Below are 109169 nucleotides of genomic sequence, written 5' to 3' on the forward strand. Positions count from 1 at the left end.
CGAGTACGTGTATATGAATCAATATCATCGGGACCTGTTTGACATTGCTGACGATACCGACATCGCCGGAAAACGGGCAGCAGATTTACACTCGGCGGAAGTGGCTGAGAAATTTCAGCAGAACGACCAAAGAGTGTATGAGACGAGAGAACAGGTCGAGATCGAAGAGGTCATTCAGACCGACGACGGTCGTCAATACTTTCTCACCCGGATTGTCCCACTGTTTGACAATGGCTCTGTATATGCCACCTGTGGCATCGCCACCAACATTACTGAGCAGAAAGAGTACGAAGAAAAATTACAACGACAGAACGAGCGTTTGAAAGAGTTCGCCAGCATCGTCAGCCACGATTTACGGAACCCACTCCACGTGGCCGAAGGACGGTTGGAACTGATTCGGGATGAGTGTGCGAGTGACCATATCGACGGCGTAGCACAGGCACTTGACCGGATGGACGCGCTTATTGAGGACTTGTTGACACTGGCACGAGAAGGTAGCCGAGTTGATGAGATCGAACAGATTGGACTTGCGAACGTAGCTAAGAACAGTTGGCAAACTGTGAAGACGCGACAAGCAACACTCGACATCGACGCAACACAGGTCATCGAAGCCGACCAGAGTCGGATCCAGCAATTGTTCGAAAATCTCTACCAAAACGCCATAGCACATGGCGGAAACGACGTGACAGTGTCCGTTGGTGTGATAGAAGACGGCTTCTACGTGGCAGATACCGGCCCCGGAATCCCCGAGCCTGACCGTGAGAACGTATTCGAGGCGGGATACTCGACAAATGAGGACGGGACCGGGTTCGGCCTGCGGATTGTCAAACAAATCACCGACGCGCACGGGTGGGAGATCATCGTGACTGAGAGCAAAGGGGGCGGGGCCCGCTTCGAAATTACCGGTGTCGAAAAGGGTGCGTGACCGATACGCGCGCTGTATTCAGCAGGACTACTAGAACCTGTCAGCGGTTGAGGAATTTAGCTTAGTCTGTTCTCAGATTGACTCTAGCCGGCTCATAGAAATTCTGAGGCTACTCAAATCCAGCCTGCTCGAATGCTTTGTTTACTACCTCAGCGGTCGGCGCGTTCAGGTATGGCTCAATTGCCTGGAACGAGTCCCACCCGCCGACGGTCATGACGACGCGCGGGTTCATCTGTCGGTCCACCAGAAGCCGCTGCGCAAACCGGCGCCGGAGATCGTGGCTCGACACGTGGCGGAAGTCCTCGTCACCGGTCGCCTCGGCCGCACCCTCGGCCGTGCGTTTGACCACCGCTCGGACGCCGCTCTCGGAGAGGTCGACGATCGGCTCGTGGCGACCGACGTCCTCCGACCGGACGTATCGGTGGATGTCGCCCTCGACGTCCCGCGGGAGGTAGGCGTCGCGAGGCTTCCCGCCGCTCCCGGTCGTGTCCTTCCCCTCGGGCACGCGGAGCCGGAAGTGGTCGCCGTCGGGAGTCCGCTTCACGTGCTTCGGCGTGACTTGCGGAATCTCGAATGCGCGGAGCCCGACGAACCCGCCGAGCTGTATCACGAGGTCGTCGCGGTGGCCCCCGGCGGCGCGGCGGAGCTCCTCGAGGTCGTCGTCCGTGAGCCAGCACTTGTACTGGTCCTCCTTGTTGGTCGCCTCTAATCGCATACGAACTTCCAAAAGAAGATAGCACTTAGTACGGCAGAACCGACGAGGTCCTCGGCGTGATCGGGGCGAAAACAGGGGGTTCGTTGACGACTTCTTTCACAAGTCGGCAGGTCACCGATGCTCGTCGATCCACTCGCACCACGCCTCGAAGTCGTCGGCACCGCACTGGTCGGCGATCGACCGGTACGCATCTTGAGAGATCTGGTCGCTGTCGGTGAGCGGAACACTCACGACGCGGACCTCGTCGGTCTTGGTGTGGTCGTACCGGAGCTCCACGTGACTCCTCTCGCGTCCAACTGGTCGGTACCCCATCGTAGTGCCTTCACAATCTCTCGGCCGTCAAAACTCGCATAGACCATTCCGGAGCTACTCCCACGGCGGCTCGCCAGCGTCGTCGACCTCATCCGGGTCGACGCCGATCTCCTCGAGGAACGCCTCCTCGTCGTCGATCGGCTCGCCGCCGCCCTCGTGGAGTTCGATCGCCTCCGCGAGCATCCGGAGGGCTTCCGCCTTCGTATCGCCGAAGGAGGCGACACCGGTCTCGATGTCCTTCGCGGTAATCGAGCCGTCGTCCTCGTGGATGAATTTGACGCCTTCTCCGTCGCGGGCGTCGCGTGTCTCACTCGCCATACTCGCCTTTCGCGGACACCTCGAATAAGCGCTCTGTCGATACGGACCCATCCGGAACCATCCGGAACACCCTGCCGTCGGCTTATATACCCACGCCGTGACCGGGTAAGACGTGATACGCGACGGAACGGTGTTCGACGACGATCACCTCCCCTCCACCATCGTTGGCCGGAATCGGCACATGAACGAGGTAACGGACGCGCTCGCACCGATTCAAGAGGACGTCCGTGCCGAGAACTGCTTCCTGTTCGGCCCCTCCGGCGTCGGGAAGACGACGGTCGCGAAGGCCGCCGTTCGCGAGCTCCGGCAGGAAGTCCTCGAAGTCCCCTACGCCTACGTGAACTGCTGGCAGGACTACACGCGGAACGCGGTCCTCGAACAGATCTCCCGCGACCTCGTCGGCGCCGCGCTCCCGCGGTCCGCTTCGACGGGGCAACTCATCGACCGCATCACAGCCGACCTCGACGGGCCCGGGGTGGTCATTCTCGACGAGGTCGACCAGCTGCGCGAGAACAAGGTCCTCTACGACCTCCACGAGATTCGCGGGATTTCGTGGATCGGCATCGCGAACCGCGAGGTCGACCTCCTCGCGGACCTCGACGAGCGAGTCACCTCCCGTATCAGCGTCGCCTACCGCGTGAACTTCGATACCTACGGCGAGGACGCGATAACAGAGATCCTCTCTCGGCGGGCTCGCGAGGGGCTCGGCCCGAACGCCGTCGACGAGGACGTACTCCGGCGTATCGCGCGTCTCTCCGAAGGAGACGCGCGGCAGGCGATCGCGGGCCTGCGGGTCGCGGCGCGGATGGCCTCCCGCGAGGGACTGTCCGCGATCCCGGGGCGGCTCATCGAGGATGCGGTCGCCGACGCAGAGCGGGAGGTTCGACAGAAGACTATCTCGAAACTGAACACGCACCAGCGGGCGCTGTACGAGGTTCTCACCGAGGAGGACGGCCTCATCCAGAAGGAGCTGTACGCACAGTACGAGGAAGCGCACGAAGACCCTGTGACGCTGCGGTCCCTCCGGGATAACCACCTACCGAAGCTGGAGCACTACAACCTCGTCGACGTCGAGTGGGATCGCGGGTCGAAGCGGTACAGTCTCGTCGGCGCCGAGCATTCGGAACAAATCTCCAAACAGATCTGACGCAAAGACAGATCTCGATTCACAGCCGGATCGACTCCCTTGAGCCGCCCAATACCGGATCGGATGGACCTTCTGTGGACATCAAATGAATTCAGCAGAATACAAACCACCTCTCGTTGACAGCCTCTATGAGGCTCCCTAATGGCATGAAAACAATCAAGTTCGTGCCTTTTGATATCGGTTCATGGGTCAGAAAAATGACTCGGATCTGACACCGGAAGACCTTGCTCATAAGCACCTCCCCGAGCAGACGATGTACAAGGTTCAGACTCCGGAGGCTCACGAGGGAGACTCCGAGGGCGTTCGCCACTCTCCACTGATAATCAGGACTAACGAGTTTCGATTACTCTACTTCGAGCTCGGACCGTCCGGAGAGATTGACTGGCATACGCACGTTCCTGGACTTGATGAGGTGAACCTGTGTCTTGAGGGACGAGCTAGATACACTCTTGAACGCGAGGACGGAAGTCACCAAACCTTAGAGATCGGCCCGATGGAGTTCGTCTACGTCCCTGGTGGGGCCCGGCACAAAATCGAAGCGATTGGCGGGCAGGCTCACAGGTCACTGTCGGCCGCCAGATTCGATACGGCCGCGAGACTAGAAAATCTCGAAGACGTTTCAGAGGAGTCGGACACTGACGGTTCTGAGTGGGAAGACGCGCTCTTCGTGGACCGGAAACGCGACGAGGTAGTGGCCAAAGACGATACCCTCGTCTCGGAATAGCCGACGACATCGCTCGCTGTTCGCCGGTCGCCGCCACCGGACTCGTCGCTGAACCAACGACCTCTTTGGCTGAACACGCACACCGTATTCGGGGTCTACAGAATCGAGTATCGTAGGAGGATCAGAGGCCATCCAGAACCCCATTCAGAACACGTGGAACCGGGGGACTGCTCCGGTTTCAGGGTCCTCCGGAAGCCTCCGGAACCCCACGGGTCAGCCTAAACCACGGCCGACGACCAGCGCTTGGTATGGCCTCGAAGCAACCGGTCCACGGCGGTAGCGCGCAGACGAAAGAGTTCGACATCAGTCTCGTCGACGAGAGGATTCGCGGTCGGAGCCCGGATTACGCCCGGGCTGTCGCCAGCGTCGACGCGAACCACACGCTCCGCGTCGAGATCGAAGCGGCGAACGAACTGAACTGGGAGTTCGACGCGCGGATCGCTAACGGCTCGCTGGAGATCCTCCGCGCGTTCAACGACGGCAACGACGTTCCCGACGACGTGATTCCAAACTGGGTCAAACGCGTCGCCGACGTCGTCGGCGAGCGCCTGGAAGGGGATCGGTGATGGCGGACGCCGTCTTCCCCTACCCCGGCGGGAAGAGCCGCTTCGCGTCGTGGATCCTCGATCAGGTTCCCGAGCACACCTGCTTCGTGGAAGTGTTCGGGGGCGCCGCCGGCGTGCTCGCGAACAAGGACCCGGAGACGAGCGACGTCGAGGTGTACAACGATCGCGACGGCGACCTCGTCCAGTTCTTCGAGGTCCTTCGCGACCGCTCGGAGGAGCTGGTCGCGTGGCTTGACCGAACGCCGTACTCGCGCGAGCTCTACGACGAGTGGGCGCACAAGTTCCTCAACGGCTACCGGCCGAGCGACCCGATCGAGCGCGCCGGGCAGTTCTTCTACCTCCGGTGCACGCAGTGGGGCGGGAAGTACGACGGGCCGGCCGGGTTCGGGACCTCGAAGGTGTCGAGTCGGGCGCTGTCGTACGCGAACAAGGTCGACCGCCTCGACGAGTTCGCCGAGCGGTTCGGGGACGTGGTCGTCGAGAACCTCGACTGGGCCGACGTCTTCGAGAAATACGACAGCGAGGACACGGTGTTCTACTGCGATCCGCCGTACGTCGGCTACGAGGACTACTACCTCGTGAACACGATCGACCACGAGGCGCTCGTCGACGGGCTCGCGGGACTGGAAGGCGACTGGATCTGCTCGTACGAGGACCTGCCGGGGACGTTCGAGGACGTGTACGTGCTCGACCGCGACGAGAAGCGGTTCATCAGCAACGGGAAGCGTGGGGAAGCGAAGGATGCGAAAGAGCGGTTGGTGATGAACTTTGAGCCGGAGGCTAGATCACAGTAAGCGGATGAACACCGGCTAGACTCAGAGCACTGGCATTCGTAGAGCAGGACTAAACAAGATTCTCCGGATTCTCGTGTTTGTTTTTCACTCTAGTAGGACGTATATAGCCGTCATGGCGGATATCGGATACAGGGGCTCTATTGAAATCCTCAGCAAGTGATATGTTCTGACCTGGTTGCTGTCAAGACAGTAGCCTCACTCCACAAGGCTAATACCGAATACACGTATGCTCCACATATGGCTGGCGAGCAGACGGTGCTCCTTGCACATCTCCGTTCAATCCGCACAGCACTCGTCGCTGTAGCGGTATCGGTTCTTGCAACAGGGCTAATCATTCGAGAAGAACCATTGGCATTCCCTCTCTTCATTGCCAGTCTACTTGTCTGTGCTTACGCCTTCGTGCCGCCACTCGTTCGCGGGAGATAGATACGCAGCTCACGTCAACCGGCTGTTTCAGGTGAGAATATATCACTTCTTGAGGACTTTAACAAAGCCGATAGGTATATAATACAGCGAAGCACGTCGGCCCCATTAAAATTCTCAATCTCTGATATGTCACTAGAGCCGTGCTGAATCTAGAATTCTACCGTCACTTACTCTTTTCAACGTCGGTGATTTCGAATCGGGCCCCGCCCAGTTCGCTTTCAGTCGTGGTTATTTCCCACCCATGCGCGACACAAACCTGTTTGACGATTCGCAGGCCAAATCCAGTCCCCTCGCCGGCAGCCGAGTATCCTGCCTCGAACACTTTTTCACGATCAGATTTAGCGATGCCTGATCCCGTGTCTGCCACATAGAACCCGCCGTCCATCTCGCCAACAGAGACTGTCACCTCGTCGCCGCCGTGTTGGATAGCGTTCCGGTAGAGGTTTTCGAACAGCTGTCGGAGGCGGCTCCGGTCGGCCTCAAAGACACATGATGTATCAGTTTCGAGGGTTGCCTGTTCCGTATTTGTGGTTTGCCAACTGTTCGTGGCTGCGTTTGTAAGTTCGACCTCTTCGATCTCGTTGACTTGCTCACCCTCTCGTGCCAGTGTCAGCAGGTCTTCGATCAGCGCGTCCATCCGGTCAAGTGCCCGTGAAAGATCATCGATGTGGTCACTCTCACACTCGTGTTCGAGTAGTTCCAACCGTCCGTCGGCCACTTGGAGTGGACTCCGCAAATCGTGGCTGACGATGCTGGTGAACTCCTCTAACTGCTCGTTTTGTCTCTCAAGCTCTCGCCTACGCTCAATTTGCTCCGTCACGTTCTGTGTTAGTGCCAGTCCGTAGTTAGTTGGTTCATCGCTGATTTCAACAGGCACTACTCGGTTCCGATAGATGTCCTCTCCGAGCGTCTGCGTGAACGTGTTGCTGTTTCCATTCAGCGCCTCGGTGAAGTAGCGAGTGAGTTCTTCAGCGAGTTCGGTCGGAAAGACATCGTGTGGGGTTGCTGATTCAATCTCGTCAGGGGAGAGACCGACTTTACTGAGTTCCTTTCCACGAGCACGTTCATATTGTATATTCTCGTTGAACAGGAAGACCGCACCGTTCGGTATGTTCTCGGACAGCGTTTGGTACTGCTGTTTCAGCTCTAATATCTCTTGGACACGCTCTTTTTTCTCGGTAATGTCCTGAATTGCCCCGCGGACCCTGACTACCTCTCCATCCACTACCTGTGGCTGCCCACGTATGGACACCCACCGTGTCTCTCCGTCTGTAGGCTGAAGACGCAGCTCTAAATCGTATGATTCGACAGTTTTGCTTGGGCTTGTAAACGTTTCTTGAATTTTTTCTCGATCATCCGGGTGATACAATTCTAAAACAGCTTCGTCGTCTATGGGCACATCTTCCGGCTGATTATGTATTTCGTAGACCTGCCTGGTCCAACTGGTTTGATCTTCTTGGATATCGTACTCCCACGCGCCCACGCTGGCAAGATCCTGAGCTTTGCTGAACAGATCATTTTGTCGTTCTAACGTCTCCCGTTGTTGCTGCGCTTCGGAATCATCATAGAACGAGACGACCAGTTGGGTGATCTCACCGTCCAATTCGATTGGTGTGACTCTGCCCGGTCTAACAGCCTGGCCGTCTGGAAAATCAAGAGTGAGGGTATACTTAACAGGTTCACGACACTCAATGCACTTTCGATATGCTCCACAGACCTTCTTTCCATTTTTTGTACCGAGAACCTCACTTGGAGTGCTTCCGACGATATCTTCCCGGTCTCGGCCGATGAGTTCAATCGCTCGCGGGTTACATCGTTGATACCGGAACCCATCGGGTTCGACATCGACTAACAGGAGACCGGTTAGTGCGCCCTCAAATACGGTGACATACTCTTCTTTCGTTTCACGGAGTTGGATTTTAGACCGGTACTGTGAGACAGCGTTCTGGATGCGGTTGGCGAGTAGTTCGTACTGTTCGGACCCGGACTGTTTTTGAATGTAATCAGTCGCATCTGCCCTGAGCGCCTCACTCGCGACATCCTCGCTACCCTTACCGGTGAACAGAATAAACGGAAGGTCGGGGTACTCTTCACGGAGTGCGCAAAGGAACTCAATCCCATCCGTGTCAGGCATGTTGTAATCCGAGACCACACAGTCGGGCGGCCGGTCACTGATTCGTTCCAGTCCTTCGTCGGGGTTGATTGCTGTTTCGACGGTGAATCGATCGTTCTCGCGTTCGAGAAACGTTTTGGTCAGGTCAGCGAAGTCCCGATTGTCATCAACATGGAGAATACGAACCACCTGTTGTGGGGCGGATGACATAGTATACTACATGTTAACTATAAATAAAAAAGACGCGCCGAGGCAAAGACTTGAACTTGCTCTCATGGGTGGCCGGACGAGTGGTCCAGAGTAGATTGATTAAAATAAGGACCCCTGTTGCTGATTACACACTCTCGATCTGTCAGGTTGAGGCTGTCAATAGTGAAGAGTTTCGGCAGAGCCAGTAGTTCTACTGGTCGAGAACGAGCGTAGAAACCGCTTAGCTGGTCTCTCGAGTAAATACCTCCAGTTCAGCCCTGTCGTACCCGTACTTCTCTAACACCTGCTCGATCCTCCGAACGCAGTCGTTCGCGGAGGAGTTGGTCTCCACGTACAGATTGGTATCCGGAATCCACCGGGGCTTGAACAGGTCCGACTGCCGACCTTCCTCTACGAAATAGCTCCGCGTCCGGCCGTCGATCTCGGTGATGCGCTCCTGATCATCCACGTCGTGAAGGATTGTCGCGACACCCACAGTCAGCGCGTCCGCCCAGCTGTCCACGTCGTGCGTCTCGCCGAGGATCTTGATCACCGAGGGCGTCGTACCGGTGTAGTCGTTGACGTCGTCGGACTCGCTCGACGCCGACTCCGCGGTGAGGTCCTCGCGACTGATGTTCTGGAGGAGCATGTTGACCGTCTCGGCGAACTCTTGGTACGCGCCCTGGAGGAAGACGAACTTCTCGCTCTGTTTGTCGTAGGCGTACTTCTCGGCGACCGCATGGACGCCGCGCTCGGCGGTGGAAAGGGTCTTGTCGGGGTTCGGCGTCCACATGTCGAGCAGTTCGGTGTCGCGGTTGCCCCGGCTGTACTGGCGGAGGGTGTTCTCGATGTCGGTGGACTTGCCGAGCTTGATGTCCATGATTTTGAGCCCGGAGTATTCGAGGTGAGAAATCCGAATCGCGTAGACCACGTCGCTCATAGACAGGTCTTGTGAGAGTGGTCTCTTGAGGGTTTCCCGGTCATTTGAGCAAACACAGGCGAATCGCCCTGAATTCCGCCTGATTGATACGTCGCAGATAGGTTCGAGACTCTGTGTTTAACCGGCGCAATAGTACTAGTGTAGATATCCGTTTTATGAGGGAATTTCACCCCCCATAAGGTCACTCAAGCTTGGTCGACTGACAAACAGATAGCCTCTTTAGCTACGTGATTGCGACTTCTGTCAGTATGTTATCGCTCCTAGGCTCTATAACTTGGAACGGTTCCGCATGTCTCGCTTCGTGAGAGATGTCTTCTAGATACACACCAATTGAGATGTCATCTTTTCCTTTTCCTTTGATAGTTAATATGTCATCTTGAGAATCGTAGTTCTTTATTTTATCGTGTCTGTAGTCGATAAACATCCTAGTTCCCTCAGGATTGCTGAACTTGATACGATAGTTTTCTAAATGCTTCCCTGCCTGTATTTCCAACGGTAGAACACATTCATCGTCCTCAAATTCGGCAATATTTTTCTTTTTGCGAAAAGAATCGATTAATCCTGTGTGACCGTCTATTGGTTGATACTTACATTGTAATCCGAAGGGGCCTCTAAATTGGAAGTACCAACCTGCGGGTAAGATGAATATAAGAATAACAAGAAAAGGAGAGTTCAGAATCGGGGTCTCTATCGAGCCATAAATCGCTCCAACGAACGCAGAGCCCCAATATAAATTCGACTCACGATAGTCCTGTATAAACGCAGGTACTTTGTCGTAGTAGTGTGCCCAATCCAATGTAGCTGAAAAGACAAGGATCCCAACTATTATTGGAATTAAGACGGTTGACACAGTTAATTTTCGCTATGTGCTATGATCTCCCGCTCTAGTAATTGGATGATATATTCCGCGCCATCAGAGGGAGTTGACGGGATCTCAAACCTGCCCTTGTGATATTTAACAACAAGTGGCTCATCAGACTCTGGCGATGTGAATTTAGCCTTAGCTGAAAGGAGAAGATAATCCTCTAAATTATTACTGAATTCATACGTACCAATCTCACCAGTTTCACCTGTTTTTTTCCCCGCTGTTTTTATCTCATTGCGCAGGCTTTTTTCGCCATCTGGACCCCGGACTTTAGTGCTAATGACTTGGTCAGCCTGTTCAAAGAAACTCCAGAGGTACCGACGATCAATGGCTTTGATAGGCCTTACCTGAGCAGACTCGGAAACTACTGAGTTGATCTCGCTAAATACCTTGTCAGCCTCCATGTTACTCTGCTCTATCTCAATGAGAAAGAGCCCAGACGCTGCTCGGTATTCGTATGTACCGTTTGCTGTTGGAGAGAAGCCACGTCTTCCCTTCTGGTGGTAAACAAATTTACCACTAAGAGTAATCTGCTGAGCATATGGGTATTCCTCTACTATGGGGGATGTATGTCCTCTGTTGGCCGATTTTATTTCTAACCTGTCGGCCTTTTCAGACAAGGCTGGCGACCAGTATTTCTCTAGATCGTCTGCCTTGCCGATCCCACTAATGCTCATATGGATCCTTCGTGAGTGAGCCTTTGAACTACACCAACTACATACTTGCCCTTCTACCGGAAGTAGAATAACCGCATTATTCGAACTTAGAGAGACTATAGTCCGCTTTAGGGCCTCGAATAACACCATTGCGTTTCTGCTCGTATTCATCATAAAGCTCGTCTGGTTCCCGCATTGGCACGTACCCCTCGTCCTCGCATAGTTCAACGAGTTCTTCGAGGAATTCCTGAGGCGGGTACTGATCTTCAGGATCAAGTTTCACCCACTTCTCATAGAGCCTCAGTAACTCGGTGACAAATTGGACTGCCATTCCCATCTGGCGCAAGTCACTCAACTTTTCCATGTCTTCCCGAGATGCCTTGACGTGCGTCCATCCTTCAGAGTCAATCTCGGCAACAATGTACGTAGAGTCGAGGAAAAAGTCACCTTCTAAATTATCAATCTTGTTTCCATCAAGAATCGCTGTGATGAACGGTACCGATCGAACAACCTCTGACTCACCACCGACAGCAACTGTAGAGTCTGTAGCGGCACCCACAGTCTTACAGTCGGAGATACTATTGAGACGAAGATTGGAGCTGAGATCGTTCCCTAGGTGACTCTGATAAAGGAGCCACAGTAGGAAATCGAAGTGAAAGTCCACTTCTTCTATTCGAAGGTCACCAGCAAGCCCCCCACGAATGTCTTTTTGCTTGTCTATGATCGTGGATTTTCGGCCTTTGAACACCATGATGTCGTCATAATCCCAGAAAATATCAATAGTTCTATGCTTAGGCTGGAATGACTCATCGTGTTCTTCTCCACCCTCATCTACAGCAGGAACAGAGACCCACTTCTCAGAAACGTACTCATATGTTACCAAGTCTTCTGCCAGATTCGATAGACCTCCAGTTAGGTCTCCTGTCTCTTCGAAATGATCCGCTAGGTCGGTGCGACGGTAGCCTTCATCAGGTGAATTTGGCGCACCACCCCTGTAGAGCGTGAAGTCGTTATCTTCAAAGATAGATTCTGGATTGACATCTCCTTGGACTTCAGTAAAATACAGTCCATTGAATCGTAACCACCCGTCAAACTGGTATACAGCCTCGGGATTAACCATTTGATACTAATATATCATATTATTTGATATAAATTTATTGATCATCAAATGAGGTTCCAAACAATCTTGAAGGCGTATCTCCATGCTCAGATTTAAACCAGAAAACGCGACCAACGCATCTCGATGTGCGAATGGCATCCTCAAGATTGGCTGCTCGTAGCGGAAGCACTCACAGCGCACGCGGGAGATCCGCGAGAACTGGACGAGCGTGAAGCGCGGGCATGGGAACTTGTCGACGATATCGCGGACGAACAGGACCTACCAGTAACCGAGTTGATCGAGCAGATCGATGATGATTGGCCGCAATCAGAATCTGGTGAGCGGTAGAGCTACCAAGTGGCGGGACTGAAGCCGACGATCGGCACGTGAATATCAGGTTCAGTTTTCAGACGTCTTCCAGTTCGTCAGCGTCGATCTCGCCTGCGAGGTAGGCACGGCCACAGTCAGTGACTTTGTAATACCCCTTCCCCCTCTCAACGTGCTCTAGAAGCCCTTCGTCAACGAGTTCCTTACAGAGCCGTTTAGTAGTCCTGTAAGAGAATGTGACCTCCTCGTATACTTCCAGATTATCGTGAAGTGGCTTCGGAGGAAGCATTACCTGCCGGTCATTCAGGAACTTCAGAATTGTTCGTCTACGCTCCTCCTTCGGCATTGAGTCTCCATTCTGGCTCATGTGCGTTATTTCCTCCGAACGCCCCCAATTGGAACGATAAGTTTCCAATTATGTTATAACGTTCGTATTTGGCATATTGTAGGGACAATATTTATAATGGCAGAACCCACATCCTACGCTCACGGACCCACTCAGCCGTCGTCAACGACGGCCGTGCCTGAAAAGGACGCGGGCCGCGCTGCGCCAACAGCCGGCCCGTGTGGGGTTCCGTGCTACAGCACGCAACCCATGTACGCCGACACCACGCGGGGGCTTGAAACTCCCGTCCGAGACGCGGCATCGACACTGACTGACGAGTACCCGGCAGCGCTCGCGACGCTCGTCCGCGCCGACCGCGCGAGCCACGACGTCGCCCAGACCACGCTCCGCGAGTTCCGCGGCGAGGTGGACCTGTACCCCGACCGATGAGCGACGCGAGCGCCCCGTCCGGAACACCATCCCGAACCACGAAAACCCGGACACACCGCCGAGGTCGCGACCATCCGGAACCATTCGGAACCGGCCGGGACACACTAAACCGCGCATCGGGCCGACCCCGACGCATGGCGACCCACGACGCCGCGACCAGCACCGCACGCGACGACCGACCGATGCCGTCTGAAGCCACTTCCATGAGCGACGCCCACACCCAGTCGACCGACGAGCCGAACCGTGACGAGACGACCGACGACGAGCCCACCCGCGACGACACCGCTTGGTACGACCTGCTCGGGTTCCAGCGCGACCTCCTCCTCGTCGCCGCCGAGGTCGAAGGCGAGGAACTGCCGAAGGGCCTGACGCTGAAGGAGCGCCTCGAAGCGCGCTACTCCGGCCCGATCAACCACGGCCGCCTGTACAGCAACCTCGGCGACCTCGAAGACGAGAGCCTGATCGAGAGCGAACGGTTCGACGGCCGGACGAACGCCTACCGCGTCACCGACCGCGCTCGCGAGCTGCTCGCCGGGCGCCGCGACGCGATCGACGCCGCCCTCGACGCAGGGGGTGAGGAATCGTGAGTCCGAGCATCGAGGTCGAAGTGCGGCGCAATCGCCACGGGTCCGTGCTGGCGTACGCGGAGCGCGACCGGGCGGCCCGACTCCTCGCCGACCACCGGAGCGTGCTCCAGTCGCTCTACGCGCTTGTGGACCGCCGTCACGGCGCCGACGGCGAGACCGTCGCGCACCTCACCGTTCGCGAGGACAGTCGGGTCGTCGAGGAACTCGACCTTCGCGATCGGTTCCGGCGCGACCTCGACGCCGACCGCGCGATCTCGCTCGTCGAGGACCTCCGCTACCACGCCGGGGAGCGCGAACTCGTAACCGACGGCGGTATCGATCAGCCGGGGAGTACCGACGACGAACCCGAACGCGGTTTCGGCGGCAGAAAGGGAGGAACACGCAGGTGCGTGCCTCTGACACGGTGCGCCGATCACACCGAGAGATCCCAAGGGATAGATGCGGAAAAGTTTGCTGGAAACCGTCGGCTGGTTGCCGACGGCGGTCGCGACCGCGATGACGACCTCACCCGCATCGCGGACGCCCTCGAACTCCGGAACGCGCTCCTCCTCCAACTGGTTCAGGACCGGCGCCGGGACGCCGCGCGAAACGATCCGAACCCGGACCGCAGCGCGCCGTCGGACCGCGCGACCGCGACCGACGTGGTCGACGCGTACGGCGACCTCTACGGGGGATCGGTCGCCGGGTGGGAGTTCGACCCGGTGAGCGACCGTATCGAGGAAATGGGTGACGACCGATGAGCCGGAAGCCGTCTTCGCCGCCCGCGAACCCGTCGGACCTCTCGCCGCAGGAAGCGCGCGACCGGTTCCTCGAGAAGCGCTCGATGGAGAACTCCGACAAGACGATCCGGAGCTACGACAACCGCCTCACGCGCTGGGTTCACTGGTGCGAGGAGCGCGGCGTCGAGCGCGTCGGCGACCTCTCCGGCTGGCTGTTCGACGAGTACGAGCGCCACCTCCGCGCCGAGGACAACGCCCCGGCGACCGTGAAGGGAAAGATGACCGCCGTCTCGCAGGTCGTCCAGTACCTCGCGACGATCGAGGCCGTCGACGAGGACCTCCCGGAGAAGGTCCACGTCCCGAAGCTCACGCGGTCACAGGAGACGAGCGACACGATGCTCGACACCGAGGACGCGAAGCAGCTCCTCGAGTTCTACCGGAACGACCCGGCCCGCTTCGGCACCCCGCCGCACGCGGTCCTCGAAGTGTTCTGGAACACGGGCTGCCGGCTCGGCGCCGTCGTCGGCCTCGACCTCGGTGACTACGACCCGGAGAACGGGTACCTCGACTTCAACCACCGGCCGGAGTCCGGGACGCCCCTGAAGAACAACGAGGAGGGCGAGCGCGTCGTGCGCATCTCGGAGCCGGTCGTCGACGCCCTCGACACGTACATCGCCCGGGAGCGGTCGGACAAGCGCGACGAGCACGGCCGCGAGCCGCTGTTCGCGGGCCGACAGGGCCGCGTCACGGACACGACGATCCGCTCGTGGACCTATCAGGGGACACAGCCCTGCCTCTACATGAAGTGCCCACACGGGCGCCGTCGCCGGAGCTGTAAGTTCACGGAGCGCTCGCACGCCTCGAAGTGTCCCTCGTCGCGAGCGCCCCACCACATCCGGACGGGCTCGCTCACGTGGCACTGCGACCGCGGCCTCCCGATCGAAGTGATCAGCGAGCGCGTCGACGCTGACCCGGACACGATCAAGCGCTACTACGACAAGGCGGACCGGCATCGGAAAATGGCAGAACGCCGAGAGGAGTACACTGCGGACCTCGATATCGCCGGGATCGGCGATGAGGAGGACGATTCATGACAACGACACCGAACGCGGCCGTCTCAACGTACCGACATAGGGGTAATCGCGAGTTTGGTTCGTCCCTCCGGCCCCATACTCTTGCTTCAGAGGTCCCAATCGGCGGACTACAGTAGCTCGGTGAGTGCGTGCTTGGGAGCCGGCGTATACACGTTACATATAGGAGCAGGTGTTGGCAATATAGCTCATGGACGATGTCACCGTTGTCGTTCCGGCCTACGACGAGGCGGGTCGGATAGGGCCGGTCGTTCGTGATCTCGTCGACGAGTATGCCGTGCTGGTCGTGGACGACGGCTCGACGGACGCCACGGCGGCGGAGGCCGAGGACGCGGGAGCGGACGTCGTTCGACAGCCGGAGAACGCGGGCTATATCCGCGCGCTGAAACGCGGGTTCCGAGAGGCGACGTCCGAGATCGTCGTCACGTTCGACGCCGACGGCGAACACCGTCCCGAAGACGTCGACCGTCTCGTTCGACCGGTCAGAGACGGCAAGTTGGATCTGGTTCTCGGTGCCAGATCGACCATTCCGCGCCCCTCGGAACGGCTACTCAACGAACTGGCGCGGTTGAAGATCGACGTGCGGGACTCGGGTACGGGGTTCCGCGCGCTCCGTCGCGAACTGGCCGTGTCGCTCGATCTCGACACGGCCTGTACCTGTGGGACGTTCGTGTTAGAGGCGGCCGCCAACGGGGCGAGGATCGGAGAGGTTCCCGCAGAGACGCGCTCGATTCAGAAACCGCGCGGGATCGCTTGGAAACACGGCAGACAGCTCTTCCACGTGCTGCGGTACCTGATGCTTGCCCCACGTCGGTCGTAGGCGCTGGACGCAGTCGCGATACGTATCGGGGACGTTGTGTCTGGATCCCTACGCGTCGACGAACGGGTTCGAGAGCTTCTCGCCCCCCCCCCTTGTGGGCGCCGTGGTGCCTGTCCCCGACGGCGGATCGCGCTCACCGAGGCCGACGGGAGTGATCGGTCGAGACGGCTTCGACGGGTATCGACCGCGTCTCGCGAAGCGTCGGCAAAGTTCCGGTCAGCGGCGAGCCACGATCCGCCCGGCGAGCAAGCCGACGAGCGCGATCATGCCCGCCATCGCGAGGTAGATCGCCAGTCCGATCGCCTCGCCGTTCGCCCCGTTCAGGCCCGCCAGTCCTAGGAACACGACGGCGATGACGGCGTGAAGCGTGAACACGCCAGACGGGACGTTCGCGCCGAGATCGAATCCGAGGTCCATACCCTCGCTTCGGCCACCGTCGGAAAAAGTCGTCCGGTCGGACGCGCGCCATCGACGCGCTCGCCGCCGACGGGGCCGCCACACTAAAGCGACACCGACCCGAGGGCTAGCCCGATGACCGACGCCCGCTCCCGACGCGAGTGGCTCGCCGCGGTCGGCGCAGCGACGACCACCGCCGCGGCCGGCTGTGCCTCGCTCGACAACCCGCCCGTGGACGGGCCCCGCGAGGCCCCGGACGTAGACCCCGGCGCGGGGGACGCGACGCGACAGACGATACCTCCGGGCGTGGCGCAGTTCCGCGGCTCGCTGGAGCGGTGGGGGTACTACCCGGACGAGACGGTGGCCGACGCGGTCGAAGAGGCGTGGCGGATCCCGGCGGTCAATACCGGCGACCACAGCGCGGCGAAGGCGAGCGCGGTGCCGACCCCGGACGGCGGCGTCGTCCTCCCGGGCGACACGGGGGACCTCCTCGCGATAACGACCGACGGGGACGTTCGCTGGCGCGGCGAGACCGATGCGGGAGGGCGCGGGATCCACGGGACGCCCGCGGTCGCGGACGGTCGCGCCTACGTAGGCGCGTACGACGGCGTCCTCTACGCGTTCGCGCTCGACTCCGGCGACCTGGAGTGGTCGACCGACCTCGGCGGCTCGATCGGGTCGAGCCCGCTGTACCTCGACGGGGAGCTGTACGTCTCGGTCGAGTTTCCAAACCCCGAAGGGCGGCTGTTCGCGGTCGACGCGGCGACGGGGGACGTGACGTGGGAGGAGCCCGACCACCGTCCCACCGACCACCCCCACTCCTCGCCCGCGATCTCGCTCGCCGCCGGCCGGATGGTGTGCGGGTCGAACGACGGCTACTGCTACTGTTGGAGCTTCCCGGAGCTGGAGTTCCAGTGGCGCTTCGCGACCGACCCGCCCGCGTCCAACGACGGCGAGATCAAGGGCCCGATCGCGACGTACGACGGCGCCGCCTTCTTCGGCTCGTGGGACTTCAACGTGTACCGCGTGGACCTGGAGACGGGCGAGGAGGACTGGCGCTTCGAGACGGGCGACCTCTCGATGACGGGGCCCGCGATCGACCCCGAGCGCGACGTGGTGTACATGGGCAGTCACGACGACCACCTGTACGCGCTCGACGCGGCGACGGGGGACGTGGAGTGGCGCTTCCGGACCGGCCGCCCGCTCACCGGCTGCGCGACGGTCGCCGGCGACCGCGTGCTGACGGGGTCGAAGGACGGCACGCTCTACGCGCTGGAGGCCGACTCCGGTGACGAGGTGTGGCGCGTCGACCACGAGGGCTGGATCACCAGCGCGCCACGCGTCGTCGACGGGGAGATTTACTACGCCGAGCGCGCGCCCGACCCGGAGGGGGGAGACACCGACGGCGGCGGGTACAAGCTCGTCGCCGCGGAGTGAGCGGCGTGGCTGCGGTGGAGGACCGCCGAGACCGCTCACGGCCGCGGTCGATCGGGTAGCTCGAACACCTCCTCGATTCGGGCGTCGAACTCTCGCGCGATCCGCCACGCGAGCTCCAGGGAGGGGTTGTACTCACCCTTCTCGACGTAGAGGACCGTCTGCCGGGTCACGTCGACGCGGTCGGCGAGTTCGGCCTGCGTCAACCCCGCTTCTTCGCGGAGCTCCCGGATACGCGTCTCGAACTCCACGGTCACGCCTCCACGCCCCGCCGTCGGACCCAAGCCCGCGTGCCGTGGGCGACGGAGGAGACGCAGATCGCGACGGCGGCCCACACCACCACGACGCGGGCCTGCGCGTAGGCGGTCGCCGCGACGCCGGCGAGTCCGCCCGTCGCCTCCAGAGCGGACCCGAGGAGGAAGACGGCGAGCGCGGCCCCGAACAGCAGCATCACGGCGCGGCTCGCGGCGGTCCGCGTGATCTCGCGGGTGCGCTCGTCGATCGGCGTGTGACCGACGCGGTCGGCGAGCGTCCGGCTGACCGGGAAGAACGCGACGAACAGCACCGCGCCGCCCGCGATGAGCGGGGCCGATTCGCGGGTCAGTCCGAGGTTGAGGGTCAGTACCGTCACGAGCATGTGAACGGCTCGTCCGATGCGGTATCGCGTCTGAGGTCGCATGGAGTGGTCACCTCTAGATGTAAATTCGATCTAACGTTATATATTTCTTACTCTACTAACCGGCGCGAGACCCGTTCCTCGCGAGGATTGCGTCAAATATCGGGCAGCGGGCCGTCGGTAAGGAGATCACGAGCCCGCTATCGACGGCGGGGGCTGTCGTGGCCCAGCCCGCAAGGCAGGTCATACTCGAAGGAACCAGCGGTGAGATGGAACCTGCGAACTCCCGAAGACGTGGACCTACCCCTCAGTGAGGAAAGCCCACGAGTGTAGTCGTGGGAGAAGTCACAACACATCGCCGATCCGGACCGGTTCGCCGTCGAGTTCCGGGTCCTCGGCGACGATCGTCAGGACCTCGTGGTCGGTGACGTCCCGGTACGACTTCCCGGTGGCCTCCTCGATCAGCGTCTTCTCCAGTTCGAACTCGGTCCCCTCGTAGACGACGTCGACCCCGCGGTCGGTGAACGTCAGTTCGGTACGCATGCGCTCAGATACTCGACGAGAGGGGATAAGCGGCACGAACACAGGGAGTCGGCGGTTTCGAGGTGTATCACGAGACCTGCCCGCGGCGGGTCGGCCGTGGGTCCGGGTCAGATCGCGTTACAGGCGGTGTCGTGGCCGGACTCGCAGAGTCGTTCGAGCGTCTCGCAGGCCTGTTCGTTCCCGTTCGCGCAGAGGCGGCGAGCGAGCGCGACCGTCGCGGCCGAAGTGGAATCGGCGCTCGCGTCCTCGCCGTCGCTATCTTCCGAGTCGGCGGCGGCGAGCCGATCGGGACCGCGCGTCCGTTTCCGGCGGTTGCTCCGCGTCGAACGGCTAGATCGGTTCGATAGTTTGTGCCTCCGTGGCATAGAGTAACACACGCCGCGGAAACAGATAAATCCGAATCAGGTGTGCGAACTGTACGCACATCGGCCACGGCCGGTCGGCGGCGAGTCGCGTCGAAGCGTGACAGGAGAGGGGCAGTTCAGTCGTCGTCCTCGTCGCGCATCTCGGAGAGGCGGCCGACGAGGTCGTCGGTGTCGGCGTCGCCCTCGATGGAGACCTCACCGTCGTGGTCGTTCTCGTGGACGTTCACCGCGTCGTCCTCGTCGGTATCGACGTCCTGGTCCTTCTGTTCGCTCTCGTCGTACGATCCGAATCCCATACCTGTCCGTTTGGCGGCGCACTGAAAAGCACCGCGACCGCGATCCCGTGCGAGAGCGATTCACTCGCGTCCGACGTTCGTCCGACGCCCCGTACCGTTTATACGCGCGGGGCGACTGCTCCCGGTGTGTCGCTGCGAGGAGGCGGCCCGATAGAGGAGCTCGCGATCCCCTCGGGGACGACCGTCGAGGAGCACGACGTCGTCGTCGACGGCGACGTGCTCGTGGGCGGCCAGTCGACCGTCGAGCTCGGCGTCCGCGGCCGCAACGTCGCGATCGGCGAGCGCGTCAGCGTCGGCGACGACATCGAGGCCGAGGGAGACTGCCGGCTCGACACCTGGTGTTCCGTCGACGGCAACGTGTTGGTCGGCGAGGACGCGTACCTCGGCGAGCGGGTCACCGTCACCGGGCGCCTGATGGTGTCGGGCGACCTCGACATCGGTGACGACGTGACGATCGAGGAGGGGTTCGAGGCCAACGGCTGGATCGTCATCCGCAACCCGGTGCCGACGATCGTCTTCTACTTCATCGTCCTCTCGCAGCTGCTGCGCGTCGGCGAGACCGACGCGGCCGACGAACTTGCCGAGGCGCTCGCCGACGGCGACGACGTCCGCGACCCACTCTTGATCCCGCGGAGCACCGAGATCGCCGACGACGCGTGGCGCGTGTCGACGCCGGCGACCGTGGGCGACGACTGCCGGCTCCACGGCAACCTCCGCGCGGCGTCGATCCGCGTCGGGGAGCGCAACGAGGTGTTCGGCTCGCTGCGCGCCCGCGAGGACATCACCGTGGGCGCGGAGACGGTCATTCACGGCGACGTGACGACCCGGGGCGGAACCGTGACCGTCGAGGCCGGCGCGCGCGTCCTCGGCGACGTCTCCGCCGGCGACCTCGTGGTGTACGACGGCGCGGAGATACAGGGCACGCTCAGGGCGCGCGGCGAGATGAAGTTGGTACAGCGGACGGGCCCCGAGACCGAGGCGGACGAAGTCGAGGAAGGGGGAGGAGCCGAAGCCGGAGGGTCAGACGGAGTCGACAGCGAGGAGCCGGACGGAGTCGACAGTGAGGAGTCGGACGGAGTCGGAGATGACGACGCCGATCCGGGCGACGGGACCGAGAACGAGACGACGGAGTCCGCGCGCGAGGACGACGCCCCCGAGACAGACGGCGAGTCCGACGCCGAGGGGACCGCAGCGGTGACCGCCGACGCCGGGGCGGCGACGGAGGCGGTCGAGTCAGAGAACGACTCCTGACCGGGAGAGAACGTCTTCGGCCAGTACCCGCCGATCCCAGAACAGCTGTATCGAAGCCTGAAGAGACACATTAACGCAGATGAGCCGCCAGTTCGGCGGACGTTTAACCCGATTTTAGCCGTTTTAATTTCACAAATTATCTGAACGGACACAAGGCACTTACAACGGCCGCCGAAACGGCCGAGTGCGACATGAGCCGATCACTGACGGCGACCCGCCGCGCGACGCTGGCGGGGCTGGGCGCGATCGTCGCATCGGGAAGCGTGACAAGCGTAGCCGCGGCCGCGGAGAGGGACTGGACCGTCGAGGCGACAGAGACGGACAGCACGCTTCACGACGTGGTGTCGGCGAACGCCGGTCGCTTCGCGGTCGGGGGCGGCGGCGTGCTCACCGCGCCCGCCGAGGAGGGTTGGCTGACGCTCCGCGACGGCGGCCCGACCGGAAACGGGAACAACCTCTACGGCGCGTCGGTCACCGACGACGGCGAGCGCGTCTGGTTCGTCGGCGCGAGCGGCGCCATCGGCGAGTACATCCCCGCGACGGACACGCTCGTTGACCGCTCCGCGCCGATGGACAACACGAACAACTACAACGACGTCGCGGTCACCGGCGCCGCCGGCGAGGCGAACGTGTACGTCGCCGGCGACTCGGGGAAGATCTACTACAGCTTCGAGAACGGCGCGACGGGGACGTGGGACTACGTCACGCCCGGGAGCGGCTCGGCGCTCCCCGCGATCGACTTCCACGCCCCCCGAGGCGGACACGCGATCGATACGAACGGGCGCGTGTTCGCCACCGACGACGGCGTCACGTGGAACGCGATCGGCATCGAAGACGCGAACGTGACGTTCTACGGCCTCGACAGCGACGCCCCCGACGACGTCGCCGTCTCCGGCGGCAACGGGACGCTCCTGACGTACGACGGCGCGAACTGGACGCCCGACGCCCTCGGCGACGCCGACCTCGTCGACGTCGAGACCGACGGCGAGGCCGGCTACGTCGTCGGCAGCGGCGGGGTGGTTCAGGAGTCGACCGCCGACGACCGGATCGTCCTCGACACGCCGACCGGCGAGAACCTGAACGCGGTCGACGTCGACGGCGACGCGGTCGTCGTCGGATCCAGCGGCACCGTCCTGCGTCGGTAACGGCCTCGGCGACGGCCACTCGATCGGTCCATACCCGCCGAGCTATCGGATCCCCCTCAGTCGCCGTCTCCGTCCGGGGCGGCGACGAACACTTCATCGTCGAGGGCCTCGCAGACCGCGTCTGCGAGCGCCCGGAGGTTCACGGTGTCCTCGCGGTTGTACGAGACGAGCGTCTCCAGCGCTTCCTCGTCGCCGCGCTCGTACTCACGCCAGAGGCGCACCGCGTCGCGGCCGGAGATGTCCGGGCGGTCGCGGTCGATCCCGAGTTCCTTCTCGATCGGTTTCAACCCGCCCGAGAGGCCGATCCGCTTGGCCGGGTACATCAGGTCGAGGTGGGGCGTGTCGATTTCGACGTCGAAGGATGTTTCGAGGAAGGGGACGTCGAAGCGCGCGCCGTTGAACGTCGCGAGCAGGCTCGCGTCCGCGAACTGCTCCCGGAGCCGGCGCGCGGTGAGGTCCTCGCCCGCGACGAGCGTCGTCGTCTCGCCGCCCTGATGGAAGCTGACCGTCGTCACGCGGTCGCGGCGCTCGTCGAGGCCGGTGGTCTCGATGTCAAAGAAGCAGGTCTCCTCGCGGAAGTTCTCGTAGAGCCGCCAGCGCTCGCCGGAGGGGAACTCGCGGTCGAAGTAGGTCGCGTCGCCGTCGTCGAGCCGCGTCAGCGCCTCCGCGATGAACGACTCGATCCGGTCCGCGGTCGTCGTCCCGACGCCCGCGACGTCGACCCCGGGGTCGAACGCCTCCCACGTGGTGACGCCCCGCCCCCAGAGGCGTCGTTCGGTCGTCTCGCCCACCCCCTCGACGGGGATGAAGCTGTTCTCGATGCGCATGTCCGTTCCGGCGCGACGCGTAGCTAAAAAGCCGACGGGAGCGGGCGGGCGGCCCCGACCGACGAAGAGCTAACACGGTCCGGGCCCGAGGGCCGTGCGTGATCGAGCGAGCGAACCGACGGGAGGGCGAGGCGCGAGCGCCGCGATGACACGGACAGACCCAGACGATGTCACGCTGATCGGGCATCGCGCCTGCGCCGACCAGTACCCGGAGAACACGGTCGGAGCGATCGAGCGCGCGTCACCGCGCGTCGACGCCGTCGAGCTCGACGTGCGACGGTGTGCGAGCGGCGAACTCGTCGTCGTCCACGACGCGGATCTCGGCCGACTGACCGACGCGTCCGGACCCGTCGCGGATGCCGACTGGAGCGAACTCCGCGAACTGACGGTCCTCGGCTCCGAGGAGTCGATCCCGCGGCTCGACGGCGCGCTCGACGCCGGGCCCGACGACCTCACCGTCAACGTCGAGGTCAAGGAGCCGGCCGTCGCGGGCGACGCGCTCGACGCGGCCCGGCGGGCGGCGAACGAAGTACTGTTCTCGTCGTTTCACCCTCGGGCGCTCGCGGCGCTGCGGGACCGCGACCCCGAGACTGCGCGCGCGCTGCTCGTCGCGGGCGGGGACGCCGAGCGCGCGGTCGAGGCGGCGACCGACCTCGGCTGCGTCGCGGTCCACCCCCCGATCGACGTCGCGACCGAGCCGGGGTTCGTCGATGCGGTACACGAGGCCGGGCTGCGGGTGAACGCGTGGACCGCGACAGACCGCGACGAGGTCGAGCGGCTCCTCGGAGCCGGCGTCGACGGGATCATCGCCGACCGGTGGGACCTGCTCCCGGAGCCGGGGCGGTCGTCGCGGGACTAAGTAGCTCCCGCTCCAACGCGACGATATGTGCGGCCGCTACACCCTCTTCACCCCCACCGCCGACCTCGAAGCGCGGTTCGACGCCGACTTCGGCGACCGTGAGCCGAGCTACAACTGCGCGCCTGGGCAGTCGCTACCGGTGATCGCGGACCGGGATCCCGGCAAGACGACCCGGATGGAGTGGGGGCTGACCCCGTCGTGGGCGGACGAGTCGTTCGACCTCATCAACGCCCGCGCGGAGACCGTGCGGGAGAAGCGGAGCTTCGCCGACGCCTTCGAGCGCCGGCGCTGTCTCGTCCCCGCCGACGGCTTCTACGAGTGGGTCGGCGGCGACCGCGGCGGCGGGAAGACCCCCTACCGCGTCGCGTTCGACGACGACCGCCCGTTCGCGATGGCGGGGATCTACGAGCGGTGGGAGCCGCCGACGCCGGAGACGACCCAAACGGGGCTCGGCGCATTCGGCGGCGGGGCTGAGGGCGGCGAGACGGGCGACGAACCGGACGCGGTCGAGACGTTCTCGATCGTCACCACCGAGCCGAACGACCTCGTGGCTGACCTCCACCACCGGATGGCGGTGATACTCGACCCCGACGCGGGCGAGGAGGAGACGTGGCTCCACGGGGGCCCCGACGAGGCCGCAGCGCTGCTCGACCCGTACCCGAGCGACGACCTCACCGCGCACCCGGTGTCGACGCGGGTGAACTCGCCGAGCGTCGACGCGCCCGACCTGATCGAACCGGTGGCCAGCGACTGAACCGTACGCCAACGGCTGAGCCGGAGCGGTCCGGCTCGTCGGACCCGGCGCCCGCGACCGCTCAGGGCGCGACGAGGTCGACCACCGTCTCGTCGTCGACGACGACGTTGTACGCGCCCTCGTCCTCGTTCCAGAGGACGAGCCCGTTCTCGACGAAGACCACCGACCCGTAGTCGGCCTCGCGGAGGTCGCGGTTCAGCGCGGTCTCGCGGGTACAGACGAGGTAGTGGTCGGTCGCCTGCGAGCCGTCGCCGACACGGTAGAGCGCGTTGTCCCCCTCGCTCAGGTCGTGGCTCAGCTTCACCGCAAGCAGGTTCACCCGGTCGGTGACGTGGCGCTCGGACTCGGCCATGCGCGCGCACCGCTCCGCGCTCGCCTCGATGTCGACCCGTCGCCGCCCGTCGGGGCGGAGTATCGAGTAAGCGAACTGGACATCGACGTTGACGAACTCGCCCGGCTCGTCGGTCTCGCCGCGCGCCGTCGCCTCGTCGAGCCGGCGCTGGAAGGGCGGGACCGCGAGGTCCGGGGCCACGTCGAACGACCACCCCGGATCGCTCGGGACCGCGTCGGGCCACAGTCGGAGCGCCGGCGAGTACATTTCGGCGTCGCGTCCCGGGCCGGCGCCGTCCCCGTCGCACGCGACGAGCGCCCGTTCGACCCGCCGGAGCCCGACCGCGGTGTTCCGGTCGGCGGGCGCGAACGCCACGAGGCTCCCGTCGGGCGCGAGCGCGTCGAGGGCGGCGTCGGCGACCGTGACCGGGTCGGCGAGCTCCGAGAGCACGTTACCGAATATCACGATGTCGAAGGGGTCGTCGGTCGCTGCGGCGGGCGATTCGCCCTCGTCGAGACCGAGGAACGCCTCGGCCGTCGCCTCGTGGAGCGTCGTCCGGAAGTTGCGGCCGGTCTCCTCCAAGAGCCGGTCGAGCACGTCGGTCGCGGCGCTCGGCTCGACGGCGTGGTACTCGACGATCGCGTCGTCGGGGAGGTAGTCGTGGAGGCCGAGCGCGGGGCCGCCCACGCCGGCTCCCACGTCGAGGACGCGGAGCGTCCGGTCGAGCAGGCCGTTCTCGGTCAGGTCGTCGAGGACGTGGCCGACCGTGGCGTAGTACGCGGGGAGGTGGTAGATCGCGTAGCCGAGCGCCGCGACGCGGTCGTACTCGACCTCGTTCTCGTAGAGGTAGTCCGTCTTCAGCTGGCGGACCCGCTCGCGGAGCTCGTCGCCGGACTCGCCGCGGTGCCAGTTGGCGCCGTACTCGCGGACGAGCAGGTCCTCAACCGCGAACGCGTACGCCTCCGGAAGCGCCTCCGGGGCCCAGCCCGGTGGGTCGACGGGCGACTCCTCGACGGGGACGAACGCCCCGTCTTCGCGCTCGCGGAGCCGGAGGTCGAACGCCTCCTCGCGGAGCGTCTCGCGGACGACCGCCGGGTGCGGCGTCCCCTCGATGTACTCGGCGATCTCCTCGGGGTCGATCGGTCTGACGTTGCGCAGGTAGTTCGCGTTGTTCCGGACCGCGGTTCTGTCGATCATGGTTTCTCGTCTGCTTCGCGTCGGCTCACTCCAGCCGGTCTCGCCCCTCGCGGTCGCCGCGGGCGCGCTCGTAGAGGGCGGCGAACGCCTCGTCGTCGGCCGCCGCGATCTCTGCCGCGGCGTCGGCCACCCCGTCCGCGCCGTCGAAGGCGCGCTGAATCTCCGCGTACACCGCGGGCGAGCCCTCGGTGACCGTGTCGGCGACCTCCTCCAGCGCGGCCGACACCGGCGTGTGGAACTCCTCGCGGACCGGGTCCGCGGCGAGCCGCCACGCGAGCACCGCGGCGTGCGCGCCCGCTTGGACCGTCTCCATCGCCGCATCGTGTTCGTCCGCGGTCGTCTCGAACACGTCGTTGCCCCCCGCCTGGACCGAGTCGGTGAGCCCGTCGACCGTCGGGCCGCCCTCGTCGACGACGACCGCGACGTTCCCCGGAACGCGCGGCGGGGCAAACAGCGGGTGGTAGCTCGCGCGTTCGAGGCCGGGGGCGTGCTCGCGCATCGCCGCGAGCGCGTCGGTCATCTCGCCGGAGACGTCGACGATCGCCCGCTCCGCGCGGGGCGCGTACGCCTCGACCGCCGCGGGGACCGCCGACATCGGCACCGCGAGGCAGACGGCGTCGTGGGCGGTGTCCCCGTCGGCGGCGACCGCTCTCGCGTCGCGGTCCGCGGCGGCGTCGGCCGCGACGGCCGGGTCGCGGTCGGCGAACGCGACGGTCGCGTCGACCGGCGCGGCGTCGGCCGAGACGGTGTCGGCGACCCAGCGACCGATCTCGCCGGCGCCGACCACGAGGAGGTCCATCGGTTACGCGAACGGAGGTGACGCGCCGGTTAAAAGGACTCGCCTCGAAGCGGGCGAGGGATCGGACGCGCCGGAGGCTTAGACGCGACGGAGGCTCGGACGCGACGGAGATTGGGGCGCGGTGGGATCCGACTCGGCAGGACTCCCGACGCGACGCTCCGGGCCGGGGGGGTCGGTCGGTCTCACCCCTCCGCGCCGAGTCGACCGATCACGCCCGCGCCGGGCGAGAGAGACCGGACCGCCGGGAGCAGCGCGAGCGCGATGGCCAGTTCCAGTCCGCCGACCGCGAGGAACGCGGGCGTGTACCCGAACGCGCCCGTGGCGCTCCCGCCGACGAGGAAACCGGCGAGGAAGCCGAGCGAGCCGAACACGTTGAACAGCCCCATCGCCGCGCCCCGCACTTCCGGCTCGACGAGGTCGGTGACGAGCGCCATCGTCGCCGGGGCCATCAGCGCGCCGCAGACGCCGACGAGGACCATCAGCGCCGCGGCGATTGGGTACGCGGGCGCCACGCCGACGCCGACCGTTGCGACGCCGTACGCGAGCGACCCGGCCACCACAGGGAGGAAGCGGCCGATCCGGTCCGAGAGCGCGCCGAACGGCGACTGGAGGAGCGCGAACGGGACGAAGAAGAGCGCGAGGGTCGCGCCCGCGCCGGCCGCTGACAGCCCGAACGTCGCCGGGTCCTGGAAGTAGTAGACGCCGACCAAAGCGAAGAAGCCCGCCGTCAGTCGGTCGACGAAGCCGAACGCGAGCGGGACGAGGAGGCCGGGCGTCGTCCGGGCGCGGGCGAGCACGTCCCGGAAGCCGCCCCCGTCGGTCTCACTCGCCGAGTCGCTCGCCCCCGAGTCGCTCGCCTCCGAGTTGTTCGCGGCCGCGGTCCTCCTTCGGTCGTCGACCGTCGCCGCCAACAGCCCCGCCGCCGCCAGCACGACCGCCCCGGCGTACACCGGGTACAGCGCGCCGAGGCCAGCGAGCGAACCGCCGACGACGGAGCCGACCGCGGCACCGAGGCCGATGGCGAACCCGGCGGTCCCCATGTTCCGGCCGTTGCCGCCGCGAAGGTCCATCAACAGCGTGATCGACAGCGAGAACGCGCCGATAGTGAGGGCGCCCCCGACGACCCTGACGAGGAGCGCGGCCCCGAAGCCGAGCCCGAGTCCCGGCAGCGACGCGAGCGCGACGTAGGAGGCCGCGCCGCCGAGCGCGCCGGTGACGATCAGCGGAACTCGCGTCCCGAGCGCGTCCGAGAGCGCGCCCCAGACGACCGCGAACGTCACGAACGCGCCGAACTCCGCGACGAGGAACCACATCCCGGCGTCGATGCCGGCCGGGGCGCCGAGCGCGACGACGAGGTCCGGCACGCCCGGGTAGAGGAGGACCTGCGAGATCAGCACCGCGAGGACGACCGCGCCGAGCCGGCGGCGGTCGGTCGCGTCGGCCGCGGCTCCGGCGGTGTCGATCTCGGCCGCGCGGTCGCCGCCGGCCGCGGTCGCGGCGGAGGAATCGCCGTCGCTCATCTGCGGGTACGACGGGACGAACGGGCAAAAGACCGACGCTCCGCAGAGTATCGGCCGGAGAGTCCCCTCACGACTCGGGTCCGGTCGGGGCCGTCACGCGCCTCAGAGTTCGGCGTCGATCGCCGCGGCGACCGTCTCGGCGGCGTACCCGCCCTCTACCGGCTCGCCGTTCACGAAGATCGTCGGCGTCCCCTCGACGCCCATCGACGAGCCCTCCGACCTGTCGTCCTGCGTAGCCGCCTCGTACGTGGAGAACTCCGCGTCGGACAACACCGCACAAGGGTCCGCGCCGGCGGTCTCGGCGGCGGCCCCGAGCGCCTCGCCGCTGTAGTTTCCCTGCGACTCGTAGGCCGCCTTCGCGAACTCGAAGAACGCCTCGTCGTCGTGACGGATCCCGACCCCGCGGGCCGCGCTGGCGACCGGGACAGCCCACCGCTCGTTGACCGGGATCGGGAAATCCCAGTGCTCGTAGCGGACCCGTCCGGGGTCGACGTACTCCTCTCGGATCGTCGGGAAGTGGTCGAGGTTGTACGTCGCGCAGTGCCCGCAGGTGAAGTCCTCGAACGCCCGGACGACCACGTCCGCGTCCGGGTCCCCGAGCGTCGGCCGGTAGTCGAGGTTGGGGTCCGTCGGCTCAGAGAGCGAGCAGTCGTACGACCCCGTGTCGAGGCTGAGTTCGCCGCCGTTTCCGTCGCCGCCTCCGCCGCCGAGACAGCCGGCGACACCGACGACGCCGGCCGTGGCCCCGGCCGCGAGCAGGGACCGCCGCGTACGTTCCATGCCTATCGCTGGGGTCGGTGCGTACTTAACCACTCCGCGACCGGACGGCGGCTCGGAGCGGAGACGCGGCGCGCGTCCGAACGTTTTTGCCGCCGCCTGTCGACGACCACGTATGAGCGACTGGGACCTCGACCTGCGGGACGCCGAGGAGAAGATGGACGAGGCGTTCGCGGCGGCCGGCGACGTCGTCCTCGGCGTGCTGGACGGCACGACCGACCCGGAGGAGTGGGTCCGCAGCGTCGACTACGGGAACACGCTGGTGCTGTCGATCGAGGGCGACCTCAACGAGCTCGCCGCCCCCTTCGCGCGCGACGTGAAGGAGATGGACGGCGAGCTGATGCACTTCCGCGGCTTCCTCGTGGTGACTCCTCCGGGCGTCAGCATCGACACGGACCGACTGGGCGACTCCGGCGGCGCCGAGGCGGAGACCGGCGAAGCGGACGACGCCGACGAAGCAGAGCCGAAAGGCGTCGAAGAGGTCTGAACGGTTTCTTTTCTCGTACGACCGCGGGAGAGGCGCCGGTTATCCCTCGCCGACCATCCGGTCCTCCTCGTCCCACTCGCGCTCGCGCAGTTCGTACTTCTGGATCTTGCCGGTCGCGGTGGTCGGGAGTTCGGCGACGAACTCCACCTCGCCCGGCGTCTTGTAGTCCGCGACGCGCTCGCGGACGAACGTCTTCAGCTCCTCGGGCGTCGCGCCCGCGTCGTCGGGGTCACCGCCCTCGGGGACGACGAAGGCCTTCGGGGTCTCGCCCCACCGCTCGTCGGGCGCGGGGATCACGGCCACGTCGGAGACGACGTCGTGCTCGAAGAGTGTGTCCTCCAGTTCGATCGAGGAGATGTTCTCCCCGCCGGAGATGATGATGTCCTTCTTGCGGTCCTGTATCGAGACGAACCCGTCCTCGTCGACGACGGCCAGATCGCCCATGTGGTAGTACCCCTCCAACCGCTCGGAGAACGCCTCATCGGTGGCCTCGGGCTTGTTCCAGTAGCGGTCCATCACTTGATTACCGCGGACGACGATCTCGCCGATCGTCTCGCCGTCCGCGGCCACGTCCTCACCGTTCTCGTCGACGACGCGTACGTCGGTGCCGAGGTAGCCGATCCCCTGCGTCTTCTTCACGGCGAAGCGGTCGTCCGAGTCCGCCTCGAAGTGGCGCTTCGCGTCGGAGGTGGTGATCAGCGGCCCCGTCTCGGTCGCGCCGTACACGTGTTTGAGATCCCAGCCGAACTCCTCCTCGACGGTGCGGATCGTCGCCTCCGGCGGCGCCGCGCCCGCGGTGGCGACCCGCACGTCGTTGTCGCCGGCCGTCGCGCCGCCGTGTTCGGCGTGGTGGTCGCCGAGCATGTTGAGGACGGTCGGCGCCGCACAGAAGTACGACACGTCCTCGCTCCGGATCCGGTCGAACGTCTCGGCGACGTCGACCCCGCGGGTACAGACGTGGCGAGCGCCGGCCCCGGTGATCGCGTAGATGTGGCCCCAGCCGTTGACGTGGAACATCGGTAGCGTCCAGAGGTACACGTCGTCGTCCGTTATTTCCTGATGGATGGAGATGAGGTACGCGTGGAGCGTCTCGGCCCGGTGGGTCCGACACACGCCCTTCGGGTCGCCGGTGGTGCCGGAGGTGTAGTTGATCGTGATCACGTCGTCCTCGTCCATTGCCGGCCGTTCGTAGGCGTCCGGGTCCGCGTCGTCGAGCGCCGCGTCGAACGACTCCCAGTCGCCTTCGACCGCGTCGGCGTCGTTCGTGAGGAACGTCTCCGTGGGCACCTCGTCGCGGATCGCCTCGACGTTCGGGGCGTACTCGGCGTCGGCGTAGATGGCGTCGACTCCGGCGTCGGAGAGCATGTACGAGAAGTCGTCCGGCGTAAGCCGGTAGTTCAGCGGGGCGTGGATCGCCCCGACCTGCATCGCGCCGTAGGCGGCCTCCAAGTGGTAGTGCGTGTTCGGGTCCAACACCGCGACCCGGTCGCCCTTCTCGATCCCGCGCGCCTGAAGCGCGGCGGAGAAGCGGTCGGCGCGGTCGCCGAGTTCGGCGTACGTGTACCGCGTCCCGTCGACCGCGAGGACGGCCTCCTCGTCGGCGTAGTGGCGTCGCGCCCGGTCCAGAAAGTCCGTCGTCAACAGCGGCTTGTACATCGTCTATCACTATCTATGATGTGTGAAATTGTTTGCGGCCGACGCAATGGAGGGGCGGTCCCGGGATCATTTTTACGCTCGGCCGCGGACCGTCGGGAAGTGATCGACGGGTCCGTCGGATCGGTGTTCAGCGATGGATATGCGGTTCTCGCGCTGCGAGTACGGATCAGGGCCATCGCGGCGCGAGCGGAGGACGGCGAAGCCGCGAGCGAGGAGTGATCGAACGTCCCCGCGGCACCGATTCGGGGGAACGCGAACGGCGCAGACGCGTGGACGAATCGCACACCGGCGGCGGGATCAGAACCCTTAACAGTCACACGCGATTGTGCTACGATAGCGGGATGGGATAGCCAGGAGATTCCGCCGGGCTCATAACCCGGAGATCGGTAGTTCAAATCTACCTCCCGCTACTTCTGGCCGACTGCCACTCTCCTAGTACCGGGTCCATTCCGGGCCGCCGCTCCGAACCCGGAAGCGATTTCCGTCGCGCTGTCGTTCCACCGCGTATGGATTACGAATCGAGCCTCGACCGCGCGATGGAGGAGGTGCCGGACCTCGGCGGCTCCGACGAGCGGCTGTCGGTACCCGACCCCGAAACGCAGAAGGACGGGGCGTTCACGCGACTGACGAACCTCTCCGCGATCGCCGACGCGCTGAGCCGCGACCCCGAACACGTCCACTCGAAGATACAGCAGGAGCTCGGGACGGCCGGGCAGTACGAGGACGGCCGCGCGCGCTACAGCGGGAACTTCCGCGAGCGCGACTTCCAAGCCGCGATCGACTCGTACATCGAGTCGTTCGTCACCTGCTCGGAGTGCGGCCTCCCCGACACGCGACTGGAGACCGAGAACCGGACGCCGATGCTCCGCTGTGAGGCCTGCGGGGCCTTCCGACCGGTGGCGAAGCAGAACACCTCCGACACCCAGCGGCAGGAGGACGCCGTCGAGTCGGGCAACACCTACGAGCTCGAGATCGTCGGCACCGGCCGCAAGGGCGACGGGGTCGCCGAGCGCGGCGAGTACACCATCTTCGTCCCCGGCGCGCAGGAGGGCGAGACCGTGACCGCCTACATCAAGAACGTCTCCGGCAACCTCGCCTTCGCTCGCCGCGAGAGCTGAGCCGGCGCCGAAGACGCCCGTACTTCGCGTTCCGCTACCCGACTTTTTATGCGCGCGTTCGCACATCCCTGAGCCATGGCCACGCGACTTCCCGAGTCGGCCTTCGACGACCGGCTCGCCGCCGTCCGAGACCGGCTCGCCGACACCGACGCCGACGCCGCGACGTGGGTCGGCGCGACGGCGATAGAGTACCTCACCGGCTTCCACCACATCCAGACGGAGCGGCCGGTCGTCCTCGCGGTCACCGACGACCGCGTCGAGATAACCGTTCCGAGGCTGGAGGTCGAGCGCGTCGAGCCCAACCCGCGGATCGACGCCGTCCACCACTACTTCGACTATCCCGGTGGCGAGCCCGTCTCGGTCGCCGTCGAGATGCTGCGCGACCTCGGCGCCGAGACGATAGCCGCCGACGCCGACGGCCCGCCGGGCGTGATGGGGTACGAGGGGCCCGCGTTTTCCGACTCGGTCGACGTCAGGGCCCAAGCGTGGGTCGACCGGATGCGCTGGGCGAAGTCCGACGCAGAGGTCGACCTGATTCGCGAGTCCGCGAAGTGGGCGAACCTCGGCCACCGCTACCTCGCCGACTTCTCCGAACCGGGCGCGCACCCGGCGACCGTCTCGCAGCGCGCGTCCACGGAGGCGTCGCGCGCTATGCTCGACGCGCTCGGCGACGCCTACAGCGTCCGCGTCCGCGGCGACGGGCCGGTCCACGCGGGCTACATCTCCGGCGAGGAGACCGCGCTCCCGCACGGGCACACCCCGAACGAGCGGCTCTCCGAGGGCGACGTGCTCGTTACGGGCGCGACAGCGAACGTCGACGGCTACCGCTCGGAGTTAGAACGGACGATGTTCGTCGGCGATTACACCGACGAACAGGAGCACTACTTCGAGCTCATGCTGGAAGCGCAGACGCTCGCGATTGACGCCTTGGGTCCCGGCGTCCCGGTGGCCGAGGTCGATCGGGTCGTCTGGGACTACCTCGAGGAACAGGGCGTGACCGACCTGGCGCAACACCACGTCGGCCACAACATCGGGCTCGGCGCCCACGAGCCGCCGTACATCGACCGCGGCTGGGACGAGCGCTACGACGGCGACGACGCCGTGATGGCGCCCGGCCACGTGTACACGATCGAGCCCGGGCTGTACACCAACGAGTACGGCTACCGACACTCGGACACGGTGGCGATCACCGAGTCGGGAACGGAGCGACTCACGAACTTCCCGCGCGACATCGACTCGAACGTCGTCTGAGGGTCGTTTAAACGCTTTGGCCGGGGTGACCGGGCCCGCTCGAGACCGTCGGGCCGGGCGAGCCGAGACTCACTCGACCCGGTCGATCACCACTCGATGACCGGTGTCTGCGGCGTGGTTGCGGCCGTAGTCGTCCGCGTCTCCCGCGATTCCGATCAGCCGTTCGAAGGGGCACTCGCGACAGACGACGTGGTACAGTTCGCCGGGAGAGGGTGGTTCCATACGTTGACACACGTTCCCCGGAAACGTAGTTACGCGCTGCCTACTCGCATTGAACGCGCTGCCTACTCGCATTGAACGCGCTGTTAGTCACCGGCTACCGGCGCGACTCGAACCGGTCGAGCGCGACATCCAGCATGTCCGGACTCACCGGCTGGTACTCCTCCCGCTCGTGATCGGGCAGGTACTCCCTGACCGCGTTCCACGAGTCGCGGGCGTACCGGGCGTCGAGGAGGACGCGGACGCCTCGCTCGTCCGGTCCGCGGATGACGCGGCCGACCGCCTGCCGCGCCTTTCTGACGGCGGGCACCGTCAGGGCCGTCTCGAAGCCGGACTCGAACCGGCGGTCGTAGGCGGTGATTACCGCCCGCGTCTGCGGTCGCGCCGTGTTGATGATCGGGACGCCGCAGACGACGGCCGCCGAGAGCCGGTCCCCGCGGTAGTCGACGCCCTCCGTGAGGGTGCCGCGGAGGCTCGTCACCAGCACCTTGCCGTCGCCGGCGAAGAAGTCGTCCTTCAGCGACTCCGTCTCTCGGTCGCCGGAGGACTCGTCTAAGAGGACAGGCTTGTCGAGCCGCGCCGAGAGCGACTCCGCCATCCACGTCGCCTCTGCGTAGCTCGGGGTGCCGACGAGGACGTTCCCGTCGCGGCGCGCGACCGCGGCCGTCGCGTCGAGGTGCGCGAGCCGCGTCGGGTTCTCCTCCCCCGGCGCGCCGCGGTTCTGGTGGGTGAACTTCGGCGCGTCGACCGCGAGGCTCGCGCGGTTCTCCTCGGGGAACGAGAGGCCGTACGTCCGCTCGATGACCGGGCGGCCGCGCTCGGCCAGGTGATCGAGTCCGGTCACCTCGCGGAAGAGGTCCATCGGCTCCAGCGTCGCGCTCATGAGGACGCCGCCGCCGAACTCGGCGAGCCGGTCGCCGATCGGTTCGCTCGGAAGGCAGTTGTGGAGCGCGAGGCGGGCGTTGTACGCGCGCCGCCACGAGTCCGGCGGCTCCGTCTCGTCGAACGTGCGTTCGAGCTCGATCGCGCGGAAGAAGTCGGTGTGTCCCTGGCGATACCAGGCGTTGAGGGTGCGGCCGACCCCGGGCGCGGCGCGCTGCTTGTCCTCGTCTTCGAGCGAGTCGAGGACGCGCTTGACGACCGCGCCGACCTGCTCGGCGCGCGCCCAGACGCGCTCGCCGTACCCCTCGCCGTCGGCCCACTCGGTGATCGCGTCTTCGCCCGGCTCCTCGGGGTCGCGGAGCGGGATCTCCTCGTCTTCGAGCTCGCGCATCGACGCGCGCCAGTCCGGGCGCTCGCGGTCGAGGTGCGCGGTCACGCGGCGGTCGAGCTCGCCGCGGAGGTCGGCGTAGAACTCTCGGACCGCCTCGATCTCCTCGACGGTCACGTCCGCGTCCTCCAGCTCGCCACGGACGAGGGCGGCGTCGTCCGACTCGGCGCCCGCGCTCTCGAACGAGAGGGGCTGAACGACGCGCGTGAGCTCGTTCTCGGCGTCGCGGAGGCTCGCGTCCGCGACGGCGTCGCTCACGAGGTCCCGGACGCGCGGTTCGAGCATGTGCGCCTCGTCGCAGACGACGAACGTCGAGTCGTCGAGGAGCGCGCCGGTGAACGTCCCCGTCGTCACCGGATCGAACGCGTGATAGTAGTTGCCGATGACGACCTCGACCTCGGGGACGAGCGCGCCCATGATCGAGTGCGGACACGAGCCGTGGCCCGCCGCGAGCCGGACGAGTTCGTCGGCGTCGACGTGGCCGAGCTCGGTCACGTCGAACGAGACCGCCTCGGCGGGCTCGCCGTCCTCCGGCAGGTCGTCGAGGAAGCCGGCGTAGAACGGGCAGAACTCCACGTCGTCGTACTCCTCCGTGTCGGGGCGATACGGCGTCGGCTCGCCGTCGACGGAGAGGTAGTCGGCGTCGGGCGCGCCCGAGTCGGCGGCGGCAGTCCCGCCGGCGGGTCCCGCCGACCCCGAGTCCATGAGTCCCACCTGCTGGCTCCGCGCCTCGCTCACGAGGTTCGCGGTCGTCGTCGCGCCGCCGTCGCCGACGAGGTTCCGGGTCCGCTCGCGGAGCCCCTCGCAGCGCTCGTACACGTTCTCGCGGTCGATCCCGCCCCGGTTCTCGCGGGCGTACGGACAGACGTCGGCCTTCCCGACGAGGGTGAGACCCGAGACGGGGTCGTAGTCGCTCGGCAGGTTCTCGTTCACCGCCCGGAGATCCGTCTCGAACTGGCGCAGCTGCTGTTTGACGCTGGTGAGGACGAAGACCCGCTCGAAGTCGGAGTCGGGGTCGCGGACGCGGTCGAGCCCGGCGGTGAGCGCGAGCATCGTCTTCCCCGTCCCGCAGGCGCCTTCGAGGGCGAGGAAGCCGCCGTCCGCGGCGGCGTCGACGGCGGCGTCGATGCCGTCGGCCTGCTCGGGGTACGGTTCGGGATGGCCGAAGAGGTCGGCCCACGGGGGCGAGTCGGTCACGGAGGCGAGTTACGCACCATGCGATTTAAACGCTTCATCGCCGGACGCGGCCCGCGGTCGTCGTCGACGCGTCGCTGCCGGAAAGCGGACGCTCGGAAGGGGCTCGGCCTCACTCCACGATGTCGTGGAGGTCGGAGAGCCGGTCGATCTCCCACGTCGGCCAGACGTTCAGTTCCCAGTCGCGGCGGTGGGGACGGCGGATAAACGCGGAGTCGATCCCGGCGTTCTCGGCGGCGCGCACGTCGGACTCGTTGTCGCCGACGAACAGGGCGTTGTCCGCGTCGAGGTCGCCGAGCGCCTGCTCGATGTAGTGGGGGTTCGGCTTGCGGAGCTGGAGCGAGTGGATCGTCGGCTCGCGACCGTACGCGGCGCCGATCCGGTCGAACCCGTCGAAGTGATCGACGAGGAAGTCGACGGTTGCCTGCTGGTTCGACGAGACGATCCCCATCTGGACGTCGAGGTCCTGGAGCTCGTCGAGGTCGTCGTACGGCGTCTTGCGTCCCTGACGGGCCTCCTGCTGTTGGGCCCGCGACACCACGTCGTCGCGCGTCCGCCAGAACGACCCCGGGTCGAGGTCGTACGTCTGACAGACGGTGCCGACGCTACCGGGGGTCGCACCGATGGTCATCTGCTCTACGTCGTCCGGATCGGGCTCCTCGACGCCGCACTCCTCGAACGCGTTCCGGGTCGCATCCCGGAGCACGTCGAAGCGCGTGCGGCCCACGAGGACACCGTCGTTGTCGAACACGACGGTATCGTACGTCATAGCCCTCATTCACGGCCGGCAGGGATAAGGGTTTCAGTGGGCGTCTCGACGACGAGAATCGGCGGGGAGCCCGTCTCGACGCCCCTCCCGCCCGCGACCGACCGATTTTACCCGGCGCCGGACCCACCGACGGGCCATGCGCGTCAGCGTCATCGGTGGGAGTACGATCGGTCCGGAGACGGCGGCGGTCGCGGAGGCCCTCGGCGAGCGGCTCGCCGAGCGGGGCCACGCCGTGGTCTGCGGGGGCCTCGGCGGCGTCATGGCGGCTGTCTGTCGCGGGGCCCGGGCGGCCGACGGCGAGACGATCGGGATCCTCCCGACCGACGACCGGAGAGACGCCAACCCCCACGTCACGACGCCGATCGCGACGGGGCTCGGCCACGCGCGTAACGCCCTCGTCGTCATGAACGGGGATACCGCGGTCGCGGTCGACGGGGCGGGGGGCACGCTCTCCGAGATCGGGCTCGCACTCGCGCAGGGCCGTCCGGTGGCCGGAATCGACACGCACGACGTGGACGGCGTCGAGGCCGTCGACTCGCCAACGGCGGCGGTCACGTACGTCGAGCGGGCCGCGGGTGCGGACTGAAGCCGGTCAGTCGTCGAACTCGACGCCGGTCACGTCGAACCTGGCACCGCCTCGCGCCCCCTCGGAGACGGTGACCTCCCACCCGTGGGCCCTGGCGACCTCGCTGACGATGTTCAGTCCGAAGCCGGTCCCGTTCGCGCCCGTCGTGTACCCCACCTCGAACACGCGGTCGCGCGCTTCCGGCGAGATTCCCGGGCCGTCGTCCGCCACGAAGAACCCGGCCGGCAGGACCGCGCCGGCGCGCGTCGTCGTGTACATCGGGGAGATGTCGCCGATAACGACGACCACGTCGTCGCCGGCGTGTTCCACGCTGTTCCGGAACAGGTTCTCCAACAGCCGCTTCAGCCGCCCGCTGTCGGCGAGGATACGCCGGTCGGTGTCGACGGTCAGCGTGGCGTCGCCGGTCGCGACGTTCGCCCAACACTCGTCGGCGAGGGCCGCCAGTTCGACCGGATCGAGGTCTTCCGGCCGCTCGCCCTGTTCCGCGAGCGTCAACAGGTCGGAGAGCAGTTCCAGCGTCCGGTCGACCGCTGACGCCGCGTCGTCGACGTGTTCGCCGCCGCCCTCCGCTTGCGCCATCGCGAGCCGACCCTGCGCGACGTTGAGCGGGCTCCGCAGGTCGTGAGAGACGCCCTGGACGAACTCCTCGAACCGGTCGCGCTGCCGCTCCGCCTCCGCGACGGCGCGGGCGGACGCGACGGCGTTCGATACCCGGTGAACGAGGACGGGCGTCCGGTCCGAATCGGGACACGCCCTCGCGACGTCGGTGGCGCCCGCGTCGAACGCCGCGGACACGGCGGGCGCGTCGAGCGTCTGGTCGGGGCAAAACAGGATCGGAAGCTCCGGGTGCCGATCGCGGGCCGTCGAAACGAGGGAGAGGCCGGTCCGTTCCGCCGGGTCGCCGACCGTGACCAGACAATCGACGGGCGAGTCCTCGATTATCTCCGCGGCCGCGTCGGCCCCCGCGACCGGCTCGACGGCGAGGCGGTCGTCCGCGCGCTCAAGCGAGTCCTTCAGCTCCGCGGCTCGGTCGGGCGTTCCCGCGGCGAGGACGACGGTGATCGAACCGCTGGGTGTGGACATCACGGAGAACCTTACCCTCAACGCCCGTCCGCTCGGCAGATAAACGTTGTTCCGACGCGCGCCGGCAGGGCCGCTTCCATCGAATGTTGGTCGTTCGCCGCTCGGCGCTCGCCGAGCCGATCGCTCGCGAGGCCGGCCCCTTCGACGAACGCTCACCGATCGAGCGTGTCGGGCCGCGGAACGGCCTAATTAGATATAATTAAATTTTTGTCGGCGGAGCGGGAGATGTTTGCCAATGAGCGAGTACACCACGATTTCGCTGCGGAAGGAGTTCGTCGCGGACGTGGAGGAGTACATCGAAGACGAACCGTTCGGCTCCGTCAAGGAGTTCGTGAAACACGTCGTTGTTCAGGAGATGGAGTCGGACGACGGGGTCTCCGAGGCGGAGGCGAAGCAGATCGCACAGAAGCTCCGCGACCTCGGGTACATGGAATGAGCGGGAGCCACCGCGGACACGGAGCGGTCCTCGACGGCCTCGACCGCGCCGACCTCGTCCTGCTCGCGATCCCGCTCGCGTTCTGCGCCGTGTACGCGGTCGGGTCGCTCCTCGCGCAGGGGAACACGGTTCCCGTCGCTGGCGCGTCGCTCGCGGCCGGGGCCCTCGTGGTCGACGGGCTCTTTGTGCATCCGCCGAACGAAGCGTGACGGCGATTCCGCTCCGAGGACGGTACCCAAAAAAATAGCGTCTCCTGCTTCCGTGCGCCGCCCTACCAGGTGTCGTGGAACGTGTCGAACTCGATCGAGTCGAGCGGCTTCTCCCCGATCGCGGCCTCGTACTCGCCCGGCGTCAGCATCGGCTTGTGGAACCGCGGGCCGTCGTCGGTCGTGATCCGCGGGCAGCCGGTGTTGACGAACGCGTCCATGTCGAAGTTCCGGAGGCGGTCCGGCGTCACCTCGTCCATCGTGATCAGGTAGGCGTTGTCGTTGTTGTCGACGATCTCTTGGGCCTTCTCCCAGCGGCCCTGCCCGATCTTCGTACAGAAGATGACGCCCCACTTCTCGGCGTCCATCGCCTTGTGGACCGCGGCGTAGCGCTGCTTGAGGAACTGGTCGTGTTCGGCGACCGAGACGGCGTTGTTGACCGGGTCCGCGATGACGACGCGCTTGTCCGGGTGCTCCATCGCCAGCCCGACCGGGTGGAACTTCCCGCCGCCGACGTACAGCACCTGCTCGGCGTCGATGTCCGCGGAGGCGTAGTTACAGCCGAGCACCTGCCCCTCCTTCGTGAGGCGGTCGTCGCCCCGGCGGGTGTGGACCTCGTAGCCGCGCTCCTCCAGCCAGTCCGTCATCTCCTCGAACCGGTTCATGTGCTGGGCGGTCGTGACGAGGCCCACGTCGGCGTCCTCTTCGGGGGGCGTGAGCTCCTCCTCCAGCGCGTCCTCCATGATCGGGAACGGGTCGACGTTCGAGAACAGCGGGACGTAAACGATGCTGTCGGACTCCTTCATCGGCGTGTGGCCGAAGTGAACGAACACGTCCGTCCGCCGCATCAGGTACGTGTCGAGGTCGCAGGCCCCGTAGCAGGGCTGCCCCGAGAGCATGAACGTGACGTCGTCGGGTGCGACCTCGCGGAGGTCGTCCGCGACCTTCGGACCGCGGCGCTTGAGCCCCTCGGGGAACTGTAAGCCGACCTTCGAGGCGTCGCGCTCCTCGATGGCCTCCAAGATTCGGTCGAGCTCGTAGTCCCACTCGCGGTCGTGCTTGAGGGCCATCCCCGTTTTCGTCAGGTCGCCCTCGGTGGAGCCGCTCATGTCGACCGGATTGTGCGGCAGGACGGTTAAACGGCCCGTTCGACCCCGGGTTTCGTCCCAGACGTTCGTGATCGTCGGAATCCCTCGCCCCGCGCCGGGGTCGTCACGGCGTCTCGACGCGTCGCACTCGGCGTCCAAGTCGGTCGATCCTGAGACGACGAGCGGCCCGCCGAACCGACGCGCTGCCGCGGTCGACGGACCTAACAGCCGCCCTCGCTAACCCTACACCGATGACCGAGATTCCGCTCGAACACGTTCACGTCGCCCCCGACGAGGAGTCCGGCGGCGAGCCCGCGCCCGCCGTCTTCGTCCTCCACGGGCGCGGCGCCGACGAGGAGGACCTCCTCCCGGTCGCGGCCGAACTGCCCGACGACCTCCACGTCGTCAGCCTTCGCGCTCCCGACCCGCTTCAGGGCGGGTACACGTGGTACGAACTGGACCTCTCGGCGGGCGGGCTGGAGTCCAGCCAACCAGACGCCGACGACTTCCGGCGGAGCCTCGACCTGATCGGTGAGAGCGTCGAGCGCGCGGTCGACGCCTACGGACTCGACGCCGACCGGCTCGGGCTGCTCGGGTTCAGTCAGGGCGCGATAACGAGCCTCTCGCTCCTCTTGGAGGACCCTGACCGCTACGCGTGGGTCGTCGCCCTCCACGGGTACCTCGCGGAGTCGCACGCCGACCTCGACCCGGACGGGATCGAGGGGAAGCCGGTCTTCGTCGGCGCCGGCGCCGGCGACCGGGTGATTCCCGAGTCGCGGACGACCGCGGCCGTCGAACGGTTCGAAACTCTCGACGCCGATGTCGCGAGCGGGAGCTTCCCGGGCGGCCACGGCATCGGCCCGCAAGAGCTCGATGCCGTCGTCGAGTTCGTCGCGTCTCGGACGGCGTAGCGAACCCCAAACGTCGCCGCCGAGCCCCGGCTCCGGCAGGTTCAAACCGCTCGGCCACGATGTCAGAACATGAGCGTCGAACAGGTCTCCATCGAGGACCTCGGTCGAGAGCTCGGCGAACGCATCGCCGAAACCCCGGAGTACGAGCGCTTCGAGGAGACGAGGGCCGCGGTCCAGCGAGACGAGGAGGTACAAGCGGCGATCGACGAGTTCGAGCAGCTTCGCGCGGAGTTCATGCAGGCCCGCCAGACCGGGCAGGCGACGAACGCCGAACTTCAGCGCGTTCAGGAGGCGCAGGACGAGCTCCACTCGATGCCGGTGATGAGCGAGTACCTCGACGCGCAAGACGAGCTGAACGAGACCCTCGAGGCGATCAACGAAGCCATCTCGGAGCCCCTCGCGGTCGACTTCGGCGGGGAAGCCGGCGGCTGCTGTCAGGACTGACTCGCGGACTACGCCCGTCGTTCCGGCGAGCCGAACGCCCGCACCCCCGGCGACCGGCCCGCTCCTTATGACGAATACCGACGCACCACCCCCGTGATAGCCGTCGCCGGCGGCAAGGGCGGAAGCGGAAAGACGACGACCACCCTCGGGCTCGCGCGCGCACTCTCGCGGCGCGGCGCGCGGACCATCGCGGCCGACGCCGACTGGGATCTGCCGAACCTCGCGCGGCTCGCAGCGGAGACCGCGACCGACGGCGGTCCGGCCGATCCCGATCTCCCTGGCGGTCCAGAGGACGAGACGACGGTCCGCGACGCGGTCCGCGGGACCGTTCCGGTCCGTCCCGACCGCTCCGAGCCGATCGTTCTCGCCGCCCCGGACGCGCCGCGATCGGTCGACGCGTTCGGAGCGCTCGCGGCGCTCGACGGCGCGACGCCCGACGGCGCGCCGGTGTTGCTCGACTGCCCGGCGGGCGCCTCGGCGGACGCGGCCGCGCCGCTTCGGGCCGCGGACCGCGCGCTGATCGCGACGCCGCTCCGCCGCGCCGCGCTCCGTGACGCCGCGAAGACGGCGGCGATCGCTCGCCGCCTCGACTGCCCGCCGGTTGGGGCGGTCGCCGTCGGCGAGGCGAGCGTACCGGACTCGGTTGCGACGCTGCTCGGCTGTCCCGTCCTCGGTGCGGTTCCCGACGGCGGAGCCGAGCCGCTGTCCGACCCCGCGGTCCGGAGCGCGTACGACGAACTCGCTCGGCGACTCGGCGAGACGGCGGCGGCGGACGGGTGGCAGATCGCGTGAGAATCACGGACGCGGCCGACTCCGGGGCGGCGGATTTCGGTGGCGAGACCGGTCGAGAGAGCCGCCACCGACAGACCCAAACCTCCACGGGCGGCAGCGATCGTATGGAGACGCTTCCGACCGGGGTCTCGGTGCTGGACCGACAGTTCGGCGGGGGGTTCCCGAGCGGTAGCGTCGTCGTGTTGAAGGCGAACCCCGACAGCCAGTCCGAGCTCATCTTGGACCGGTTCGCCCGCGTTCGGAGGTGCCGCTACCTCACGACCGTCCGGTCGGCCGGGGCGGTGGAGGCGGCGCTCAGCCGCGACGGGGACGGGGAGACGACGGTGGAGGCCACCGACGAGGTCGGCGACCTCGACGAGGCGGCGTCGCTCACGACCGATCTCCCGGAGGAGGGAACGCTGATCGTCGACTCCGTGGAGCCGCTGGAGCGCGGCGCGTCTCCGGCGGCGTACGCCGAGTTCCTCGACGGCGTGCGCGCTCGGGTCGACGACGCCGACGGCGTCGCGCTGCTCCACGCGCTCCGCGGCGGGGAGGACCCGCAGGCGCGCCGGATCACGGAACAGGTCGCGGACATCGTGTTCGACCTCCGGACGACGGTCACCGGGACCGAGATCGCGAACCGGCTCGTCGTCGCCAAGTTCCGCGGCGGCGCCGCCTTGGAGGAGCCGCTGAAGCTGAAACTAACCGACGAGGTCGCCGTCGACACGAGCCGCGACATCGCCTGACGCGGCCGATCGCTTGATTCGGCTACGACACGACGGACGCGAGAAGTGTTAGCGCGCCGACGACGGCCGAAGCGATCGCCCAGTTTCGCGCGGTGTCGAACGCTCCGTACGGCCCGCCCTTCCGCGAGAAGAGGTACGACGCGTACACGGCGAGCGGCGCCAGCGTCGGGAGCGTCGCAACCGAGACGACGACGGTGAAGCTCGACAACAACGCGACCGCGACGGTCGTCGCGCCCGCGACCGCGGCGACGAGCGCGTCCTCGCGTGCCCGTTCGATCTCCATACCGGTGTGGGCGCGGCGTCGGGCAAAAGCGATCCGTTCGTCGGTCGACCTGACGCTGCGGGCTGAGCCACCGGAGTGAGTGGCGGCGTAGCGCGGCCGCTCGAGGCACCAGCGTCTCGAAGAAGCGAAACTCGGCAGCGACGGGGTCCGTTACTCCTCGTCGATCTCGTCGACGATCTCGTCGGCGTCGACGTCGACGTCCTCGAGCGCCTCCTCGATGTCGACATCGCCGGCGCCGGCGCCGCCCATGCCGCCCATCATGCCGCCGAGGCCACCCATGCCGCCGCCCTCGATGACCTCCTCGATCACGACGCGGTCGAGGTCGAGGCGGTCCATGAGGTCCTGCGCGATCTGCTGTTTCTGGAACATCCACTGCTGGTTCATCTGCATCGCCTGCGTCGCGGTGACGTAGAGGATGTCCTTCTCGACCTCCTCGGTCTCGACGGTCTCCTCGCCGTCCTCGTCCTCCGTGACGGTCTCCTCCTCCTCGGTCTCCGTCTCGATGCGGACCTCGGGCGCCTCCTGGAGGTACATCCCGAGCATGCCGGCGGCCTGCTCCTCGCGGTCGTCGATGGCTTCGAGGATCTCGTACTCGTACTCGAGGTCCTCGCCGGCGAGCGGGTGGTTAAAGTCGACGCGGGCGCGGCCGCCGATGATCGTCTCGAGGTGGCCCTGCTGATTGTCGATCTGGACCTGCGCGCCGGGGTAGCGGCTGTCCTCGGGGATCTTGTCGGCCTTGACGGTCTCGACCTCGTCGGGGTCGTACTCGCCGAAGGCGTCGTCGGCCGGGACGTCGACCGTTCCCTCGTCGCCGACGGCGCCGCCGATGAACGCCTCCTCGACGGAGGGGAACACGTGGCCGGCACCGAGCGCGATGATCCGGGGCTCGAAGTCGTACTCGTCGACGTCGATCTCGGCGTCCTCGGCCGTCTCCTTGTCGGTCGTGTCGATGACGCGGTCGTCGTCGGCCGTTCGGATCGTGTACGCGACGCGGACGAAGTCGCCGTCTTCGAGTCCGTCAGCGTCAGTCTCGGTCTCGGTCTCCTCGGCCTCGGCGGCCGCGTCCGCTTGCTCCTGATCGCTCATACCTGAAGGTCACCTGTTACACCCTTAAGAAGCACGGTTCGGCCCGAAGCCCGCCGACGAGCGGGCGACAGCGGCGATTCGGCGGCCGACGCGCCGGCCTACGGGTCGCGGCGGTTCGTCGCGGAGCACGGCGGCGTCCCGCGCTACTTATGAGCGGTCCGACCGCAGTGCCGGGCATGTACGAGGTCGAGATCAAGGTACCGGCGGACCTGGACGCGACGCGAGAGCGCCTCCGCGAGGTCGGGGCCGAGCACGTCGCCGCCAAGCGACAGCGCGACACGTACTACGACGCGCCGCACCGCGAGTTCGCCGAAACGGACGAGGCGCTCCGGATCCGGCGCGAGATGCCGCTGTCGGACGGCGAGGGGTCGGCGTCCTCCGCCGACGACCCGGCGGCGACGATCACCTATAAGGGACCCCTCCTCGACGAGGCCTCGAAGACCCGCGCCGAACACGAGACGGGCGTCGACGACGGAGAGGCGCTCGCGGCGGCCCTCTCCGGGCTCGGCTTCGAGCCGGCCGCGACGGTGGAGAAGCGGCGCGAGTTCTGGGCGTACGACGGGTTCACCGTGACGCTCGACGCCGTCACCGGGCTCGACGAGTACGTCGAGATCGAACGCGCCGTCGAGTCCGAAAGCGAGGTCGACGCGGCGCGCGAGGCAGCGATCGAGGCGCTCGACCGGCTCGGCCTCGACGCCGACGACCAGGTTCGCACCTCCTACCTCGGGCTGCTGCTCGCCGGCGAGGACGACTGAGGCAGTCAGCCGTCCCCGTCCCCCGTCGGCCGCTTCTCGGAGAGGACCGTCCGCTCGAACTCGCAGACTAAGACGTCGTCGTCGCCGTCGACGATCTTGAACGCTTCCACGCGCATGGTGACGACGCCGCGCTCGCCGTCGCTCGTCTCGCGCTTGTCGGTGACCGTCGAGCGGGCGCGGATCGTGTCGCCGTGGAACACCGGGTTCGGGTGTTCGACGCCGTCGTACGAGAGGTTCGCGACGATGGTGCCGTCGGTCGTCTCCGGGATCGACATCCCGACCGCGAGCGACATCGTGTACAGTCCGTTCACCAGTCGCTCGCCGAACTCCGTCTCCGCGGCGAAGTCGGCGTCGAGGTGGAGCGGCTGCTGGTTCATCGTCATGTCGCAGAAGCGCTGGTTGTCGGCCTCGCTTATCGTCCGCCGCGTCGCGTGGTCGATCGTCTCGCCGACTTCGAACTCCTCGTAGTACAGTCCGGGCATGGGCCCCCGCTCGACCGGCGGCGTGAAATCGGTACCGCTCTCGGGGCGGCCGTCGGGTTTTATCCGCCCGCCCGCGCACCCCCGCACATGCCACGCCGAAGCCTGCTGTTCTCGCCCGGCGACAGCCCCGAACTCATGCGGAAGGCGCCGGGAACCGGCGCCGACGTGATCTGTTTCGACCTCGAGGACGCCGTCGCGCCCGGCCGGAAGGACGAGGCGAGGGCGGCGGTCCGCGAGGTGCTCGCGGACCCCGCCTTCGACCCGGACGCGGAGGTCTGCGTCCGGCTCACCGCCGAGTCGCCCGCGGCCGACCTCGACGGAGTGATCGGTACCGACAGAGAGGGGGGCGGCGACGCGGTCACCCTCGACGCGGTGATGCTCCCGAAGGTCGAGGGCGCGGGTCGGGTCGAGCGCGTCGCCGAACTGTGCGCCGAGCGGGGCCGCGATCCCGCGGTGTTCGCGCTCGTCGAGACGGCGGCGGGCGTCCTCGCGGCGGAGGCGATCGCGGCGGCGGAGGCGACCGACGCGGTCGCGTTCGGCGCCGAAGACCTCGCCGCGGACGTGGGCGCGACCCGGACCGACGAGGGGACGGAGGTGCTGTACGCCCGCGAACACGTCGTCCTCGCCGCGAGCGCGGCCGGCGTCGACGCGCTCGACACGGTCTACACGGACTTCTCGGACGAGTCGGGGCTCCGGGAGGACGCCGCGTTCGCGCGCCGGCTCGGCTACGACGGGAAGCTGGCGATCCACCCGGCGCAGGTAGGCCCGATCACCGAGGCGTTCACCCCGGACCCGGACGACGTCGAGTGGGCCGCGGCGGTCCTCGACGCCCGCGACGAGGCGGAGGGGGAGGGACGCGCAGTCTTCCAGGTGGACGGCGAGATGATCGACGCGCCGCTGATCGCGCAGGCGGAGCGGATCCTCGACCGCGCGCCCGACGGGACCCGCTGAGTCGGATCGGTGGCCCGGCCGACGTTCGGGTCGCGACCCGCCCGGCTGTCGCTGTGGACGGGGTCGACCCGCATCGCTCGATCGGCGTCGGCGGACATCGCTCGATCGGCGTCGATGCGCGTCGTTCGGACGGTGTCGGCACGCACAATTTCCGTACCGGTCGCCACAGTTAACCACCGCCCACCGAGACTGATCGTATGACTACGGAGGCGAATCCGTTCGAGAGCCTGCGGGAGCAGGTAGACGACGCCGCGGCGGTCGTCGACGCCGACTCGGGCGTCATCGAGCGCCTGAAGAACCCGGAACGGGTGTTGGAGACGAACCTGACGTTCGAGCGCGACGACGGCTCGCTGGAGACGGTGCGCGCGTACCGCGCGCAGTTCAACGGCGACCGGGGGCCGTACAAGGGCGGGATCCGCTATCACCCGGGCGTCACCCGCGACGAGGTGAAGGCGCTGTCGGGCTGGATGGCGTACAAGTGCGCCGTCGTCGACGTCCCGTACGGCGGCGGGAAGGGCGGCATCGCGATCGATCCGGCGGACTACTCCGAGTCCGAGCTGGAGCGACTCACGCGGGCGTTCGCGACGGAACTCCGGCCGCTGATCGGCGAGGACCGCGACATCCCCGCGCCGGATGTCAACACCGGCCAGCGGGAGATGAACTGGATCAAAGACACCTACGAGACCCTCGAAAACACCACCGCCCCCGGCGTCATCACGGGGAAGGCGCTCGACTCCGGCGGCAGCGAGGGTCGCGTCGAGGCGACCGGTCGCTCCGTCGCGCTGTCGGCCCGCGAGGCGTTCGACTGGCTCGACCGCGACGTCGCGGACGCGACCGTCGCGGTTCAGGGGTACGGCAACGCCGGGTCGATCGCAGCGGCGCTGCTCGACGACCTCGGCGCCGACGTGGTCGCGGTCTCCGACTCCGCCGGCGGGATCCGCGACCCCGAAGGGCTCGACCCCCGCGACGTGAAGGCGCACAAGGCCGAGACCGGGTCGGTGACGGGCTACCCCGGCGCCGACGGCCTCACGAACGACGAGCTGCTCACGCTCGACGTTGACTGCCTCGTCCCGGCCGCGCTGGAGAACGCGGTCGACGCCGAGCTCGCGGCGGACGTCGGCGCCGACCTGATCGTCGAGGCGGCGAACGGTCCGCTCACGCCCGACGCCGACGACGTGCTCGCCGACCGCGACGTCAACGTCGTCCCCGACATCCTCGCGAACGCGGGAGGCGTCACCGTATCGTACTTCGAGTGGGTCCAGAACCGACAGCGGTTCAGTTGGACCGAGGCGCGCGTCAACGAGGAACTGGAACGCGTGATCACGGAGGCGTTCGACACGCTGGTCGACACCTACGAGTCGAACGACGTCCGCAACCTCCGCACCGCGGCGTACGTCGTCGGTATCGGTCGGATCGTGGACGCGTACGATCAGGCCGGAAACTGGCCGTAACGGGACTATTTCGCCGTTTCAAAGGGCGCTCTACTCCAGCGTCGCGTCGCGGACCTCGATGTGACCGCGGTCACCCTCCCAGACCGTGTCGTACGTCAGGTCGATGCGGCGGTCCATGTGCGGGCCGTCGACGACGTACGTCTCGAACTCGCCGCCCTCGCCGAGCGGGTGGACGCCGTACTCCTCGCGGAGCGCGAGCAGGTCGTCGAGCGCGTCCGCGTCGTACCGTCGTCCGAGCCATGATTCGTCGAGCCCGTACGCCGCCACTTGGATGATCCGGATCTCGAAGTCGGCGTCGAACATCGCCTCCGCGAGTTCGACCGGGTCCCGCTGCCACAGCGGGGCGAACAGGTCGATCCCGAGCCGGTCGCACATCCCCCGAATCCGGTCCGTCTGGAACTCGCTCTCGACGGCGCCGGCCGTGACGCCGGCGAGGTCGAGGTCGTCCGCGGCGGCGATCTCTCGGAGCGCCGCCTCCATCGGCTCCAGCTCCGCGTCACCCTGCGCGCCGGCGTCGTCGACGTCTGCGGCGCCGAAGTCGTCCGGCGACACCTCAACGAGGTCGACGCCGACGCTCTCGGCCGCGAGTTCGGCGAGCTCGGTCGCCGGCGTGTGGTACATGTACGAGTCGCCGGCGGGGTGGACGGTCAGCAGCCGCGAGACGTCGAGCCCTTCCTCCAGCGCGCGGTACAGGGCCCACGAGGAGTCCTTGCCGCCGGAGAAGAGGCTCACCCAGTTGCTCATGAGCGGGAGAGGGAGTCGCGCGGATAAAGAGTCGGCGGTCGGACGGCGAGGGAGCCGCGAATCGCACGCCGCACGCGGGACCGGCCGCGGCGAACGCGCCGCCTCAGTCGGAGATGAACTCGTTGTCGCGCCAGTTGACGCCGCCGTCGCCCTCGCCGGCGCCCTGCGGGCTCTCGACGACCTCGATGCTGGCGGGACGGGGTTCACCTTCGACGATCCGGGTCGCCTCCAGTTCGCCGTCCTCCTCCGTGATCGCGGTGAGCGTCCCCTTCTCGGAGAGCGTCGCGATCTTGCGGAGCACGCGGAACATCGGGTACTGGAGCGCGGAGTTCTGGAGGACGGTCTCGCGGTCGCCCTTGAAGCAGGCGAACTCGACGAGCTCGGAGGGGATCTCCTCCTCCTCGTCGTCCATCCACTGGGGGCCGCCGGCGCGGGGCGGCTCCTCCTCCCAGACGCGGGTCTCCGTGACCGACGCCTTCAGCTGCGCCGTGGGCGTGTACTTGCTGATCGACTCGTCGTCGGACAGGGCCTTGATGATGAGTGTGTTGTTTCGACGCGTGATGTCGATGTCGTCGATCTCCTCCGGCAGATCGGGGTCTTCGTCGAAGTACGTCTCTACGTCTTCGAGTGGCAGTTCGAGCGTCGAATGGAGTCGGAACACGCGGCCTGTCATTGTTTGTGGAATGCGGTGGGGTCGAACCGGTGGTCACGGCGGCGGCGGCAACGGCCGCACCTACCGTATCTACGCACCGTAGGTTTATATGGACTGCCCTTCGAGGTGTCAGGATCCGCGTGCACGTCGCGCCCGGACCGGAGGATCAACGGCGGGAGCGACGGCTCACTCGGCGCCCAGTTCCGCGGCGAGCTCGCCGCGCTCGTCGAGTTCGCCGAGCACGTCGCTGCCGCCGACGAACTCGCCGTCGACGAACGTCTGCGGAATCGTCTCCCAGCCGCTGTGCGACTCCAGCGCCTCGCGGTACTGCGGCAGCGCGGGCAGCACGTCGACCGTCTCGAACTCCTCGACGTGCTGGGAGATCAGCTCGACGGCGCGCTGGGAGTAGCCGCACTGGGGCATCAGGCGGTTCCCCTTCATGAAGAGTACCACGTCGTTGTCGGCGAGGACCGTCTCGACTCGCTGTTCGATCTCTTCGGCGTCGGCGTCGGCTTCGGGGCTGAACGTCATACGGCTCGATACGCGACGCCGAGGCAAATGGGTTCCGCACGGGCGGGCGACGTGACGGGCCGACCGCCGACCGGCTCGGCGCTTACTCCTCGCGGTCGACGCGCACCACGTCGACGAGCGAGTAGACCGGAACGCCGTCGATGTCGTCGTACCCCATCTTGTCGACGAGGACGACGCACGCGACCGGCTCGCCGCCCTGCTCGCGGATCGCGTCGATCGACTCCCGCATCGTCGTCCCGGAGGTGATGATGTCGTCGACGACGTAGCAGTCGCGGTTCCGGATCGCGGCGAAGTTCCGCGAGAAGCCGCCGCCGTGCTCGTCGATGTCGCCCTCATCCCACTGGTGTTTCGCGGGGGCGTACGTACCGAGGTCGGTGTCGAGCCGGTCGGCGACCGCGGTCGCGAGCGGCGCGCCCGCCTTCTCGATGCCGACGGTCAGGTCGACCGCCTCGCCCTGTTTGGCCAGCAGGTCCGCCATCGCGCTCGCCGCGAAGCCGAGGCGGGTCGAGTCGCGCCCGAGCGCCGACCAGTCGACGTGGATGTCGGCCGACGCCGCCGCGTCCGCGGCCGCCTCGTCCGTCTCGGCGCCGCCGCCGCGCTCGACCAGCCAGCTCGCCGTCTCGCGGGAGACGTTCAGTTCGTCCGCGATCTCTCCCTTCGAGAGCCCCCGCTCCGCGAGCTCGGCAGCGCTGTCGATGAGGTCGTCAACGTTCTTCATACGCGGCAAATTCGACCGCCGTTTTAATAGTCGTGTCGTCATCCGCGAACGCGGCCTCGAAGTCGTCGAGCCCGTGGACGCCGGTCACGAGATCATCGAGGAACCCGTCGGAGAGTCGCGAGAGCGACTCGACGGCCGACTCGAAGTGCCCGTACCCGGAGTTGACGCTGCCGACGAGCGCCTTGTTGTGGAGGACGAACTCCCGGTGGAGCCGGCCGCCGTCGATTTCGAACTCCCAGTCCCCCGGGACGCCGAGGAGCGCGCCGACGCCGTTGGGCGCGAGCGCCTCGATCGTCTCGAAGGCGTGGGGCGCGTAGCCGGTCGCCTCGAAGACGAGGTCCATCGGTTCGTACACCTCTGGCACCTCCGGGATCGCGGTGTCGTTGGAGTTCACGTACGTCGCTCCGAGCGACTCGATGATCTCGATCGTCGGGTCGGGGCGCTCGCGCCGTCCGAGACAGTAGATCCGGTCGAACGACTCGTCGAGGGTCGCCACGGTCAGCAGGCCGAGCGACCCGTTCCCCAGCACGAGCGCCGACTCGGGCTCCCAGTGGAACGCCGACCGGCTGGCGTACGCGTGCTCGATCGCCTTCTCCGCGATCGAGACCGGTTCGACGAGGAAGCCCCACTCGGCGAGCGCCGGTGGGATCTCGACGAGAAACTCGGCCGGGCTGGTGAAGTACTCCGCCATGAACCCGTGCGCCCCGACGATGCCCCGCTCGTGGTACTCGCCGTCCGGCGCCATGTCGGGCTCGCCGCGCGCGAAGTACTCGTTGGCGCCGTTCGGCGGGCGGCGGACCGTCGGGACGACGACATCGCCGACCTCGAACGGCGTGTCGTTCGGCTCCTCGATCACGCCGACGGCCTCGTGACCCAACACGAGGTGGTCCTCGCCCGCGGGCGCCCCGCCGTGTCCGCCGGCGATGACCTCGTGGTCGGTCCCGTCAACGCCGACCCGGAGCGTCCGAACCAGCGCCTCGCCGGGCGCGGGCTCCGGTCGCGGTCTCTCTGTCACGACCGGTTCGTCGGCTCCCTCGTAGACGGCAATCGCGTCCATACCACGACCCAAGCGGTCGGCCCTCAAAAGATTTCTTTTATTTCGAGTAAACACGTGTGGGGACTCCACCGTGGAGTTTTCACCCGGTCGGCCGTACTCGCTGGCGTGTGTACACTGACTCTGGCGTGGCGGACGTTCGGCGACGCCCCCGTCGCGCTCGCCGCCACCCGCGACGAGGCGCACGACCGCCCGAGCGAACCGCCGGCACTCCGAGAGGGCGACGGCGATAGCGGGCAGGGTGACGGCGGAGACGACGGCGAGGGGTTCGACGGCGGCGGCCGGTACGTGGCCCCGCGCGACGCCGAGGCCGGCGGTACGTGGATCGGCCTCTCCGAGGACGGTCTCGTCGTCGCCGTCACGAACCGCTGGCTCGACGCCGACCGCGAGGGCGACCGCTCCCGCGGGCTGCTCGTGCGCGACTGCCTGACGGCCGCCTCCGCGGAGGACGCGGTGCGGACCGTCGAGCGCGAACTCGACGAGCGCGCGTACGACGGCTTCAACCTCGTCCTCGCCGACGACCGCGCGGCGTTCCTCTTGGCGTACGACGGCGGCCTCGCCGTGACCCGGCTCGACCCGGGCGTCCACGTGATCGGCAACGTCGGCGGCGTGGTCAACGGGACGGAGCGGTTCGCGGTCCCCGAGCGACGCCGGGCGTTCGGCGAGGAGCGGGCCGACAGCACGAGGCGGATCGCGGCCGCGCTCGCCCCGGAGCCGGGGGAGTCGGGAGCGTCGTGGCTCGACTGCGCGAGCGCCGTCCTCGCGGACCACGAGTACGGCGCCTGCCTCCACGGCGACGGGTTCGGAACGCGCTCGTTCACCCGGATCCGGACCGGCGGCGACCCCGCCGTCGCGTACGCCGACGGACCGCCCTGCGAGACGCCGGCCGAGGCGGTGCCGCTCCCGGCCGACTTCGCGACGGGCCGGGCGTAGCGGGGCGGAGCGGAGCGTACCCCGGCCGCCGTGCGACTCGGTACCGAGACGGGCGGGACGTTTTTACCTCGGAGACGGACGTAGCGGTCATGCGGCTCCTCGTCTTCGGCGACCTCCACCTGAAGCCCGCGGCCGACGACTACGACCTCGCCGCGGTGTCGCCGCCGGCGGACGTCGACACCGCGCTCGTCCTCGGCGACCTCACGCACCGCGCGGGCGACGACGATGCCGAGCTGGCCCGCCGGTTCATCGGGCGACTCGCGCCGGACGTGCCGGTCGTCTACGTCCCGGGGAACCACGACCCAGCGCCGATGCCGAGAGAAGTGGTCGACACCGCTCTCAGGGCCACCGCGGAGCACCTAAGCGCGCGGACGCTCGGGAACCTCACCGTGGTCGGGTGGGGCTGCGAGCGCCGGTCGCTCGCCCCGTCGCTCCCGCAGACCGACTTCGACGCGCTCGACCCGCGGACGGCCCCTCGCGAGGACCGGAGACACGCCGCCGACCGTCTCGCGGACGACCTGCTCGACGCGTGTCACCGCGTCGTCAGCGGAGCGGCGTCGACCGAGGAGGTCGCCGCGTCGCTGGGCATCGCGGACGAGGAGGCGGTCGCGTTCCACCGCGGAATGGCCGAAATCGAGACGACGTACGAGCGGCTTTCGGACCGCCTGCGGCGCCGTTCCGACGTGCTGCTCGCGACGCACGTGCCGCCGTTCGGTACGTCCTTCGATCGCCACCACGCGGTCGGTACGCGCGAGACGGACCGCGAGCACCTCCACACCGGGTCGATTGCGCTCGCCCTCGCGGTCCGAGACCACGACGTGTTCGCCGCGTTCAGCGGTCACTCGCACGCGTTCGGGTACGACCCCGGTGACGGCGACGGCGGTCGACCGCACCTGCTCAACCTCGGCTTCCGCGGCGTCGGCGTCGTGACTGTCGGCCCGGCGCGGGGAGAGTTCGCGTTCACGCGCTGGTGAGGCGGCGCTCGCGCGGGCTCGGGGCGGGCCGAGCGGAAGGCCAGTTTTAACCGATTCGGGAGGCGTGAGAGAGTATGAGCGCGTCTGAAATCGAGTCCGACCTGTCGGCGGACGAGCGCGCCGGTCTCGAACTCATCCGCGAGACCGGCGGCATCCACCAGAGCGACTTCTGGAAGGAACTCGATGTCTCGTCGCGGAAGGGGAGCCGCATCGCCGATGCGTTAGAGGAGTCGGGCCTGATCCAGCGGGAGGACACCGTCTACAACGGCCACAACACCTACTACCTGGAGCCCGCCCCGCGCGACCTCGACTTCTCGCTGCTTATGGCCGACGACATGCTCTCGCCGTTCATCGGCGAGGAGGAGGTCGACGCGCAGGCGGACGCCTTCTCGCAGTGGATGATGAACCTCGCGTACGAGGAGTACTGAGGCCGGCGGCGGGCGACTCTGCGCCGCCCCGCTTCGAATACGGTCCTGCCAGTTTCATCGACGTTCGCAGCCCACCGCTGCCCCGAGGGTTTTACTCGATCGGATCCGGATCGATCCCGTATGAACAGGGCCCTCCCGCTCGCACTCGGCGTCGGCGTCGTCCCCGCGCTCGGCGTGTACGCGCTGGTCTCATCGGTCCCGACCGCGCTCGGAACCGCCGCCGTCTACGTCGGCGCGGCGTACTTCTACTTCGCGTTCGACATCTCGCTGCTCGCCGCCGCACCGCGGTTCGACGACCGCAGCGACAGGCTCGGGTACGGCGTCGGCCTCTTCGGACTGAGCGTCACCCCGATCCTGTTCGCGCAGTCCGCCGGCGGCGGCGACGCGACGGTGTTCGGCTTCGTGATCGCGTTCTTCGGCGCGGTCGCCTTCCTCACCCTCAGCGAACAGGCGCGCCGCCGTCGGGGCGGCGGAGAATGAGACCGCGGCGGCGCTCGACCGCGGTCAGAGGAACAGGACTCCGAACAGTGCGATCCCGACCGCCAGCGTCAGGATCAGCACGCTGCGGCCGATCCCGGACTTGATCTCGACGTCGCTGCCGACACGTCGGACGGCCGCCTGCGGGTCGGTGACCGTCCGGACGGTCGCCGTCGTGAGCCCGACGACGGCGCGGTCGACGGCGGCGTAAAGCTCCGTGACGCCGACCACGAGCCCGCGGGTGCCGTAGAACACGGCGGGGTTGTACAGCGAGTCGATGTCCGGGACCCGCCCCAGCTTCGAGAGCGGCTTCTTGGTGAGCGCGAAGCCGATCAGGCCGAGGACGGCGAGGGCGACGCCTTCGATCAGGTGGTCGACGGTGTACGTCTTGTACACCTTCTCGACGACGGCCTCGCTCGTCACGTCGAACGGGAGGATCCCGAACAGTCCCACGTCGGCCGGGACGACCGCCGCGAGCGGCGAGGTGGGAACGAGGACGCCGTAAGCGACGCAGAGCACCGCCACCGCGCCCATCGCGACGCTCTGCCCCCGGTTGGCGTCCCGCACGTCGCCGTCGTAGCTCCCGTGGAAGAACGCGTAGTAGCCGAACTTGATGAACGACATGAACGTCCCGATCCCGCCGAGCAGGAGCAGCCATTCGAGCGTATGGAAGTCGCCGATCGGGAGCGGGCCCTTCGGGAAGGTGTAGTGGCTCCCGGAGATGATGATCCCCTTGCTGACGAAGCCGTTGAACCCGGGGAACCCCGCGATCGACAGCGCGGCGATCGTGAACGCGCCGGCGGTGACCGGCATGTCGCGGGCCAGCCCGCCCAGCTTCTTCAGGCTCTCCTCGCCGGTCCGGTAGACGACGACGCCGGCCGTCATGAAGAGCAGCCCCTTGTAGAGGATGTGGTTGAACACGTGGGCGAACGCGCCGGCCTGCGACAGGGCCGACCCGATGCCGACGCCGGCGATCATGTAGCCGACCTGCGACTGGATGTGGTACGAGAGCAGCCGCCGCATGTCGTTCTGGAACAGCGCGAACGTCGCCCCGAACACGGCCATCCCGCCGCCCATGTAGGCGATCGCGACGTGCCCGTCGGGGAACGCCCGGTACATCCCGTAGACGCCCGTCTTGGTCGTGAACACGCAGAGGAAGACGCTGGCGGCGATGTGCGGGCGCGGATACGTGTCGGGGAGCCACGCGTGGAGGCCGATGAACCCGACGTTGACGCCGATGCCGACGGCGGCGAGCGCGGCCGGGAGCCCTGCCACGATCCCCGCCGTCTCGGGGCCGCCCGGCACCGTGGCGAACAGGAAGGTCCCCTTCGCGACGTAGTTACCGAGTATCGCCGCCATCAGCAGCGTCCCGCCGAGGCCGTGGAGCAGCGCGTACCGGAAGCCGGCCCGGACCGCCTCGCCGCGGTAGTGCCAGACGAGCAGCGTGCTGGTGACGGCCATCAGCTCCCAAAAGAACAGCAGCGTGAGCCAGTCGCCGGCGAACACCGCGCCGAAGCTCGTCGCGACGTAGGAGAACGCGAACGCGGTCTGAATGCTCTCGGCCTCGCTCGCGTACGAGTAGAGGACGGCGACGACGCCGATGATCCCGAATATCAGCCCCATGAGCCGCGAGAACTCGTCGACGTTGAGCAGGACGGCGTCGAAGCCGAGGAACGTGGCCTGGAGGTGCGCGCCCGCCGGGACGGTCCACGCCCAAGCCACCGCGACCCCGGACGCGGCGACGCCCAGCGCGTGCCCGACGCGGCGGGGCGTGAGGGCGATCAGCGCGGCGATGACGAGGAGGACCGGACCGGGCGGGAGGGCGGTGAGCGCGGCGGTCATCAGCCCATCACCCCCGGGAGCGAACCGACGACGGTCTCGATTATCCGGAGGAACACCGCCGTCCGCGGGACGACGCCGAGCAGGACCGAGAGGCTCGCGGCCGTCAGGATCGGCCCGAGCATGAACCACGTGCTCTCGGCGCCGCGCCAGCCACGAACGTCCCACCCGCCCGCCGGCGGGCCGCCGTGGTGGTCGTCGTGACCCTCGTGCGTCGCCGCCTCGTGGTCATCGCCGTGCGCTGCGGTCTCGTCAGCGCTCGCGTGCGTCGCCGCCTCGTGGCCGCCGTCGGCGCGGGGGCTCCCGCGGCCGCCGAGCGCCGCGGTCACGAGCGGCTTCTTGTCGTGCCCGTCCGGTGACTCGAAGTACGCCTGGTACACGATCGGCCAGAAGTACGCGATGTTGAGGACGCCGGACACCAGCAGCGCGCCGGCAAACACGAGGCCGCCGCCCTCCAGGGCGCCGATGACGATGTACCACTTGCTGACGAACCCGGCTATCAGCGGGATGCCGGCCATCCCCGCGGCTGCGACGGCGAACGCCGCCATCGTCAGCGGCATCCGGTCGCCGATGCCGGCCATGTCGCTGATGTCGTCCGTGTGGGTCTCGACGTGGATTGCGCCCGCACAGAAGAAGAGGGTGAGCTTCATGAACGCGTGCGCCGGGATGTGGAGCAGCCCGCCGACGAGCGCCTCGCCCTCCAGCAGCGCGAGCCCGAGGACGATGTACGACAGCTGGCTGATCGTCGAGTACGCCAGCCGCCGCTTGAGGTTGTCCTGCCGCAGTGCGATGACGCTCGCGGTCAGGAGCGTGATCGCGGCGACGACCGCGAGCGGCGCCGCCACGCCCAGCTCCGCCATCGTCTCCGTGCCGAACACGTCGAGCACGACGCGGGCGATGCCGAAGATGCCGCTCTTGACGACCGCGACCGCGTGGAGCAGCCCCGAGACCGGCGTCGGCGCGACCATCGCGTCGGGGAGCCACGAGTGGACCGGCATCAGCGCCGCCTTGACGCCGAACCCGCCGGCGAGGAGGCCGAACGCCACGCGCGCCAGCGTCGGGTCCGCGCCGGCGAGCGCCTCGATCCCGCCCGGCGTGAACGCCGTGGTGCCCGTCAGCACGTAGACGAGCGCGGTCCCGCCGAGCACGGCCACGCCGCCGCCGAAGGTGTACGTGAGGTACTTCCGGCCGGCCGCGCGGGCCTCGTCGGTCTCGTCGTGCGTGACCAGTGGGTACGTCGACACCGTCAGCAGCTCGTAGAAGACGAACAGCGTGACGAGGTTCGCCCCGAACGCGACCCCGACGGCCGAGGCGAGGCTCGCGGCGAACGAGGCGAAGTAGCGGGTCTGCGCGTGTTCGCTCAGTCCGCGCATGTACCCGATGGAGTAGAAGCTCGTGACGATCCACAGGAGGCTCGCGAGCAGCGCGAACAGGATCCCGAGGGGGTCCGCGCGGAGCACGAGCGAGATACCGTCGCCCAGCTCGCCGATCCGCGTGACGTAGGTGGTCCCCGAGAGGACGCCGGGGACCATGCTGGCGACGAGGGCGAACTTCGTCGCGGCGACGGTGAGGGTGACGCCCTCACGGACGTTCGGCCGCGATCGGAGCGAGAGGATGACGGGGATGGCCACGGCCGACACGAGCACGGCGAACAACGGTCGAAGGGAGGTGACGTCGGTCATTGGAGCATCAGCTCAAACACGGTCATGTCGATCAACTGGTCTATCACCGGGACGGCGGCCGCGAGTCCCACGGCGAGGACGGCGGCGACGACGACGGTCACGATCATGGCCGTCGAGACGCGCTCACCCCCGTCGGCGGCGACCGCCTCCGGCGCGATGGTCGCCTCGGCGAAGTAGAGTCGCTCGGCGAGCCGCGCGAAGTACGCCAGCGTCAGCAGCGTGCTCGCCAAGAGGACGGCGACCACCGGCCAGGACCCGGCGTTCACCGCGCCGAGGACGATGTACCACTTCCCCATGAACCCGACGGCCGGCGGAACGCCGACCATCGCGAGCGCCAGCAGCGTGAAGGCGCCGGTGGCGGCCGGCGCGCGACCGGCGATCCCGGCGTACCCGCCGACCGTCGTCGCGCCGGTCTTCCGCTCGATGATCCCGGTCGCGGCGAAGAGGCCGCCCTTCATCACCGCGTGTCCGACGAGGTGGACGGTCGCGCCGACGACCGCCAGCGGCGTCGCGATCGCGAATCCGGCGATCACGAGGCCGAACTGCGACACCGACGAGTACGCCAGCATGCGCTGAACGTCGGACTGCGCGACGGCGAGGGCGCTCCCGGCGACGATGCTGACGCAGGCGACGGCGACCAGCGCCTGGCGCGCGATCGGAACCGCCTCGAGGAAGTCGACCGTGAACACGGAGAACAACACGCGCGCCAGGGCGTACGCGGAGACCGTGGAGACGAGCGCCGAGATGAACGCGCTCACGCTGTCCGGCGAGTCCGCGTACGCGTCGGGTTGCCAGGTGTGGATCGGGAACAGCGCGACCTTCACTAAGAGTCCGGCGACGATCAGGCCGAACGCGGTTAAGACGAGCGTCGAGTCGTATCCCGCGGCGGCGAGTTTGTCGCTGAGGTCCGCCATGTTCAGCGTGCCAGTGGCGGCGAGCGCGTAGCCGACGCCGAGCAGGTACAGCGACGCGCCGATGGTTCCGATGATGAGGTATTTCAGGGCCGCGACGGCGGACCGGGCTCCGGGGCCGCTCGCGACCAGCCCGTACGCCGCGAGCCCGGTGATCTCGAGGAAGACGTACAGGTTGAACACGTCGCCGGTCACGGTCATCCCGGACAGGCCGGCGACGAGGAGCAGGAACTGCGAGTAGAACGAGTTCTCGTGGGGGCCCGCGTGACGTGCGTACGCGAGTACGCCGAGCGAGACCGCGCTGATGAGGGCGACGAGCAGGATCGTCAGTCCGTCGGCGACGAGTTCGATCCCGTAGGGGGCGACGAACCCGCCGACCGCGTACCGAACGACCCCGTCGGTCCAGACGGTCCACGCGAGCGCGCCGGCGAGCGCGGCGTGCCCGAGGGCCGTCGCCGTCGCGACCGCCCAGCCGACGCGGTCGTAGCGGAGACTGGCCAGCGGCGGGACCGCGGCGCCGAGGATCGGCAGGACGACCAACAGGACGATCAGGTGGTCAATCATGGTAGAGTTCCTCCAGGGTGTGCTCGTCGAGCGTGCCGTACTCGGAGTAGACGCGCACGACCAGTGCGAGCGCCACCGCGGTCAGGCTCACGCCGACGACGATGGCGGTCAGGATGAGCACGTGCGGCAGCGGGCTCACGTACGGGCCGGCGCCCTCGGTGACGACCGGGGGATTGCCGCCTGCGCGGTACGCGAGCGTGATGAAGAACAGGAAGATCCCGGTCTGGAACACGTTCATCCCGATCACCTTCTTCACGAGGTTCCTGGATTCGATCACGGTGTACAGCCCGATCCCGAGCAGCAGGACGACCGCGTAGTAGTTGTAGTGCGTCGTGAGTAAGTCGAGTGTCATGAGGAGTCCCCCTCGGCGACGCCGTCGAAGCCGGCCGCGAGCAGGAAGAATAGCCCGATCGCGACAGCGGCGACGATGGCGCCGATGCCGAGTTCGACGAGTTCGATTGCGTACTTGATCGCGTGGCCGAACAGCGCCTCGAACTCCGCGTACTGGAGGAACTGTCCGCCGAGCGCCATCGCGCCGAGACCGATCCCGACGAACGCGAACACGCCCCCGGAGGCCAGCGCGGAGACGACGCGGACGTCGAGCCACTGACGGGTCGAGTCGATGCCGTACGCGAAGGCGAGCATCATCACCACGGACCCGGCGATGACGCCGCCCTGGAACCCGCCGCCGGGCGAGTCGGCCCCGTGGAACATGATGAACAGCGCGAACGTGAGGATGAACGGGGCGACCAACCGGACGGTGGTCATGATGATCGTCGACTCGACGTACAGCCCGGGCCCCTCGTCGTCGCCCGCCGCCGGGTCCGCGTCGCCGGTGCTCATGCCACCACCTCGCGGCGCAGTACTGACAGCGTGACGACGACGGCGCTGAAGACGACCACGCCCTCGCCGAGCGTGTCGAAGCCGCGGTACGCGGCGAGGACGGCCGTCACGGCGTTTTTGACCTCGGTCTGGGCGTACGCGTTCTCGAGGTAGTACTGGGTCACCTCGCCGCCGACGACCGCCGAGTTCGGGTCGCCGATGGCCGGGAGCGCGGGGACCGTCGCGCCGACGAGCAGGACGAACCCGGCGACGAGCGCCGCCGTCTGCCACCCGATCGACTCGAACAGGCGGTCGACATCCGGCGAGGCGGTGTTCGACAGCGCCAGCAGGAACAGCACGGTCATGATGCCGGCGCCGACGGCCGCCTCCGTGAGCCCGACGTCGGGCGCCTGAAGCACGAGCCAGAGCACCGAGACGCCGAGGCTGTACGCCGCGAACGCCATCACCGCCGCCAGCGTGTCCTTCAGCAGGGCCGCGCCGACTGCGCAGCCGAGGACGAACACCAGCAGCACGGCTTCGATCAGCGAGAGCGTCATGGCTCGTCACCCTCGTCGGCGGTCCACGGTTCGATTCCCTGGTCCTGCGCCGCGCGGGCGACGGCGTGTGCTGCCGTCGGGTTCGTGATGAACATGAACAACAGGAGGAAGACGGACTTCGCCGTCGAGAGCCCCGACTGGAGCGCGAGCGCGGCGGCGGCGATCGCGAGGATCGCCCCCAGCGTGTCGCTCTTCGAGGCGGCATGCGAACGGGTGTAGACGTCCGGCAGTCGGACGAGGCCGACCGCGGCGACGCCGCCGAAGAAGGCCCCGGCGAGCGCGAGGGCGACGATGCCCCACTCGGTCGGCGTCACAGCACACCCCCGCGCTCGACGTTGAACTTCGAGAACGCTATCGACAGCAGGAAGTTCAGCAGGGCGTACACGAGCGCCACGTCGAGGAACGTCGACTGCTGGAACGCCGCGGCCACGAGCGTGATGGCGATGACGGTGTTCGTCCCGGCGACGTTCACCGCGATGACGCGGTCGTGGGTCGTCGGCCCGTCGTACACCCGGTACAGCGCGACGACGGCGAAGAGGACGAAGGCCGCCGCGATGGCCAGCAGCGCGGTCTCGAACTCAACCATCTCGTCCCTCCCCGGCGTCGCCGCGTTCGCGCGGCGTCGGGATCCGGGCCGCCGCGCGGCCGTAGAAGACGAACCGAACCGCGCGCTCTAACCCGCCGTCGAAGAGGTCCGCGCGCGAGTCGGCGGTCAGCGAGTGGATGTCGAACGAGCGCTCGGAGACGTTGACGGTCAAGGTTCCGGGCGTGAGGGTGATGCTGTTCGCGAGCGTCGTCACCGCGCCGTCGCCCCAGACCGCGGCGCGGAGCTGAACGACCTCCGGGTCGATCGGCATGTCGGGGTGGAGGACGACGTACGCGACCTGAAGGTTCGCGACCGCGATCTCCTTGACCAGGTACGGAGCGTACACCAGCAGTCGGGCCAGCCGGCGGAGCGTCACCCCGAGCGGCGCGGAGCGGTTCGCCACGACCGGCGCGAGGACGAGGGAGACGATCGACGCCGTCACGAAGCCGGTGAAGAAGTCGAGCGGCTTCCAGGCGCTCAGCGACATGTAAAACAGGTACGAGACGACGAAGACGGAGAGGTACTTCGACAGCGACGCCGCGCGGGCGAGCACCGCCCCCTCGGTCGGTCGGTCGACCGGCGCCGTCTCGACCGGCACGTCGCCGCGGGCCAGCTCCACCGACATCGGCTGGAGCATCGACGCGGTGCCGCCGGGCTTGTACTCCGGGTCGACGACGATCCGGTCGATACCCGCCGCGGCCGCGTACTCGAGGAGCGCGTCGGCGTAGTCGCCCGGGCTGAACAGGTACCGGTCGGTTCCGACGGTGTCGGTGACGACGGTGAGCCACCCGGGGGCATCGGCCGCATCGGCGGGCGCTTCGCCGTCGGCGTCCGCCTCGGACTCGCCCGCCGCGTCCGCCTCTCGGTCCTCCCGAGCGACGACCGTCCTCTCGGCCGTCTCCTCCTCGACCCAGAGGGCGACGCGTTCCAACTGTTCGCGGGCTGTGCCGAGCTCCGTCGGGGCGTCGGGGCTGACAGCCTGCGTCCGAGCCGCGAGGACCAAGTGAATCTCGACCGGCGCCGGGGCCGTCTCGGTCGCCAAGTCGACGACGTACGAGACAGTGTCTCGGAGGCTGTCCGAGTCGCCGACGGGAACGAGTATTCGGCGGGCGTCTGTGTCTGACATGTGTGAACTGTCTCTCACGTCTTCGTGCGAAAAACGCGAGACTATCCAGTGTGGCAAAACAATGGCAAAGTCAAAACTATTTCGTTATCCCACGGTTTCGCTCTCGGATCGCCCGAGGACGCCGGCGAGTTCGTCGGCGACACGGGCGCCGAGCCCGTCCTTATCACCGACGAACTCGCGGGTGTCCCCTCGGCCGACGAGCAGCGCCCGCGTCGCCTCCTCGCCCATCACGCTCGCGTCGTTGGCGACCACGAACGAGAGCCCCACGCGGTCGCGGATGCGCTCCGCTTCCGCCACCATCGCCGCGTCGTCGCCCGACGTCTCGGCCTTGAAGCCGACGATCGGGAGGTCGGGATACGCCTCGCGCACCGAGTCGATGAGCTTCGGCGTCGGCCTGAGATCGACCGACAGCGGCGATCCGGACCGGATCTTCTCGTCGACGGCGTCGGCGGTGAAATCCGAGATGGCGGCCGCGGACACCAACGCGTCCGCGGTCGCGGCGGTCCGCCGACAGGCGTCCATCATCTCGTCGGCGGTCTCGACGGCGACCACGTCGGCGTAGGGGACCTCGGGGCCGTCCTGAACGAGCGTCACGCGCGCACCGCGGACGTAGCACGCCCGCGCCAGGGCGCGGCCCGTCTTCCCCGACGCGCGGTTCGTCAGGATGCGGATCGGGTCGATCCGCTCCTTCGTCGCGCCCGCGGTGACGACGATATGCGCGTCCGAGAGGGTCTGGGGCGTCGTCGCGCGGGCGACCTCCGTGACGATGTCTTCCTCGGCGGCGATCTTCGCTTTCCCCTCCTCGATACGCGGGTCCGCGAAGCGGATCCCCCACGACTCCAAGCGGTCGAGGGCGTCGAGGACGCCCGGGTGGTCGTACATCGGCTCGTGCATCGCCGGGGCCATCACGACCGGTACGTCCGCGCCGAGCGCGGTCGTCGCACAGGTCGTCACGGGCGTGTCGTCGACGGCCGCGGCGATCTTCCCCGCGGTGTTGGCGGTCGCGGGCGCGAGCAGGAGCACGTCGGCCCACCCCTCCCGGCCGCATAACTCGACGTGTTCGACGCTGCCGGTGATCTCCGTGACGACCGGCTCGTCGGTCGCGAAGTCGACCGCCCACGGGTGGACGATGTTCGTCGCCGCCGGGGACATGACGGCGCGGACGCTCGCGCCGTGGCGGCGCAGTTCGTGCGCGAGTTCGACGACCTTCACCGCCGCGATGCTCCCCGAGACGCCGAGCGCGACGTTGACCCCGTCCAGCATTACCGAGACCGTTCCCCCCGCGACGGCTTATAAGATGCCGTTGCGGAGCGACCCGAGTGACCGATCGCGACGTGGTGTCCCGAGATTCATTCATAAACATGCGGTGCGGTGGCGCGTGCCTGCGAGCGGCCGCCCCCGGCGGCCGCGAGACAGGACGCGCGAGGGAGTCCGTGGTCCGGAGCGAAGCGGAGGACCACCGACAGGGCGAGAGCCCCGCTCTCGCTTACAACCGGACGTCGTCCGGTGACGAGGCTGGGGAGGCGTGAGGCGCGGTTGCTGTGCGGGCGGGGCGTTGGAGGAGTCCGCCACTGATCCGCGGTTAGCCATCTATAAATGAGCGAGTGAGCCTTCGGGAACGATCGCCTCGTGAGTGGACCCGAATTACTCTACATCGGTGTTGTAATACCCGAACAGGAAAACGACAAACCCGAATATCAGCCAGAATAGCAGGCTCGGATTCAAGAAAACGTCCGGTGAAAATTCCTCGGAGGATATAATCGTATACCAAATGGGGACGCTAATAATCAGACCGAGACTTCCGAGAAGCATAATTCTGACGTGCCCGTTCATTGTGTCAAATTCGGTTTCCGACTGCCAGTAATCCGATCTCGGGATAAACGAGCGGATCTGCGAGCGTCCTGAACTACGGGGATTAACCGCCCGCCATTTAAACCCCGAACGTCGCGCGCAGCATGTCCCGCGTCCCGGGGCCCAGTCCGACGGCCAGCACGGTAATCAACAACAGCAGCGTGTAGCGCGGCGACTCCGCCTTCATCTCGCCGTTGAACACCCAGACGACGAACGTCGCGGCCGCCAGCTTCACGAGGAGGAACGGCCACGCGTCGCCGGTGACGGCGAGGATCGAATCGGGGAGCAGCCGCCCGGTCCAATCGACGATGAGCGCGTTGACGACGTGTTTCGGGACGAGGTTCGCGGTGCCGGTCAGTGCGGGCATCCAGTTGAGCCCGATTACGTTCGCGACGCCGTCGACCGCGTGTCCCCAGATGATCACGACCCCCGCCGCGCCGGTCCCCTGTCGAATCGTCGGAATCTGGCGCGTCGCGAGCGCCCACGTGCCCGCGGTCGCGGCGGTCGCAACGGCGAGCGTCGGGACGAGCACCTGCGGGTAGAACGTGACGTAGCCGGTCGTGGCCGCGAGGTACGCGAGGTAGCCGACCGCGAGCGCGAGCCCCGCGGCGCCCGACCCGAACAGCGGGCGCGCGTAGTCGTCGACGGCGCCGCGCCGTTCGAGCCCGTACGCCGCGAGGACGCACGCCAGCGTGAACAGGAACACGGTGAAGTAGATGAACGGGCTGATCAACACCGCGCTCGCCGGGAACGGGATCAGCGGCTCGGCGCCGGCAGCGGTCGCCGCGACCCCCGCGTCCTCGACCGTCCGCATCGCCCCGCCGAACAGCATGAACGGGAACAGCGCGTAGAAGAACCGGAGCTCCGTCGCGATGTCGAGCCGGCGGAGGAGGAAGACGACGCCGACCAGCATCGCCAACAGGATCACGACGTAGCTCACCGTCGAGAGGGTGGTGTACCCCGGAGCGGCGACGACCTCGCCGGCGCTCCGCGCCGCCTGACACGCCCCGGTGCTGCCGAGCAGCTCCGTGGTGCCGCCCGCCTCGCGGACGGCGCACTGCGCGCCCTCGCCGTCCGCGACCACCGGTCCCCAGAAGTAGCGCCAGAGGAACCGGTCGTAGACGACGCGCGGGAAGACGACCGACCCGATCGTCAAAAGCGCCGTGACCCCCCCGACGACTGCCGCCCACGCGCGCTCCGGGGACAGGTCGAGCCCGTCCGCGACAGCTGTGCTCATGGTCACCGTTCGGAGAGGTCCCGAGTTGAGCGTTCCGGTCCCGGACGGCCGGAGGCCGGCGCGAACGAGCGACCGGAGGCCGACACGACCGAGCGGTCCCGATGACTGTCCCCGCCCCGGGTCGAGTTATAACGGCGGTCCGGGCTGCTCGTAGTCGGTGCCGAGGATCACCATCGTCTGCGAGCGCGAGAATCCCTCGGTCTCCGCGATCCGTTCGAACATCAGCTCCCGGAGCCGGTCGGTGTCGGCCGCGACGACGCGGAGGATGACGTCCCACTCGCCGGTGGTGAGGTGTATCTCGCGCACGCCGTCGATTCCCCGGAGCCGTTCGAGCGCGTCCTCCTCGCGGCCCTGTTCGACTCGCAGGCCGACGAAGGCGCCGACGCCGTGACCGACCGCCTTCGGGTCGATGTCGGCGTGATACCCGCGGATGACGCCCGCCTCTTCGAGGCGGCTGACCCGGTCGTGGACGGTGGCGCTAGACATGTCGATCCGGCGTGCGACCTCCGAGAACGGGGTCCGCGCGTCCTCTTGGAGGATCCGCAGGATCGCCCGGTCCGTCTCGTCAAGTTCCATACTCCCGCTAGGAGCGGCGGAGGCTTTTGCCTTCCGGCGAGGGTTGTGCCCGGACTACGCCCCGTCCCCGTCGGCGAACGACCCCTCGCGGATCGCCGCCTCGGCGGCGTCGAGGGCCGCATCCGCGTCGAACTCGTCGGCGATCCGCTCCAGTTCGGCTGGCGTCGCGTCCGCGAGGTCGCGCGCGTGAGCGGCGACGTTCGGCACCGCGCGCAGCAGGTTGTCGATTATCGGCACGTCGGCGGTCTGCGGCGAGCGGCTTCCCGGATTGAGATCGATCACGATCTCCGTCTTTCCCATCGCGTCGAGCGCGGCGGCGCGGTCGCCGTCCTCCAGCGGGACCACGACGGCGTCGGCCGCCTCGATCCCGTCGGCGTCGACGACGCCGCGGGCGTGGTCGAGCCCGGGGATCTCGCCGTCGCCGGCGAGCCCCTTCACCTCGTCGGCGCCGTGCTCCCGGAGGTGGTCAGCGATCCGCCGGACGCGCTCGTCGGTGTGGTTGAACAGGTTCACCTCCAAGTCCGCGTCGACCGCCTCCGCGAGGTCGACCGTCTCCGCCGGCGCGAGCGCCGCGACGTTCCCGTTCACCGAGATCACGGGCCGCTCCGCGAGCAGGAGCGTCGCGGCAGCGGCGCGCGCGGCCGCGTCGGCGCTCGGGAGCGTGCGCTCGCCGAGGAGGTAGTCGAACGCCTCGCCGCGCCCCTGTGCGATCAGCCCCTGCTTCGAGGTGATCCCTTGCTCGACGCCCGCCTCGATCCGGTGGCGCGTCACGAGCGACGCGTACCGCGGGTGGTCCTCGGGGATCTCCGTCTCCGTCATACGCGAGCGAGGCGACGCGCCGATTAAAGTGGACCGTTCGCGGCCGTCGCGTGCGGTCGGCGCGTCCACACGCACAACTGTTAACATAAACCACGGCGTAGCTCGGGACGGGATGGACCGCACTGGCAAGTACACTGTCGTCGACGCGTGCAACGACCACGGGGCGATCACGCTCCGCGAGTACCCGCGCAACGGGACGCTGTACGTCGTCGAGTACGACGACCCCGACGTGGAGGCCGAGCTGTCCGCGCTCGACGCCGGCTCGGTCGTCGAACTCGATCTCAGGCGGGCGGGCCGCCGGGGCAACGCGTGGTGCGCGGAGTCCGCCCGACCGGTCGAGACGGCGTAGCGAGCGACCGGTCGGGACGGCGCAGCGCAGTCGGTCCGACTCCCTCGGTTTTTCGCGTCAGGCGACGCCGATCCGCTCGCGGTACGTGCCGTGTTCCTCCTCGAACACCGCCATGATCTCGCCCATCGTCGCGTACGCCTTCACCGCCGCGACGATCTCGGACATGGCGTTCTCCCCGGCCTCGACGGCGTCGCGGAGGTCGTCGAGCGCGCTCTCGACCGTGTCGTCGTCGCGTTCGGCCTTCACCGATTCGAGCCGATCGAGCTGTCGCTCGCGGGTGGTCTCGTCGACCTTCAGCAGGTCCGGCCGCGTGTCCTCGTCGATCTCGTAGGCGTTGACGCCGACGACCGTCTCGTCGCCCTCGTCGACGCGCTCCTGGTACTCGTAGGCCGACTCCTGGATCTCGCGGTGGAAGTACCCCTGCTCGATCCCCCGGAGGACGCCGTCGCGTACGGAGCCGTCGCCCATCTCTTTGATCTCCTCGATGTACTCCATCGCTGCCGCCTCCGCCTCGTCGGTGAGCGACTCGACCGCGAACGAGCCCCCAAGCGGGTCGACGATGTCGGCCGCGCCGGACTCCTCGGCGATGATCTGCTGGGTCCGGAGCGCGACGCGGACCGCCTGCTCGGAGGGGAGCGCGAGCGCCTCGTCGAAGGAGTTGGTGTGGAGGCTCTGCGTGCCGCCCAGCACGCCCGCGAGCGCCTGGATCGTGACGCGCGCGACGTTGTTGAGCGGCTGTTGGGCCGTCAGCGACTGCCCGGCGGTCTGGGTGTGGAACTTCAGCTGTTTCGACGCCTCGGCCTCGGCGCCGTACCACTCATCCATCACCGTCGCGTAGATCCGGCGCGCCGCGCGGAACTTCGCGACCTCCTCGAAGAGGGAGTTGTGCGAGTTGAAAAAGAAGGAGAGCTGAGGGGCGAACTCGTCGACGTCGAGCCCGCGGTCGAGGCACGCCTCGACGTAGGCGAAGCCGTCGGCGAGGGTGAAGGCGAGCTCCTGGACCGCGGTCGACCCCGCCTCGCGGATGTGGTACCCCGACACCGAGATGGGTTTGAACTTCGGCGTCTCCGCGACGGCGAACTCGATCGTGTCCGTCACCAGCTCGAGCGACGGCGCCGGCGGGACCACCCACTCCTTCTGCGCGATGAACTCTTTGAGCATGTCGTTCTGGAGGGTCCCCAGGAGCTTCTCGCGCGGGACTCCGCGCTGGTCGGCGAGCGCGACGTACATCGCGTAGATCACCGGTGCGCTCGGGTTGATAGTAAACGAGGTGGACACCTCCGCGAGGTCGATGCCGTCGAACAGCACCTCCATGTCGCGGAGCGTGTCGACCGCGACGCCCTCCTTGCCCACCTCGCCGAGCGACATCTTGTCGTCGGAGTCGATCCCCATCAGCGAGGGCATGTCGAACGCGGTCGAGAGCCCGGTCTGCCCCTCGTCTATCAGGTAGTGGAACCGCTCGTTCGTCTCCTCCGCGGTGCCGAACCCCGCGAACTGCCGCATCGTCCACGTGCGCCCGCGGTACATCGTCGGGTAGACCCCGCGGGTGTACGGCGGCTCGCCCGGGAAGCCGAGGTCCTCCTCGTAGTCGAGGTCGGCGACGTCGTCGGGCGTGTAGAGGCGGTCGACCTCGCGGTTCGACACGGTCGCGAACCGCTCGCTCCGCTCCCCGTGGCGGTCGAGCGTCGGGTCGAGCGTTTCCGCCTCCCACGACGCCTTCGCCTCGCGGATCTGGGAGAGCTCCTCGTCGTCGTACATACCGCCCGTTACCCGCCGGTCGCGTATAAATATTCATTATATTTTGGAAGGGCCCGGCGCCCTCCCGACCCCCCACGGATCCATTATATGGGACCGAGTCGAAGTGCCGGCTATGACAGATGCCGCCGAGCGCCCGACGCCGCCCGAAGGACTCCCGCCGAAGCTCGTTGCGGAGCTGCGCGAGTGTACGCCGGGAGAGCTCCGGAAGGCCATCGTCCACGCGCAGGAACTGCTCCACTTCCACGGGGAGGCGGAACTCCCGATCGACCCGGAGGACAACGACGACATCCTCCGCGTCACCGAGCACGACGGCTACACCGAGGTGGTGAAGCAGTTCCGCTGCGCCGACGGCTGCGACGACTGCCCACACGGGCCCTACCTCTACCACGTCACGGAGGAGCCGCATCCGGACGGGACCAGCAAGGTACACTGGTCGTTCATGGGGACGGTTCACGAGCGAGAGGTGTGAGCGAGACGAGCTACGACGTCGAGAGAGAGTCGGCCGTCAGGGGTTCAGCCCCCAGATCCCGGCCCGGACGAACACCAGCACCGGGATAATCTCCAACCGGCCGATCCACATGTTCAGGACGAACATCCCCTCGGCGGCCGGCGACATCGAGGGCCCCGTGATCCCCGTCGAGAGGCCGACGTTCCCCTGCGCGCTCGCGACCTCGAACAGCGCGTCGGCGTAGCCGAACTCCGGCCCGGCGACGTTGACGAGGACGAGGCTGCCGGCGACGAGCGCGAGGAGCCACAGCAGGGTGACGATGGCCGCCTCGCCGAACTCGCGCTCCATCGCCTCGCGGTCCAGCGTTCGGTCGCCCAGCCGCGCGGTGACGACCGCGTTCTTCGGGAGGAACACGCGTGAGAACTGCCAGACGATGCCCCGGGCGACCGTGTACCCGCGGACGATCTTGATACCGCCGACGGTCGACCCCGCCGCGCCGCCGAGCGTCATCGCGCCGACGACCAACACCTTCGCGCCGGCGACCCAGCGGCCGATCGGTGCGGACTGGAAGCCGGTACACGTGAGCGCGCTGATCCACTGGAACGTCGAGTCCCGAACGGCGTCGAGCTGCGCCCAGTCGAGGGGAGACGCGGAGAGCGGGAAGAACGATCCCGTCGAGAACGCGCTCGACGCTATCTCGGCGGACGCGACGTTCTGTACCGAGAGCACGACGACGCCCGCGCCCAGCAGCGTGAACAGCCACCTCGTCTGGAGGTCTGCGGCCAGTTCGCGCACGTTTCGGTCGCTGAGCACGACGTAGTGGACCGGGAACGCGATCGCGCCGAGCACCATGATCGGCAGCAGCGTCGCCTCAACTAGCGGGGAGCCGTACGTCGCGATCGAGTTGTCCGTGACGGAGAACCCGCCGGTCGTGAGCCCGGTCATCGCGTGGTTGAGCGCCTGCCACGCCGTCTCGCCGAGCGAGAGCGACTCGGCGTACGCGCTCTCGCTCGCCCGGATCGCGACGAACAGCGCCGCGAAGGCCAACAGCGTGTACGCCACCACGAGCTTCCAGACCGTCCGGACCGTCGAGACGACGCTCGGGTGGATCTTCCGCTCGCGCGCCTCGCTGCGGTAGAGGGCGTAGCTCCCGCTGCCGGGACGCGAGAGAATCGAGACCGTGAGGACGATGACGCCCACCCCGCCGACCCACTGGATGAACGAGCGCCACCACTGCACCGCCCGCGGCAGCGACGGCTCGTGGACGGCCATCGTCAGCCCGCTCCCGGTCCACCCGCTCATGCTCTCGAAGAAGGCGTGGAGCGGGTCGCGGAAGTACGCGAGACTGGAGAGGGTCGTCGTCCCGCCGACCCCGATCGGCTCCCACGAGGCGGTGTCCGCGGCCGCCGGAACGAACGCGTCCATCGCGGCCGCTGGCGTCGTCCACGCCGTGAGGAACAGCGGCAGGCCGCCGAAGAGGGCGACCATGAGCCAGCCGCCGGCCGCGATCACCATCCCGTGTTTCATCTTCGGCTCCGGGGCGTCGGCGAACCGCCTGTTCGCGGCGCCGCCGACGAGCGCCGTCACCCCGCCCGCGAGGAGGAAGCCGAGCGCCGCGTGGAGCTCTTCGAACCCGAGCGCGACGACCACCGTGACGGTCATCAGCCCGGCCTCCATCAAGAGGAGCGAGCCGATGTCCCGGGCGATGACGCCGAGATCGGTTGGGAATCGGTTGCCGTTCCGGTCGGGCATCTCAGTCGCGATCCTCCGCGTGCCCGAACACGTCGGTCACCTCGGCGGTCGCGCCGACGCCGGAGTACACGGTGAGCATGTCGCCTTCGTGAATGCGGGTCTCCCCGCGCGGCGTTATCGGGGCCTCCGATCTGTCGCGCTCGACGGCGACGATCAGCGTCTGGCCGCCGATGAGGTCCGCCTCGTCCGCCTCGCGGAGCGTCTTCCCGGCGATCGGGGCGTCTCCTCCCACGGTGATCTCGAACACCTCCGCCTCCTCGCCGATGTGCATGAAGTCGACGACCGACGGCCGGCTCACCGCCCGGTAGAGGTACTCCGCGATCAGGCTCTGGGGGTTCTGCATCGTGTTGACGCCGATCTGCTCGAACACGCTCATGTGCTCGGGGTTGTGGACGACCGAGACGATGTTCGGGACCGACAGCTCCTGGGCCAGCAGACAGACCATGATGTTCGTCGCGTCCTGATCCGTCGTCGATATGAGCGCGTCGGCCCGTTCGGCCCCGGCGTCTTGGAGGGTCTCCTTCGAGGTCGCGTCGTCGTTAAGCACGAGGCAGTCGTACTGCCGCGACGCCCGCTCCGCCCGTTCCTCGTCACGCTCGATGACGACGACCTCGTTGCCGCTGTCGGTCGCGAGGTCGACGAGCGGGGTCCCGATGTCGCCCGCGCCCACGACGATCACGTACATACGACACGTGTTCAAAAAGGATCGACGAAAACCTACCGTTCCCCGACACAACGGAGCGATCGGACGCCGCGGCACGAGCGGTCGCGGTGGACCGGGAGGCGGCCGACTCAGTCGGCCGCTCCCCCGCGCGGAAGCGCGACCACGGGCACGTGCGACTCAGTCACGAGTTCGAGCGAGACATCGCCCGAGAGGAACCGGAACAGGCGGTTGCCGCCGCGAGAGCGATAGCCGATCGCGCTCGCGCCGACCTCGTCGACGGCGTCGAAGATCGCACCGGCGATGTCGCGAGCGTACGCGGTGTGGTCGCCGGCGTCCGGGAACACGCGCCGGACCGCGGCGTACGACTCCTCGGCGAGTTCCTCCGACTGTTCGACGGGCGTCTTGTCCGGGACGCCCTCGCCCTTCTCGACCACGTGGAGCGCGGTCACGCGCTCCGGGTCGTACGGTTCGAGCGCCCGCGCCGTCGCCAGCGCGTCCTCCTCGTTCGCGACCGGGAGGAGGACGTGGCCGAGGAGATTCTGCCCGTCGGGATCGGCTGTACTCGTCATACGAACACCGATACTCCGGTCGGTTAAGAAGATACGCACTCCGAACCTCGGTTGGCCCGATAGCAGGCACCTCGCTAGGGACGTATCGGGACCCGTTCGGGTCCGAGACCGTCCTCACCGACCGTCCACGGCCGAGATGAACACGGCCAGCACCGGGACGATCTCCAGCCGACCGACCCACATCAGGAAGATCATCAGCAGCTTCGACGTGTCCGGGAAGAACAGGTAGCTTCCGAACGGCCCGAGGCGACCGAACCCGGGGCCGATGTTTCCGATCGTCGCGAGCGACGCGCTCGTCGACTCCAACATCGTCAGCTGGACGCCGATCCGGCTCGCGTCGAGGGACAGGAACACCGCCGAGACGCCGAACAGGACGAGGTACAGGATGGTGAACGCCATGATGCCGCGGATCGCGTCCTCGTCGACGACGTTCCCGCTGAGGCGGACCGGCCGGACGACGTCGGGGTGGGCGGAGGTGAACAGCTCGCGCCGGATCGCCTTCCCGACGATCAGCCACCGTACGATCTTGACGCCGCCGCCGGTCGAGCCGGCGGAACCGCCGATGAACATCGCGAACATGAGGAGAATCTGCGCGTCGGCGTTCCACTGCGCGAAGTCGGCGGTGGCGTACCCCGTCGAGTTCAGCAGCGACGCGATCTGGAACGCCGCCTGCCGGAGCGAGTTCTCGGCGACCCCCTGGGTCGCCCCGCCGAGCTCGATCGGCGGCGCCGCGCCGCGGAACAGCAACACCGCGAGCACGGCGGTCACGACCGCGACGGCCCCGGCGTACGCGCGGAACTCCGCGTTCTTCACCATCGTCTCGACCTCGCCGCGTAGCACGTGCCAGAACAGCGCGAAGTTGACGCCGGCGACGAGCATGAAGGGGATGACGACCCACTGGACGACGGCCGAGAACGCCGCGACGCTGTCGGCCTTCGGGGAGAACCCGCCCGTCGGGAGGGTCGTAAACCCGTGCGCGATCGCGTTGAACAGGTTCATTTTCGGCGCCATCCCGGCGAGGTGGAGCCCGTACAGGATCGCGATGTACACCACGGTGAACCCGAAGTAGATGAGCCAGAGCGCCCGCGCGGTCTCGGCTATCTTCGGGGTGAGCTTCTGTAGCTCCGGCCCGGGCGCCTCCGACTCCATCAGTTGGGCGCCGTTGACGGCGACCTCGGGGAGGATCGCGATCATCAGGACGATGATCCCCATCCCGCCGAGCCACTGCGTCAGCTGCCGCCACATCAGCACGGCGTGCGAGTGCCGGTCGGTGCTGATCTCACCGAGGACGGTCGCACCGGTCGTGGTGAACCCGCTCATCGACTCGAACAGCGCGTTGGCGATCGACTCCGTGAACGCGCCGACGGACCCGGTCTGGAGACCGATCGTCGACGCGGTCCCGTAGCCGGCTATCAGGTACGGGATAGTGCCGATGACCGCCGCCGCGATCCACGCGAGCGAGACGAACAGCAGCGCCTCGCGGGGACCGAGATCCGGGTCGGGGTCGACTCGCTCGACCGCGAAGCCGAGCCCCGCGACGATCGCCATGGAGACCAGAAAGACCCAGATGTCTTCGCCGTACACGAGCGCCACCACCAGAGGAACAAGCAGCGTGACGGCGAGGTACTTGATGCCGACGCCGAGAAGCCCGACACTCGCCTTCCAGTTGACGCCCCAAGACATGATACTCGAACGGTATGGCGGTCGCCCGTTCGCTGTATTAAACTGTCGAAGGGGGGACGACGGGAGAGCCGCCTTGACTCAGGAGGTCCAGAACGCCTTCGTGAACAACACGAGGACCGGGATGATCTCGATCCGGCCGATCCACATCAGGACGATCATCACGGCCCGCGTACTCAGCGGGAACGTCGCGAACGTCCCGTACGGGCCCGCGTCGCCGAACGCCGGGCCGATATTGAGGAACGTGGTCGCCGCGGCCCCGAGCGCCTCGAACTCGGTCACGCGCAGGTTCGCCCGCTCGGCGTCGACGACGATGACCACGGCGAGCAGGAAGAAGATCACGATGCTCAAGAGGAGGTACGCGTAGATGTCGCGGATCGCGCCCTCGTCGACCGGCTCCCCCGATATCCGGACCGGGCGAACGGACTCCGGGTGGATCGCGGTGAAGAGGTCCCGGCGGAACGACTTCAGCGCGACCAGCCAACGCAGCGACTTGATCGAGCAGGTGGTCGACCCGACCATCCCGCCGACGAACATCCCCATGAACAGCATGTGCTTCGCAGCGGGCGCCCACAGCACGTAGTCGGTGCTGGCGTACCCGGTCGTCGTCACGATGGACGCGACGTTGAACACTGCGTGGCGGATCGTCGCCTCGGCGCCGAAGGTGACGCTCGGATCGAGGAACAGCGCGCCCCCGACGATCGACGCGAACGTCGCCATCGCGCCGAGGTAGAAGTGAAACTCCTCGTTTCGCAGCAGGCGCATCGGCTCGCCGTTGATGGCGAAGTAGATGAGGACGAAACTGGTCGAGCCGATCACCATGAACGGGACGACCGCCCACTGGATCAGCGGGTGGAACGCGCCGACCGAGAGCGGCTCCGGCGAGAAGCCGGCGGTCGCGACGGACGTGAACGCGTGCGCGACCGCGTTGTACAGGTCCATCCGCGGGTCGACGGCGAGCCCGAGCAGGAAGTACACCGCGATCGCGAGGCCGGTGAGCCCGAAGTAGATCCCCCAGATGAGCTGTGCGGTCCGCGATATCTTCGGCGTGAGCTTGTTGACGTCTTGCGTCTGTGACTCCGACTCCATCAGCTGTGCCCCGCCGACGCCGATCTCGGAGAGCACCGCGGTCGCCAGGATCAGGATTCCGAGGCCGCCGAGCCATTGGATCACCTGCCGCCACATCATGACGGACCGCGAGTGGAGCGAGAAGTCGCGCAGCACCGTCGCGCCCGTCGTGGTGAGTCCGCTCATCGACTCGAACAGCGCGTTCACCGGGTGCGCGACCGTGCCGACGCCCGCGACGACGAAGGGGATCGCGCCGACGGCGGCGACGAGGAACCAGATCAGCGCCACCGCGAGGAACGCCTCCCGCGGGCCGAGGTCTCCCTCGGGGTCCCGTACCGACCGGAACGCCGCACCGAGCGCGAGCGAGGCGGCGATCGCCGCGAGGAACGGCACGGGCGGCTCGCCGTAGTAGAGGGCTATCAGCAGCGGAAACGCGAGCGGAACCGGGAGGGCGGCGAGGACGTCGCCGGTGAGTCCCACGCTCGCCCGCCAGCCGACGCGGATCGTGGTACTCACGTGGAGGCGGTCACGCCATCGAGGCGATCTGTCCGACCGAGTCGGACTCCACGAGGAGTATCACGTGGTCACCGGCCTGAAGTACGGTGTCCCCGCGCGGGGTGACCAGCTGGTGGTTGCGCGTGATCGCGCCGATAACGAACCGCGCATCGCTCTCCGCGACGATGTCCGATATCGGTCGTCCCGTGAGCCCGCACCCCTCGGTGAGTTCGAGTTCGAGGACCTCCGCCTGGTCGTTTTCCAACACCGCGATGTTCTCCGCGACGCTCTCGTAGGTGAACCGGGTGATCTCCTCGGCGGTGACCGTCCGGGGATTGATCGCGATGTCGATGCCGATCTCCTCGAAGACGGTGACGTAGTCGGGGCTGTCGACGACGGCGATCACGCGGTCGACGCCGAGGCGCTTGGCGAGCACGGAGATGAGCAGGTTCTTCTCGTCGGAGCCGAGCGCCGTGACGACGATATCGGCCTCGTCGACGTGTTCGCGGGAGAGGAACTCGGTGTCGGTGGGGTCGTGTTCCATCACGACGGTGTCCGGGAGGTTCTCGGCGAGCCACCGCGCGCGGTCGGCGTCGCGCTCGATCAGCCGCGGCGTGAAGTCCCGCTCCTCCAGCAGCCGGGCGGTCTGATACCCGATCTCGCTGCCGCCGACGACGACGATCTCGTCGGCGTCGTCCGGCGTCGCCTCGGGCGCGATGTCGGTCGCGAACGACTGAACGCTCTCGGGGCTTCCGACCACCACCGCGCGGTCGCCGACGACGATGTCCGTGTCGCCGCGGGGGATCGTCATCTCGCCGTCGCGGAACAGCCCGACGAAGGTGAGCGACTCGAACCGGTCGGCCTCCGAGACGGTCTGTCCAGCGACGGGGCTCCCCTCGCCGATCTCGAACTCCGCCATCTGGACGAGCCCGCCGGCGAACGGGTCGACGTCGATCGCCGCCGGGAGCCCGATGACGCGGACGATGTTCTCCGCGGTCAACAGGTCCGTACACACCATGAAGTCGACGCCGAACGCGCCCTCGCTGCCCTGCCAGGTGCGGAGGAACTCGGTGCTTTTCACGCGGGCGATGGTGAACCCGTCGCCGAGCGTCTTCGCGGCCCCGCACGCGACGAGGTTCGTCTGGTCGTCGTCGGTACACGCGATGACCATGTCCGCGCGGTCGACGTCGGCGGCCGACTGGATCTCAGAGGACGTCCCGTCCCCGGCGATGGTGAGCACGTCGAGCTCGTACTTGAGCTGTTCCGCCCGGTCCGGATCGACGTCGACGACGACGACCTCGTGGTCCGACGCGAGACTCGCGGCGATGCTCGTCCCGACCTCGCCGGCCCCGATGACGACCACGTACATGGACCAACCCAGAGACCCGACCTTGAAGTTCGTTACTATCGGTGCTCGGGCGTACTCAGCGCGCCAGCGACGGGGAAGACGCCGCCAGACGGTTCGAGGCGCCGCCCTGCCGGGTGACGCCGCTCCACCGAGCGGGAGTTCTCCGCCGCGGCCGCCGCTTCAATCGTCTCCGCCGAACGACGAGGGATCCGTCCACTCGTTGCGTCCCGAGACGGTGCGCTGGGGGAACGGGATCGAGATGCCCGCCTCGTCGAAGCGCGCCTTGACGGCCTTCACGTAGTCGGCGCGCGCCTTTACGAAGTCCGCCCGCGAGGGGTCGTCGATCCAGATCCGCGACTGGAGGCCGACGTACGAGTCGGCCAGTTCGGTCAGCCGGACCGACGGCGCGGGGTCTTCGAGGATCGCGTCGCTCCTCTCGGCCTCCTCGACGATGATGTCCGTCGCCTTCTCCACGTCGTCCTCGTAGTCGATCCCGAAGACGAACTTCAGCCGCAGTGTCTTCTTCGCGACCGGGTTCTTCACCACGTCGCTCGTCAGCGCGTGGTTCGGCACCGTAAGCAGTTCGTTGTCGAAGGTGCGCACGCGGGTGACCCGGAAAGAGATGTCCTCGACGACCCCCGAGTTGCCGTTCCACTCGATCCAGTCGCCGATGCGGAACGGCTTGTCCGTGTAGATGAACACGCCCGCGACGAAGTTCTTGATCACGTCCTGGAGCGCGAAGCCGATCGCGAGCGTCGCCGCCGCCGCGATCGTCGCGAGCGAGCGCAGGAACCCCTGGTAGCCCGCCGCGCCGAACGCGACCGTGACGCCGGCGAACAGGACGAGGAACGCCACGATCTTCTGGAGCGGGCGCCGGGCGTGCTCGTCGAGCCCCTGTCGGTCGAACACCCGGCGGACGAGCGGCTTGACGGCCGCCTTGTACAGGACGTACGTCGCGGTGACGACGGCGAGGAAGATCGCGGCGTCGACGACGATGTCGGCCAGCGGACCGAGGTACGGCTCCAGCGTCCCCGCGACCGCGACGACTCCGGACGCGCCCGCGGGGGCGCCCATCAGTGGAGCACCGCCGTGTTGCCGCGCGTCTCGATCAGGTCGGCGCCGACCGCCTCGGCGAGCTCGTCGGCGAGTTCGTCGGTCGACGTGCCGCCGCGGGCCGCCCGAAGGAACTTCACCTTCACCAGCTTCCGGTCGTCGAGCTGGTCGGCAAGCTCGTCGACGACCGCGTCGACGCCGCTCTTCCCGACCCAGACGGTCACGTCGAGGTCGTGCGCCTCCTTCCGCAGTTCGTGGTCGCTCATACGCGGTCGAGTCGGCCGCGCGCATTGAAGCTTGAGGTTCGGTCGCGCCGGTCGCGTCGGAGCGGCGCGGCGCCCCGCGTCACCGCTCCCGCTCGGCTTCGCGTTCCGGAGCCGCGGCGCGGTTCCGCTCCGCCCACTCGGCGGCGTCCTCCGGCGTCTCGGTCTCCAGTAGGCGATCGAGCTTCCGCTCGAACTGCTCGTCGGTGAGGTCACCGTTCGCGTACCGGGTCCGCAGGCGTTCGAGGGCGTCCGTGGTGTCGCCGGCCGCCTCGCCGCGCTCCGCCGTCTCTCCGCGTTCGACGGGGGTCGACTCGGCCTCGGGCTCGACGGCGAGCGAGTCCTCCGCTTCCTCGTCGAACAACATCGAGACGACCGGAATGATCACGATGTACCCGAACAGCATGAACCCGAGCCACCAGTCGAACCCGGCCAGGAGGGCGCCGAGCCACGTGCCGGTGACCACCGTCGCGGCGATGCTGCTCGCGTTGCGGCGAAACCGCTCGCGGGGAGTGGCGGCGTCGCTCATTGGGAGGACGGTTTCCGTGCCGGTACAAAATCGTATCGGCACTCGGTCGGCCGACGGGCGCCTACTCCTCGACCTCGACCGTGATCTCGTCGCGCGCGACCGCCAGCCGGAACGTCGGCACGGTGCGGTAAACCACCTCGACGACGTTCTTGCGCTCCAGACTGCGGAGCGCCCGCCGCACCGCGTCCACCTCGGGATCGGCGTCGAACGCCTCGCGGAGCGCGTTGAGCACGCTCACGACGGACTGCGACCGCTCGTCCGGTCCGGCGAGCACCTCGGTGACCCGCGACTCCAGCTCGGAGACGCGGATCGTCTCCGGGACCGCGCCGCGCGCGACCGCGTCGGGCTCGACCCCGGGCTCGACGTCGACGAGGTCGTTCGCCTCCGCCGTCGCGCGGATCAGGCTGTCGTCGTCGCGGTAGTAGTACTCCTTCAGGTGGTTCTCGAGGTAGCCGTGGACCTCGCTGCCGCTCTCCATCTCCCAGGCGTCCTGGAGCTCGCCGTTCTTCGTCGGCTGGAGGCGGACCACGTCCGCCAGTCGGTCCCGCTCCTCGTCCGTGAGGCTCATCTGTCTTCAACCGCGCTCGCGGCGCGGACGATGGTCTCCTCGCCGAACTTCGGCCCGACGAGCTGGAGCCCGACCGGGAGCCCGTCGGCCTCGCCGGCGGGGACCGAGATCGCTGGGAGATTCGCGAGGTTGGCCGGCGTCGTGTTCGCGTCGGCGAGGTACATCCGCAGCGGGTCGTCGAGGCTCTCGCCTAGTTCGAAGGGGAGGACCGGCATGGTCGGCGAGGCGATGACATCTACCTCGTCGAACGCCGCCTCGAAGTCCTGCCGGACCCACGCGCGGGCGTCCTGCGCCTTCTCGTAGTACTTGTCGTGGTACCCGGCCGAGAGCGCGTACGTGCCGAGGAGGATCCGGCGCTTGACCTCCGCCCCGAACCCCTCCTCGCGCGTCTCCGCGAACGACTCGTTCCAGTTGCCGTCGGCGTCGCTCCGGTGGCCGTACCGGACCCCGTCGAAGCGCGCGAGGTTCGAGGACGCCTCCGCCATCGCGATCACGTAGTACGCCTGGACCGCGTGCTCGACGGACGGCAGGGAGATGTCGGTCGTCTCCGCGCCCTGCGCTTCGAGGTCCGCGATCGCGGCCTCGACCGTCTCGACGACGCGCTCGTCGGCGCCCTCGAACAGCTCCGTGGGGACGCCGATCGTCAGCCCCGCCACGTCGCCGTCCGCGGCCGCGGCGTAGCTCGCGTCCGGGTCCGCGCCCTCGACCTCGCGCAGGTCGCGGGTCGTCCCGTCGTGGGGGTCGTCGCCGGCGATGACATCGAGCGCTGCGGCGGCCTCCTCGACGGTGCCCGCGATCGGCCCGATCTGTTCGAGCGAGTTCGCGTACGCGATGAGCCCGTACCGGGAGACGAGCCCGTACGTCGGCTTGATCCCGACGACGCCGCAGAACGCGGCCGGACAGCGCACCGAGCCGCCGGTGTCGGAGCCGAGCGCGATGTCCGCCTCGCCCGCCGCGACCGCGGCCGCGGAGCCGCCCGAGGAGCCGCCCGGGACGCGGTCGGTGTCGACCGGGTTCCGGGTGGGGCCGAACGCCGAGGTCTCGGTCGTCGTCCCCATCCCGAACTCGTCCATGTTCGTCTTCCCGACGACCGTCGCGCCCGCGTCGGTCAGCCGGTCGACCACGGTCGCGGAGTAGGGCGGGACGTAGTCGGCGAGCATCTCCGAGCCGCAGGTCGTCCGGACCCCCTCGGTGGAGATATTGTCCTTCACCGCCACGGTCGCGTCCGCGAGGGGACCGTCCGCGTCCGCGTCGCCCTCGATCCGCTCCTCCGTCACGAAGGCGTTGATGTCGGCCGCCATCTACGACACCTTCGGGCCGACGAAGAAGCCGTCTTCCGTCTCCTCGGCGTTCGCGAGCGCCTCCTCCTGCGAGAGGCCGTCGCGGACCTCGTCGGGGCGCATCACGTTGACGAGGTCCTCCTCGCGTTCGGTCTCGGGGACCTCGTCGAGCGCCTCGAAGTACTCTAAGATGTCGCCGAACTGCGCCGCGAACTCGTCGACCTCGTCGTCGGCGAGCCGGACGCGCGCCAGGTCGGCGACGTGACGGACCTCCTCGGCGTCGACGGCGGCCGCGGCGTCGTCGCCCCCGTCGGAGGACTCCCCCGCGTCATCCGTCGACTCGGACGTATCGCTCATACGAGCAGGTGTCCCGGACCGGGAGTAAGGGTTTCGGAACGTCGCATCGGACGCCCGCCGAGGCCCGCGATCACCGGACCTCGTCGACGAAGGCGAGCCAGCGCTCGTGGCCGTCCAGCGTCGCGGAGCGGTGCTCGTCGGCGAAGTCGGGGTGGCGGATCGTCTCCAATGCGTTCAGCGCCCGGTCGATCCCGACGATCTCGTCCGCGAGCCGTTCGGCGGTCTCACGGTCGAGCGGGGGGTCATCGGGGGTGTCGCCCGCGTTGGTTTCGGCGCCTTCGCCTCGCAGCCGGGCCATCCGACGCTCGCGCTCGGCGCGGAGCGTCGACTTCACCGACGACACCTTGCGCTCGACCTCCGGCGGGACCGTGTCGACGGCGCGCGTCTCCACGATGAACTCGGAGAGGTCGACCGCGGTGCCGTCGATGGTGACCTCGTCCGGGACCGACGCGCCGACCGTCGCGCTCTGGCTGGTGACCCGGTCGAGTATCGCCTCTCGCTCGGCCTCGTCCATGCGGTCCCGTTGCGGGGCGCCGGGAAAATGTGCTGCGGTGACGGAGCGACCGTCACTCGCCGTCCGATTCGTCCGCCCGGACCGTCACGACGGGCGCGTCCGCCAGCCGCACGACCTTCTCTGTGACGCTCCCCAGCAGGTAGCGCTCGACGCCGGTGCGGCCGTGGGTCCCCATCACGATGAGGTCGGCGTCGTGGTCGTCGGCGTACTGGAGGATCGCCGAGTGAGGGGTCCCCATCTCGACGGCCGTCGTCATGTCGATGTCGTCCGGTGACTCCGCCGCGGCCCCGACGAGCTCTCTCGCGTGAGCGGTGAGCTCGGCCTCGACCTCGTCGGCGTCGACGTCCTCGTGTCTGCCGATGTAGCCCGTCTCCGGCGAGACCCCGCTCATCGCCTGGCTGTCTTCGTGGACGAACGCCCCGCTCACGCCGAGGCCGCCCTCGCGGGTGTCGACGACGTGGACCACGTGGACCGTCGCGTCGAACGCCGACGCGAGTTCGCTCACGTGTGCCGCCGCCGCTTCCGAGCCGGCGCTTCCGTCCGTCGGGAACAGTATGTTGTCGTACATCGTACCACCGAGTTGAAACTTCGCGGAGCAGCGGTAAAAACGCACCGCAGATTCGCGCTACTGGGGGATGCGGCCGCTCAGCTGGAGAATTCAGCGACGACGCACTGACGAAAAGCGAGGCGATGCGTCGACCGGGAGGGCTCCCGAGAGCGCGGCGGTGCGCCGGCCGCGACGCGCCGGTCCGGAGACCGTCCCCCGCTACAGCAGGTCGTTCGAGACGAGGCGGTCGACCGCCTCGCGCAGGCGCTCTTCGCTCGCGGCGTAGGAGATGCGCGCGTAGCCCGGGGCGTTGAACGCGCTCCCGGGGACGCAGGCGACCGCGGCCTCCTCGATCGCCGCCTCGCACCACGCCTGATCGTCGTCGTCGACGGGGATCATCATGTAGAACGCGCCGTCGCCGACGTCGACGTCGACGCCGTGCTCGTCGAACAGGTCGACGAGGAGGTCGCGGCGGTCGGCGAAGGCGTCGCGCATCTCCTCAACCGCCGCCTCGGTGTTCTCTAAGGCCTCGATCCCGGCGCGCTGGACGAAGTTCGTCGCGCAGGAGACGGAGTGGGAGTGGAGCTTCCCCGCCTCGCCGACGAACTCGTCGGTGGCGTGGAGGTAGCCGAGCCGCCAGCCGGTCATCGAGTACGCCTTCGAGAAGCCGTTGATCGTCACCGTGCGGTCGGCCATCCCGTCGAGGCTCGCGAGCGAGACGTGCTCGGCGTCGTAGACGATGCGCTCGTATATCTCGTCGGAGATGACCGCGACGTCGTGCTCGACGGCGAGATCGCGAACGCCCTCCATCGCGGCCTCGGAGAACACCGCGCCGGTGGGATTGGACGGGGAGTTGACGACGAGGAGTTCGGTGTCGTCGGAGACCGTCTCGGCGAGCTCGTCGAGCGCGGGCTCCAGCTGGAACCCGTGCGGCGCGAGGTCGACCCGAGAGAGGTCGCCGCCGGCGAGCTTCGCCATCGCCTCGTAGGAGACCCACGCGGGGTCGAGGAGCACGACCTCGTCGCCCTCGTCGATCAGCGTCTGGAACGTCTCGTACAGCGCCTGCTTGCCGCCGGGGGTGACGATCACCTCGTCCGCGTCGGCGTCGATCCCGGTGCCGCGGAGCTTCGCCGCGATCGCCTCCTTGAGTTCGGGCACGCCGTTCGAGGAGGTGTATCCCGTGTGGCCCGCGTCGAGCGCGTCCTTGCCCGCTTCGACGACGTTCTCCGGGGTGTCGAAGTCGGGCTCGCCGACCGAGAGGTCGACGATGTCGGCTCCTTCGGCCTCCTTCTCCGCCGCGAGGTTCGATATCGCCAGCGTCGCGCTGGGCTCTACGCGTCCGATCCGCTCCGAGAAGTCGTATGCGTCGCTCATGTGTCGTGTGTAGTCGGCTCGTGGGTGTCAGTCGAGTTCCTCGGCGAGGTCGATCGCCGCCGCGGCCGCGTCCGCGCCCTTGTCGATCCGCTCGCGCGCCTCCGCGCCGGACATCCCGGGGCCGCTCACGCCGAAGGTGACCGGCGTGTCCCGGTCGAGGCTCACGTCGGTGAGCTTCTCGGCGGTCGCGGTCGCGATGACCCGGTCGTGGTCGGTGTCGCCGGTGACGATGGCGCCGACGACCGCGACCGCGTCGACGTCCTCGCGGCGCGCGAGGCGGTCGGCGGCCAGCGGGCTGTCGTACGCGCCCGGCACGCTCAGTTCGTCGACGACGACGGCGTCGCGGTCGGCCGCCGCCTCGCGGGCGGCCTCGGCCATCGGCTCCGTGACGGAGTCGTTGAACCGCGCCACCACCAGTCCCAGCGAGACCATACCGGGACTGGAGCGGGCGACGGCAAAGGTCTACCGTTCGACCGCAGGGTTGCCGGGCGAACGCGTTCGGCGACGGGGGCGGTCGGAGCCCGACCGCCGGACACGAGGTCACGCGCGTGAGGCGATCGGGTCCCGTCCCGCCCACAGGACGTAGAACCCGTACAGCAGCAGCGACAGGAACCCGACCAGAAGCGAGACGGCGAGGAGGAGCCCGATCGGAGGGGGAAGCGAAACGATCGGTCCCTGTTCGAGTCCGATCACGGCTCGGAGGCCGAACCAGAGGACGAACGCCGGGAGGACGTACCGTTTGGCGCGGTTGGTCCCGGTCACTCGTTCGGCAACCACGATGACGCAGATCCCGACCAGCGGGATGAGCATGGATAGAACGTTTTCGCCACCACCGAACCACTCGATCATCTAGGGGACATCTCCGCTCGGAGAACTTGGTGCCTCGGTTCGCTGATTCCTCGGACGGGGTCCGGCACGTCGTGACCGCGATTCGAGTTAGCTGTGGATCGCCAGCCGGCACACGCGCCGCACGCCGCGGGTCATTAATACGTCTGCGACGCCAACGGGGTCCCATGACAGAGACCGAGACCGCGACGGTCGGCGGCGGCTGCTTCTGGTGCGTCGAGGCGGCGTTCAAGCAGCTCGACGGGATCGAAAGCGTCACCTCCGGCTACGCCGGCGGCCACGCGGACGACCCGACCTACCGCGAGGTGTGTACCGGCAACACCGGCCACGCGGAGGTCGTCCAGGTCGAGTACGACGCCGACGCCCTCTCCTACGAGGACATCCTCGAAGTGTTCTTCACGGTCCACGACCCGACGCAACTGAACCGACAGGGCCCGGACGTTGGGAGCCAGTACCGCTCGATCGTGCTCTCTCACGACGACGAGCAGCGGCGGCTCGCGGAGGAGTACGTGGCGGCCCTCGACGAGGAGGGCGGCTACGACGACGAGGTCGTGACCGAGGTCGAACCGCTGGAGACGTTCTACCGCGCCGAGGAGAAACACCAGGACTACTTCGAGAAGAACCCGGCCGACGCCTACTGTACGATGCACGCGCAGCCGAAGGTTGAGAAGGTCCGCGAGCGGTTCCGCGAGAAGGTCAAAGCGTAGGGACCGGTAGGGAACGCCTCCGAGGCCTCATTCATCCGTTGATAAATAGCCGGCTCCGTTGAAATCCTTAATTATTGATAGGATCGGCGTGCGAGATACGGAGGATGTAGTCAGCACCTGAACAATGTTACTTTCTCCGTCTATATCCTGAATCAGCCGGTAGAATTCGCTTGCCCATTAATCGTTCAACTTCGGTGGTGACGAGTATCTACACAGAACGACGTTCGTTCTCGATGTGATCAACGTAGGTATCCACCACGTTCTGAATGATAGTTTCGCCAGCTTCAGCGGTTGCTTCAGCCGGATCGCCAAGCACACCGTTTTGGGTGATTGTTTTGAACCCCTCGCTGAGAAGGCGAGCGGTAGAGATCTTTCCTTCGGGGCCGGGCTCGATGTTCTCCATCTTGACCAAGTCCTCATTTACCGCCAACACCACCGCTGTCTCGGCTGCGCCGGCGTGAATCACATCTTGATGGTAGTCGATTCCTGCCTCACTGAGGCCATCATTCAGTAACTGCATATGCTCGTCAAGGTCAGCGAGGGGAATCACGGTGGCCTCGATTTCTCGGCCGACATCGGGTGCGACAGTTTTGACTGGGCCGAAGTTCCCACCGTGGGTCGGGACAAGGACGATGTGTTCGAAGCCGTGTTCATCGAGCGACCGACAATATGCCCGGATCACATCCATCAATGTCTCGGGCGGGACAGTGATTGTTCCCGGGAACTCCATATGATGCCCCGAGCATCCAGGCCGAATCGTCGGCGCAGCAATCGCGTCCCCTAGTTTCTCCGCAATCCGCCGCGAGAGTTCGTCACCGTCCAATGTGTCCATGTTCAACGGGAGATGAGGGCCGTGCTGTTCGATTGAACCGACGGCGACAATCGCGGTCCGTGTTCCGTTTTCGAGCGCCGATTCGACTTCTGGCCATACCATCTCCTCAAGGAGTATTGACCCGCGAGAAGACATACAGATGATAATGTTCCCGCATAGTTTAAAAATCCTGTCACACAGAAAGAGAGCACTCAGATCGATCCGGGCATAGCCGCGAACTACGTCCCCTGTACTGAGCGATCCGGCCTGACCGAATCCGAGAGGAACTTAGTACGACACTCGCGCTCTGTATTCAGTACGAATCCAAGAACAGATAACCTGCTGAGGATTTCAACAGACCCAAACGGTCGTTTGCGAATCGGTGGAGAACACCACCGAAGCCCCAGTCGCGAGGCCGCAGTACGCTCGTTGCGCTCCTCGCTCGCTCCGCTCGCTGCGGTGCTTACGTCGCCTACTGCGGCCTCGCGACTGCCCCTTCGAGTCCCATCCGACCGCGACCGCACCGCACCTCACGGCTCCCCAGCCTCGTCACCGGACGACGTCCGGTTGTAAGCGAGAGCGGTGCTCTCGCCCTGTCGGTGGTCCGAAGCGAAGCGGAGGACCACCGACTCCCTCGCGCGTGCTCCTCGCAGCCGCCTTCGGCGGCCGCTCGCAGGCACGCGCCACCGCGGCTACCTATTGAAATGCCTCCCGAAACCTCACACCCCGGTCACTCGTCTTATGGCCCCTCTCGCCACAACCTATTCCCTCCCGCCATTCGAATCACGTCTCGATGAAGATCGGTCTCATCTCGGACGTTCACGCGAACCTCCCCGCGCTGGAGACGGTCCTCGACGACATGCCGACGGTCGACCGCATCTACTGCGCGGGCGACGTGGTCGGCTACAACCCGTGGCCCGCCGACTGCGTCGAGCGCGTGCGCGATGTCGCGGCCGCGACAGTGCGCGGGAACCACGACCGCACCGTCGAGACCCCCGAGCGCTACCGCGCCAACCGGATGGCGGAGGCGGGGCTCGAACGCGCGAAGGCGTCGCTGTCGGCCGACCAGCGCGACTGGATCGGTGATCTCCCGCGCACGGAGACGTTCGGGGGCGACCGGTACCTGCTCGCCCACTCCCACCCCGCCGCAGAGCGCGAGGACGCCTACGTCTACCCGGACGACTTCCCGACCCTCGACCGGCACATGGGGGAGTACGACGGGATCGTCCTCGGCCACACCCACGTTCAGGGGGTCCGCGAGGTGGCCGGCGGCTTCGTCTGTAACCCGGGCAGCGTCGGCCAGCCCCGCGACGGCGACCCGCGGGCGGGCTACGCGGTCCTCGACACGACGGCCGACGGGGCCGACGCGGTCGAGACGCATCGCGTGGAGTACGACATCGACAGCGTCGCCGAGGCGGTCCGCAAGGCCGATTTGCCGGACCTGACCGCCGAGCGCCTCTACGAGGGGGAGTGAGTCAGGCGCCGTCGGCGGGATCGCCGGCGGCCTCCCCGCCCACGCCGCGATCGTCGCTCCCGACCTTCACGTCCAACCGCTCGTAGAGGAACGCCCACGAGTCGGTCTGCTCGTCGACGACCATCGAGGCGGGCTTGCCGACGCCGTGGCCCGTCTCTGACTTGGTCCGCAGGAGGAAGGGGCCGCCCTCGGCCTCGTGCTGGAGCCGCGCGGTCATCTTCCGGGCGTGCGAGGGGTGGACGCGCGTGTCGCTCGCGGCCGTGGTGAAGTAGACGGGCGGGTGGGTCGCGTCGGGATCGACGTTGTGGTACGGCGAATACTCCTTGAGATACTCGAACGCCTCCGGGTCCTCGGGGTGACCGTACTCCGTCGTCCACGACTCGCCGAGCAGGAACCGGTGGAACCGGAGCATGTCCAGCAGCGGGACCGCGCACTGCGCGGCCGCCCACAGATCCGGGCGCTGGGTGACCACCGCGCCGACCGAGAGCCCTCCGTTCGACCCGCCGGCGACCGCGAGGTGGTCCGCGTCGGTGAGCCCCGACTCGCAGAGCGCCTCGCCCGCCGCGACGAAGTCGTCGAAGGTGTGCTGTTTGTCTTCCAGCATGCCGGCCTCGTGCCAGGGCTCGCCGTACTCGTAGCCGCCGCGGGCGCACACCGCCGCGAACGCGCCGCCGTCGGCGAGGAACGGGAGCCGGAACCGGCCGAACGAGGGCGTGATGCTGTTGCGGAATCCGCCGTAGCCGTACAGCACGGTCGGACGGGGACCCTCAACGTTCACTTCCTCGCGGTAGCAGACGAACACCGGCACCTCGGCGCCGTCCGTCGAGTCGACGAACCGCTGTTCGACGACGAGGTCGTCGGGAACGGGGAGGTCCACCGAGTCGACCTCCGCCGACGCGAGTTCGGGCGCGTCGCCGCCCTCGCCGACCCCGTCGCCTTCGCCCGGCGATTCGTCGGCGAGGTCGAGTTTCCGAACCGCCGGCGGGCGGTCGAAGCCGGTCAGGCCGAAGAACGCCTCGGGCGCGTCGCGGTTCCCGGAGACCCACGTGACAGAGCAGTACGACGGCAGCGAGACGTCTCGGAGGTGCGTCCCGTCGCGGTCGTGGACAGAGAGCCGCGAGTGGGCGTCCCGCTGGCGGTGGACGAGGAGGCGATCCGGGGTCGGCACGACCGACTGGAGGATCCCCTCGCCGCCGGGGAGGACCTCGCGGCACTCCTCGAACGAGAGGTCCCCCTCGCGGAAGCGGTCGACGGAGCAGGCGAGCAGCCGTCGCCGGGGTGCGCCGTGGTCCGTCGAGACGAACGCCGTTCCGTCGTGGAACCGGACGGAGGTCTCGGCGTCGGTGTCGGTCAGGACCGGCCGGAGGTCGCCGTCGACTCGGACGTACCACTCGGTGCCGCCCACCATCTCGGAGAAAGCGACCGCGAGCAGTCCCGAGTCCGGGTCAACGGTCACGCGCGGCCAGACGTGCTGGTCGTCGTGTTCGAGGAGGACCGACTCCGCGTCGGGGCCGTCCGCGAACCGGAACCGGCGGATCTCCTTGTCCATCTGCGCGCCGTCGGCCGCGCCGCCGGTGGCGACGTAGACGAGCCCCTCGTCGTCGGCCGTCCACGCGAGGCTCCCGGCGTTGACGCGGCCGCGCTCGGGGAGGGACGCGATCTCCTCGACGCCCGGGCCGTATCCCTCGGCCTCCGGAGACTCAACTCTGGAGTCGCTCGGATCGGGGACCGACAGGACGCGCACGTCGTAGTTCTCGTCGCCCCCGTCGGTGACGCCGACCGCGACACGCTCGCCGTCGTGGGAGGGGACGTACCACGCCATCGACCGGGGCGGGCGGTCGCCATCGCGGTTCGCCGCCCACGCGTTCGGGTCGACGAGGACGCGGTCGGTGCCGTCCGGCGCGTCGCGGACGACGAGCCGAGCGTGGTCCGCGCCGGGCTCGCGGACCGTTGCGAAGTACCGGCCCTCGCGAACGCTGATCGGACCGTAGTCGGCCACCTCGACGAGGTCCGCGAAGCGCGGGCGGAGGCGGTCGCGGAGGGCGTCGTCGAGCGCGGCGTCGACGTGGTCGTTCTGGGCGTCGGCCCACTCGCTGACCGCCGCGTCGTCGCCTTCGAGCCACCGGTACGGGTCGTCGACATCGATCCCGTGGAGCGTCTCCGTGACGACCTCGCGTCTGGTCTCCGGCGGGGACGGCGCCGGAGCGGACTGTCGTGACATACGTTCGCCTGTGGCCGGTGACGCAAAACGGCTGGGGTCGCGGCGGCCGCGCCCGCCGGTCGGCTCGCTTCGGGGTCAGCGAGGCGACCGGGCTCAGCGAGGCGACTCCGCCCAACGAAGCGACCCCGCCCACGATCGCGGAGTCACGGCCACAGTCCGGCGACGAACAGGAGGTTTCGGGCGGCGACCGCCAGCGAGAGCGCGCCGACGCCGCCGCACATCAGCGTCGCGACGAACCGCCGCGTCCCGCCGGCGACCGCGACCGGAACGCCGATGACCGCCATCCCGACGGCCTTCGTGAGGAGCATCCCGCCGAGGAGGCCGAACCGGGAGATGAACAGGCGGCCGACCGGCGACCCCTCGACGTACTCGCTCCCGGTGAGCGCGACGTACGTCGTTCCGACGTCGGCGGCCGCCCCGACGATCAGGAGGCCGACGGCGATGGCGAGGCGAGAGGGCACTGACTGGCCAGACGCGGTACGACCTCATAAACGTCCGGACCGCCTTCCCCTCGTCCCGCCTCGGAGTCCTGCGGTCTGACGGCGTCGCTCCGGGCGGCGGCGGCGGGACGCGCACTTCGAGTAGCGCGGGACGGTCGCGCCAGCGGTGGCTGGTCGCGGGGCGCGCACACCACGGCGCCATTTAAACCGGCGGAGCGCGTATCACGGATAATGAGTTCGTCCGACGACGAGTACGAGATCGCGGTGGTCGGCGGCGGGCCGGCGGGGCTGACGACCGCGCTGTACGGTGCCCGCCTGGGGCACGAGACGGTGCTGATCGACCGCGGCGGCGGCCGCGCCGCGATGATGGCCGACACCCACAACGTGATCGGCGTCACGGAGGAAGTGTCCGGGAACGAGCTGCTCGCCACCGGGCGCGAGCAGGTACAGTCGTACGGCGGCACCTTCGAGCGCGGCTTCGTCACCGACGTCGAGCGCACCGACGACGACCGGTTCCGCCTGTCCACGAACGACAGCGAGATCCTCGCGGACCGCGTCGTCCTCGCGACGGGCTTCTCCGACGAGCGCCCGGAGCCGCCGCTCCCGCGGAACGCGAAGGGGCTCCACTGGTGTCTCCACTGTGACGCCTACATGTTCGTCGACGAGCCGGTGTACGTGATGGGTCACGGCGAGGCCGCCGCGCACGTCGCGATGATCATGCTGAACATGACCGACGACGTGGACCTCCTGACGCGCGGCGCGGAGCCGACGTGGAGCGATGAGACCGCGACGCAGCTGGAGGCGCACCCGGTCGAGGTCGTTCACGACGACATCTCGGGCGTCGAGAACGATCCCGACTCCGGCTGGCTCGAAGCGATGGAGTTCGAGGACGGCACCCGCCGCGAGTACCGGGGCGGGTTCCCGATGTACGGCTCCGACTACAACACCGCGCTCGCCGAGGCGCTCGGCTGCGACCTGACCGACGGCGGCGAGATCGACGTCGACGACCACGGCCGCACCAGCGAGGACGGCGTCTTCGCGGTGGGCGACATCACGCCCGGCCACAATCAAGTGCCCGTCGCGATGGGGCAGGGGGCGAAGGCCGGTATCGCGGTCCACAAGGAGCTCCGCGAGTTCCCGCGGTCGACGGAGGATATCGCGCAGGACGGTCCGGTCGACGAGGACGAGGTGCCCGCCATCCCGCCGCACCTCATGGCGACCGCCGTCGCCCACGAGGGGCACGCGGGCGGGCCGCGAGACGAGGCGACCGCCGAGGCCGGCGCGGAGCAGCCCGCGGCAGACGACGACTGAGGCGCCGCGAGGTCGCGACTCCGTCCGCTCGACGCGACCCGTCTCGGACGACGGCAAGAACGGGCCCGCGTCGACACGGCGACCTCTCTGATTCCCGGCCCCGGCCCCAAGGCAGGGGCCGTCGACGGTGACGCGGCGCTAACCCGTCTCTCGCCGACGGCACCTCGACCGCGGACCGCGTCAGTCCCGTCGATCGAGGACGGCTCGCACGAACGCGCCCTTCTCGGCGGTGTACCGCTGTCGGTTCTCGGGATACCGTGCCGCGAGCCGTCGTTTCAACGAGGCGTACCGCTCGGCGAGTTCCGGATCGCTCCGAAGCGCGTCCCTGAACGCGATCTTCTCGTGGTGGAACGCGCTTCCGACTTCGGCGATCGACAGATAGCACGTACGATTCTCTGGCGGTCCCTTCGCGAGGAACACCCGCCCGTCCACCTCATCGGGGCGTCGTTCGTAGCCGTGCGTTTCGAGCGCTGGGACGAGGTCGCTCGCGGTCGTCGATTCGTCGACTACGGCGAGCACGTCGAGTATCGGCTTGGCTGGCATCCCCTCGACCGCGGTACTGCCGATGTGTTCGAACTGACGGACGCGATCACCGACTGCGCTCCGTAACCGAGCCACCTCCGTGTCGTACGCGTCGCTCCACGACTCCCGATACGGCACGACTTCGACGGTCCCCCGTGCGAGTCCGACCACACTCGGGCCTCGTCCTCGCAGTATAAATCCTTTACAGCGTTCTCTTACCTCGTTCGGGGGGTCGCTGAGCGGAACGAATCGACCGTTAAGCGACGAAGTGATTCAGAAAATGCGCCGGCCGGGACTCCCGCGAGCGAGCGGGGGTACGGCCGGCGCACGACCGAAGGGAGTGCGCCGGCCGGGATTTGAACCGAAATCGGACGTGCTCGCTCACTCCGTTCGCTGCGCGCGACTGATAGGGTTCAAACCCGGCGGCGATTTCTCTCACTTCGTTCGAGAAATGCGCCGGCCGGGATTTGAACCCGGGCCATGAGCTTGGAAGGCTCAGGTCCTACCACTAGACCACCGGCGCTCGCGTCGGTCGATGACGCATCTACACGTAGGCGGAACGACTTTCATAAGCGTTCCGTGTTCTGACGGGGCTCGAACGCGATTCCCGGCGCCGATCCGGGTATGTATACTTAAAGAGCCACGATACTGCGGACGTGTCCCAGCGCTCTAGAACGCTTTTCAGCCGCTTAGAACCCTGTACGGTACATATGTGTGTACCCACCCAACGTACATCCGTGAGGTGACACCGATGTCATACCAATCGAGCAATCCGCTGGTCGGCGAGGTCGAGTTCGCCCTAGAGGGACCGTGGGCGACCTACTGGATCGCGTTCCTGCGCGTCGTGACCGGGTGGTGGTTCTTCCACGCCGGGGTCACCAAGATCATCGAGAACGGGTTCGCGTTCACCTACGGGCCGTCGTACATGAAGGGCATGACCGGCACCGCGCTGGGCGGCATCCCCGTCTGGATGGGGAACAACCTCGCGTGGCTCATCGAGCCCGGCGTGCCGCTGTTCGAGACGCTCATCGGCCTCGCGCTGATCGCGGGGGCGTTCACCCGGTTGGCCGCGTTCGGCGGGGTCATCTTCATGGTCCTGTTCTGGGTCGGGAACGCCGGCTTCGGTCACGGCGTCGTCAACAGCGACCTGATGGGCCTGTTCCTGTTCATGACCGTGATCGTGCTCGCGGCCGGTCGGTACTACGGGCTCGACGCGCTCCTCGAACAGACGGCGCTCGTCAAGCAGAACCCCAAGCTGCGGTACCTGCTCGGTTAAGAGGTGATTCACTATGACAGACACCATTGACAAGGCGGCACGGGCGTTGAGCGCGGGACTGATGCTGTTCGGCATCGTGGTCCTCGGACTAGTCGAGACGTTCACCGGCAAACCGTTCGCCCCGGCCCCGATAACGAACGAGGCGGGCGAGGTGACCGCGATGCCGCTGATCAGCCCGGAGATCCGGACCGGCTTCGTGCTGGCCGGCCTCGTGGTGCTCGGGCTGTACGCGGCCTACCGGTTCGTGGCGCCGCTCCCCGAGGACCGAGGCGTCAGCCACGAGACGATGGCTGACTGAGAAGCGAGGCACCCGGCCGCGACATCACCGGTAGTGCTCGTCGCCGCGGGCGACGACGACCACTTTCCTTCGTTCTAACGTTCGCTGAGAGCCGTCTCCGGCTACGCCGAGTCGTCGGCGTGCGGCTCGCCTAGCTCTCCAGTTCCGTGAGCGGTGCCGCCGTCGGTGCTGGCGGGGGCGGCGTCGGACGGCTCCTCGTCCGCGCCGAACGTGAACGCCGTCTCGCCCGTCTCACCCGATCTGCCGGCGGCGGGTTCGCCGACCGAATCGCCGTCCGCGCCCCCGACAACGTCGTCCCCGGCCTCGGCGTCGACCTCGAAGCCCTCTGTCATCTCCCGCAGGTCGCTGGCGCGCTCGTGGAGGTCGTGCGCCTGTTCGGACACCTCGCCGAGCGTGGCGGCCTGCTCCTCGGCGGCAGAGGCGACGGTGGTCGCCTCGGCGGTGGTCTGTTCGCTCACGCCCGCAAGGTCGTCGACCGCGCCGGTCACCTCGTTGACCGACTGCGCCTGCGCGTCCATCGCGCCGGAGATCTCCTGAACGCCGTTGTCGGCCTCGCTCACGCGGTCGGCGACCTCGGCGAGCGCGTCCTCCGCGTCTTCCACGACGTCGACCCCGTCGTCGACGCCCTCGCGGATCGCGGCCATCTCGTCGACGCTCTCGTCGGTACGCTCGCGGAGGCTCTCGATCAGCGACTCCACCTCCGCGGCGGACGCCTGGGTCTCCTCGGCGAGCGACTTGACCTCCTCGGCCACGACCGCGAAGCCGGAGCCGGCCTCGCCCGCGCGGGCGGCCTCGATCGAGGCGTTGAGCGCGAGCAGGTTCGTCTGGTCGGCGATCTCCGAGATCGTCTCGACGATCGCGTCGACCTCCGCCATCTCGGCCTCGAGCCGCTCGACCGTCTCCGCGGCGGACTCCGAGCGGGACTCGATCGCGTGGAGCTCGTCGACGGCGTCGGCGGCCGCCTCGCGCCCCTCCTCGGTGAGCGCGTCGGCCTGCCGGGAGGTGGTCGCGACCTCGTCCGCGGAGGCGGCGACCTCCTCGACGGTCGCCGACATGTCCTCCATCTCGCCGGCGACCTCGGCCAGCTGACGGCTCTGCCGCTCCGCCCCGGCCGATATCTCGTCGACCGCGTCGCTCGTCTCCCGGCCGGCGGCGGCGGCCTCGTCGGTGCCGTCGGTGACCGCGTCGCTCCGGTCGGCCACTTCGACCGCGAACGCGTCGACCTCCGCGATCGCGGCCTCCAGCTCGTCCATCGCGTCGTTGAACTCCGCGGCGATCGCGCGGAGCGCCTCGGGGTCGTCCGGCTCTGCGTCGAGCCGAGCCGTGAGGTCGCCGTCGGCGCAGGAGGCCAATGTCTCGCCGAAGTCGCCCGCCCGCGACTCCAGGCGGTCGGCGAACGCCTCGCTCTCCGCCTTCGCCGCCTCGGCGCGCTCGCGCTGCGTCTCCGCCGACTCGATCTGCTCGCGCAGGGAGTCCCGCATGGTCGCGAACGCCCCGGCGAGGTCGCCGAACTCGTCGCGCCGCGCCGTGTCGAAGTCGACGTCGAGGTCGCCGTCGGCCAGCGCCGACGCCCGGGCCCGGAGCTGGTTCAGCTCGACGACGGTCCCCCGGCCGAGCGTCACGCCGATGAGCCCGAGCCCGACGACCGCGACGCCGACGATGAGGAGCAGGTTCCGCCCGATCATCCCCGAGAGCGCGTACGCCTCTGAGAGGGGGACGTGGACCGCGACGTACCAGGCCTCGGTTGGAACCGGGGCGTAGGCGACGAAGTACCGCTCGCCGTCGGCGAGTTCGAGCGTCGCCGACGGGACGGACCCGATCGGGTTCTGTCGGTCGAAGAGCTGCGACCGGACCGGTTCGTCGTACCGCTCGCCCGCGACGCCGTCGCGATCGCTCGCGCCGATCTCGCCGTCGGTCTCGACGATCGAGGTGAACGTGCCGTCCGTCGGTTGCCGGAAGTCGCCGACGAGCGAGCCGAGCGAGACCTCCATGACCACGTATTTTCGTTTCGGCGTCCCGGCCACGTAGGCGACCCGGCGCTCGCCGTCGACCTCGTACGTCGCCGTCGTGGTGACGGTGTCGCCGAGTAGGAGCCCGTCGTCGAACCACTGCTGGCTCGTGAGCGTCTCCGCTCGGTCACCGTTCCCGCCCGCCTCGTCGGTCGACGCGAGTACCGCGCCGTCCTCGGGGTCGATGTAGTGGAACGCAAGCACGCCGTCGCTCGCCCGAGACAGATGCGAGGAGAGATACGCCGCGACGGCGGCCGAGTCCTCGCTGTAGATGTCGTTGTCAGCGGCCTCCGCGACGGTCCCGCGCCGGTCGGCGGTCCAGCTGCCGGCTTCGGTGGCGCTCAGCTCCGCGACGGCCGTGTAGTCGCTCTGGGCGCTCGACTCGAGCTGCTCGGTCGTCTCCGCGTACGTGACGGCCCCGACGGCGCCGATCGCGAGGACGACGACGACGAGGGCGACGAGGAACTTCGCGAGGTAACTCCGGGCCACCGCGTCGGGCGCGACCCGACGCAGGACCCGTTCGAGGAAGGTGTCGGCCATTACCAGCAGGCGGTCGGCAGGGACCCTTTAATCCACCCCCGTCGATATTGTCTGTGATAATCAGGGGCGTTCCGGCTCGACTTCCGCGTAACAGTTCCCGCTGGATAGCTCCGTTCGACGCGTTTCGAGAGCGCTCTCGCCGAGATCCGTCTCGAACTCCGCGGGCGAGTAGATGTGATAGTACCGAGGCACCGTCTCGCCGCCCGGCAGCGTCCAGTCGACGGTCGTGTCGAACCCCTCGTCGCGGTCGAACCGGTCGTGGGCCGTGCTCCACGCGCTGACGAGCGCGACGCCGCCGGGCGCGAGGACGCGCGCCAGCTCGTTCAGGCTCTCGACGCGGGCGCTCCGCGGCGAGAGGTGGTGGAGCGTGGCGACGTAGACGGCGAGGTCGACCGCGCCGTCGCGGACCGGGAGCGCCGTCGCGTCGCCGTGGACGAACGCGGTCGCGTCGGCGAACCCCCGGTCGCGGGCGCGGGCCGTCGCCTCGGCGAGCAGCCCGCGGCTGAGGTCGAGGCCGACCGCGGTCTCGGTGCGCGCCGCGAGCGCCTCCGTGTGGCGGCCGTTGCCGCAGCCGACGTCGAGCGCGAGCCCCCCCGACCGACCCTCTAAGAACGACTCCACCTCGGGCCACGCGTACTGTCGCGTCTTCGAGAAGTGGGTCGCGATGCGGTCGTACGTCGACTGCGGATCGCCGGTCGGCTGCGGGTCCATACCGGCTTCTCGGCCGCGACGGGGATATGTCGACCGGACGCCTCACACCGCCCCGATCGCGGCGAACGCGACGAGCGTGAGCGCGAGCAACACCACGACGTGTTTCACGCCGTCGCGGACCGACCCCTCTCCGAGCTGTCCGGCGACGAGCCCGGAGCAGACCGCCTGGATCGACGCGGCGTGGAAGAACAGCTGCTCGTAGACCGCCACGTCGATGTCGCCGATCCCGTCCGTGATCCCGCCGGGTCCGCCGGAGACCCCGCTCCCGGTGTCGGGGAGTCCGCCGCCCGTCCCCGGGACGCCCGCCGCCTCGATGGCCGGGATGAACGACACCGACAGCGCCGCGATGATCCCGAGGAAGACGAGGAAGGAGATGTAGATGACGATGAGATACGTTAACATCACTTGTCGGCGTTCGCGCCGGAGCGCCCACGTCGCGCGCGATTCGTCGGCCGCGATCCGGAGGACGGGACCCACGTCCCCGCTCGCCTGAATCGCGTTGGTGACGAGCGCGACCGCCCGGGAGGTCATCGGCGACCGGACCCGTCGCTCCAGCCGGCGCAGCGCCGTGGAGACGTCCGCCCCCCAGTCGATGTCTCGGCGCGTCCGGCGGAGGTCCTCCGTCAGGGCTTCCAGGTTCGAGTCGGCGACGCGGCGGACGCTGCCGACCACGTCGGTGCCCGCCTCGTTGACGCTGGCGAGCCGGTCGAGGAAGTCCGGCACCGCGGACTCGACGCGGCGGACGCGGCGCTTGCCGAACTCGTAGGCGACCGCGTACGCCGCGAGGACGAGGGCGGTCGCGACGACGAGCGGGCCGTCGACTTGGTCGATCATCTCCATGGGCGTCCCGAGCGTGACCGGGAACGCGAAGACGAGCAGCCCGACGACCGCGGCCGGGACGACGGCGAGGAGCACCGTTCGCGGCGAGGCGAGCACCGTCTCGACCGGCGACGCGACCAGCCGCCGCACGCTCCGGAGGCGGTCGTACACGCGGAGCCGCTCCCGGCTCGCCGCCCAGCGGTCCGCTCCGGTACCGCCCGCGCCGGCGCCGTCCGCCCCGGAACCGCCCGCGCCGCTCTCGGCGGCCGCTCCCCCGTCGAACCGCGGCGAGTCGCCCCGGTCGCCGGGCTCGTCCGTGGCGTGGCGCACGCCCGTGACCGAGGGGGTGTCCGGGTCCGCGAGCGACGACTCCGCGACGGTCTCGGTGCCGCCGACGCCCTGCGTCACGCTGTCGACGTAGACGACGAAGCCGAAGGTGGCGAGCGGCACGCCGAGGTAGACGACGACGCGGAGGAGCGGGAGGGTGTCCTGTAAGACGAGCCCGATGACGACGAGGATGGTGATGAAAAACAGCGGGCCCGCGACCAGCGCCGTCACGTACGCCTCGGCGAACGTCGAGAGCAGTTCGAGGTACTGCTCCTGTTTCGCCTCCGCCTCCGCCTGATAGCGCTCGTACTGGTCGTTGAGGAACTCCGACACCGACTGCCCGGTGCCGAGGACGGACGCGAGGTTCTCCGAGAAGTCGGCCAGGTCGTCGCTCGGCGTCCGCCGGGAGATGCGCTGGAGCGCGGTGAGCGCGTCGGTTCCGAAGGCGTTCATGTCGCGGACCGCGACCGACAGCTCGGCGGCGGCCTCGCCGTACACCTCCTCGTTCTCCGCGAGCGTGTCCATCACCCGGGGAAACGCCATCCCGGAGCGCGAGAGCGCGTACATGAACGCGACCGTCCGCGGCAGCGTGGCGTCGATCTCCGCCGCCCGCGCGGCGGCGCGCTGGTCGAGCAACTGCCACCGAGCGAGGTAGGCGCCGAGCGCGAGGCCGGAGCCAACCGTCGCGGAGACGACCGCGAGCAGGACGAACAGCCGACCGAGCCCGAGGTCGGCGAGCCGCGCGACGACCGCGACGAACTCGACCGACCCCGGGAGCGCCGCGCGGATCGCGGCCTCGCCGACGTCAAGCGCGGCGAGCAGCGCGCCGGCCGCGTACACGCCGATGACGCTGCCGGCGACCCCGAGGACCGCGGCGTACAACAGGGTCCGGGAGGCGTACACGCGGTGCGTCGTGCCGGCGACGTGGGCCGCGCGCATCCGGTCGCGCTGAGCCTGCCGCCGCGCCTCGTTCTCGCCGACGTAGTCGCCGAACGCCGACAGGGCGACGCGGGTGACGAACAGGTCGGCCCGGTCGTCGACGAGCGGCAGCGCGAGCGCGAGACAGACCGCGACCGCGGCGACGAGGGGGAGGTACTCGATCATCGGTCCGTGGCGTCGGATCCCGCGTCTCCGGCGCGCGCGCCGTCGCCGTCGGAGGCGTCGGGGCCGCGGTCGGTGCCGCCGCCCGGCGAGGCGTCTTCGGCCGCGAACTCGTCGGGGTCGACGCCGTCGGCCGCGGCGGCGCGCTCATCGAGCTTCTCCATCACGCGGTCGGCGTCGGCGTAGTACTCGTTGACGAGGGCGGTGAACGTGCGGTAGTCGTCGATGCCGAGCGCGGAGAGGAGTTCGAGGAATCGCTCGCGGCGCCGGACCTCGCGGAGCAGCTCCGACCGGGACCAGCCGCGGTCGTCGGCGATCTCCTCCAGCAGCGACGAGTCGTTGCGCCGGAACGTGTCGGAGTCCGGCCGCCACTCGAACGCCGAGGAGTAGTCGAGCTCCCCGGTGCGCTGGTCGATACCGCCGATCTCGCCGATCGTCTTCGCGCGGCGGACGCGCTCGTCGTCGGCGCGGGTGAGCGTCTGGACCGACAGCATGTCGAGCGACTGAACCATCGCGCGCGGCACGTTGATCGGCTCGTTCTCCAGCCGGTTGATCACGGTCTCGATCGAGTCGGCGTGCATCGTCGAGAACGTGGTGTGACCGGTGTTCATCGCCTGGAAGAGCGTGATCGCCTCCTCGCCGCGCACCTCGCCGACGACGATGTACTCGGGGCGGTGGCGCAGCGCCGACCGCAGAAGGTCGTACATGTCGATGTCGGTCCCCTCGTACCGGCGCTCGCGGGTGACCGCCGAGAGCCAGTTGTCGTGGTACAGCGAGAGCTCGCGGGTGTCCTCGATGGTGAGCACCTTCGCCCGCGGCGGGACGAACATCGACACCGCGTTCATCGAGGTGGTCTTCCCGGACGCGGTGCCGCCCGCGAAGATGAGGCTCTTGTTGTGCTCGATACAGAGCCAGAAGTACGCCATCTGCTCGACGGAGAACGTGCCGTACTCCACGAGGTCGACGGGGGTGAACGGGTCCTCGGCGTACTGGCGGATCGTGAACGCCGAGCCGCGCGGGGTCACCTCCTCGCCGAGCGCCAGCTCCGCGCGTGAGCCGTCGGGGAGCGTCGTCTCGACGATGGGGTCGCCGACCGAGACGTGGCGGCCGGACTGCTGCGCGAGCCGGATCACGTAGCTGTCGAGCGCCTCCTGTCCGAAGGAGACGTTCGTCTCGATGTCGGTGTACTCGTCGTGGTAGACGAAGATCGGGAGGTCGTAGCCGTCACAGGAGACATCCTCGATGTGGCGGTCGTTCAGCAGGGGGTCGACCTTCCCGAAGCCGCGGAAGTCGCGGTAGAGGTAGTACACCAGCGCGTGGAACGTGTCCATCTCGGCCTCGACGCCGTACCCCTCCAGCAGCGTCTCGAGTTCGGTCCTGAGCGTCTCCTCGTCGGTCTTGCCGCTCCCCTCGCGGTAGAGGAGCGGATCGCGGATGTCGTCGACGACGCGGTCGAGGAGCTCGCGCTCGAACGCGTCGAGCTCGGGCTCGACCGCGTAGTAGCGGTGTTCGCTCTCGGCGTCGTCGTAGGTGATCACGACGTACGCGTACGGCGCGTTCACCCAGTACCGGTCGACTTCGGTCTCGTCTTCCGGAACGACGAACGACGCGAGCGGGCCGTCCTCGCCCGGGCGAAACGGCCGGACGTCGAGCGTCGACCCCTGAAGCAGCTCCCACGTCCGGGAGAGCCGCCGCTGGAGGGCCTCGATCCGGTCGCCGAGGTCGCTCCCGCTGGCCTCGCTCGCCATGGATACGGTGCCCTAGAGGCGGGGGGAAGTTAAACTACCCCCGACGATTATCAGGACCGACATCGAGGTCCGCCGCCGCGGTCCCGACCGAGTGCCGATCCGGTCCCGGCGCGGACGCCCGAGCATCGTCGGTTCCGCGCCGCCGCTCCGCCCGTTACGTTGATACGGCCGGACCGCAAAGCATCCGATAGGAAATGCGGCGTGACTACTTCGAGTTGACCGTCGAGGGCGTCGGAAACGACGCCGGCTCCCAGTCGCCCCCGCTGGTGCGGATCGACTTCCACGGTCCGGAGGATCTCCTCCGCGAGCGACTCTCGGGGGGCGAAAGCGAGGACATCATCGTCGAGACGGACGACGACCTGCTCGCGGCCGACCAGATCGACGTCGCCTTCCGGCTCCGCGAGCCGCTGGACGAGGCGGACGAGCCGGAGGGCGTCGTCGGCGTCACCAACCGATACACGGGCGACTTCATCCTCGAACTCAACGAGACGGCGACGGACGTACTCCCGTTCATCCACGCCGCGCGCGACGCGACCGACGACGGCGACGCGCGGTACCGCGTCGAGATCGACGTCGACGGCGAGCGCCTCGTCGCCTACGACAAGGACACCTTCCTCGTGTACGACCAGGAGGGGAACCTGCTCCGCAGCGAGAGCCTGATTCCCTCCGGCGTCGAGCTGTAACCGGTTTTTCGGACTCAGAGGCTGACGCTGTCGGGAACGAACCGGACCGCGTCGCCCGGTCGGAGGTCGAACGCGCCGTCGCCCCGGCCGTCGTTCACGTCACACTCCGCGTAGCCGTGGCTCCCGACCGTGACGAGGCGCTCGCCGGGGTCAACGGCGCCGAACGTCTCCGCGACCGGCGTGAGGTCGCCGTTCACGCGGACCCAGTCCCGGCCGCGGACAAGCTCGCCGGGGACGTTGGTGATCACGTTGCCGAACCGGTCGATCGCGAGCACTTCGCCGTCAACGGCGACCACGTCGCCGGTGTCGGCCTCGTCGTCGGTACCGTCCTCGGCGTCGGTGTCCTTCTCGGCCTCGCCCGCGTCGCGTTCGACCGACGGCTCGGGAAAGCGGACGTCCACGGGGTCGTTCGCGGGCGCGAGGTCGTCGATCCCCGCGAGCGCTTCGGCGACCGCGTCGACCGCGGGCTCCCCGTCCGACGCCGTCAGTTCGTCGTCGAGCGCCGTCCGGACGCGGGCCGCGGTCGGCGCGAACACGTCGCGGCCGTGGAACGTCTCGCTCGCGGGGTCGTCGACCGCGATGGACCAGACCTCGACATCCGACTCGCCGGCCGCCAGCGCGCGGGCCGGCGGCATCGCGAGCCCGTTGTCGGGCGCGACGATGACGTGCGCGCCGGCCCGGACGACGAGGGCGTCCCGGTCGGTGCCGACGCCGGGGTCGACGACGGCGCAGTGGACCGCCGGCGGGAACTCCGGGAGGACGAACCGGAGCCAGAACGCGGCGGCCCGGGGGTCCCCGCGCGGCAGATCGTGCGCAACATCGATCAGCTCGGCGTCAGTGTGCCGGCGAATCACTCCCTTCATCGCGGCGGGGTACGGCGACCCAAAGTCCGAGGTGAGCGTGATCATACCGGAACCCGCGTGCGGCGCGGGGTTAAATGGAACGGGCGTCGTCGTCGCCGGTCTCCGTATCTGTCCACGAGCAGGCGGCCGGAGCGTCGGAGCCGGCGTCGGGGCTTCGAAGCGATCGGCGGTCCGAGGCGATCAGCCCTCTTTACACGGATCGCCGCGCTACAGGTCGGACGGCTCGCCGCCGTTCGAGTCCGTCTCCGCGATCCGGCGGATGCGCTCGACGCCGTCGACTTCGCGGATCACGTCGACGACGGGGTCGGGGACGAGGTCGGCCCACTCCCGGCCGCGGATCATGCGCTCGCGGAGTTCGGTCCCCTCCAGCACGTCGCGGCGGAACATCGGCGACTGGCGCACCTCGACGCCCGCCTCCTCGAACAGGCGGACCACGAGCGGGTTGTTCGAGTAGGCCACGTCGAAGCGCGGGGTCATGCTCTGGACGTGGCTCACCCACACGGAGTTCCGGTCGAGGTCCTCGATCGGGACGACGTAGGTGGTGGCGTCGAGCTCCTCGACCGCCTTCGTCACCATCATCACGCGCTCGCCGGCGGTGAATGGGTTCCGCGTGGTGTGAGAGTCGCCGGCGGAGCCGATCCCCAAGACGAGCTCGTCGACCTCCGCCGCGATCTCTTCCACCATGTGCCGGTGGCCGTGGTGGAACGGCTGATACCGGCCGATGTAGAACCCCCGCATGAGTCTACGTACCGTCGGCGTCATTTATAAACCCCGTGGGAACGCTCGCGGGGCGTGATCGGTCGATATACGGCTTGAAAGCGGTGTTTACTGCCCCCGGGGCTACCCCTCCGGGGGGAGAAAGTATATCAGTAACCGACCCGTCCTTTTCGATAGCGACACCCGATTCTATGAGCAACGAGAAGGACACGAACGACCCGACGGCCGACGACCCCGACGAACCGCCCCACGGCGGCGTCGACGACTCGAGTCCGGCGGGGAACGGCGAGGACGCCACGCCCGGCGACCCCGAGCCCGACGACGGCCCGGCGAACGAGTCCGGCGTCGACGAGGACCCGGCCGCGGACTCCGACGACGACCCCTGGGACGACGGGGTCATCGTGGACGACGACGGGTTCGACGAGGGTCGGAACGGCGACGCCGCCGATCCGGCCGACGACGGCGGGATCGACGAGCTCGGCAGCACCGTCGAGGTCGAGGGCGCCGAGATCGAAGAGGACCCCGACGAGGACGACCTCCTCGGCGGGCTCAAGATAGACACGACGGCCGAACTGGAGATCCCGGACCGGCTCGTCGACCAGGTCATCGGGCAGGAACACGCCCGCGACGTGATCATCAAGGCGGCGAAGCAGCGGCGCCACGTGATGATGATCGGCTCCCCCGGGACGGGGAAGTCGATGCTCGCGAAGGCGATGTCCGAGCTCCTCCCCAAAGAGGAGCTTCAGGACGTGCTGGTGTACCACAACCCCGAGGACGGCAACAAGCCGAAGGTCCGGACGGTGCCGGCCGGTAAGGGCGACCAGATCGTCGAGGCGCACCGCGAGGAGGCGCGCAAGCGCAACCAGATGCGGTCGCTCCTGATGTGGATCATCATCGCCGTCGTGCTGGGCTACGCGCTCATCATCGTCGGCCAGATCCTCGTCGGCATCATCGCGGCCGGCGTGGTGTACCTCGTCTTCCGCTACCTCAACCGCGGTTCGGATGCGATGATCCCGAACCTGCTGGTGAACAACGGCGACACGAAGACCGCGCCGTTCCGCGACGCGACCGGCGCGCACGCCGGCGCGCTGCTCGGCGACGTGCGACACGACCCGTTCCAGTCCGGCGGGATGGAGACGCCCAGCCACGACCGCGTCGAGGCGGGCGCCATCCACAAGGCGAACAAGGGTGTGCTGTTCATCGACGAGATCAACACGCTCGACATCCGCAGCCAGCAGCACCTCATGACGGCGATCCAGGAGGGCGAGTTCTCGATCACGGGCCAGTCCGAGCGCTCCTCGGGCGCGATGGTCCAGACCGAGCCCGTCCCGACCGACTTCGTCATGATCGCGGCCGGGAACCTCGACGCGATGGAGAACATGCACCCGGCGCTGCGCTCCCGGATCAAGGGGTACGGTTACGAGGTGTACATGGAGGACACCATCGAGGACACCCCGGAGATGCGCCGGAAGTACGTCCGGTTCATCGCCCAGGAGGTCGCGAAGGACGGCCGCCTGCCCGAGTTCTCGGCGGAGGCCGTCGAGGAGATCATCCTCGAGGCCAAGCGCCGTTCCGGCCGCAAGGGCCACCTCACGCTGAAGATGCGGAACCTCGGCGGGATGGTCCGCGTCGCGGGCGACATCGCCCGGGGCGAGGACGCCGAGATGACCACCCGCGAACACGTCCTTCAGGCGAAGGGGCGCTCGCGCTCCATCGAGCAGCAGCTCGCCGACGACTACATCGAGCGCCGCAAGGACTACGAGCTCCAGGTCTCCGACGGCTACGTCGCCGGCCGCGTCAACGGCCTCGCGGTGATGGGCGAAGACTCCGGGATCATGCTCCCGGTGATGGCCGAGGTGACGCCGACCCAGGGCGGCGGGCAGGTGATCGCCACCGGCCAGCTAAAGGAGATGGCCGAGGAGTCGGTCCAGAACGTCTCGGCGATCATCAAGAAGTTCTCCGACGAGAACATCTCGGAGAAGGACATCCACATCCAGTTCATCCAGACGGGCCAGCAGGGGGTCGACGGCGACTCCGCGTCCATCACGGTCGCGACCGCTGTCATCTCCGCGCTGGAGAACGTCGGCGTGGACCAGAGCCTCGCGATGACCGGCTCGCTGTCGGTCCGCGGCGACGTGCTCCCCGTCGGCGGGGTCACCCACAAGATCGAGGCGGCCGCGAAAGCCGGCTGCGACCGGGTGATCATCCCCGCAGCCAACGAGCAGGACGTGATGATCGAAGACGAGTACGAGGAGATGATCGAGGTCATCCCGGTCTCGCACATCAGCGAGGTCCTCGACATCGCCCTCGAAGGCGAGGCCGAGAAGGATTCGCTCGTCTCCCGGCTGAAGTCGATCACGGGATCCGCGCTGAAGGACGGCAACGTCTCCGGCCCGTCCAACCCGAGCCCGCAGTAGGCGGCTCCACGCCTCGCGGTCCGATTTCTTCTGTCCTCGCTTTCGTTCCGGCGAGCCGCCGCACCGCGGTCTTCGCCCGCGGTTCGAGTGCCGCCCGCCGAGTCCGGTCTCGGTTGCTTATCGAGCGAGGTTGTCTCCGCCGCCAGTATTTTGTAGAATATACACAATACTGATGCGCCAAACAAACGATTCACCGACGGGGACAAGACGTATTTCGCGGCGATCGATACGCTTCCAACCCGGCTATAGCCACAGGAGCGCGTTTCGGTCGATATCTTGGAGGGGACGCCGACCACTCCGAGTGAATCAGCGGGCGGAATTAATAAGTTAGTATAGTACATACTACGCAATACAGATGTCAGGGATCGCGATCGTCGGCGGGGGACCGACCGGACTGAACGCCGCCATCTACACCGCTCGGGCGGACAGGCGAACGCTCGTGTTCGACGACGGGGGCGGGACCACCCGTGACGTGGACACGATGGAGAACGTCTACGGGTTCCCGGACGGGGTCACGGGCCCGGAGCTCGTCGATCTGGGGCGAGAGCACGCGCGGAAGTACGACGCCGAGATCGTCGAGGAGGAGGTCGTTCGGATCGAGCCGGACGGCGACCGGTACCGCGTCGAGACGACCGTCGACGAGTACGTCGTCGACGGGGTTATCATCGCGACGGGCGCGGACTACGAACGGCCGGCCATCGCGGGCGTCGAGGCGTACGAGGGCCACGGCGTCTCCTACTGCGTCGAATGCGACGCGTACTTTTACCGCGACAGTCCCGTCGCTGTCGTCGGCGACGACAACTACGCCGCGACCGAGGCGTTGATGCTGCTCGACTACACCGACGACGTCCGGATCCTCACCAACGGGTCGGCGTTCGAGGCGGACGACGGCTTGCGGGACCGGGTCGCCGACGCGGGGATCCCGGTGGTCACCGACGACCTCGATCGGCTCGCCGGCGAGGAGGTCCTCGAAGCCGTCGTCACCCGAGAGGGCGACGAGATCCCGGTCGACGGGCTGTTCGTCGCGCTGGGCACCGCCGGCGGCACCGACCTCGCGGAGATGCTCGGCGTCCCCGTCGAGGGAGACGACATCGTCACCGACGAGGCGCAGTCGACGCCGGTGGACCGGGTGTACGCCGCGGGCGACGTTACCGGCGGCCACCAACAGATCGCGACCTCCGTCGGAGAGGGAGCCCGAGCGGCCATCAACCTGCTCGAGGAGCTCCGCGGGGCGGACTACATCGATTACAAGAAGCTGGACTCGCAGCCGGCCTGACCGGCCCGACCGCTGACGCGCGCGAAGCGCGAAGGCGGCGCGCGGGTCCGGGCTCGCGGGTCCAGAGCGGTTTATATAAGACTCCATAATGTGCCGTGCCGCACAACACGCCCGTCGTTTTAGGTAGGCCTAAATGGTGGTCGCGCTGGCCGACATCCCGTCGGGCGAGTGGGTGGAACTGGTCGACGTGCCGGACGGCGAGCGCCGCGCTCGGTTACTGCGACTCGGCCTGCTGGACGGCCGCGTCGAGTGTCGCCGCCGGATCCGCAACGGTCCGGTCGTCGTCAGGCGTCGCGGGACGGAGGTGGCGCTCGGGCGGTCGCTGGCCCGGGAGATAACCGTCGAGCGATCGGCCCCCGACGACGCACCGCGATGACCGCGAGCGGGGACGCGGACCGCGGGCCCACATCCGGCGACGCCGAGGCGTCCGCGGCGCTGGTCGGCGCGCCCAACGCGGGCAAGAGCGTGCTGTTCGGACGGCTCACGGCCGAGTACGCCGACGTCTCGAACTACCCCGGAACCACGGTCGAAACGACCGCGGCGACCCTCAGGTCGACCCGCCTGATCGATACGCCCGGGGTCCACGGGATATCGTCGTTCTCTGAGGAGGAGCGGGCCACGAGGGCGGTCGTCTTGGAGGCGGACGCGGTCGTGAACGTCGTTGACGCCACGCGGCTCGACCGTGACCTGTTCGTGACGCTACAGCTGTTGGACATGGGCGTGCCGACCGTCGTCGCGCTGAACATGATGGACGAGGTCGAGGCCGACGGCGTCGAGATCGACGTCGGCGCGCTGGAGGCGACCCTCGGCGTCCCCGTCGTCCCGACCGTCGCCGTCACCGGCGCCGGCGTCGACGAGTTGCGCGATCGGCTCCCGGAAGCGACCGCCCCCGAGTCGACGCCCGTCGACGCGTACTACGACGCGCTCCCCGACGGGATCGAGGCCGGGCGGGCGGAGAAGACACTCCTCGTCGAGGGCGACGAACCGACGGCTCGCCGCGTCGGTGCCGGCGGCCTCGCGGCCGACGGGGGCGACGCGCCGCTCGCCGGCCTCGGAGAGCGGGAGGCGGTGTATCGCGAGCGCCGGACGCGCGTCCGGTCGGTCGTCGAGGCGGTCGAACGGGGTCCCGCTCCCGGACGGAGTCGCGGGGGACGGCTCGGAGACCTGTTGCTGCGGCCGGTGACGGGGATCCCGATCGCGCTCGCGCTCCTCCTCGCGGTGTTCTACGTCATGGGGGTGCTCGTCGCGCAGCGCGTCGTCGGCTACGCGGAGACCGTGGTCTTCGGGCGATACTACACGCCGGCGGTCGAGGCGGCCGTCGCGGACCTGCTCCCGGCGCGCGGGTGGGCCGCGCCCGTCGAGTTCCTGCTCGTCAACGATAACCTAGGGCTGCTGACGGTCACCGTTCGGTACACCCTCGGGGTCCTGCTCCCGCTCGTGGTCGCGTTCTACCTCGTGATCGGGACGCTCGAAGACGCCGGCGTCCTGCCGCGACTCGCCGTGGTGACGGACAGAGGGCTCGACAGGATCGGGCTCAACGGCCGCGCGGTCGTCCCGCTGATCGTCGGCGTGGGATGCGTGACGATGGCGGTCGTCTCCACCCGAATGGTCGGGTCGCGCCGGGAGCGGCTCATCACGACGGCGCTGCTGGGCCTCGCGATCCCCTGCTCGGCGCAGATCGGCGTCGTCGCGGGGTTGCTCGCGGAACTCGGGGTCGTCTGGTGGGGCGGCTACGTGGCGGTACTACTCGGGGTCCTCGGGGCCGCCGGCGTCGTTCTCGACCGGACGCTCCCCGGCCGACAGGACGCGCTGATCGAGCAGCTCCCGCGGCTACGCCTCCCCCGCCCGACGAACGTCGCCCGGAAGACGGCGAACCGGACCGCCGCGTTCCTCG

The 109169-nt window shown here is 67.9% G+C and carries 120 protein-coding genes and 2 tRNA genes (1 of these 122 running past the window's edge); 46 read left to right on the forward strand and 76 right to left on the reverse strand.

From position 1 onward, the window contains the following. On the forward strand, window positions 1-925 hold a 925-nt coding region (locus EXE47_RS03030), incomplete at its 5' end, for a HAMP domain-containing sensor histidine kinase (protein WP_137707989.1). 109 nt (window positions 926-1034) lie between these two features. On the opposite strand, the gene EXE47_RS03035 is transcribed toward EXE47_RS03030, so the two are convergent. The 3 genes from EXE47_RS03035 to EXE47_RS03045 all read right to left on the reverse strand — a co-directional run bounded on the left by EXE47_RS03035 (window position 1035) and on the right by EXE47_RS03045 (window position 2270). Beyond that, window positions 1035-1640, reverse strand: coding sequence for a site-specific integrase (locus EXE47_RS03035; protein WP_137707990.1), 606 nt, complete (start codon window positions 1638-1640; stop codon window positions 1035-1037). A 111-nt stretch (window positions 1641-1751) separates the two neighbouring features. After that, window positions 1752-1952 (reverse strand): type II toxin-antitoxin system HicA family toxin, encoded by a 201-nt coding sequence (locus EXE47_RS03040; protein ID WP_137693172.1) that lies wholly within the window; start codon window positions 1950-1952, stop codon window positions 1752-1754. 54 nt (window positions 1953-2006) lie between these two features. Next, the gene (locus EXE47_RS03045) at window positions 2007-2270 is read right to left on the reverse strand and encodes a type II toxin-antitoxin system HicB family antitoxin (protein ID WP_137693173.1); all 264 of its coding nucleotides are present in this window, start codon (window positions 2268-2270) and stop codon (window positions 2007-2009) included. A 112-nt stretch (window positions 2271-2382) separates the two neighbouring features. On the opposite strand from EXE47_RS03045, the gene EXE47_RS03050 reads away from it, so the two are divergent. The 4 genes from EXE47_RS03050 (at window position 2383) to EXE47_RS03065 (ending at window position 5501) form a co-directional block, all read left to right on the forward strand. Then, the gene (locus EXE47_RS03050) at window positions 2383-3417 is read left to right on the forward strand and encodes a Cdc6/Cdc18 family protein (RefSeq protein ID WP_137707991.1); all 1035 of its coding nucleotides are present in this window, start codon (window positions 2383-2385) and stop codon (window positions 3415-3417) included. A 184-nt stretch (window positions 3418-3601) separates the two neighbouring features. Next, window positions 3602-4141, forward strand: a complete 540-nt coding sequence (locus tag EXE47_RS03055) for a cupin domain-containing protein (protein WP_137707992.1) — start codon at window positions 3602-3604, stop codon at window positions 4139-4141. Window positions 4142-4389: 248 nt separating this feature from the next. Then, window positions 4390-4707 (forward strand): hypothetical protein, encoded by a 318-nt coding sequence (locus EXE47_RS03060; RefSeq protein ID WP_137707993.1) that lies wholly within the window; start codon window positions 4390-4392, stop codon window positions 4705-4707. Further along, on the forward strand, window positions 4707-5501 hold the full coding sequence (locus tag EXE47_RS03065; RefSeq protein WP_137707994.1) for a DNA adenine methylase: 795 nt from the start codon (window positions 4707-4709) through the stop codon (window positions 5499-5501). The genes EXE47_RS03060 and EXE47_RS03065 overlap by 1 nt, the downstream gene beginning before the upstream one ends. Before the next feature lie 589 nt (window positions 5502-6090). Here the strand turns inward: EXE47_RS03065 and EXE47_RS03075 are convergent. The 5 genes from EXE47_RS03075 to EXE47_RS03095 form a co-directional block, all read right to left on the reverse strand. Then, window positions 6091-8250 (reverse strand): response regulator, encoded by a 2160-nt coding sequence (locus EXE47_RS03075; RefSeq protein WP_137707995.1) that lies wholly within the window; start codon window positions 8248-8250, stop codon window positions 6091-6093. A gap of 220 nt (window positions 8251-8470) precedes the next feature. After that, the gene (locus EXE47_RS03080; protein WP_137707996.1) at window positions 8471-9169 is read right to left on the reverse strand and encodes a replication initiation negative regulator SeqA; all 699 of its coding nucleotides are present in this window, start codon (window positions 9167-9169) and stop codon (window positions 8471-8473) included. 223 nt (window positions 9170-9392) lie between these two features. Next, window positions 9393-10019 carry a hypothetical protein gene (locus EXE47_RS03085; RefSeq protein WP_137707997.1) on the reverse strand — a complete coding sequence of 209 codons (627 nt, stop codon included), beginning with the start codon at window positions 10017-10019 and terminating at the stop codon, window positions 9393-9395. A gap of 2 nt (window positions 10020-10021) precedes the next feature. Further along, window positions 10022-10711: a hypothetical protein gene (locus EXE47_RS03090; RefSeq protein ID WP_137707998.1), complete on the reverse strand. Its 690-nt coding sequence runs from the start codon at window positions 10709-10711 to the stop codon at window positions 10022-10024. 76 nt (window positions 10712-10787) lie between these two features. Beyond that, on the reverse strand, window positions 10788-11810 hold the full coding sequence (locus tag EXE47_RS03095; RefSeq protein ID WP_137707999.1) for a hypothetical protein: 1023 nt from the start codon (window positions 11808-11810) through the stop codon (window positions 10788-10790). Between the two features lie 123 nt (window positions 11811-11933). On the opposite strand from EXE47_RS03095, the gene EXE47_RS03100 reads away from it, so the two are divergent. Then, a complete protein-coding gene (locus tag EXE47_RS03100) occupies window positions 11934-12137 on the forward strand; it encodes a ribbon-helix-helix domain-containing protein (RefSeq protein WP_137708000.1) in 204 nt (67 codons plus the stop codon). A 58-nt stretch (window positions 12138-12195) separates the two neighbouring features. Here EXE47_RS03100 and EXE47_RS03105 read toward each other — a convergent pair whose 3' ends face one another. Then, the gene (locus tag EXE47_RS03105) at window positions 12196-12462 is read right to left on the reverse strand and encodes a hypothetical protein (RefSeq protein ID WP_137708001.1); all 267 of its coding nucleotides are present in this window, start codon (window positions 12460-12462) and stop codon (window positions 12196-12198) included. Between the two features lie 249 nt (window positions 12463-12711). Between EXE47_RS03105 and EXE47_RS03110 the strand changes: the two genes are divergently transcribed. The 5 genes from EXE47_RS03110 (at window position 12712) to EXE47_RS03130 (ending at window position 16108) form a co-directional block, all read left to right on the forward strand. Continuing rightward, window positions 12712-12891 (forward strand): hypothetical protein, encoded by a 180-nt coding sequence (locus tag EXE47_RS03110; protein ID WP_137708002.1) that lies wholly within the window; start codon window positions 12712-12714, stop codon window positions 12889-12891. 134 nt (window positions 12892-13025) lie between these two features. Then, the gene (locus EXE47_RS03115; protein WP_241997550.1) at window positions 13026-13478 is read left to right on the forward strand and encodes a helix-turn-helix transcriptional regulator; all 453 of its coding nucleotides are present in this window, start codon (window positions 13026-13028) and stop codon (window positions 13476-13478) included. Next, window positions 13475-14218: a hypothetical protein gene (locus EXE47_RS03120; protein ID WP_137708003.1), complete on the forward strand. Its 744-nt coding sequence runs from the start codon at window positions 13475-13477 to the stop codon at window positions 14216-14218. Before EXE47_RS03115 ends, EXE47_RS03120 begins: the two co-directional genes overlap by 4 nt. Then, a complete protein-coding gene (locus tag EXE47_RS03125; protein WP_137708004.1) occupies window positions 14215-15291 on the forward strand; it encodes a tyrosine-type recombinase/integrase in 1077 nt (358 codons plus the stop codon). Before EXE47_RS03120 ends, EXE47_RS03125 begins: the two co-directional genes overlap by 4 nt. A 187-nt stretch (window positions 15292-15478) precedes the next feature. Beyond that, entirely contained in the window at window positions 15479-16108 is a 630-nt protein-coding gene (locus EXE47_RS03130) for a glycosyltransferase family 2 protein (RefSeq protein WP_049929946.1), read from the forward strand. Window positions 16109-16324: 216 nt separating this feature from the next. Here the strand turns inward: EXE47_RS03130 and EXE47_RS03135 are convergent, their stop codons facing one another. Next, on the reverse strand, window positions 16325-16525 hold the full coding sequence (locus tag EXE47_RS03135; RefSeq protein WP_049929948.1) for a hypothetical protein: 201 nt from the start codon (window positions 16523-16525) through the stop codon (window positions 16325-16327). Between the two features lie 114 nt (window positions 16526-16639). Here EXE47_RS03135 and EXE47_RS03140 point away from each other — a divergent pair, with 114 nt between their 5' ends. Continuing rightward, the gene (locus EXE47_RS03140) at window positions 16640-17941 is read left to right on the forward strand and encodes a PQQ-binding-like beta-propeller repeat protein (RefSeq protein WP_089307797.1); all 1302 of its coding nucleotides are present in this window, start codon (window positions 16640-16642) and stop codon (window positions 17939-17941) included. 35 nt (window positions 17942-17976) lie between these two features. Here EXE47_RS03140 and EXE47_RS03145 read toward each other — a convergent pair whose 3' ends face one another. From EXE47_RS03145 to EXE47_RS03170, 5 genes are all read right to left on the reverse strand, one after another. Continuing rightward, window positions 17977-18189: a helix-turn-helix transcriptional regulator gene (locus tag EXE47_RS03145; RefSeq protein WP_049929951.1), complete on the reverse strand. Its 213-nt coding sequence runs from the start codon at window positions 18187-18189 to the stop codon at window positions 17977-17979. A 2-nt stretch (window positions 18190-18191) separates the two neighbouring features. Further along, window positions 18192-18575: a hypothetical protein gene (locus EXE47_RS03150; protein WP_137708041.1), complete on the reverse strand. Its 384-nt coding sequence runs from the start codon at window positions 18573-18575 to the stop codon at window positions 18192-18194. Between the two features lie 324 nt (window positions 18576-18899). Beyond that, entirely contained in the window at window positions 18900-19097 is a 198-nt protein-coding gene (locus EXE47_RS03160; RefSeq protein ID WP_086215320.1) for a DUF5800 family protein, read from the reverse strand. A gap of 107 nt (window positions 19098-19204) precedes the next feature. Then, window positions 19205-19462, reverse strand: coding sequence for a hypothetical protein (locus EXE47_RS03165; protein WP_049929956.1), 258 nt, complete (start codon window positions 19460-19462; stop codon window positions 19205-19207). Window positions 19463-19578: 116 nt separating this feature from the next. After that, on the reverse strand, window positions 19579-19758 hold the full coding sequence (locus EXE47_RS03170; RefSeq protein WP_049929958.1) for a DUF5786 family protein: 180 nt from the start codon (window positions 19756-19758) through the stop codon (window positions 19579-19581). 126 nt (window positions 19759-19884) lie between these two features. Between EXE47_RS03170 and EXE47_RS03175 the strand changes: the two genes are divergently transcribed. Together EXE47_RS03175 and EXE47_RS03180 are read left to right on the forward strand one after the other, a co-directional pair. After that, entirely contained in the window at window positions 19885-21009 is a 1125-nt protein-coding gene (locus EXE47_RS03175; protein WP_089307798.1) for a polymer-forming cytoskeletal protein, read from the forward strand. A gap of 263 nt (window positions 21010-21272) precedes the next feature. Beyond that, complete coding sequence (locus tag EXE47_RS03180; protein WP_199237861.1) at window positions 21273-22154, forward strand: hypothetical protein; 882 nt, start codon at window positions 21273-21275, stop codon at window positions 22152-22154. A gap of 56 nt (window positions 22155-22210) precedes the next feature. Here the strand turns inward: EXE47_RS03180 and EXE47_RS03185 are convergent, their stop codons facing one another. Beyond that, a complete protein-coding gene (locus EXE47_RS03185; protein ID WP_089307800.1) occupies window positions 22211-22981 on the reverse strand; it encodes a ribonuclease H-like domain-containing protein in 771 nt (256 codons plus the stop codon). A 145-nt stretch (window positions 22982-23126) separates the two neighbouring features. Here EXE47_RS03185 and EXE47_RS03190 point away from each other — a divergent pair, with 145 nt between their 5' ends. Next, on the forward strand, window positions 23127-23840 hold the full coding sequence (locus EXE47_RS03190; protein ID WP_137708005.1) for a glycerophosphodiester phosphodiesterase: 714 nt from the start codon (window positions 23127-23129) through the stop codon (window positions 23838-23840). Between the two features lie 25 nt (window positions 23841-23865). Continuing rightward, window positions 23866-24594 carry an SOS response-associated peptidase gene (locus EXE47_RS03195; RefSeq protein ID WP_089307801.1) on the forward strand — a complete coding sequence of 243 codons (729 nt, stop codon included), beginning with the start codon at window positions 23866-23868 and terminating at the stop codon, window positions 24592-24594. 61 nt (window positions 24595-24655) lie between these two features. Here the strand turns inward: EXE47_RS03195 and EXE47_RS03200 are convergent, their stop codons facing one another. From EXE47_RS03200 to EXE47_RS03215, 4 genes are all read right to left on the reverse strand, one after another. After that, window positions 24656-26122 carry a small ribosomal subunit Rsm22 family protein gene (locus tag EXE47_RS03200; protein WP_089307802.1) on the reverse strand — a complete coding sequence of 489 codons (1467 nt, stop codon included), beginning with the start codon at window positions 26120-26122 and terminating at the stop codon, window positions 24656-24658. A 25-nt stretch (window positions 26123-26147) separates the two neighbouring features. Beyond that, on the reverse strand, window positions 26148-26921 hold the full coding sequence (locus EXE47_RS03205) for a prephenate dehydrogenase (protein ID WP_086215328.1): 774 nt from the start codon (window positions 26919-26921) through the stop codon (window positions 26148-26150). A gap of 182 nt (window positions 26922-27103) precedes the next feature. Further along, window positions 27104-28441 (reverse strand): MFS transporter, encoded by a 1338-nt coding sequence (locus EXE47_RS03210; protein WP_241988188.1) that lies wholly within the window; start codon window positions 28439-28441, stop codon window positions 27104-27106. A gap of 102 nt (window positions 28442-28543) precedes the next feature. Then, window positions 28544-29221: a thioredoxin domain-containing protein gene (locus tag EXE47_RS03215; RefSeq protein WP_089307803.1), complete on the reverse strand. Its 678-nt coding sequence runs from the start codon at window positions 29219-29221 to the stop codon at window positions 28544-28546. A gap of 112 nt (window positions 29222-29333) precedes the next feature. Here EXE47_RS03215 and EXE47_RS03220 point away from each other — a divergent pair, with 112 nt between their 5' ends. Then, the gene (locus tag EXE47_RS03220; RefSeq protein WP_049929972.1) at window positions 29334-29705 is read left to right on the forward strand and encodes a DUF5779 family protein; all 372 of its coding nucleotides are present in this window, start codon (window positions 29334-29336) and stop codon (window positions 29703-29705) included. Window positions 29706-29744: 39 nt separating this feature from the next. Here EXE47_RS03220 and EXE47_RS03225 read toward each other — a convergent pair whose 3' ends face one another. Then, on the reverse strand, window positions 29745-31361 hold the full coding sequence (locus EXE47_RS03225) for a long-chain-fatty-acid--CoA ligase (protein WP_089307804.1): 1617 nt from the start codon (window positions 31359-31361) through the stop codon (window positions 29745-29747). A 335-nt stretch (window positions 31362-31696) separates the two neighbouring features. Here EXE47_RS03225 and EXE47_RS03230 point away from each other — a divergent pair. The 3 genes from EXE47_RS03230 to EXE47_RS03240 all read left to right on the forward strand — a co-directional run bounded on the left by EXE47_RS03230 (window position 31697) and on the right by EXE47_RS03240 (window position 33730). After that, window positions 31697-31771: transfer RNA gene (locus tag EXE47_RS03230), tRNA-Met, on the forward strand. Between the two features lie 96 nt (window positions 31772-31867). After that, window positions 31868-32479 (forward strand): translation initiation factor IF-2 subunit beta, encoded by a 612-nt coding sequence (locus EXE47_RS03235; RefSeq protein WP_049929975.1) that lies wholly within the window; start codon window positions 31868-31870, stop codon window positions 32477-32479. 75 nt (window positions 32480-32554) lie between these two features. Then, the gene (locus EXE47_RS03240) at window positions 32555-33730 is read left to right on the forward strand and encodes a Xaa-Pro peptidase family protein (RefSeq protein WP_137708006.1); all 1176 of its coding nucleotides are present in this window, start codon (window positions 32555-32557) and stop codon (window positions 33728-33730) included. A gap of 69 nt (window positions 33731-33799) precedes the next feature. Here the strand turns inward: EXE47_RS03240 and EXE47_RS18645 are convergent, their stop codons facing one another. From EXE47_RS18645 to EXE47_RS03250, 3 genes are all read right to left on the reverse strand, one after another. After that, the gene (locus tag EXE47_RS18645; RefSeq protein WP_167373063.1) at window positions 33800-33952 is read right to left on the reverse strand and encodes a hypothetical protein; all 153 of its coding nucleotides are present in this window, start codon (window positions 33950-33952) and stop codon (window positions 33800-33802) included. A 94-nt stretch (window positions 33953-34046) separates the two neighbouring features. Beyond that, the gene (locus EXE47_RS03245; RefSeq protein ID WP_137708007.1) at window positions 34047-36416 is read right to left on the reverse strand and encodes an ATP-dependent DNA helicase; all 2370 of its coding nucleotides are present in this window, start codon (window positions 36414-36416) and stop codon (window positions 34047-34049) included. Window positions 36417-36525: 109 nt separating this feature from the next. Beyond that, complete coding sequence (locus EXE47_RS03250) at window positions 36526-37182, reverse strand: HAD family hydrolase (RefSeq protein ID WP_049929980.1); 657 nt, start codon at window positions 37180-37182, stop codon at window positions 36526-36528. Between the two features lie 136 nt (window positions 37183-37318). Between EXE47_RS03250 and EXE47_RS03255 the strand changes: the two genes are divergently transcribed. Then, on the forward strand, window positions 37319-37768 hold the full coding sequence (locus tag EXE47_RS03255; RefSeq protein WP_137708008.1) for a TIGR00725 family protein: 450 nt from the start codon (window positions 37319-37321) through the stop codon (window positions 37766-37768). 6 nt (window positions 37769-37774) lie between these two features. Here the strand turns inward: EXE47_RS03255 and EXE47_RS03260 are convergent, their stop codons facing one another. Further along, window positions 37775-38851, reverse strand: a complete 1077-nt coding sequence (locus tag EXE47_RS03260; RefSeq protein ID WP_094592823.1) for a HAMP domain-containing sensor histidine kinase — start codon at window positions 38849-38851, stop codon at window positions 37775-37777. Between the two features lie 235 nt (window positions 38852-39086). On the opposite strand from EXE47_RS03260, the gene EXE47_RS03265 reads away from it, so the two are divergent. Continuing rightward, window positions 39087-39287 (forward strand): hypothetical protein, encoded by a 201-nt coding sequence (locus EXE47_RS03265; protein WP_049929984.1) that lies wholly within the window; start codon window positions 39087-39089, stop codon window positions 39285-39287. Further along, window positions 39284-39496: a hypothetical protein gene (locus EXE47_RS03270; protein ID WP_137708009.1), complete on the forward strand. Its 213-nt coding sequence runs from the start codon at window positions 39284-39286 to the stop codon at window positions 39494-39496. Before EXE47_RS03265 ends, EXE47_RS03270 begins: the two co-directional genes overlap by 4 nt. Before the next feature lie 62 nt (window positions 39497-39558). Here the strand turns inward: EXE47_RS03270 and dph2 are convergent, their stop codons facing one another. Beyond that, window positions 39559-40602, reverse strand: a complete 1044-nt coding sequence (gene dph2, locus EXE47_RS03275) for a diphthamide biosynthesis enzyme Dph2 (RefSeq protein ID WP_137708010.1) — start codon at window positions 40600-40602, stop codon at window positions 39559-39561. Between the two features lie 230 nt (window positions 40603-40832). On the opposite strand from dph2, the gene EXE47_RS03280 reads away from it, so the two are divergent. The 4 genes from EXE47_RS03280 (at window position 40833) to EXE47_RS03295 (ending at window position 43453) form a co-directional block, all read left to right on the forward strand. After that, the gene (locus EXE47_RS03280; RefSeq protein ID WP_137708011.1) at window positions 40833-41492 is read left to right on the forward strand and encodes an alpha/beta hydrolase; all 660 of its coding nucleotides are present in this window, start codon (window positions 40833-40835) and stop codon (window positions 41490-41492) included. 69 nt (window positions 41493-41561) lie between these two features. Further along, window positions 41562-41936 carry a YlbF family regulator gene (locus tag EXE47_RS03285; protein ID WP_049929990.1) on the forward strand — a complete coding sequence of 125 codons (375 nt, stop codon included), beginning with the start codon at window positions 41562-41564 and terminating at the stop codon, window positions 41934-41936. A gap of 93 nt (window positions 41937-42029) precedes the next feature. Continuing rightward, the gene (locus EXE47_RS03290; protein WP_094495019.1) at window positions 42030-42728 is read left to right on the forward strand and encodes a P-loop NTPase; all 699 of its coding nucleotides are present in this window, start codon (window positions 42030-42032) and stop codon (window positions 42726-42728) included. 104 nt (window positions 42729-42832) lie between these two features. After that, window positions 42833-43453, forward strand: a complete 621-nt coding sequence (locus EXE47_RS03295; RefSeq protein ID WP_086215340.1) for a transcriptional regulator — start codon at window positions 42833-42835, stop codon at window positions 43451-43453. 22 nt (window positions 43454-43475) lie between these two features. Here EXE47_RS03295 and EXE47_RS03300 read toward each other — a convergent pair whose 3' ends face one another. Beyond that, on the reverse strand, window positions 43476-43736 hold the full coding sequence (locus EXE47_RS03300) for a hypothetical protein (protein WP_137708012.1): 261 nt from the start codon (window positions 43734-43736) through the stop codon (window positions 43476-43478). Window positions 43737-43886: 150 nt separating this feature from the next. Next, complete coding sequence (locus tag EXE47_RS03305) at window positions 43887-44822, reverse strand: peptidylprolyl isomerase (RefSeq protein WP_049929994.1); 936 nt, start codon at window positions 44820-44822, stop codon at window positions 43887-43889. A 176-nt stretch (window positions 44823-44998) separates the two neighbouring features. Here EXE47_RS03305 and cyaB point away from each other — a divergent pair, with 176 nt between their 5' ends. Further along, window positions 44999-45577, forward strand: a complete 579-nt coding sequence (cyaB, locus tag EXE47_RS03310; protein ID WP_049929995.1) for a class IV adenylate cyclase — start codon at window positions 44999-45001, stop codon at window positions 45575-45577. 5 nt (window positions 45578-45582) lie between these two features. On the opposite strand, the gene EXE47_RS03315 is transcribed toward cyaB, so the two are convergent. Continuing rightward, window positions 45583-46059, reverse strand: a complete 477-nt coding sequence (locus tag EXE47_RS03315; protein WP_049929996.1) for a MaoC family dehydratase — start codon at window positions 46057-46059, stop codon at window positions 45583-45585. Between the two features lie 87 nt (window positions 46060-46146). Between EXE47_RS03315 and EXE47_RS03320 the strand changes: the two genes are divergently transcribed. Together EXE47_RS03320 and EXE47_RS03325 are read left to right on the forward strand one after the other, a co-directional pair. After that, window positions 46147-47010, forward strand: a complete 864-nt coding sequence (locus EXE47_RS03320) for a CoA ester lyase (protein WP_086219502.1) — start codon at window positions 46147-46149, stop codon at window positions 47008-47010. Between the two features lie 197 nt (window positions 47011-47207). Continuing rightward, complete coding sequence (locus tag EXE47_RS03325) at window positions 47208-48461, forward strand: Glu/Leu/Phe/Val dehydrogenase (RefSeq protein ID WP_089307814.1); 1254 nt, start codon at window positions 47208-47210, stop codon at window positions 48459-48461. Window positions 48462-48491: 30 nt separating this feature from the next. On the opposite strand, the gene EXE47_RS03330 is transcribed toward EXE47_RS03325, so the two are convergent. The 5 genes from EXE47_RS03330 to EXE47_RS03350 all read right to left on the reverse strand — a co-directional run bounded on the left by EXE47_RS03330 (window position 48492) and on the right by EXE47_RS03350 (window position 52163). Further along, complete coding sequence (locus EXE47_RS03330) at window positions 48492-49205, reverse strand: diphthine--ammonia ligase (protein WP_049929999.1); 714 nt, start codon at window positions 49203-49205, stop codon at window positions 48492-48494. Window positions 49206-49308: 103 nt separating this feature from the next. Next, window positions 49309-49878 (reverse strand): hypothetical protein, encoded by a 570-nt coding sequence (locus tag EXE47_RS03335; RefSeq protein WP_049930001.1) that lies wholly within the window; start codon window positions 49876-49878, stop codon window positions 49309-49311. Window positions 49879-50043: 165 nt separating this feature from the next. Then, window positions 50044-50388, reverse strand: a complete 345-nt coding sequence (locus EXE47_RS03340) for a glutaredoxin (protein WP_049930003.1) — start codon at window positions 50386-50388, stop codon at window positions 50044-50046. 82 nt (window positions 50389-50470) lie between these two features. Further along, the gene (gene gfcR / locus EXE47_RS03345; protein ID WP_049930004.1) at window positions 50471-51106 is read right to left on the reverse strand and encodes a transcriptional regulator GfcR; all 636 of its coding nucleotides are present in this window, start codon (window positions 51104-51106) and stop codon (window positions 50471-50473) included. After that, window positions 51093-52163 carry a glucose 1-dehydrogenase gene (locus EXE47_RS03350; RefSeq protein ID WP_086215345.1) on the reverse strand — a complete coding sequence of 357 codons (1071 nt, stop codon included), beginning with the start codon at window positions 52161-52163 and terminating at the stop codon, window positions 51093-51095. The genes gfcR and EXE47_RS03350 overlap by 14 nt, the downstream gene beginning before the upstream one ends. 105 nt (window positions 52164-52268) lie before the next feature. Here EXE47_RS03350 and EXE47_RS03355 point away from each other — a divergent pair, with 105 nt between their 5' ends. From EXE47_RS03355 to EXE47_RS03370, 4 genes are all read left to right on the forward strand, one after another. Then, window positions 52269-53093, forward strand: a complete 825-nt coding sequence (locus tag EXE47_RS03355; protein ID WP_049930007.1) for an NRDE family protein — start codon at window positions 52269-52271, stop codon at window positions 53091-53093. Window positions 53094-53182: 89 nt separating this feature from the next. Next, complete coding sequence (locus EXE47_RS03360; RefSeq protein WP_137708013.1) at window positions 53183-54067, forward strand: metallophosphoesterase; 885 nt, start codon at window positions 53183-53185, stop codon at window positions 54065-54067. A 74-nt stretch (window positions 54068-54141) separates the two neighbouring features. After that, entirely contained in the window at window positions 54142-54495 is a 354-nt protein-coding gene (locus EXE47_RS03365; protein ID WP_049930010.1) for a MarR family transcriptional regulator, read from the forward strand. Window positions 54496-54615: 120 nt separating this feature from the next. After that, complete coding sequence (locus tag EXE47_RS03370; protein ID WP_049930011.1) at window positions 54616-54975, forward strand: hypothetical protein; 360 nt, start codon at window positions 54616-54618, stop codon at window positions 54973-54975. Between the two features lie 24 nt (window positions 54976-54999). Here EXE47_RS03370 and EXE47_RS03375 read toward each other — a convergent pair whose 3' ends face one another. The 13 genes from EXE47_RS03375 to EXE47_RS03440 form a co-directional block, all read right to left on the reverse strand. Next, window positions 55000-56814, reverse strand: coding sequence for a Na(+)/H(+) antiporter subunit D (locus EXE47_RS03375; protein ID WP_137708014.1), 1815 nt, complete (start codon window positions 56812-56814; stop codon window positions 55000-55002). Further along, window positions 56814-58493: a cation:proton antiporter gene (locus EXE47_RS03380; RefSeq protein WP_049930013.1), complete on the reverse strand. Its 1680-nt coding sequence runs from the start codon at window positions 58491-58493 to the stop codon at window positions 56814-56816. Before EXE47_RS03380 ends, EXE47_RS03375 begins: the two co-directional genes overlap by 1 nt. Next, window positions 58490-59968: a monovalent cation/H+ antiporter subunit D family protein gene (locus tag EXE47_RS03385; RefSeq protein ID WP_137691363.1), complete on the reverse strand. Its 1479-nt coding sequence runs from the start codon at window positions 59966-59968 to the stop codon at window positions 58490-58492. Before EXE47_RS03385 ends, EXE47_RS03380 begins: the two co-directional genes overlap by 4 nt. Further along, on the reverse strand, window positions 59961-60320 hold the full coding sequence (locus EXE47_RS03390) for a cation:proton antiporter subunit C (protein ID WP_049930017.1): 360 nt from the start codon (window positions 60318-60320) through the stop codon (window positions 59961-59963). Before EXE47_RS03390 ends, EXE47_RS03385 begins: the two co-directional genes overlap by 8 nt. Then, the gene (locus EXE47_RS03395; protein WP_049930018.1) at window positions 60317-60811 is read right to left on the reverse strand and encodes an MnhB domain-containing protein; all 495 of its coding nucleotides are present in this window, start codon (window positions 60809-60811) and stop codon (window positions 60317-60319) included. The genes EXE47_RS03390 and EXE47_RS03395 overlap by 4 nt, the downstream gene beginning before the upstream one ends. Then, window positions 60808-61347, reverse strand: coding sequence for a DUF4040 domain-containing protein (locus tag EXE47_RS03400; RefSeq protein ID WP_086215351.1), 540 nt, complete (start codon window positions 61345-61347; stop codon window positions 60808-60810). Before EXE47_RS03400 ends, EXE47_RS03395 begins: the two co-directional genes overlap by 4 nt. Next, window positions 61344-61661 carry a monovalent cation/H(+) antiporter subunit G gene (mnhG, locus tag EXE47_RS03405; RefSeq protein WP_049930022.1) on the reverse strand — a complete coding sequence of 106 codons (318 nt, stop codon included), beginning with the start codon at window positions 61659-61661 and terminating at the stop codon, window positions 61344-61346. The genes EXE47_RS03400 and mnhG overlap by 4 nt, the downstream gene beginning before the upstream one ends. After that, on the reverse strand, window positions 61658-61933 hold the full coding sequence (locus EXE47_RS03410) for a cation:proton antiporter (RefSeq protein WP_049930024.1): 276 nt from the start codon (window positions 61931-61933) through the stop codon (window positions 61658-61660). The genes mnhG and EXE47_RS03410 overlap by 4 nt, the downstream gene beginning before the upstream one ends. Next, a complete protein-coding gene (locus tag EXE47_RS03415) occupies window positions 61926-63059 on the reverse strand; it encodes a monovalent cation/H+ antiporter subunit E (RefSeq protein ID WP_137692664.1) in 1134 nt (377 codons plus the stop codon). The genes EXE47_RS03410 and EXE47_RS03415 overlap by 8 nt, the downstream gene beginning before the upstream one ends. A gap of 84 nt (window positions 63060-63143) precedes the next feature. Beyond that, window positions 63144-64322 (reverse strand): bifunctional phosphopantothenoylcysteine decarboxylase/phosphopantothenate--cysteine ligase CoaBC, encoded by a 1179-nt coding sequence (coaBC, locus tag EXE47_RS03420; protein ID WP_049930028.1) that lies wholly within the window; start codon window positions 64320-64322, stop codon window positions 63144-63146. A 667-nt stretch (window positions 64323-64989) separates the two neighbouring features. Beyond that, entirely contained in the window at window positions 64990-66147 is a 1158-nt protein-coding gene (locus EXE47_RS03430; RefSeq protein WP_137708015.1) for a DUF63 family protein, read from the reverse strand. A gap of 126 nt (window positions 66148-66273) precedes the next feature. After that, on the reverse strand, window positions 66274-66723 hold the full coding sequence (locus EXE47_RS03435) for an Lrp/AsnC family transcriptional regulator (protein ID WP_006113217.1): 450 nt from the start codon (window positions 66721-66723) through the stop codon (window positions 66274-66276). Window positions 66724-66777: 54 nt separating this feature from the next. Then, window positions 66778-67542, reverse strand: coding sequence for a phosphopantothenate/pantothenate synthetase (locus tag EXE47_RS03440; RefSeq protein WP_086216481.1), 765 nt, complete (start codon window positions 67540-67542; stop codon window positions 66778-66780). 112 nt (window positions 67543-67654) lie between these two features. On the opposite strand from EXE47_RS03440, the gene EXE47_RS03445 reads away from it, so the two are divergent. Continuing rightward, a complete protein-coding gene (locus EXE47_RS03445; protein WP_049930038.1) occupies window positions 67655-67891 on the forward strand; it encodes a hypothetical protein in 237 nt (78 codons plus the stop codon). Between the two features lie 57 nt (window positions 67892-67948). Here the strand turns inward: EXE47_RS03445 and EXE47_RS03450 are convergent, their stop codons facing one another. After that, entirely contained in the window at window positions 67949-69649 is a 1701-nt protein-coding gene (locus tag EXE47_RS03450; protein ID WP_137708016.1) for a methylmalonyl-CoA mutase, read from the reverse strand. 112 nt (window positions 69650-69761) lie between these two features. Here EXE47_RS03450 and EXE47_RS03455 point away from each other — a divergent pair, with 112 nt between their 5' ends. After that, the gene (locus EXE47_RS03455) at window positions 69762-70118 is read left to right on the forward strand and encodes a hypothetical protein (protein ID WP_049930042.1); all 357 of its coding nucleotides are present in this window, start codon (window positions 69762-69764) and stop codon (window positions 70116-70118) included. 36 nt (window positions 70119-70154) lie between these two features. On the opposite strand, the gene EXE47_RS03460 is transcribed toward EXE47_RS03455, so the two are convergent. The 17 genes from EXE47_RS03460 to EXE47_RS03540 form a co-directional block, all read right to left on the reverse strand. Beyond that, entirely contained in the window at window positions 70155-71849 is a 1695-nt protein-coding gene (locus tag EXE47_RS03460; RefSeq protein ID WP_137708017.1) for a potassium transporter TrkG, read from the reverse strand. 1 nt (window position 71850) lies between these two features. Beyond that, window positions 71851-72549 carry a TrkA family potassium uptake protein gene (locus tag EXE47_RS03465; RefSeq protein WP_342764947.1) on the reverse strand — a complete coding sequence of 233 codons (699 nt, stop codon included), beginning with the start codon at window positions 72547-72549 and terminating at the stop codon, window positions 71851-71853. A 92-nt stretch (window positions 72550-72641) separates the two neighbouring features. Further along, a complete protein-coding gene (locus EXE47_RS03470; protein ID WP_049930046.1) occupies window positions 72642-73082 on the reverse strand; it encodes a universal stress protein in 441 nt (146 codons plus the stop codon). Between the two features lie 114 nt (window positions 73083-73196). Then, window positions 73197-74765: a TrkH family potassium uptake protein gene (locus EXE47_RS03475; protein WP_089307826.1), complete on the reverse strand. Its 1569-nt coding sequence runs from the start codon at window positions 74763-74765 to the stop codon at window positions 73197-73199. Window positions 74766-74843: 78 nt separating this feature from the next. After that, window positions 74844-76346, reverse strand: a complete 1503-nt coding sequence (locus EXE47_RS03480; RefSeq protein ID WP_089307827.1) for a TrkH family potassium uptake protein — start codon at window positions 76344-76346, stop codon at window positions 74844-74846. 10 nt (window positions 76347-76356) lie between these two features. Then, complete coding sequence (gene trkA / locus EXE47_RS03485; protein WP_049930049.1) at window positions 76357-77694, reverse strand: Trk system potassium transporter TrkA; 1338 nt, start codon at window positions 77692-77694, stop codon at window positions 76357-76359. A 159-nt stretch (window positions 77695-77853) separates the two neighbouring features. Then, on the reverse strand, window positions 77854-78747 hold the full coding sequence (locus tag EXE47_RS03490) for a mechanosensitive ion channel family protein (RefSeq protein ID WP_049930051.1): 894 nt from the start codon (window positions 78745-78747) through the stop codon (window positions 77854-77856). Continuing rightward, entirely contained in the window at window positions 78747-78992 is a 246-nt protein-coding gene (locus EXE47_RS03495; protein WP_049930052.1) for a YhbY family RNA-binding protein, read from the reverse strand. The genes EXE47_RS03490 and EXE47_RS03495 overlap by 1 nt, the downstream gene beginning before the upstream one ends. Before the next feature lie 79 nt (window positions 78993-79071). Then, window positions 79072-79518: an SHOCT domain-containing protein gene (locus EXE47_RS03500; RefSeq protein ID WP_086216473.1), complete on the reverse strand. Its 447-nt coding sequence runs from the start codon at window positions 79516-79518 to the stop codon at window positions 79072-79074. A gap of 61 nt (window positions 79519-79579) precedes the next feature. Next, window positions 79580-80086 (reverse strand): DUF5797 family protein, encoded by a 507-nt coding sequence (locus tag EXE47_RS03505; RefSeq protein ID WP_089307828.1) that lies wholly within the window; start codon window positions 80084-80086, stop codon window positions 79580-79582. Continuing rightward, complete coding sequence (gene gatA / locus EXE47_RS03510) at window positions 80083-81387, reverse strand: Asp-tRNA(Asn)/Glu-tRNA(Gln) amidotransferase subunit GatA (RefSeq protein WP_089307829.1); 1305 nt, start codon at window positions 81385-81387, stop codon at window positions 80083-80085. The genes EXE47_RS03505 and gatA overlap by 4 nt, the downstream gene beginning before the upstream one ends. Continuing rightward, window positions 81388-81723 carry an Asp-tRNA(Asn)/Glu-tRNA(Gln) amidotransferase subunit GatC gene (gatC, locus tag EXE47_RS03515; protein ID WP_089307830.1) on the reverse strand — a complete coding sequence of 112 codons (336 nt, stop codon included), beginning with the start codon at window positions 81721-81723 and terminating at the stop codon, window positions 81388-81390. Between the two features lie 70 nt (window positions 81724-81793). Further along, window positions 81794-82237, reverse strand: a complete 444-nt coding sequence (locus EXE47_RS03520) for a DUF5788 family protein (RefSeq protein WP_089307831.1) — start codon at window positions 82235-82237, stop codon at window positions 81794-81796. A 52-nt stretch (window positions 82238-82289) separates the two neighbouring features. Next, window positions 82290-82805, reverse strand: a complete 516-nt coding sequence (locus EXE47_RS03525; RefSeq protein WP_049930059.1) for a universal stress protein — start codon at window positions 82803-82805, stop codon at window positions 82290-82292. 198 nt (window positions 82806-83003) lie between these two features. Continuing rightward, window positions 83004-84158: a pyridoxal phosphate-dependent aminotransferase gene (locus tag EXE47_RS03530; RefSeq protein WP_049930061.1), complete on the reverse strand. Its 1155-nt coding sequence runs from the start codon at window positions 84156-84158 to the stop codon at window positions 83004-83006. Between the two features lie 27 nt (window positions 84159-84185). Further along, the gene (gene ribH, locus EXE47_RS03535; protein ID WP_049930063.1) at window positions 84186-84590 is read right to left on the reverse strand and encodes a 6,7-dimethyl-8-ribityllumazine synthase; all 405 of its coding nucleotides are present in this window, start codon (window positions 84588-84590) and stop codon (window positions 84186-84188) included. A gap of 108 nt (window positions 84591-84698) precedes the next feature. Beyond that, a complete protein-coding gene (locus EXE47_RS03540; RefSeq protein WP_089307832.1) occupies window positions 84699-85007 on the reverse strand; it encodes a hypothetical protein in 309 nt (102 codons plus the stop codon). 164 nt (window positions 85008-85171) lie between these two features. On the opposite strand from EXE47_RS03540, the gene msrA reads away from it, so the two are divergent. Continuing rightward, complete coding sequence (msrA, locus tag EXE47_RS03545) at window positions 85172-85711, forward strand: peptide-methionine (S)-S-oxide reductase MsrA (protein WP_049930066.1); 540 nt, start codon at window positions 85172-85174, stop codon at window positions 85709-85711. Window positions 85712-85919: 208 nt separating this feature from the next. Here the strand turns inward: msrA and EXE47_RS03550 are convergent, their stop codons facing one another. Then, window positions 85920-86678 carry a creatininase family protein gene (locus EXE47_RS03550; RefSeq protein WP_086216466.1) on the reverse strand — a complete coding sequence of 253 codons (759 nt, stop codon included), beginning with the start codon at window positions 86676-86678 and terminating at the stop codon, window positions 85920-85922. Between the two features lie 637 nt (window positions 86679-87315). Here EXE47_RS03550 and EXE47_RS03555 point away from each other — a divergent pair. Beyond that, the gene (locus tag EXE47_RS03555; RefSeq protein WP_089307833.1) at window positions 87316-87996 is read left to right on the forward strand and encodes a metallophosphoesterase; all 681 of its coding nucleotides are present in this window, start codon (window positions 87316-87318) and stop codon (window positions 87994-87996) included. Window position 87997: 1 nt separating this feature from the next. Here the strand turns inward: EXE47_RS03555 and EXE47_RS03560 are convergent, their stop codons facing one another. Beyond that, window positions 87998-90217: a prolyl oligopeptidase family protein gene (locus EXE47_RS03560; protein ID WP_089307834.1), complete on the reverse strand. Its 2220-nt coding sequence runs from the start codon at window positions 90215-90217 to the stop codon at window positions 87998-88000. A 143-nt stretch (window positions 90218-90360) separates the two neighbouring features. Beyond that, the gene (locus EXE47_RS03565; protein WP_049933489.1) at window positions 90361-90678 is read right to left on the reverse strand and encodes a hypothetical protein; all 318 of its coding nucleotides are present in this window, start codon (window positions 90676-90678) and stop codon (window positions 90361-90363) included. Window positions 90679-90888: 210 nt separating this feature from the next. Between EXE47_RS03565 and EXE47_RS03570 the strand changes: the two genes are divergently transcribed. After that, window positions 90889-91968, forward strand: a complete 1080-nt coding sequence (locus tag EXE47_RS03570; RefSeq protein ID WP_049933490.1) for an NAD(P)/FAD-dependent oxidoreductase — start codon at window positions 90889-90891, stop codon at window positions 91966-91968. A gap of 180 nt (window positions 91969-92148) precedes the next feature. Here the strand turns inward: EXE47_RS03570 and EXE47_RS03575 are convergent, their stop codons facing one another. Both EXE47_RS03575 and EXE47_RS03580 read right to left on the reverse strand, forming a co-directional pair. Continuing rightward, window positions 92149-92661 carry a GrpB family protein gene (locus tag EXE47_RS03575; RefSeq protein WP_089307835.1) on the reverse strand — a complete coding sequence of 171 codons (513 nt, stop codon included), beginning with the start codon at window positions 92659-92661 and terminating at the stop codon, window positions 92149-92151. A gap of 281 nt (window positions 92662-92942) precedes the next feature. Then, window positions 92943-93013: transfer RNA gene (locus tag EXE47_RS03580), tRNA-Gly, on the reverse strand. Between the two features lie 228 nt (window positions 93014-93241). On the opposite strand from EXE47_RS03580, the gene EXE47_RS03585 reads away from it, so the two are divergent. Both EXE47_RS03585 and EXE47_RS03590 read left to right on the forward strand, forming a co-directional pair. Beyond that, entirely contained in the window at window positions 93242-93766 is a 525-nt protein-coding gene (locus EXE47_RS03585; protein ID WP_049932775.1) for a DoxX family protein, read from the forward strand. Window positions 93767-93779: 13 nt separating this feature from the next. After that, window positions 93780-94064, forward strand: coding sequence for a hypothetical protein (locus tag EXE47_RS03590; RefSeq protein ID WP_049897570.1), 285 nt, complete (start codon window positions 93780-93782; stop codon window positions 94062-94064). Window positions 94065-94165: 101 nt separating this feature from the next. Here the strand turns inward: EXE47_RS03590 and EXE47_RS03595 are convergent, their stop codons facing one another. Genes EXE47_RS03595 through EXE47_RS03610 form a run of 4 tightly spaced genes read right to left on the reverse strand, consistent with a single transcriptional unit; the run spans window position 94166 to window position 101319 of the window. Then, window positions 94166-96613 (reverse strand): methyl-accepting chemotaxis protein, encoded by a 2448-nt coding sequence (locus EXE47_RS03595; protein ID WP_089307836.1) that lies wholly within the window; start codon window positions 96611-96613, stop codon window positions 94166-94168. Window positions 96614-96673: 60 nt separating this feature from the next. After that, on the reverse strand, window positions 96674-97324 hold the full coding sequence (locus EXE47_RS03600; protein ID WP_049932778.1) for a class I SAM-dependent methyltransferase: 651 nt from the start codon (window positions 97322-97324) through the stop codon (window positions 96674-96676). Window positions 97325-97366: 42 nt separating this feature from the next. Then, window positions 97367-99574 carry a type II secretion system F family protein gene (locus EXE47_RS03605; protein WP_049932780.1) on the reverse strand — a complete coding sequence of 736 codons (2208 nt, stop codon included), beginning with the start codon at window positions 99572-99574 and terminating at the stop codon, window positions 97367-97369. Next, on the reverse strand, window positions 99571-101319 hold the full coding sequence (locus EXE47_RS03610; RefSeq protein ID WP_089307837.1) for a type II/IV secretion system ATPase subunit: 1749 nt from the start codon (window positions 101317-101319) through the stop codon (window positions 99571-99573). Before EXE47_RS03610 ends, EXE47_RS03605 begins: the two co-directional genes overlap by 4 nt. A 194-nt stretch (window positions 101320-101513) precedes the next feature. Here EXE47_RS03610 and EXE47_RS03615 point away from each other — a divergent pair, with 194 nt between their 5' ends. Continuing rightward, on the forward strand, window positions 101514-102002 hold the full coding sequence (locus tag EXE47_RS03615; protein WP_049932784.1) for a DUF5793 family protein: 489 nt from the start codon (window positions 101514-101516) through the stop codon (window positions 102000-102002). A gap of 14 nt (window positions 102003-102016) precedes the next feature. On the opposite strand, the gene EXE47_RS03620 is transcribed toward EXE47_RS03615, so the two are convergent. Together EXE47_RS03620 and EXE47_RS03625 are read right to left on the reverse strand one after the other, a co-directional pair. After that, on the reverse strand, window positions 102017-102910 hold the full coding sequence (locus EXE47_RS03620) for an S-adenosyl-l-methionine hydroxide adenosyltransferase family protein (protein WP_049932785.1): 894 nt from the start codon (window positions 102908-102910) through the stop codon (window positions 102017-102019). Between the two features lie 162 nt (window positions 102911-103072). Next, on the reverse strand, window positions 103073-103603 hold the full coding sequence (locus tag EXE47_RS03625) for a nicotinamide-nucleotide adenylyltransferase (protein ID WP_086216397.1): 531 nt from the start codon (window positions 103601-103603) through the stop codon (window positions 103073-103075). A gap of 170 nt (window positions 103604-103773) precedes the next feature. On the opposite strand from EXE47_RS03625, the gene lonB reads away from it, so the two are divergent. From lonB to feoB, 4 genes are all read left to right on the forward strand, one after another. Then, a complete protein-coding gene (lonB, locus tag EXE47_RS03630) occupies window positions 103774-105999 on the forward strand; it encodes an ATP-dependent protease LonB (RefSeq protein ID WP_049932787.1) in 2226 nt (741 codons plus the stop codon). Window positions 106000-106354: 355 nt separating this feature from the next. Further along, on the forward strand, window positions 106355-107275 hold the full coding sequence (locus tag EXE47_RS03635) for an NAD(P)/FAD-dependent oxidoreductase (protein ID WP_049932789.1): 921 nt from the start codon (window positions 106355-106357) through the stop codon (window positions 107273-107275). A gap of 133 nt (window positions 107276-107408) precedes the next feature. Continuing rightward, window positions 107409-107651 carry a FeoA domain-containing protein gene (locus EXE47_RS03640; protein ID WP_049932791.1) on the forward strand — a complete coding sequence of 81 codons (243 nt, stop codon included), beginning with the start codon at window positions 107409-107411 and terminating at the stop codon, window positions 107649-107651. Beyond that, window positions 107648-109169, forward strand: partial view of a ferrous iron transport protein B gene (gene feoB / locus EXE47_RS03645; protein WP_089307839.1) — the 5' portion only. It continues 380 nt past the right edge of the window; 1522 of the gene's 1902 nt are visible here — the first part of the coding sequence; it begins with the start codon at window positions 107648-107650; its stop codon lies beyond the right edge, outside the window. The genes EXE47_RS03640 and feoB overlap by 4 nt, the downstream gene beginning before the upstream one ends.

Origin of the sequence: Halorubrum sp. GN12_10-3_MGM (assembly GCF_005435235.1) — an archaeon.
Lineage (GTDB): Archaea > Halobacteriota > Halobacteria > Halobacteriales > Haloferacaceae > Halorubrum > Halorubrum ezzemoulense.

Coding starts and splice junctions, on each gene's coding strand:
- EXE47_RS03035 (WP_137707990.1), bottom strand. CDS start 1,640: ATGCGATTAGAGGCGACCAACAAGGAGGACCAGTACAAGTGCTGGCTC.
- EXE47_RS03040 (WP_137693172.1), bottom strand. CDS start 1,952: ATGGGGTACCGACCAGTTGGACGCGAGAGGAGTCACGTGGAGCTCCGG.
- EXE47_RS03045 (WP_137693173.1), bottom strand. CDS start 2,270: ATGGCGAGTGAGACACGCGACGCCCGCGACGGAGAAGGCGTCAAATTC.
- EXE47_RS03055 (WP_137707992.1), top strand. CDS start 3,602: ATGGGTCAGAAAAATGACTCGGATCTGACACCGGAAGACCTTGCTCAT.
- EXE47_RS03060 (WP_137707993.1), top strand. CDS start 4,390: ATGGCCTCGAAGCAACCGGTCCACGGCGGTAGCGCGCAGACGAAAGAG.
- EXE47_RS03065 (WP_137707994.1), top strand. CDS start 4,707: ATGGCGGACGCCGTCTTCCCCTACCCCGGCGGGAAGAGCCGCTTCGCG.
- EXE47_RS03075 (WP_137707995.1), bottom strand. CDS start 8,250: ATGTCATCCGCCCCACAACAGGTGGTTCGTATTCTCCATGTTGATGAC.
- EXE47_RS03080 (WP_137707996.1), bottom strand. CDS start 9,169: ATGAGCGACGTGGTCTACGCGATTCGGATTTCTCACCTCGAATACTCC.
- EXE47_RS03090 (WP_137707998.1), bottom strand. CDS start 10,711: ATGAGCATTAGTGGGATCGGCAAGGCAGACGATCTAGAGAAATACTGG.
- EXE47_RS03095 (WP_137707999.1), bottom strand. CDS start 11,810: ATGGTTAATCCCGAGGCTGTATACCAGTTTGACGGGTGGTTACGATTC.
- EXE47_RS03100 (WP_137708000.1), top strand. CDS start 11,934: ATGTGCGAATGGCATCCTCAAGATTGGCTGCTCGTAGCGGAAGCACTC.
- EXE47_RS03105 (WP_137708001.1), bottom strand. CDS start 12,462: ATGCCGAAGGAGGAGCGTAGACGAACAATTCTGAAGTTCCTGAATGAC.
- EXE47_RS03110 (WP_137708002.1), top strand. CDS start 12,712: ATGTACGCCGACACCACGCGGGGGCTTGAAACTCCCGTCCGAGACGCG.
- EXE47_RS03115 (WP_241997550.1), top strand. CDS start 13,026: ATGGCGACCCACGACGCCGCGACCAGCACCGCACGCGACGACCGACCG.
- EXE47_RS03125 (WP_137708004.1), top strand. CDS start 14,215: ATGAGCCGGAAGCCGTCTTCGCCGCCCGCGAACCCGTCGGACCTCTCG.
- EXE47_RS03130 (WP_049929946.1), top strand. CDS start 15,479: ATGGACGATGTCACCGTTGTCGTTCCGGCCTACGACGAGGCGGGTCGG.
- EXE47_RS03135 (WP_049929948.1), bottom strand. CDS start 16,525: ATGGACCTCGGATTCGATCTCGGCGCGAACGTCCCGTCTGGCGTGTTC.
- EXE47_RS03140 (WP_089307797.1), top strand. CDS start 16,640: ATGACCGACGCCCGCTCCCGACGCGAGTGGCTCGCCGCGGTCGGCGCA.
- EXE47_RS03150 (WP_137708041.1), bottom strand. CDS start 18,575: ATGCTCGTGACGGTACTGACCCTCAACCTCGGACTGACCCGCGAATCG.
- EXE47_RS03160 (WP_086215320.1), bottom strand. CDS start 19,097: ATGCGTACCGAACTGACGTTCACCGACCGCGGGGTCGACGTCGTCTAC.
- EXE47_RS03165 (WP_049929956.1), bottom strand. CDS start 19,462: ATGCCACGGAGGCACAAACTATCGAACCGATCTAGCCGTTCGACGCGG.
- EXE47_RS03170 (WP_049929958.1), bottom strand. CDS start 19,758: ATGGGATTCGGATCGTACGACGAGAGCGAACAGAAGGACCAGGACGTC.
- EXE47_RS03185 (WP_089307800.1), bottom strand. CDS start 22,981: ATGCGCATCGAGAACAGCTTCATCCCCGTCGAGGGGGTGGGCGAGACG.
- EXE47_RS03190 (WP_137708005.1), top strand. CDS start 23,127: ATGACACGGACAGACCCAGACGATGTCACGCTGATCGGGCATCGCGCC.
- EXE47_RS03195 (WP_089307801.1), top strand. CDS start 23,866: ATGTGCGGCCGCTACACCCTCTTCACCCCCACCGCCGACCTCGAAGCG.
- EXE47_RS03200 (WP_089307802.1), bottom strand. CDS start 26,122: ATGATCGACAGAACCGCGGTCCGGAACAACGCGAACTACCTGCGCAAC.
- EXE47_RS03205 (WP_086215328.1), bottom strand. CDS start 26,921: ATGGACCTCCTCGTGGTCGGCGCCGGCGAGATCGGTCGCTGGGTCGCC.
- EXE47_RS03210 (WP_241988188.1), bottom strand. CDS start 28,441: ATGAGCGACGGCGATTCCTCCGCCGCGACCGCGGCCGGCGGCGACCGC.
- EXE47_RS03215 (WP_089307803.1), bottom strand. CDS start 29,221: ATGGAACGTACGCGGCGGTCCCTGCTCGCGGCCGGGGCCACGGCCGGC.
- EXE47_RS03220 (WP_049929972.1), top strand. CDS start 29,334: ATGAGCGACTGGGACCTCGACCTGCGGGACGCCGAGGAGAAGATGGAC.
- EXE47_RS03225 (WP_089307804.1), bottom strand. CDS start 31,361: ATGTACAAGCCGCTGTTGACGACGGACTTTCTGGACCGGGCGCGACGC.
- EXE47_RS03235 (WP_049929975.1), top strand. CDS start 31,868: ATGGATTACGAATCGAGCCTCGACCGCGCGATGGAGGAGGTGCCGGAC.
- EXE47_RS03240 (WP_137708006.1), top strand. CDS start 32,555: ATGGCCACGCGACTTCCCGAGTCGGCCTTCGACGACCGGCTCGCCGCC.
- EXE47_RS18645 (WP_167373063.1), bottom strand. CDS start 33,952: ATGGAACCACCCTCTCCCGGCGAACTGTACCACGTCGTCTGTCGCGAG.
- EXE47_RS03250 (WP_049929980.1), bottom strand. CDS start 37,182: ATGACGTACGATACCGTCGTGTTCGACAACGACGGTGTCCTCGTGGGC.
- EXE47_RS03255 (WP_137708008.1), top strand. CDS start 37,319: ATGCGCGTCAGCGTCATCGGTGGGAGTACGATCGGTCCGGAGACGGCG.
- EXE47_RS03260 (WP_094592823.1), bottom strand. CDS start 38,851: ATGTCCACACCCAGCGGTTCGATCACCGTCGTCCTCGCCGCGGGAACG.
- EXE47_RS03265 (WP_049929984.1), top strand. CDS start 39,087: ATGAGCGAGTACACCACGATTTCGCTGCGGAAGGAGTTCGTCGCGGAC.
- EXE47_RS03270 (WP_137708009.1), top strand. CDS start 39,284: ATGAGCGGGAGCCACCGCGGACACGGAGCGGTCCTCGACGGCCTCGAC.
- dph2 (WP_137708010.1), bottom strand. CDS start 40,602: ATGAGCGGCTCCACCGAGGGCGACCTGACGAAAACGGGGATGGCCCTC.
- EXE47_RS03280 (WP_137708011.1), top strand. CDS start 40,833: ATGACCGAGATTCCGCTCGAACACGTTCACGTCGCCCCCGACGAGGAG.
- EXE47_RS03285 (WP_049929990.1), top strand. CDS start 41,562: ATGAGCGTCGAACAGGTCTCCATCGAGGACCTCGGTCGAGAGCTCGGC.
- EXE47_RS03295 (WP_086215340.1), top strand. CDS start 42,833: ATGGAGACGCTTCCGACCGGGGTCTCGGTGCTGGACCGACAGTTCGGC.
- EXE47_RS03300 (WP_137708012.1), bottom strand. CDS start 43,736: ATGGAGATCGAACGGGCACGCGAGGACGCGCTCGTCGCCGCGGTCGCG.
- EXE47_RS03305 (WP_049929994.1), bottom strand. CDS start 44,822: ATGAGCGATCAGGAGCAAGCGGACGCGGCCGCCGAGGCCGAGGAGACC.
- cyaB (WP_049929995.1), top strand. CDS start 44,999: ATGTACGAGGTCGAGATCAAGGTACCGGCGGACCTGGACGCGACGCGA.
- EXE47_RS03315 (WP_049929996.1), bottom strand. CDS start 46,059: ATGCCCGGACTGTACTACGAGGAGTTCGAAGTCGGCGAGACGATCGAC.
- EXE47_RS03320 (WP_086219502.1), top strand. CDS start 46,147: ATGCCACGCCGAAGCCTGCTGTTCTCGCCCGGCGACAGCCCCGAACTC.
- EXE47_RS03325 (WP_089307814.1), top strand. CDS start 47,208: ATGACTACGGAGGCGAATCCGTTCGAGAGCCTGCGGGAGCAGGTAGAC.
- EXE47_RS03330 (WP_049929999.1), bottom strand. CDS start 49,205: ATGAGCAACTGGGTGAGCCTCTTCTCCGGCGGCAAGGACTCCTCGTGG.
- EXE47_RS03335 (WP_049930001.1), bottom strand. CDS start 49,878: ATGACAGGCCGCGTGTTCCGACTCCATTCGACGCTCGAACTGCCACTC.
- EXE47_RS03340 (WP_049930003.1), bottom strand. CDS start 50,388: ATGACGTTCAGCCCCGAAGCCGACGCCGACGCCGAAGAGATCGAACAG.
- gfcR (WP_049930004.1), bottom strand. CDS start 51,106: ATGAAGAACGTTGACGACCTCATCGACAGCGCTGCCGAGCTCGCGGAG.
- EXE47_RS03350 (WP_086215345.1), bottom strand. CDS start 52,163: ATGGACGCGATTGCCGTCTACGAGGGAGCCGACGAACCGGTCGTGACA.
- EXE47_RS03360 (WP_137708013.1), top strand. CDS start 53,183: ATGCGGCTCCTCGTCTTCGGCGACCTCCACCTGAAGCCCGCGGCCGAC.
- EXE47_RS03365 (WP_049930010.1), top strand. CDS start 54,142: ATGAGCGCGTCTGAAATCGAGTCCGACCTGTCGGCGGACGAGCGCGCC.
- EXE47_RS03370 (WP_049930011.1), top strand. CDS start 54,616: ATGAACAGGGCCCTCCCGCTCGCACTCGGCGTCGGCGTCGTCCCCGCG.
- EXE47_RS03375 (WP_137708014.1), bottom strand. CDS start 56,814: ATGACCGCCGCGCTCACCGCCCTCCCGCCCGGTCCGGTCCTCCTCGTC.
- EXE47_RS03380 (WP_049930013.1), bottom strand. CDS start 58,493: ATGACCGACGTCACCTCCCTTCGACCGTTGTTCGCCGTGCTCGTGTCG.
- EXE47_RS03385 (WP_137691363.1), bottom strand. CDS start 59,968: ATGATTGACCACCTGATCGTCCTGTTGGTCGTCCTGCCGATCCTCGGC.
- EXE47_RS03390 (WP_049930017.1), bottom strand. CDS start 60,320: ATGACACTCGACTTACTCACGACGCACTACAACTACTACGCGGTCGTC.
- EXE47_RS03395 (WP_049930018.1), bottom strand. CDS start 60,811: ATGAGCACCGGCGACGCGGACCCGGCGGCGGGCGACGACGAGGGGCCC.
- EXE47_RS03400 (WP_086215351.1), bottom strand. CDS start 61,347: ATGACGCTCTCGCTGATCGAAGCCGTGCTGCTGGTGTTCGTCCTCGGC.
- EXE47_RS03410 (WP_049930024.1), bottom strand. CDS start 61,933: ATGGTTGAGTTCGAGACCGCGCTGCTGGCCATCGCGGCGGCCTTCGTC.
- EXE47_RS03415 (WP_137692664.1), bottom strand. CDS start 63,059: ATGTCAGACACAGACGCCCGCCGAATACTCGTTCCCGTCGGCGACTCG.
- coaBC (WP_049930028.1), bottom strand. CDS start 64,322: ATGCTGGACGGGGTCAACGTCGCGCTCGGCGTCTCGGGGAGCATCGCG.
- EXE47_RS03430 (WP_137708015.1), bottom strand. CDS start 66,147: ATGAGCACAGCTGTCGCGGACGGGCTCGACCTGTCCCCGGAGCGCGCG.
- EXE47_RS03435 (WP_006113217.1), bottom strand. CDS start 66,723: ATGGAACTTGACGAGACGGACCGGGCGATCCTGCGGATCCTCCAAGAG.
- EXE47_RS03440 (WP_086216481.1), bottom strand. CDS start 67,542: ATGACGGAGACGGAGATCCCCGAGGACCACCCGCGGTACGCGTCGCTC.
- EXE47_RS03445 (WP_049930038.1), top strand. CDS start 67,655: ATGGACCGCACTGGCAAGTACACTGTCGTCGACGCGTGCAACGACCAC.
- EXE47_RS03450 (WP_137708016.1), bottom strand. CDS start 69,649: ATGTACGACGACGAGGAGCTCTCCCAGATCCGCGAGGCGAAGGCGTCG.
- EXE47_RS03455 (WP_049930042.1), top strand. CDS start 69,762: ATGACAGATGCCGCCGAGCGCCCGACGCCGCCCGAAGGACTCCCGCCG.
- EXE47_RS03460 (WP_137708017.1), bottom strand. CDS start 71,849: ATGCCCGACCGGAACGGCAACCGATTCCCAACCGATCTCGGCGTCATC.
- EXE47_RS03470 (WP_049930046.1), bottom strand. CDS start 73,082: ATGACGAGTACAGCCGATCCCGACGGGCAGAATCTCCTCGGCCACGTC.
- EXE47_RS03475 (WP_089307826.1), bottom strand. CDS start 74,765: ATGTCTTGGGGCGTCAACTGGAAGGCGAGTGTCGGGCTTCTCGGCGTC.
- trkA (WP_049930049.1), bottom strand. CDS start 77,694: ATGTACGTGGTCGTCATCGGGGCCGGCGAGGTCGGGACGAGCATCGCC.
- EXE47_RS03490 (WP_049930051.1), bottom strand. CDS start 78,747: ATGGGCGCCCCCGCGGGCGCGTCCGGAGTCGTCGCGGTCGCGGGGACG.
- EXE47_RS03495 (WP_049930052.1), bottom strand. CDS start 78,992: ATGAGCGACCACGAACTGCGGAAGGAGGCGCACGACCTCGACGTGACC.
- EXE47_RS03500 (WP_086216473.1), bottom strand. CDS start 79,518: ATGAGCGACGCCGCCACTCCCCGCGAGCGGTTTCGCCGCAACGCGAGC.
- EXE47_RS03505 (WP_089307828.1), bottom strand. CDS start 80,086: ATGAGCCTCACGGACGAGGAGCGGGACCGACTGGCGGACGTGGTCCGC.
- gatA (WP_089307829.1), bottom strand. CDS start 81,387: ATGGCGGCCGACATCAACGCCTTCGTGACGGAGGAGCGGATCGAGGGC.
- gatC (WP_089307830.1), bottom strand. CDS start 81,723: ATGAGCGATACGTCCGAGTCGACGGATGACGCGGGGGAGTCCTCCGAC.
- EXE47_RS03520 (WP_089307831.1), bottom strand. CDS start 82,237: ATGGACGAGGCCGAGCGAGAGGCGATACTCGACCGGGTCACCAGCCAG.
- EXE47_RS03525 (WP_049930059.1), bottom strand. CDS start 82,805: ATGTACGACAACATACTGTTCCCGACGGACGGAAGCGCCGGCTCGGAA.
- EXE47_RS03530 (WP_049930061.1), bottom strand. CDS start 84,158: ATGAGCGACGCATACGACTTCTCGGAGCGGATCGGACGCGTAGAGCCC.
- ribH (WP_049930063.1), bottom strand. CDS start 84,590: ATGGTCTCGCTGGGACTGGTGGTGGCGCGGTTCAACGACTCCGTCACG.
- EXE47_RS03540 (WP_089307832.1), bottom strand. CDS start 85,007: ATGATCGAGTGGTTCGGTGGTGGCGAAAACGTTCTATCCATGCTCATC.
- msrA (WP_049930066.1), top strand. CDS start 85,172: ATGACAGAGACCGAGACCGCGACGGTCGGCGGCGGCTGCTTCTGGTGC.
- EXE47_RS03550 (WP_086216466.1), bottom strand. CDS start 86,678: ATGTCTTCTCGCGGGTCAATACTCCTTGAGGAGATGGTATGGCCAGAA.
- EXE47_RS03555 (WP_089307833.1), top strand. CDS start 87,316: ATGAAGATCGGTCTCATCTCGGACGTTCACGCGAACCTCCCCGCGCTG.
- EXE47_RS03560 (WP_089307834.1), bottom strand. CDS start 90,217: ATGTCACGACAGTCCGCTCCGGCGCCGTCCCCGCCGGAGACCAGACGC.
- EXE47_RS03570 (WP_049933490.1), top strand. CDS start 90,889: ATGAGTTCGTCCGACGACGAGTACGAGATCGCGGTGGTCGGCGGCGGG.
- EXE47_RS03585 (WP_049932775.1), top strand. CDS start 93,242: ATGTCATACCAATCGAGCAATCCGCTGGTCGGCGAGGTCGAGTTCGCC.
- EXE47_RS03590 (WP_049897570.1), top strand. CDS start 93,780: ATGACAGACACCATTGACAAGGCGGCACGGGCGTTGAGCGCGGGACTG.
- EXE47_RS03595 (WP_089307836.1), bottom strand. CDS start 96,613: ATGGCCGACACCTTCCTCGAACGGGTCCTGCGTCGGGTCGCGCCCGAC.
- EXE47_RS03600 (WP_049932778.1), bottom strand. CDS start 97,324: ATGGACCCGCAGCCGACCGGCGATCCGCAGTCGACGTACGACCGCATC.
- EXE47_RS03605 (WP_049932780.1), bottom strand. CDS start 99,574: ATGATCGAGTACCTCCCCCTCGTCGCCGCGGTCGCGGTCTGTCTCGCG.
- EXE47_RS03610 (WP_089307837.1), bottom strand. CDS start 101,319: ATGGCGAGCGAGGCCAGCGGGAGCGACCTCGGCGACCGGATCGAGGCC.
- EXE47_RS03615 (WP_049932784.1), top strand. CDS start 101,514: ATGCGGCGTGACTACTTCGAGTTGACCGTCGAGGGCGTCGGAAACGAC.
- EXE47_RS03620 (WP_049932785.1), bottom strand. CDS start 102,910: ATGATCACGCTCACCTCGGACTTTGGGTCGCCGTACCCCGCCGCGATG.
- EXE47_RS03625 (WP_086216397.1), bottom strand. CDS start 103,603: ATGCGGGGGTTCTACATCGGCCGGTATCAGCCGTTCCACCACGGCCAC.
- lonB (WP_049932787.1), top strand. CDS start 103,774: ATGAGCAACGAGAAGGACACGAACGACCCGACGGCCGACGACCCCGAC.
- EXE47_RS03635 (WP_049932789.1), top strand. CDS start 106,355: ATGTCAGGGATCGCGATCGTCGGCGGGGGACCGACCGGACTGAACGCC.
- EXE47_RS03640 (WP_049932791.1), top strand. CDS start 107,409: ATGGTGGTCGCGCTGGCCGACATCCCGTCGGGCGAGTGGGTGGAACTG.